Here is a 111,919-nt window from a genome sequence, read left to right as displayed (position 1 = left end):
GCTCCAGCGGGGCGCTGTGCTCGGCTGGTCGGTCGGCTTCTTCCTCGCCGGGGTGGTCTACGGCGGTCTCACGGACGGCGTGGCCGACCTGGTCGGCGACAACGAGCGGGCCCGCGAGATCTTCGAGCGGATGGGCGGCCAGTCCGGGATCACGGACGCGTTCCTCGCCTCGATGACCGGGATGCTGGGACTGGTCGCCGCGCTGTACGTCGTCGCCGCGGTCCTGCGGCTGCACGGCGAGGAGACCTCCGGGCGGGCGGAACCGGTGCTGGCGAACGCGGTGGGCCGACTGCGCTGGGCCGCCGGCCATCTGGTGATCGCCTTCGGCGGCTCGGCACTGATCATGCTGCTCGCGGGCCTGGGCTTCGCCGTCGGCTACGGCAAGGAGGTGGGCCCGGTGCTGGGGGCGTGCCTGGTGCAGGTGGCGGGGGTGTGGGTGGTCGGCGGTGTGACGGTCCTGCTCTACGGGGTGGTCCCTCGGGTCGCTCCCCTGGCCTGGGCGGTCGCCGGAGCGGTCCTCCTGATCGGCTGGGTCGGCCCCGCGCTGGACGCCCCGCGCGCTGTCCTCGACGTCTCCCCCTTCGGACACCTGCCGAAGCTGCCGGGCGGCGCGATGGACTGGACACCGGTGCTGGTCCTGCTCGCGCTGGCGGCGGCCCTGGTGGCGGGCGGCCTCGCGGGCCTGCGACGCCGGGACCTGACGACCTGAACCGCGGACGCGGCAACGCACGTCCCTCCACCCATGAAACGACGTCTCGACGGAGTGACCTGCGGGGGCTGTGCGCTGTCGGCGGCGGGGGCGACGGCGGCACCCCTGCTGTGGCTGTCGACCCCCCCGCACCGAACGCCACCTGGGCAGAGCCTTCGAGAACGAGGGCATGAACCTCACGGTCCTGCTGACGGAACTCCCCCTGGTGATCCTGGCGGGAGCCTTCCTGCCGGTCCTGATCCTCACCCTGATCGTCCGGGTCTTCCGGAGCTAGTCGACGTACTGCTTGAGCTTCTCGGTGTCGAGTTCGATGCCGAGGGGGTCGTCAACAGGTAAAGGGGAATGCCCGCCGCCCCGTACGCGACGGGCTTCTCCTGGCGACCTCAGCCCCTGCCCCTGGTACAAGTCCAGGTCGGGCCGCGCCTTCATGCAGCGCTTGTTCAGCCACGCGACACGAGGCTACTGATCACCCCACCTCGACGCTCAGTCCCTCCAGGCCCCGGATCACGAAGTTCGGCTTGCGTTGCGGTGGCTTCGACAGGGTCAGGGTCGGGGTCTTCTCCAGCAGGGCTCTCATGGAGGCGGTCAGTTCGATGCGGGCCAGGGGGGCGCCGATGCAGTAGTGGATGCCGGCGCTGAAGGAGATGTGGGGGTTGTCGGCGCGGGTGAGGTCGAGGCGTTCGGGGTGGGCGAAGACGGCCGGGTCGTGGTTGGCGGAGCCGAAGAGCAGGGCGATCTCGGCGCCCCTCGGGACGGTCGTCCCGTCGATCTCGATCTCGTCCAGGACCCACCGCTCGAACAGCTGGAGCGGGGTGTCGTAGCGCATCAGCTCCTCGACGGCCCTCGGCACGAGCGAGTGGTCCGCGCGCAGGGCGGCCAGCTGCTCGGGGTTGCGGAACAGGGCGTACCAGCCGTTGACCGTGGCGTTCACGGTGGCCTCGTGGCCCGCGTTGAGCAGCAGCACACAGGTGGAGATCATCTCCTGCTCGGTGAGCCGGTCGCCCTCGTCGTACGCGGCGATCAGCCCCGAGATCAGATCGTCCCCCGGCTTGCCCCGCCGCTCGGCGATCAGCTCCCGCAGGTACTCCGTGAACTCCACGGAGGCCCGCACCGCACGGGCCGCGGTGTCCTCGGACGGGTTCAGCTCGTACATCCCGCAGATGTCCGCCGACCAGGGCCGCAGCGGCGCCCGGTCCGACTCGGGGATCCCCAGCATCTCGGCGATCACGGCGACCGGGAGCGGCTCGGCGACATCCCGGAGCAGATCCCCGCCCCCCGCCTCGACGAGCCGGTCCACCAGCTCCCCGGCCAGCCCGGTCACGTACGGCACCAGCCGCTCGACCGTACGCGGGGTGAACGCCTTCGACACCAGTCGCCGGATCCGCGTGTGGTCCGGCGGCTCCAGATCCAGCATCCCGTGGTCGTTGAGGGTGTGGAACGGCTCGTGCTCCGCCTGCGGGGCCGTGCGCCCGAACTCCTCGTGCGTGAACCGGTGCTGGTAGGTCCGCCCAAGCCTGCGGTCCCGCAGCAGTGCGGAGACGTCCGCGTGGTGCGGGACGAGCCACTGGTTCGTCGGCTCGAAGTACTGCACACGCCCCTTGGCACGCAGCTCGGCGTAGGCGGGGTACGGGTCGGCGAGGAACGCCGGGTCCCAGGGATCGAAGGCTGCCATGCGGGGACGCTAGCCCGGGAACCCCGCCGCTGACCAGGGGGGACGCTCCCCTACCCCGGTGTCACCAGTCGGGCCTCGTACGCGAACACCGCCGCCTGCGTACGGTCCCTGAGGCCCAGCTTCACCAGGATCCGGCTCACATGCGTCTTGATCGTCGACTCGGCCACCACCAGGCGCCCGGCGATCTCCAGGTTCGACAGGCCCTGCGCGATGAGGACCAGCACCTCCGTCTCCCGTTCGGTCAGGTCGCCGTAGGCCGCCTGGGCGGAGGCCAGGACGCGCGGGGACTCGGACAGCTTGGAGAACTCCGTGATCAGACGCCGGGTGACCGAGGGGGCGAGCAGGGCCTCGCCGGAGGCCACCACCCGCACCCCCTCCGCGAGCTGCCGGGCCGAGGCGTCCTTGAGGAGGAAGCCCGAGGCGCCCGCGCGCAGCGCCTGGTAGACGTACTCGTCGAGGTCGAAGGTGGTCAGCACCAGCACCTTCGACGTGCCGTTCGCCGCGACGATCTCCCGGGTCGCCTCGATGCCGTTCAGCTCCGGCATCCGGATGTCCATCAGGACCACGTCGGGGGCGAGGTCCCGGACCCGGTCCACCGCCTCCCGGCCGTTGACCGCCTCGCCGACGACCTCGATGTCCGGCATCGCGTTCAGCAGCACCGAGAAGCCCTCGCGGACCATCATCTGGTCGTCCGCGACCAGCACCCGGATCGTCATGCCGCGCCCTCGCCGCCGAGCGGCACCGGCAGGAACACCGTCACCTCGTAGCCTCCCTCGTCCGTGGCCTCCGCCGTCATCTCGCCGTTCAGCATGGAGACCCGCTCCCGCATGCCCGTGATGCCGTGTCCGGCCCCGGGCGAGGGCTTCACCAGCGCCGGGTGGGGCAACGGGCCGTTGACCACCCGCAGTCCCAGGCCGCCCAGCACATAACCGATCTCGACCCGCGCGCTCGCCCCCGGGGCGTGCCGCAGGGTGTTGCTCAGGGCCTCCTGGACGATCCGGTACGCCGACAGCTCGACGCCCTGCGGCAGTTCGCGCACCGCCCCGGTGACCGTCTTGTCCACGCTCAGACCCGCCTCCCGCACGTTGTCGAGCAGGGCGTCGAGGTCGGCCAGGGTGGGCTGCGGGGCGTCCGGCGCCTCGTAGTCCTCGGCGCGGACCACTCCGAGGACCCGGCGCATCTCGGTGAGGGCCGCCACCGCGTTCTCCCGGATGGTCGCGAAGGCCTTCTCCAGCTCGGGGGGCGGGTTCTCCACCCGGTAGGGCGCGGCCTCGGCCTGGATGGCGACGACCGACATGTGGTGGGCCACCACGTCGTGCAGCTCGCGGGCGATGGTCGTGCGCTCCTCCAGCAGGGTGCGTCGGGAACGCTCGTGCGCGGTCACCGTCTGCTGGGCGGTCACCGACTGCTGGGCGTCCTTGCGTATGTGCCAGACACTCACGACGAGCAGGAACAGGGCGGAGACGAACAGCAGTTCCAAGGTGTTGGAGTGGCGGTAGTGCCAGACATCGCTGCCGAAGGCGCCCTGCCACACCAGGCCGTAGACCAGGGTCAGCAGCCACATCCACGCCGCTGTGCGCGGCCTGGTGCGCAGGGCCACCACGGTGAGCACCACCAGGTGGCACGCGAAGCTGCCCGCCAGCCAGGGCCATTCCTCCCACTGGGTCGAGGCCAGCGCGTAGGTGATCGCGGTCGCGACCAGCGACAGCCAGAAGGCCATGACCGGGCGGACCATGGTCAGCAGGACCGGGGCCAGGGCGAGCACACCGACGAGGACGTTCGTGGTCGCGCCGCGGCCGCTGTTGTCCGCACCGATGAGCATCGCGAGCAGACCGGCCGCGGTGATCAGCGCGTGGGGTGTCCAGACCGCGTACTCCCGCAGCCGGCCGGACAGCACGCGGGCAAGGCCCCTGTCGGCGGACGTCGGCGGCAGCGGCCGGTAGGCGAACGCGTCGGTGATCAGGTCGTGCCGCAGGCCCCGCAGGGCGTCCATGGCGGCCCGGAACTCCGGGCTGCGGGGCTTGTACGGCTCAACCCCGTCGCTGCCGCCCGGCGAGAGTGTCGTGTGCGTCTCGGTCGTATGGGTCACGGTCGAAACGGTAGGCGGGGCCGGGGGTCGCCGTCGTCACCAGTGAGGGGGGTCCTCGGGGGTCCGTCTCAGGTACTACGGGGCGGGCCGGGAGGGACCGGGGTCAGTAGCCCGACGGTCTCACCAGCCCCGACTCGTAGGCGAACACCGCCGCCTGCGTACGGTCCCTCAGGCCCAGCTTGACCAGGATGCGGCCCACATGGGTCTTCACCGTCTGCTCGGCCACGACGAGCCGTCCGGCGATCTCCGCGTTCGACAGGCCCTGCGCGATCAGGGCCAGGACCTCCGTCTCCCGTTCGGTCAGCTCGCCGACCCTGCTCTTGAGCGGGGCGCGGGGCCGGTCGTCCAGACGGGAGAACTCGGCGATCAGACGCCGGGTGATCCCGGGCGCGAGGAGCGCGTCCCCGGCCGCCACCACCCGCACGGCCTCGGCGAGCTGCTCCGCGGAGGCGTCCTTCAGCAGGAACCCGGAGGCTCCGGCCCGCAGCGCCTCGTAGACGTACTCGTCGAGGTCGAAGGTGGTCAGCACCAGCACCCTGATCCCGGGGCGCTCCCCGGTGATGCGGCGGGTGGCCTCGATGCCGCCCAGCTCGGGCATGCGGATGTCCATCAGAACCACGTCCGGGACGAGTTCGGCGACCTTGGCGACGGCGTCCAGGCCGTCGACGGCCTGCCCGACCACCTCGATACCGGGCTGGGCGCCCAGCAGCACGCTGAAGCCCTGCCGGACCATCTGCTGGTCGTCGGCGATCAGCACGCGGATGCTGCCGGTCGTGCCGTTCATGCCGGTCGTGCCGGTCGTGCCGCTCGTCATGCGGTGTCTTCCTTCGAGTCGTCGGCCCGGTGCCGGGCGGAGGCCGGATCGGTGGGAGTCGTGGCCGGTCGGGTCCTGCCTGCGGCGCTCGGGGATGCGGGGAGCGGGTCCCGGTCGGCCGGGGACGCCGGGAGGTAGGCGTACACCTTGTAGCCGCCCTCCTGCTGGGGGCCTGCCAGCAGGACGCCGCTGAGCATCGCCGCCCGCTCCCGCATGCCGAGCAGCCCGTGTCCGGCGCCCTCGGAGGGAGCCGCACGTCGCGTCGGGCGGGTGTTGGCGACCTCGACGACCACGCCGATCGGCAGGTACTCGACATGGACGTGGGCCTCCGCGCCCGGCGCGTGCCGCAGGACGTTGCTGAGCGCCTCCTGCACGATCCGGTACGCCGACAGCTCCACGCCCGGCGGCAGCGACCACCGCTCGCCACTGCACCGGAGCACCACCGTCAGCCCTGCGGCCCGGGTGTTCTCCACGAGCGCCTCGATCCGGTCCAGGGTGGGCTGCGGGGCGTGCGGGGCGGTGCCGGTGGCGGGGTCGGCGGACGCCTCCGGTGTCTCCGGGTGCTCGGACCGCAGCACGCCCAGGACGCGGCGCAGCTCGGTCAGGGCCTCCAGCGCGTTCTGCCGGATGCCGGCGAGGTTCTCCTTCAGCTCCTCGGACGGGTCCGCCACGAGGTGGGGGGCGACCTGGGCCTGGATCGAGATGACGGACATGTGGTGGGCGACCACGTCGTGCAGTTCACGGGCGATACGGCTGCGCTCCTCCAGCACGGTGCGGCGGGCGCGTTCCTCGGCGGTGAGGGTGGTCTGCTCGACCAGTGCCCTGCTGGCCTCACGGCGGCCCCGCAGGGCGGTGCCGAGCACCACCACGACGGTGAACAGGATCGCCGCGAGCACCCCGGTGGGCTGGAAGTCGGGTGCGCCCAGCACGCCCTCGACGAGGTAGGTGAGCAGCAGAGTCACCGCCAGCGCCTCGACGGCCACCCGGGTGGGCACCCGCAGGGCGAGCAGCAGCAGTACGGCCAGGTGCCCGATGAGTCCACCGGCCGTCCACGGCCAGGTGAAGCCGTGCGAGCCGCCGGCCAGCAGCTGTCGGCGCACTTCGAGAGCGCCGACCATCATGGCCGCGGTCGACAGCCACCACGCGGGGACGGGCCGCCACAACGCGAACACGACGGCCGCGCCCGCCGCGAGACCGATCGCGAAGGCGACACTGCCTCCCACCCCGCCGCCGTCCATCAGGGGCGCCACGACGCCGACCGTCACCCCGAAGGCGACCAGCCACATCACGCCGTGCGGCAGCCAGCGCAGCCACACGGACGGGGGCAGCGGATCGGGCCGCGTCGTCCACAGGTCGTCCCTCAACACCCCCAGCCAGCGCAGCAGTCGGCGCACGACCCTCCGCCGGATCCCCGTCTCCGTCACGCCGACCACCCTAGGCACCACGCACCTCCTTCGTTGCCGCCGGTTCGGTACGGCGGTGGACATGGATCACCCGCGAGGCCCGGCCCCCGGTCCGGCGCGGCCCCTGCTCCAGGGACCGGAAGGCCACCAGGCAGACCGCCAGGACGAGGGCGAACACCGGCAGCCAGACCGGCCGGGCCGCCACCCACCCCAGGCCGTCGGGGACGGTGTGCAGACCGGGGAGCCGGCCCGCGGCGAGGCCGGTGGCCGTGGTGGCCATCAGCGCGGTCTGGTGCCAGAGGAAGATCGTCATCGCGGAGAGGTTGACCAGCGCCACCGCCGCCCAGGCCGTCGGGCGGCGCATGCCGCTGCGCAGTCGGTCGCGCAGCAGGAGGGCTCCTCCGCACTGGGCCAGGCCGAAGGTGACGGCTGCCAGCGTCGGCGGGTTCAGGTTGGAGACGGCGGCGCCCGGCACGCCGACCATCGAGGCGGGATACCCCGCCCACCCGACCAGCACCGCCGTCACCACCGCACCCCCGCCGAGCAGGAGCCACCCCGCGCGCCGCCCCTCCAGCTCGCCGCGTGTCCAGGCAGCGCCCAGGGTGTACGGCACGAGCCAGCCGGCCGGCAGATTGACCCAGCCGAGCCAGTCCGGGCCACCGAGTCCGAAGCGCACCAGATCCACGTGGAGGACGACGGCCAGCGGCCACAGCGGGTTGAGCCTCCGCAGCAGCGGGGTCGCCGCCGTGAGCACGCCGAAGACCAGGAGGAACCACAGCGGGGACAGGGCGAGCTTGACCAGGGTGCGGACCGTGCCGAACGGGGCGCCCGTCAGCAGCAGGGCGGTCGCCGTCACCGTCCACAGCGCGAGGACGGCGGCGACCGGCTTGAACAGCCGGGCCAGACGGCTTCTCAGCCATTGCGGGTACGTCGTCCCGCGGGCGCGTGCAGAGGTGTAGGCGAGGGTCGCCACATGGCCGCCCACCAGGAAGAACACGGCCAGCGTCTGGAAGACCCAGGAGATCGGGGCCAGCCAGGGCATGTGTTGCAACGGGCTCGCGGTGTGCAGGGTGCCGCCGTCGACGACCAGGGCAGTGACCAGCCAGTGGCCGAGGACCACACCGAGGATCGCGAGGGCGCGCAGGGCGTCCACGGCACGGTCCCGCTCGGGAGGTGTCGCCGCGTCGATCCGCTCCGCGGCCTGTCGTACGCCCACGCGTACGCCGCTGCGGGGGTGGTGGGCGCGGTTGCGGGGGTGGCGGGTGCGGTGCTCAGCCACGGGTCACCTCCGCGGTGTCCCCGAGGACGATCCGGGCGAGGTTGGCCAGGGAGACCGAGCCCGGGGTGAAGTAGCCGCTGTGACCGCCCTCGCCCGCGGCGAAGACACGGGCGCCGAAGGCCGGGGAGACCGGGTCGGTGCCGAAGCCGACGGTGACGCCGAACAGGTCGGTCCTCACATGGGGGACGTCACCGACCCAGTCGTCCTTGCCGCGGGCCGCCCAGATCCTCGCGGGGGTGTGCAGACCGGCCGCGGTGTCCGCCCCTGTGCCGGGGCTGCCGATCAGGACCAGGTCGTCGACGTCCAGGTGGGCGGCGGCTCGCGCGCAGACGACGGTGCCGTAGGAATGGCAGACGAGGGAGACGGTCGCTCCGGTGCCGACGATGCCGTGGAGCCGGCCGATGAACTCGCTCAGCGCGGGGGCCGCTTCGTCCGCCCTGTCCGTGGTCAGGACCGTGGTGCTCACCGTGTCCGGGGTGCGGTAGCCGAGCCAGGCGACCACCGCGGTACGGGTGTCCCGGGGAGCGGTCCTGGTCAGTTGCCGGTGCAGAGCCTCGGCGGTGGCCCGGAAGCGGGGGTAGGTGTCCAGGGAGGTGTCGGAGCCGGGGACCAGGACCGCCACACGGTCGGCGCGGGCGAGGTCGCCGAGGACCTCCGTCGCCTCTCCGGTGCCCCGGCCGTCGAAGGCGAGCAGCCGGCGGACGGGGTCGGCCAACTCCCCGTCGGCCTTGGCACGGTGGGTGTCGCCGTGGGCCGCGGCCATCCGGGCGGCCGCCTCGGCGTTGGCGCGGTTGGCCGCGTAGGCACGGTCGAGGGTGGCCGCGGTGAGCGTCGGGAGCGCGGCCGGGGGTGGGGCGGGGATCTGCGGACGGGCGGCGGCGGAGAGCGGGGCGACCACGGCGGTGACGAGGAGGGCGGCGACCAGAGCCCGACGCCATCTGTGGGTACGGCGGGTGCCGGCGGCGGCGTCACGCTCTTGACCGGCGCTTCCGTGATCGCCGTCAGTGCGACGCGACTGCCCGTACCCGCTGCGCGCACCGCGCCGGATCCGCCCCATGGTCGTCTCCCCTCCGCCCGGCCATCGGGCTTGTATGGAGGGGAAGTTACGGAGCGCGAGTCGTCGTCCGCGTCCCGCCAGGGAGCTCTTCCGAGCCGTAGCTCTCAGGTATGACGGGTATCACCGGGAGGGAGCCACACCCCCCACCCGGCGGTCACCAGGCCAATTGGGCGATCTCCTCCGCCACCACCGCGCAGGCGTCCGCCGCCGGGTCGATCAGCGGGAAGTGGCCGGCCTCCTCCAGCAGGGTCAGCCCGACCACCTCGCCCGCCTTGGCCGCCGCGTCCGCGTAGGCCTCGGCGACCGCCTGCGGTACGACCAGGTCGGCCCGCCCCTGGACGAGGGTGGTCGCGATGCCGGTGGGCAGCAGGAGGGCCGGGTCGGCGTACGGCACCCGCTCGGTGAACGCCTCTTCCCCGCCCAGGAGTTGACGGCAGGCCCCACCGCACACGTCCAGCTTGTCGGCCACCGTGAAGTCGGCGATCGGGGCCAGGGCGACGACACCGCGCAGCGGTGCCGGGCGGTCGGTGCGCCAGACGGCGTCGGCCGGCAGGACGTGCCGAGCAGCGGCCCACAGCGCGAGGTGACCGCCCGCGGAGTGCCCGGTGACGACCATGCGGCGAGGATCCGCCTCGGGGAGCGCCTCCCGTACCAGCGCCGGAAGCGCGTCCATCGCGGCGGCCACGTCGTCGAAGGTCTCGGGCCAGCGTCCGGCGACGGGGCCGGCCTCCCCCGCTCCGCGCTGGGCCGGCAGGGCGGCCCCGCCCCGCCGGTATTCCACGTTGGCCACCGCGAAGCCCCGCCGGGCCAGGAAGTCCGCGAACGGCGTCACATGCCGCCGGTCGTACCGGGCCCGCCACGCCCCGCCGTGCAGGACGACGACCAGGGGCACCAGCCGGCCCCCGGGCGCCGGGGTCTCACGCGGGGCGTAGAAGTCGATCACCTGGTCGGGGTCGTCCCCGTACGCCAGGGTGACGTCGGGGTCGACCACCGGGTGCGAGAAGGCCGACTCCTCCTCGGCCGCGGCACGGGCTTCCGCGGCGGCACGGCCTGCGGCGTCGTCGGGCATGCTCCAACCTCTCAGCGACGGAACGGTTCTGACGGACCGTGAAGCTTCCTGGAAGGAAATTCGGCCGTTGGCCGGGACGGTATCAGGCTGGTGACGTGCGCGGACATGGGGATGTCACGCTGGGTGAGGATTGGCGTTCTCCGCCGGTACCTCCGCCTGCACCTCCGCCCGCGCCTCCGTCAGCACCTCCGCCAGTACGCCCGCCGCCCGCTCCACGTCCGCGAACCCGACGTACAGCGGCGTGAAACCGAACCGCAGCACGTCAGGGTGCCGGAAGTCGCCCACCACACCCCGCTCGACCAGCCGTTTCATCACCGCACCTGCGTCGTCGCAGCGCAACGCGATCTGGCTGCCGCGCTCCGCGTGGGCCACGGGGGTCACGCACTCGACGCGGCCCTCGTCGACACGGGACGAGACGCACTCCAGGAAGAAGTCCGTCAGGGCGAGGGACTTGGCGCGCACCGCGTCGATCGACACCCCGTCCCAGACCTCCAGGGCCGCCTCCAGGGCGAGCATGGAGAGGATGTCGGGCGTGCCCACGCGACCGCGCACCGCGCCCTCCGCCGGACGGTAGGACGGGCTCATGCCGAAGGGATCGGCGTGCGAGGTCCAGCCCGGCAGCGGGGAGTCGAAGCGGTCCTGGTGCTCGCGGCGGACGTAGAGGTACGCCGGTGAACCGGGGCCGCCGTTCAGGTACTTGTAGGTGCAGCCGACCGCGAGGTCGACCCCGTGCGCGTCGAGCCCGACCGGCAGGGCGCCCGCGCTGTGGCACAGGTCCCAGACGGAGATCGCGCCCACCCCGTGCACGGCGGCGGTCAGCCCCGGCAGGTCGTGCAGACGCCCGCTGCGGTAGTCGACGTGGTTGAGCAGGACGGCGGCCGTACGCCCGCTGAGCACGCCCGGCACCTCCGCCGGGGTCACCGCGCGCAGCGTGCAGCCCGTCATCCGGGCCGCGGACTCGGCGATGTACCCGTCCGTGGGAAAGGTGGTCGCGTCCACGACGACCTCGTCCCGACCGGAGTCCGGACCGCCCGAGAGCCGCACCGCGCCCACAAGTGCCTTGAAGACGTTGACACTTGTCGAGTCGCCGACCACGACCTGCCCGGCCTCGGCCCCGACCAGGGGAGCGATGCGGTCACCGATCCGCTCGGGCGCGGTCCACCAGCCGCTCTCGTCCCAGGACCGGATCCGCAAGGACCCCCACTGACGCCGTACGACATCCTCGACGCGCCCCGGGACGGCCGCCGGGAGGGCACCCAGCGAGTTGCCGTCCAGGTACACCACGTCGTCCAGGACGAACCGGGAGCGCACGCCCGCCAGTTCGTCACCGGCGTCCAACTCCTGTGCCTTGAATGCGAGTTCAGACATGGGACCGCGCCGTCCACAGCTCGGGGAAGACGTTCTTGCGGGCGCGCTTCTCCAGCCAGGCCACCCCGGCGGAGCCGCCGGTGCCGGCCTTGGAGCCCATCGCGCGGCGGGTGGCGACGAGGTGGTCGTTGCGCCAGCGCCACACCAGTTCGGCGACATCGGTCAACGCCTCACCGAGACGCGCGAGTTCGTCGTTCTCGGGGCCCGAGTAGAGGGCCGTCCAGACGGCCTCCACCTCGTCCGACGGCTCGTACCGGAGCGAGACGTCACGGTCCAGCACCGCTGCCGGGACCGCGTGCCCGCGCCGCGCGAGCAGCCGCAGCACCTCGTCGTACAGGCTCGGCTCGTGCAGCGCCTTCTCCAGCTCCGCGTGGACGCGGGGCGCGCCCCGGTGCGGGACCAGCATGGACGCGGACTTGTCGCCGAGCAGGAACTCCATGCGGCGGTACATCGCCGACTGGAAGCCGGAGCCCTCGCCGAGGGCCGAGCGGTAGGAGTTGAACTGCGCGGGGGTCAGCTGGCCGAGCGGCTTCCAGGAGGCGGTCAGCGCCTCCAGCTCACGCACGGACCGCTTCAGCGCGGCGACGGCCGTGGGCACGTCGTCGGAGCGCAGCGCGGCGGCCGCGGTCTCCCACTCGTGCACGATGACGGTGAACCACAGCTCCATGACCTGGGTGGTGACCAGGAAGACCATCTCTCCGGGATCGTCGGAGAGGGTGTGCTGGAGGTGGGTGAGCACGTCCGCCTTGACGTAGTCCTCGTACGGCGTCGTGCCTTGGAAGTCGAGATGCGGGGTCTCGGGCTCCTGCGATTCCTGAGCCTCATGGGACGACATCGCTGTCTCCTGTTATTACTCCGGGTAGCGGTCCGCCCTGCCGTTACCGACACGGGGCCCCGGTCCCCGCCGGGCATCCTCTTCCATGGTCCGCGCAAAAGGCAAGGCCCGCCTGATCACACAGGCGGGCCCGGAGAACGTACGGCGGATCAGCCCAGCGTCTGGGCCGCCGTCGGCGAGGAGTCCTTCAGGAACTGCGAGCAGCGCTCGTACTCCTCCTGCTCGCCGATGGATCCCGCGGCGCGGGCCAGGGCGTGCAGGGCGCGCAGGAAGCCGCGGTTCGGCTCGTGCTCCCAGGGGACCGGGCCGTGACCCTTCCAGCCGTTGCGGCGCAGCGCGTCCAGGCCGCGGTGGTAGCCGGTGCGGGCGTAGGCGTACGACTCCATGACACTGCCCCGCTCGAACGCCTCGTCGGCGAGCTGGGCCCAGGCGAGGGAGGAGGTGGGGTACTTCGCGGCGACATCCGCGGGGGCGGTGCCGTTCGCCAGGAGCTCGCGGGGCTCCGGGTCGTCGGGGAGGTGGGTCGGGGGCGGGCCCCCGAGAAGGTTTTCGTGAATCGACATGGGTCCAGTTTCCCTCGGCTTGGGGTCCGTCGTTGTCCGCGGGTCCGTCGTGGCTGGTCGCGCAGTTCCCCGCGCCCCTGAAAGCGGTGGGCACAGCTAGGCAGACCCTGACTGCACCCACTCAGGGGCGCGGGGAACTGCGCGACCAGCCCCCACCGGCCCGCAGCCGACCTACGACAACCGCCCCCGCGTCCGCTCCCCCTCCAGCGGCGGTGTCAGAACACTCCCATGCGTCCGGCACTCCGGTCGCCGACACCCCGCCGGCAGCGACCGCACCATGGCGAAAGCCACCACGGACCCCACCACCAACACCCCCGCACAGACCACCATCGCCCGCCCGAACGCACTGTCGAACGCCGAAGCCGACCGGTATGCCTCCGACCCCATCCCCGCGACCAGCGGCAACGCCGCCACCGCGATCAACCCCGCCGCCCGGGCCGCCGCGTTGTTGATCCCGCTCGCCAGGCCCGCCCGCGAGGTGTCCACCGACCCCAGCACCGTCGCCGTCAGCGGTGCGACGAGGGTGACCATGCCGGTCCCGAGGACGAGCAGCGCCGGCAGGACATCGGCGAGGTACGACGCGTCGGGGCCGACCCGCAGCATCAGCAGCATCCCCGCCGCACACAGCAGCGGGCCCACGGTGAGCGGGATACGCGGCCCGATCCGGTCCGCCAGCGCACCCGAACGCGCCGAGAACAACAGCATCAGCGCGGTCGTCGGCAGCAGCGCCGTACCGGCCGCGAGGGCCGACCAGCCCACCACCACCTGGAGCTGGAGGGCGGCCAGGAAGAAGAACCCGCCGAAGGCCGCGTACACGCACAGCGTCACCAGGTTCACCGCCGTGAACTGCCGGGAGGCGAAGATCCCGAGCGGCATCATCGGATCGGGCCGCCGCTTCTCGACGGACACGAAGGCCACCCCGGCGGCCAGTCCGGCGACGGCCGTGACGACGACCACCAGGGAGCCGGAACGGGCCTCGATGAGCGCGTACGTCACCAGCGCGAGCGTCAGCGCGCCGAGGACCGCGCCGAGCACGTCGAAGCGCCCGTGGTCCGTACGGCCGTCCGCCGACTCCGGGACGTGCCGTACCGCGATCGGCGCACACACCAGGGCCAGCGGGACGTTGAGCAGGAACACCCAGCGCCAGCCCGGCCCGTCCACCAGCCAGCCGCCCACGAACGGCCCCACGGCCGCCCCGATGCCGCCGAACCCGGACCACAGGCCGACGGCCCGGCCCCGGTCGTCGGGGTGGAAGGAGGCCTGGATCAGGGCCAGGGACCCCGGCGTGAGCAGCGCGCCGCCGACGCCCTGGAGGGCCCGGGCGGCGACGAGGACACCGGCGTTCGGGGCGAGCCCGCACAGCAGCGAGGCCGCCGCGAACCACACGACGCCGACGACGAAGACCTTGCGGCGGCCGTACCGGTCGCCGAGGGAACCGCCGAGCAGGATCAGCCCGGCCAGCGTGAGCATGTACGCGTTGACCGTCCACTGAAGGGCGGCGAGGTCGGCGTCCAGGTCGCGGCCGATGCGTGGCAGGGCGACGTTGACGACCGTCGAGTCCAGCATCGCCATGCTGGAGCCGAGGACGGTGGTGAGCAGGATCCACTTGCCTTGCGGCGAGGCCAGCCGGACATCGGGCATGACCCAGGTATACAGCGAGCCCGGTGCCGCAGCACCGGGCTCACCGCGATCAGTCGTGCAGGGCCTTACTTGATCTTCGTGCCCGCCGAGCGCAGGTTCTGCGTGGCCTCGACGACGCGGGCGGCCATGGAGGCCTCCGCGAGCTTGCCCCAGGTGCGCGGGTCGTAGGTCTTCTTGGAGCCGACCTCGCCGTCGACCTTCAGGACGCCGTCGTAGTTGCGGAACATGTGGTCGGCGACCGGACGCGTGAAGGCGTACTGCGTGTCGGTGTCGATGTTCATCTTGACCACGCCGTTCTCCAGCGCGGTGCGGATCTCCTCCTCGGTGGAGCCGGAGCCGCCGTGGAAGACGAAGTCGAAGGGCTGGGCGCCGGCCGGCTTGCCGAACTTGGCGGCCACGCCGTCGTTCAGCTCCTTCAGCAGGTCGGGACGCAGGACGACGTTGCCCGGCTTGTACACGCCGTGGACGTTGCCGAAGGAGGCGGCCAGCAGGTAGCGCCCCTTCTCACCGAGGCCGAGCGCCTCGGCCGTACGAATCGCGTCGTCGACCGTCGTGTACAGCGAGTCGTTGATCTCGTGCGAGACGCCGTCCTCCTCGCCACCGGTCGGAGTGATCTCGACCTCGAGGATGATCTTGGCGGCGCGGGCGCGCTCCAGGAGCTCCTGGGCGATGGAGAGGTTGTCGGCGAGGGTCTCCGCCGAGCCGTCCCACATGTGGGACTGGAACAGCGGGTTGCCGCCCGCCTTCACCCGCTCCTCGGACACGGCCAGCAGCGGGCGTACGTACCCGTCGAGCTTGTCCTTGGGGCAGTGGTCGGTGTGCAGCGCGACGGTGACCGGGTACTTCTCGGCGACGATGTGCGCGAACTCGGCGAGGGCCACGGAACCCGTGACCATCTCCTTGCTGTACTGGCCGCCCAGGAACTCGGCACCACCGGTCGAGATCTGGATGATGCCGTCGCTCTCGGCCTCCGCGAAGCCGCGCAGCGCAGCGTGCAGGGTCTGGGTCGAGGTCACGTTGATGGCCGGGTAGGCGAACTTGCCTGCCTTCGCCCGGTCGAGCATCTCGTTGTAGACCTCGGGGGTTGCGATCGGCATGTGTCCGCTCCTTGTATCTGCGGGTTGGCGTACGGCGTACTTACGGCCCTGACCTAGACCTTGTGTGGGGGTTCGACGTCATCGTCGGCCCCATCTTTCCAGACTCGCCCGGATGCTTCGCCCGAGCCGTCTCAGCCTGTGGATAACTCAGGCGAGACCCAGCTCGTCCTTGCCGAACGCGAACAGGTACGGGACGCCCGCGCCCTGTTCGATCTTCTCGGCGGCGCCGGTCGCGCGGTCGACGATCGTCGCGACCGCGACCACCTCCGCACCCGCCTCGCGCACCGCCGCGACCGCTTCGAGCGGGGAGCCACCGGTGGTCGAGGTGTCCTCGACCACCACCACCCGGCGGCCCGCGATGTCGGGGCCCTCCACCCGGCGCTGCATGCCGTGCGCCTTCGCCGCCTTGCGCACGACGAACGCGTCCAGGCGCTGCCCGCGCGCGGCGGCCGCGTGCAGCATGGCGCCGGCGACCGGGTCGGCGCCCATGGTCAGGCCGCCGACCGCGTCGAACTCCAGGTCCGCGGTCAGGTCCAGGAGCACCTGCCCGACCAGCGGGGCCGCCTCGCCGTCCAGGGTGATGCGGCGCAGGTCGACGTAGTAGTCGGCCTCCAGGCCGGACGACAGGGTCACCTTGCCGTGCACCACGGCCTTGTCGAGAATCTGCTGCTTCAGGGCGGCACGCGCGTCAGTCATGCCTGTCAGCTTAGAGGCGCCGCCAGGTCCAGGTCGTCGAGGCCTCCAGCGGCTCCAGGGGCGTGACCAGGCGCGGCAGGGTGTTCAGGCCGTTGGGCGGCCCGGTCTGCGGCTCCACGCAGACGGCGGCCTCCTGCTCGTCGTAGACCACGACCCATTCCTCGCGGCTGGTGACCTTCAGCTCCAGCTGTCCGGGCCAGGTGAGGGTGACGTCCACGCCCTCGGGCATGCCGAAGCAGTCGTCCCATGGACTCGGCTTCGGGTCGACGCGGTGGCCGGTCGGCAGGTGGTCCTCGCCGCGCTCCTCCTGCCAGGCGGGTGTGAAGTCGACCCGCACGCCCTCGCCGCCCAGAGTGCGGTTGAACCAGGGGTGCCAGCCGATCTGGGCCGGGAAGGAGGAGTCGTACGTCTCGACGGAGATCGTGAGCGTGAGGGCGTCCGGGGTGAGCGCCGCGATCTGGGTGACACGGCCGGGCCAGGGCCAGGGCTCGACGAGGTCGTACGTCATCACCGCCTCGTCGGTGCCGCTGCGGGCGACGGTCCAGGCGCCGTCGCGGGCGGTGCCGTGGATGGCGTGCGGTGGGGAGTTGAGCGGCATCTGGTGGGTGGTGGCGCCGTCGCGGAAGCGGCCGTCCCGGATGCGGCCGCACCAGGGAACCATCGGGAAGCAGCCGAAACGCTCGCCCTGCCGCAGCAGTTCGACGCCTCCGACCCGAAGTCCCCCGACGCGTCCGCCGTTTGACGGCTGCAAGGTCACTTCCGCATCGCCCGCGGTCAGCGTGATCTCTTCATGGCTCACGGGACGACAGTACTCAACGCCGTTTCCTCAGCACGCGCGTGACCACGATCGCCGACGCCAGCGCGACGGCCGCGGCGGGGGCCGCCCAGCGCAGGGTCGCGCCGGCGGTGACGGTCTGGGGGGCCGGGACGGGGGCGTAACGGCCGCGCGGGGGCGCGTGGTCGACCTCCTCCGCGCTGCGGCCGATCATCGTACGGCGGGCGTGGGCGGCCTCGGCCGGGGGGTTGAGGGGTTCGGTGAAGTCCTGATCGGGGGCGGGGGTCGGGGCGGTCGGGGTCGGGGGCTCTTCGGGGGGAGCCGGGGACTCGTCGGGCGGAGCCGGAGTTTCGTCGAGCGGCGCCGGAGCCTCGTCGAGCGGCTCCGAGGTTTCTTCGGGCGGCGCCGGAGCCTGGTCGAGCGGCGCCGGGGCCTCTTCGCGCGGCGCCGGGGTCTCTTCGGGTTCGGGCGTCGGCGAGTCCTGGGAGGTCGCTGCCTCCGACCCCTCCGTCCGCTCCGGCCCTTCCGGCTCCTCAGCCTGCTTCCGCTGCTCCAACTCCTCTGCCTGCTCCGACCCTTCCGGCTTCTCCGCCCGGTCCGGTCCTCCCTGCTCCTCAGCCCGCTTCCGCTGCTCCGGCTCCTCCGCCCTGTCCGGTACTCCCCGCTCCTCCGCCCGCTTCCGCTGCTCCGGCTCCTCCTCCCGCTCCTGCTCTTCCCCGTGCTCCGCGCTCTCCTGTACTCCCCCGTGCTCCGCGCGCTCCCGCTCGCCCGTGTGTTCCGCGCGCTGCTGCTCGGCCGGCTCCCGCGCGCCCTTCTCCGCCTCGGCCAACCCCTCCGCGAAACGGTTCAGCAGGCGTACGACCGCGGAGCCGACCGCGTCCTGCGGGAGTTCCGTGATGCGGCCGTCCGCCGTGGCCGTCGCCTCGAAGGCCAGGGTCGTGCCGTCGTCGGTGTCGCGCAGGCGCAGGGTGAGGGAGAGGTGGACCGAGCCGGTGCCGCGGGCCTCGGTGGCCTCGCCGTCGGCGGTGTAGGAGCCGTCGTCGCGGCCGGTGAGGCGGACGGCCCCGCGGTAGGTGACGGAGTGGCTGCCGACCCGCACCTTCAGGCGCCCGGCGACGGGCTCCGCGCCGGCGTCCTGCTGGAGCCCGGGAACCGCCCGGGCCACCCTCGCGGGGTCCCCCAGGGCCTCCCTCAGCCGCTCGGCCGGAACCGGAACGAACACCTCATGCTCCATGCTCGCGAGCCTACCTACGGGGGCCCCTCGCGGCACTCCCGTTCGTCGAAAGTGACCGCGGGTCGCGCCGGAACGCCAAAGGACCGGAACGCCAAAGGACTGGTCGGCCGAAGAACCGATCCACCGAAGGACCGGTCAGCCGAAGAACCGATCCACCGAAGACCCGCCCCGCTCAGTACCGCGGATGCACCAACGTGGACGCGGGCAGCCCACCGATCCTCGTCGCGGCCGCCGCCCTCCCGGCCTCCCGCAGGGCCCCCGGCGTCAGGCGCGCCCCCGGCACCCGGGGGCCCAGGGCCAGCGGCGGGCGGGTGTGCGGGGACGCCAGCACGAAGCCCCAGTCGTCCGGGCTCCTCGACGCGCGGGCCGTGCGGTCGGGACCCGACGGGACGTCCGAGGCGCGGCCGGCGAGGCGGTAGGGCGTGGTGTGCAGGCCGGCCGCGCGCATGGTCGCCTCCACCGTCCAGAAGACCCGGGGGCGGGCGGCGAGCGGCCCGGCGTGCACGACGAGACGGCCGTCGGGGGCGAGGACGCGGCGGACCAGGCCGTAGAACTCCTGGGAGTACAGCTTGGTGCTCGCGGTGATCCCGGGGTCGGGCAGATCGGCGACGACCACGTCGTACGACGGCTCCGGGAGCCCGGTGCGCAGTCCGCGGAAGGCGTCCGCGACGATCACGTGCACGCGCGCGTCGCCGTACACATGGCCGTTGAGGCGGGAGAGCGCCGGGTCGCTGCGGGCCAGGTCCACCACGGTGGGGTCGAGCTCGACGACATCGACGCGTTGGACGCTCGGGTAGCGGAGCACCTCGCGGGCGGCGAGGCCGTCACCGCCGCCGAGGACGAGCACGCGCGCGTGGGGGCCGTTCATCGCGGGGTGGACGAGGGCCTCGTGGTAGCGGTCCTCGTCACGGCCGCTGACCCTGAGCCGGCCGTCGAGGAAGAGGTCGAGGGGGCGGCCGCCGGTGCCGCCGGTGAGGACGACCTCCTGGACGCCGCTCTGGACGGCGACCCGGACGTCCTTGCCGTAGACCGCCTCCCGCGCGGCCCGTTCGAAGTCGTCGACGAGGACGGCGGCGGTGGCGAGGACGCCGAGCACGGCGAGGTTGGCGCCCAGCAGCAGCCAGCGGGCCCTGCGGGTCAGATCGCGCCGGAACAGGCCGAGGACCAGGGTGCCGCCCGCGACCGCGTTGACCGCGCCGGTGAGCAGGGCGCCGGTCAACTGGCCCAGCTGGGGCAGCAGGAGAAAGGGGAAGGCGAGGCCTCCGACGAGGGCGCCGACGTAGTCCGCCGCGAACAGGTCGGCGACGGCGCCGCCCGCGTCCTGGCGGCGGATGCGCTGGATGAGCTCCATCAGCAGGGGGACCTCGGCGCCGATGAGCAGGCCGATGGCGAGCGAGAAGGCGACCAGGAGCCAGCGCGGCCCGCTCGCCCACGGCCCGCCCCAGTCGCCGGTCCAGGCGAAGACGGCGTACAGGGCCATCGCGCTGCACCCGCCGACCAGGGCGAGGAGCGCCTCCAGGGCACCGAACGCGGCCGCGGCGAGCCCGCGCAGCCGCTTGGCGGCGAGTGAGCCGATGCCCATCGCGAAGACCATGACGGAGAGCACCACGGACGCCTGGGTGACGGAGTCACCGATCAAGTACGAGGCCAGGGCGACCAGTTCGAGCTCGTACACCAGTCCGCAGGCCGCGCAGACGAAGACGCACGCGAGGACGAGGAACCGCCCGGTCCCCTGCCGGACCGGCAGCCGCGCGGGCCCGGCCCAGGGCGGCGGAGCGCCGGGCGGGGCGGGGGCGTGCGGCTCGATCACGGTGCGACGTTACGTTACGGCTCGGGCACGCTTCGTCACCCACACGTGTGGAAACGGGGGTCAATCGGGAAACAGGTGTTTGTCATGCCGCCGGACCGCACCACCGGCTCACCCCGACGTCGCGACCGGAACCCGGGCCCCCACCCGGGTCCTGGTGGCCACCAACTGCCCGTCCTGCGGGTACGCGTGCCAGGTCCGCCAGTGCACCTGGCCCTCGTGGCGCTGGGCCAGCATCGCCGTGAACGCGTGCGGGCTGCCCGGGAAGACACCGGCAAGTCCGTTCGGATGGTCGGACACCAGCGCCAGCAACTCCTGTGCGCGGCCCGCGAACTGACCGGGCGACAACCGCTCGAGCCGGGCCGCGAACTCGTACTCCCAGTCACCCACCCGCTTGGCCACGCCCAGCGGCAGCGGTGTGCTGCTGCCGGCGATGCAGGCCACGGTCTCCGAACAGGTGCCCCGCGCCTCCTCGAGGAGCACTTGGTGGGAGGCACCGAGGAGTCTCAACTGAAGCTTCGCCCCGGCGAGTTCGAGGTCGAGCGTGGCGAGGGCGGGCAGCGGCTCACGCCCCAGGGCCCAGGCGAGGTCGGCCGCGCGCGTGTCGGTGTACGAGGTGTTCAGGGTCGTGAGCATGGATCGGCTCCGCTAGCACGCAAAGAAAGGGTGGTGTGGGGTTCCGGCACACCCGGGCGACTGTGGGGGGATCGGCCCGGTCAGCCCAGTCGGCAGGTCAGGACGTGTCCGTAGGACGTCCGAGGGGCTGTGTTGGTGATTGAGAGGGAATCATGAACAGTGGCGCCGACACAGCGTTTTTACCCAACTTCGTGGGGTTTCCATCCCTCCGTGGGCTCCACAGCTCAACTGTTCAACCGCGGCGCACGCCGCGGCGGCCGGAGCGTGCGCCGGAGCACTGCCGCACCGGAGTGAAAGTGCGACAAGCGGGGGCGTGGGTCCCGACCCAGGTCCGGACCCACGCCCCCGCGCTCCCCCCGTCCGCGGATGCGGTTCCCCCTGACGGAGCTCGGCTGCCCCGTGTCAGCTGCCTCCCCCGCATCCGCCCCCGCCGCCGCAGGACGACCCGCCACCACAGGACGACCCACCGCCGCAGGAGTGCCCACCGTGGTGGCCGCCACCCCCGTCGTGTCCGCCGTGGTGGCTGCCGCCCCCGTGGTGTCCACCGTGGTGGCTGCCGCCCCCGTCGTACCCGCTGGAGCTCCCGGAGTCCGACCCGCCTCCGCCGCCGCCGACCCACCAGCTCTGGCTGCCCGCGGCGCCGCCTCCACCGGCGGCCCGGACCCGCCGCCGCGTCGAGCCGTTCCTGAACACGACGGCCGCGACACCCACCAGGAACACGACCACGAAGACCAACAGGATGATGCCGATGACCATGGCTCACCCTCCTTCCGATACCCCCCGAAGCGACCCCCCGTGGGCGCCTCGCCGGTTGCGTGAGCTGGAGATGCCCCTCCGTCTCACGGACCAAAGCAGAGTTGAGGAACTTCAGAGGCTTCTCTACGGGCAACGGCCCCTGACCTGCACAAAAGGGCAGTTCAGGGGCCGTTCGTGGGTCACTGGGCCGTCTGTGGGCCGTGATCTTCCTGAGAGTCGCGCTGGAACACCTTGTCGATGGCCAGGCGGGCACGCTTGCGGCTGTCGGGCATCAGGTGCGCGTACACCCTCAGCGTCAGCCCCGGGTCGGCATGCCCCATGTACTCGCTGACAGCCTTGATGTTCTCACCCGCGTCGAGCAATGCGGATGCGTAGAAGTGCCGTAGGGCGTGCATGCCGTGCTCGCGCGCTGAGTCGTACTTGCCGTCATCGTCTGCGTCCGGGATGAGTCCAGCGACCGCGAGAGCAGGCTTCCACTCCTTGCCGTTGAAGTTGCTACGCCAGACCATGCCCCCTTGCTCCGCTGTGAAAATCAGACGAGCGGATACCTTCGGGCCTTCCGGTACGTCCCACGGCAACGTGATCTCTACGGGTTTGAAGGCGTCCATGTGCGCCCGGAGGGCTTCCGCCACGGAGTCGGGCAGGGGGACGTCCCGTTTCTTGCCTCCCTTGGGGAGGGCGAACACCGGGTGCCCTTCGACGTGCTTGATCTGCCGGACCACGTGAAGCGTGCGGCCGTCGGTGTCGATGGCGTCCTCAGCGAGCCCGAACACCTCGCCCTGCCGCAGGCCGCACCCTGCCCCGACGTTGACCATCGCTTGGTACCGATCCAGAAGGGCCGCGCGAACGGCGAACACCTGGTCGGGCACCCACGGGATGACCGGATGCGCATCGGGCTTGGGGCGCCGGACGGTCCGTGCCCCGCACGGGTTGCGCGACAACAGCGTGTCGTCGACAGCGGCGGACAGGACCGCTTGAACGTCCGCGAAGATGTTCCGGGCGTAGGCAGCGCTGACACCTGGCTTCGCTTCCAGGGCCGCGACAAGGTCCCTGATGTGCTGCGGTCGGAACGTCCCGATCGGCCGGGACCCGAGCACCGGGTAGACGTGCAGCCGCAGACGCCGACCGAGTTCCTTCCTGGTCATCGGGCTCGCAGTCCTGGTGTCCAACCACTTGTCGGCGTACTGCCGGAACGTGATCTGCATGGACTTGGGGTCGGTGTACTGGCCGCGACTCATGTCCGTCTCAACAGCGCTGAGCCACTTCTCAGCGAGTCGCTTCTGACGGTCAGGGAAGCTCTTGGACTTCTCAGTACCGTCAGGGCCGATGTAGCGGGCCCGGTAGCGCAGGCCGGTGCCGTAGCGGTCGGATTTGACGCGGACGGTCTTGCCGGCGGTGTTGGTCTCGGTCTTGTACCAGCGGTCTTGGATGTGGCCTGCCATCTGGGGCGTGATCCCTTCTGGGCATGGGACGGGGAGGGCCACGGTGTGGCCCTCCCCGGGGTGTTGGGTGGTGCGGTGTGCGGCTCTCTCAGGCGACGTCTTCGAGGGCGGTGCGTTCGGCCTCCCACGCCTGTACGGCGGCGGGGTTGAAACGGAGGTAGCGACCGACGCGGAAGCCGGCCGGGCCGATGCGCTTGCGGCGCCACTGGTAGACGGTTTCGACGCTCGGGAGGCTGAACATGGTGACCAGGTCTTCCGGGGTCAGGTAGCGGTCCGGGAGGCCGCCGCGGAGCAGGGCGCGCGGGTCGGTCGGCTCTTTGCTGGCCATGGCTGGTGACTCCTCATGTCCGTCGGGGGGTGGGGTGAGGTGTCCCTCGGTTAGCGGGGGCGGGGCGTGCGTGTGTCCGAGGGGCGGATTTCTGCGTCACCCGCGTCATCTGCGTCATTCAGGCTTCGGACCTGCCGGTTTGCGGTGACGCAGGACGGTGAGGGTGCGTCATCGGTGACGCAGGCTGTTCGTCATCGGTGACGCAGATGACGCAGGATGACGCAGACCTCGGCCGTCTGCGTCACCCCTGTCTGCGCAGGTCACCCGCCGTTTTGCAGGCCGCGGTGACGCAGGTGACGCAGCGTTCCCCTACTTAGGAAAAAGCGGGCCTGTCTTAGTGGTGTCGTGCCGCTCAGATCGTGAAGAAGGAGCCGCTACGCGGCACGACCTGAGCAGGGCGGCGGCGCCGCCGAACAACAAGAAGAGCACGCCACGCCGGGGCTGGTGCTCTTCTTGCTTGTGCGTGCGGCGAGGCCTAGAACACCCGTTCCTGCTCGTGCTGGGGCGGTGGCAGCAACCGGGTCATTTCGAGGTAGCGGCCCTCTTTGGTGCGCCCGGAGTCGATGAGGACACCCCGGGCCGCAAGAGTGGGCTGAAGCCGCTTCAAGCGGTCCGAGAGGACTTTCCCAGTGGTCGGCCACCCTTTGGGGAGTGGGCGGTAGTCCTCGCCGGTGTAGAGGCGGGTGAGGCAGTGCAGCCACTCCGTGGACGTCATCCGCTGGTCCGCGCCCGGTTCGAGCGTGTCAGCGTGCTGAAGGACCGTCTGTGCAAGGAGATCGCCCTCGATGACGTCGTCATTGAGGTCGTCCAGACTGGCCCGGTAGGCGGCGAGGGCACCCAATCCGGTGGCCGCGTCGAGTTGTGCGCACAGGTGCGCGAAGTCTGCCATCCGCAGATCGGTGGGGGTCTCCGCTTCCGCCGCGCGCACCTTGGCCGTGAGATCCAGGAGCGAACCGAGGACCACGGGCAGGATCTCCGCGTACTCGGTCCACAGCTCATCCTCGGTGCGCCGCACCCGGGGCCGCTCCAACCGCAGCGGCAGGAGCCGTTCAGCAAGGTCGGGGCGGATGACGCCGACGTCGATACCGGTCATGAGCAGGGGGCGGCGGTAGCCGACGCGGAAGACGTCCCCATCGGTGAACAGCGCGCGCTTGACGTTCTCCGCTCCAGTGACGATGCAGCACATCGCATCCGACAACTCCGGGGTCATGTGGGAGAGGTTGTCCAGGGCGGTGACCCAACCGGCCGCCACCGCCGTGATCAGGTTCTCCTCATCCTTCGGTGCCCGGCGCAGGTCCCCGCTCATGCCCTCAATGATCCGCACGAGCATCCGCCCACCGGTGGACTTGCCGGCACCCTGCGGACCGGTGAGGAACGGGGCGGGGACGGGCACGGACGGCCCAAGACAGCCGATCAGCCACGCGATGGCCAGGCACTCGGTTTCCGCGGTGGCGAAGTTGCACAACCGCATCAACAGGTCGATGCCTTTGCCGTTGGTGTCCTTGGCCGGCAGGGGCAGTTCCCCCGTGAGCTGGGTGCGGCGCCAGGACACCTCACGCGGGTCCGGTACGGCGATGTCCCATCCGGTGGGGTGGATCCGTACCGACTGCCCGTCCGCGCGGCCCAGGTCCAGCCAGGTGGCCCCGTCGTATCCGGGGGCAACGCGGATGTGGACCGGTTGCACGTCCTCGGTCAGGGCGAGGGCTTCGATCAGGTCCAACGCCTCCTTCAATGCGGTCCCGTTGAACACCCCGCGTCCGTCCCTGAACAGGCCGACCATGAGTTCCTGGCGGTGGCTGCCGGTGGTGCCCTGCGAGCGGATTGGGCGGGCCACGGGGTGGCCGTTGCGCTGCGCGTACACGGTGCCGTCGGCAGTGCGGAAGTAGCGGAAGTGGGCTTGGGCGTAGTCGGTGATGATCTCGCGGGCGGGGTTCTTCTCGTCCTCGGACATGTCACAGTCCCAACGTGGTGCGGGCGTTGGTCCACGCGTCGGTGCAGTGGCGGAGGGATTCACCCTTGGCCTGCGCGGCGGTGAACAGCCGCGCAACGTGGGCATCGGTGAGGCAGCCGCACCCGCCATGCGTCGACAGCACCGCGAGAAACGTGCGATAGACGGTCGCGTGCACCGCGCTGCGGGCCTCGGTAATGCGCTGCTCCGCCATGGCGATGCCACGCTCCAGATAGGTGGGCGTGCGGTGCCGACACTCCCTCTGTACGCCCCCGAGGGGCACTGAGAGCGCCTGTGGCGCCCTGCGGGCAGTGGACGGCTCCTTTACTGCCAGCGCGCGCACAGCGTCCGGCAGAGGGGCCGTGACGCCCTCACCCTTAGCGAGCCAACGGGCGTATGCCATAAGGGACTTGATGTCCACACCGGGCCGGACGCCGTTCACGGACCGCATCACGCCCTGATAGATCCGGTGCTCACCGCGCGTCGTCTTCACGATCCGGGTGGCGGGTAGGGTCGCCCGGGCCCACGCGATGGCTTCCGCGTTGTCGCAGTCCACGATCGTCAGGCCGGCGCCACCGGGGTGGTAGGCGACCGCCGCCGCGTCCCGCCACGCGCCCGCCCACATCGGGGAGTTGATGACGCGGGTGTCGATAGTCGCGGCGGCCCATCCGTGGCAGGGCGCCGGGCAGGTGCAGGGGCCCGGAGTCTTCATGTTCGGCCGGCCGCCGCACGCGTTGCGGACACAGGCCGGGCAGTTCGCGAACGGCAGCTTCCCCGCCCGCAGCGGCAGAGGCGGAACGCCGGCGTCTGCGAGCCGCAGCGCAGTGTGCAGATGCTCGCTCATGCCGCGGCCGGCGTCGCCGTGGCGGCGAGGTAGGTGCGACCGGGACTCAGGCCTCGTACGGGTGGCATGGAGCGAGGGGCCCTCGCCGAATGTGCGCAGTTGGGCCATGCTGTAGGTCTCCTGATTCTGTTTCGTCGGGATGGGAGACCGAGGGCGGCGGGTTGTCCTTGTCCGGGAGCCGCCGCCCTCGGGTAGAGCTAGAACGGGGGTTCGTTGCTGTAGCCCCACGGGTCACGAGCGGCCGTGCGGCGGCGCAGCCAGCGGGGCCGACGCGGCAGGGGAAGCAGGACCCAGCACCGGGTCTCGTTCCAGCAGCCGCAGGGCTCCCAGTTGGTACCGGCGTACTCGCCGTTGTGGTCGCCGTAGTCGTACGCGAACCCGCCCTCGCCCTCGCAGTCTCGGCAGTCTGGGCGGGGGGTGTCGGTCAGGATCAGGGCCCGGGGCCAGTGGGCGACCTGAATGCGCAGTCGGGGCATGAACGCTTCTCCTGTCAGCCGTTGAAGTGGTTGCGCTTGAAGACCGCTTTGCGGATGTGGAAGGTGTTGCCGCCCTTGGCCTCGCCGGGCTTGAAGATCTGCACGGCGACGTAACCGCCGAAGATGACGGCCGCGAGGGTGATGAGCTGTGTGATCAGCGCCGTCAGCGCGGTGACGAACGTGGTCAGCAGCAGCAGGCCGCCGCACACGGCGAGGAAACCGACACCCCCGAGGGCGACGTTCACCGCCGCCCGGGAGACGGCCGGCTTGGCGGCGAGGGGTTCGGGCTGTGTGGGGCTGATGGCGTAGCCGGTGACGACGCGGCCGTCTGGCAGAACGATGCTCGCCACGGACGGGATCGCGCCCGGATGCATGGGAACGAGCGGGCCGGTGTGTGCGGGGGCGAGCGGGGTGGGGGTGTGGACCTCCACGGCCGCCGTGGCGTGTCCGGCCGGGCGGCCGTACGCGGTGGGTTCGTTCACGGTGCTGGTCTCCCTTCGGGTCAGCGGCCGACGTCGGCGAGGGCGCCGGTGACGGCGGCAACGAGCTGGTTGACCGTGTCGGCCGCGCCGGTGTTGGCGAGGTAGAAGCCGAACAGGGCGACGGCGACGGCCGCGCCGGCGCCGACGGCCTTGAAGCGCAGCAGCATCAGGACCACGGCGGCGAACAGCAGAACGAGCGGGATGGTGATGACCATCGGTCCTCCGGGGTGGGGTCAGCGGGTGCCGGCGCGGTAGGTGCGCGCGGCGCGGTTGTAGATCCAGCGGCCGACGCGTATGCGCTTGCCGGTGGCGTCGCAGCGGCGGCAGTCACGGCCGCGTTTGGTGCGGCCCTTGCGGTCGGTCTTGAAGCCGTGGCCCATGCCGTGGCAGCGGCGGCAGTCGCCGAACGGGCTCAGCCAGCACTTGAGGCTGTAACCGAGAGTGACGGCGAGTAGGCAGGCGATAGCAAGGAGGGGAAGGCTCATCAGGGGCCTCTCAGGCGGGTTTTCGGCGTTTCCGCAGGTAGGCCGCTATCTGCTAGCGGCCTGATCAGGGGCGGTTTTGGTCGCTAGCAGGGTTGCTACCGGTAGCGACGCATGCCGCTACCGGTAGCAGGCTGTGAGACCTATCCCGCATCCCGCTTTTCGTTGCGCTGCGTAATCGCGGCGGCGATGTCGTCGCGCTTGATGCCGCGCTTGTTGACCTGTTCGCCGTCGATGCGCCGGCTGATCTGCATGGTGCCGATACCGAACGGCTTGAGCGCTGCGGTGAGCGCTTCCGCCTTAGGCTTGGGCTCCAACTCCGCCCACGGGCCGTAGACATCGGGGCGCAGGTCGGCGAGGCGGTCAACGATGGTCTCGGACCACACCTTGGCCTCGCCCTTGCCCAGCACGGACGCGACGTCGTCAAGGATCGTCGCGGACACCTCCGGCGCCGGGGCCTCGCCGACCGCGTCACCGGTGAGCGTGCCCTCCGCCTCCCGCAGCGCCGCAGCACGGGTGAGGATGCGTTCAGCGTCGCGGCCGTCGGCGAGGTATGTCCGCACGATCCCCGAGTCATCCGACATGCCCTTGAGCAGGCCAACGCCCTTGTGGGACTTGAGCAGCTTGGACGCGTCCAGACCCTCGCTGTAGGACCCGGCACCGAGGATCGTGTCCGAGACCTGGTAGGCGCCGACCCGCAGGGCGAAGCGGGCCTGGTGCTGGTCACGCAGCTCGGAGGGGCACGCCTTGTCGTCCGGCTTCTGCGTCGCCGTCATCACGGACACACCCACCGCGGGGGCGACCCGGGCGAGGTAGACCATCAGGGACAGGATCTCCTTGCCGTGCTCGGGGTGGGTCAGGTACTCCTGCACCTCATCCACCACGAACAGCGTCAGGGGCATGTTCAGCTTCTTGTCCCGGCTGATCTCCGGGGTGAGCTTGCCCTCCGGGCAGACATGCAGCGGCAGTTCGGAGAGCCGGTGGTAGCGGTCTTCGACGTCCGCCTTGAGTTCCCGCAGCGAGGTCAACAGGTGCTGAACCGGGTCGAACCCGTTCTTGGGCACGATGCCGAACCCGATGCGGTGCGCGACCAGCGCGAACTTGCGCCAGTCCGGTGACGCCTTGCCGTCGAACACGTACAGCCGCACGTACGGATCCAGGGCGGCGGCGAGCGCGATCGTGCGGGCAGAGAACGTCTTACCCTGCCGGGGCACGGCGCCGACCAGCAGCGACAGCCACAGCATCGTGGCCATGACCGGGTTGCCGCGCTCGTCGACACCCCACGGGAACGGCTTCCAGAAGTCCACCCGGGTCGCCCCCAACAGCGGGGACTTGCCCGACGGCACGGCGAGCGGGTCACGGTCGGCGATCCAGTAGGAGACCCGCCGCCCGCTCGTCTCGTCCTTGTCCAGGAAGAGCTGAGTGGGGGCGATGTCCATACCGGAGGCGAGCCGGGCGTGAGCCTTCACCGCGTCCTCGAACGTCTTGCCGTAGGGCAGATCCACCACCACCCGCCAGCCGTCGCCGTCCCGGCCGATCGGCCGGGGGAACGCGATGGTCTGGTCTTTGGTGGTCAGCCCGGACGCCTCGTGCGCGCGGATGACGATGTCGGAGGACAGCCGCCGCTTGCGGAACGTCACCTTGGCCATGTCGATCAGCGGCCGATCGGCCGGCGCCCCGACCGCCCCGAGCGTGGTCGTCAGCGTCGCCACGGCCAGAAGAAGCAGCCAGGACGGCGCCATGACGAACAGGGTCAGAGCGGCGGTGAGGCCGACAACTCCCCCGAGGAAGGCGACGATGCCCCGCAGACGGACACGGTCGTTGCGCTGCCGCGACAGCTTCAGGTACTCCGCCACGTCCTCGTTCGCCACCGACGCAAGCCGCAGCGACTTACCCTCCGCGTCGAACACCCACCGGCCGACCGCGGCCGACCAGCGCCACGCCCCGCGCGGCGAGTAGAACAGCACCTTGGGCGTGTAGATGCAGGGCAAGCGCACGGCGTGGTAGCCGACCACAGCCGAGTAGTGCCGCACCGCCCACTTACGCACCGCCGTGCGGTGGTCAGGCAACTTCACCCAGTCCGGCAGGACCGGCAGACGCGCCTTGTCCTTGGCCTCCATCCACTCCGCGACCGAGGGCGGGTACACCTCGCGCGGCGGGTCCACCGGCGCCCCCTCGGCAAGCCCTTCGGCCTCCGGGTCGTCAGTGTCGGGGAGTTCAGCCTCCCACTCCCCCGGCTTGGCCTCGCCCTCGCTCGGAGCAGCGGCCGGCGCGGGCTCGGTCTTCTTCAGCGGGAACGGCAGGACCTCAGCCGTCCGGTCGTCGGTGCTCTCCGGGTCGTCCCGGGGCGGGAACTCAGGGTTTTCCGTCACGATGTACGTGCTCCTTCGGGAGTCGAAGGGTCCGGCCGGCTTGCTGTGGAAGGTGGGCGGCCGGACCCGGGTTCGATCGTGAGGCGGGGAAGGGGCCGTAACTATCACGAGTTCGTGATAGTCGTGGCCAAAGCCTCACTCTGTGAGTTCGTCGAGCATTCAGGTAGCGCGCTGTTCCTCGGGATAAGCGCAGGTCACACACATGCCGAGCGTGGGCGGGATGACGTATCCGGCGTCCCGGTGGCACTCGGGGCAGCGGCGGCGAGCGGCATTGGCCTTGGCCAGGGCCGCCCACCGCGCGGGGGTCATCGGCCGCACCGGTAGGGCGAGGTCGATCCGGTACAGGTACGCGGTCAGCGGCCCGCGACGGCGACGCCGGCGCAGGACCTGCGCCGCGATGTCCTGACCGCCCGGCCGCAGTCCGCGGATCCGGAGTTGGCGGCGGGTGGCCAAGCCGTCCGGCGCCAGGCGCCACGGGTAGGTGGGGATACCGAACGTGGTGCCGTCCGGGTCCCAGAACCGCACGCTCACGCCACGCGCTTCCACGCGGCCCGCAACCGGACCTCGGAGGCGGAATGACCGGCCTGGCGAAACCGGGCCGCCATCTCGCGATACGACAGGGCCGGGGTCTCGCTGTGCGTGATCTCGTCGACCAGCGCGTCAAGGGCCGCGTCGGTGAGCGCGGGTCCCGACTCCAGGGAGAGCGCGGGGACCGGTTCAGTGGGGCCCCACACCGGCAGCTCCCAGCGGGGCGTGACGTCGGGTGTGACGCGGTTCGTCACGCTGGTCAGCGCCCTGCCGGTGTCCTCGCCCTGCCGTGCCTCTTCCAGCGTCGCCCACGCCCGGGAGAGGGTCTTTGCGGTCTTGGCCTGTACGCGGGCGACGCGGGCACCGGCCCCCGTCACGGCCGCGAGCCGGGTCTCCTCGGTCGCCGCATCGGCCCGCAGCCGGGCACGCGCCACGGCCGCCTCATCCCGTGCTTCCTGCTGAATGCCCCGGATCGCGTCCAGGGCGGCGGTGGTAAGCGCGGTGCGCTCCCACAGCCCGTGAACCAACCACAGTGCCTTCGCGGCGATCGGCAGCCACGCCACGGCCAGCCATGCGCCGGCCGACTGTTCGGCGGTCAGCGCGTGGGCGACCAGGACACCGGCCGCGATCAGACCGAAGAACCAGCCGACCGCGGTGACGATCCGGCTGTGGTCGCCCTGCGCGGCGAGGCGGCGTTCGTAGGCGAGGGTGGCGAGCCATCCCCCGTCGATGCCGAGTCCGACGACCAGGGCGACGGGCCACGGCACGGCCGTGCCCAGCCACATCATGACCACGGCCAGGGTGAGCACCATGGACACCGCCGTCATGGCGACGGCGGGCAGTACGGTCTTGGCCCTCATGCCGCTTCCCCCGTTCCGGCCCGGTGGCCGCGCACGGAACGCAGGAACGGCACGGTGCGGGTCAGGGCGTCGGCGTACAGGGCGTCCCAACCGGCGATCTCGTCACCGGCCTCCGCCTCCGCGACCAGGTCGGCGAGGATCTCGCGGGCCGCGTCCTCGCGGGCCGCGCGCTCGCCGGCCGTCTCGAACTCCAGCGGCCCGCGGAACAGGTCGACGTCGATGCCGAGCGCCAGTTCCGCGAACTCGATGTCGCCGTGGGCCTCTTGGCCGGCGACGAAGGTGCGCATACGCATGGTGGTATCTCCTTGGATACGTCGGGATGCGCGGGGCGGTCGGTTGTCCTGTCCGGGAGTGACCGCCCCGCGAAGAACGGGGGTCAGGCGGTGCTAGCTGATCTGCACGTGGCCGCTGGTCACCCGACGGCGGACGTCCAGGTGAGCGGCGCCGGTGATGCGTGCGCTCCCTGAGGTGGCGTTGACCGTGAGGCGGCCGGTGGCCTGCGCGGTGGCGGCCATGCGGACGTTGCCGGAGGTGAGGTTCAGCCGGGCGCAATGGCCGCTGTAGGCGCCGATGTTGACGTTGCCGGACGTGAGGTTGATGTCCAGCGGGCCGCTGACCTCGCCGACGATGACGCTGCCTGAGGTGACGACGGCTTCCAGGTCGCCGACCCGCTCAGCGGTCAGCGTGCCGGAGGTGCCGTCGTACTCCAGCCGCGCGAGCGTGCCGGTGACGACGGTGTTCGCGCTGTTGGTACTGATCGCGGCCACCGACTTGGCGGGCAGGTGGATCGTGGCGGTGATCGGCGTGACCGCGTCCCCGGCCGGACCGTTGGCGGTGACCTCGCGGCCGTTCACGAACACCTTGCCGCCGCCGTGGCCGGTGATGTGGACGTTGCCGTTGACGATCTGTACGCCGTTGCCACCGGAGAAGGTCATGGTGTTGCCGCCCACCCGGATCGTGGTGCTGCCACCCGTGCCGCCGGCCACGTCCGGGACGCGGACCCGGAGGTTCTGCCCGGTGAGGCTGACGGTGGTGTCGCGGATCGCGTCGGCGGACGGGCCGGAGGTCGCCTCTGTCGTCAGCACCATGCGCGCCTGCTTCAGGGCCGGGTCGACGACGACGCGGATACTGCCGGTGTTCATCGCCAGATCCAGGGCGATCGGGCCGACGACGTCCACGGGGATGATGCGCTCGGTCATGGGCTACTGCTCCTGACTGCGTCGGGAAAGGAAGAGCGAGCACGGCGGGATGTCCTGTCCGGGAGCCGCCGCGCTCGGTAGCAGGCCAACGCCGCGCGAAGCGGCAGGCCAAGTGCCCCGGGCCCGATCCGATCGGGCGCCCTCACGGCTGATTGCCGGGGCCGACGGACCTCACCCGGCCGTCACGGGGACGGGGTCAAACCCCGTCGATCTCAAAGCACTCTGTTGAGTTCTCAAGGAACGAACGCTGCCTTCGTACTCACCCCGCGGGCTTTCCTCCGGACGTCGTTGCAGTACCTGTTTTACAGGTACTGCATAGGGTTCAGTCAAGTACTGCGACGGAACCTCTTTGGCTTTGCGCCGGGACTTCTTGGCGCACAATCAGAATCGCCCCAGGTCAGGGGAGTTGGTTACCCCCTACGTGGACAGCTCCCAACCAGCTGACTACCGTCAAGAGCTCCCTAGATGTCCCACGAAGGGGTACGGATGCCCAACGAGCGGTTGCGGTCGGCCCTGTTGGCCCGTGGCATGACCGTTCAGGACCTCGCGGACAAGATCAAGGTCAACCCGAAGACCGTTGAGCGCTGGATCACGCAGGGGAAGGTGCCGTACCGGCGCCACCAGTACGCAACGGCAGCAGCGCTCAAGGTCGACGTGACGACGCTGTGGGAAGACTCACGGATTCAGGACTCCGCGGCTGACCTGAGCAAGGCCGAGATCACGACGGTCTATCCGCATCGACACCTCGTGCCGTCTGGCCTGTGGCACGAGATGTGCGAGCGTGCCAAGGAGCGCATCGACATCCTTGTGTATGCCGGTATCAATCTGGCAGAGGACCCGCTCTTCTTCTCAACTCTGAAGGAGAAGTCCGAGAACGGCGTCCGGATCCGAGTGCTGATGGGCGATCCGGCGTGCGAGGCCGTCATCCGACGCGGCATCGACGAAGGTCACCGCGTCATGGATAGCAAGATCCGCAACGCGTTGCTCAACTACCGTCCGCTATTCACCAGTCACCCCGAGATCACGTTCCGCTTGCATGACACGGTGCTCTATAACTCGATCTACCGCGCTGACGACGAGATGCTTGCCAACACGCACGTGTACGGCATCGGCGCGTACATGGCACCCGTGCTGCACCTGCGGCGGCTCCCCGGAGGCGGCCTGTTCGACACGTTCGCTAATAGCGTTCAGCAGACCTGGGAAGGCGCCAGGCCAGTGACCGAACACGACATCACGGGAGCTTGAGCATGGGACGCATCGACTACTTGCACGACCCGGATGCTCCGCCGGCCAACTCGGTCGTTCCGTCCGTGGTCGCGTTTGTGCAGAACAACGCGGGCCAGGTGCTGATGATCCAGCGATCCGACAACGGGAGGTGGGCACTGCCAGGCGGCGGCCACGACGTGGGCGAGTCGATCAGTGACACGGTGGTGCGTGAGGTGTGGGAAGAGACCGGCATCAAGGCGGAAGTCGTCGACATGTCCGGGATCTACACCGACCCGGGCCACGTGATGCAGTACGACGACGGTGAGGTGCGGCAGCAGTTCAGCATCTGCTTCCGCGCGCGGCCGGTCGGCGGCGAGGTGCGTACAAGTAACGAGACTACGCAGGTCCGTTGGGTGGACCCATCGGACCTGTCGAAGCTGGACGTCCACCCCACTATGCGCCTCCGAATCGAGCACGCCATGGACCGGACCCGCCCGGTTCCCTACATCGGCTGACGCTTCACGGCGGCGACCCGTTCGAGCACACGCGATGTACTCGCGAGGATCTCCGGTTCAGCGCGACGGATGAACGTACCGATCAGGCTGTCCGGCCCGTAGCGACCGGCGATCTCGTTGACGCGATCCACCGGATTCGTGGGCGTGCCGTCCGGAGTCGTGTTCATGTCGCAATAGCAGAGCGCGTCGTTGAGCTCAGCGCTCTCTCTCCGGAACTCGGCCTCAAGTTCCTCGCGTAGTCCCCTGGCGTCCGCTTCCATCCACGAACAGGAGTGGTGCGCGACAAGGTGCACGACCCGCGCATCGGCGTCCGCTACATCCCGGAGGTAGCGAGCCCCATCAAGCGGGTGGAATCCCGTCTTGGCGAGGTCTGGTGCGTAACCGATGTCGTGCAGGACCGCAGCCGCCTCCAACAGCTCCGCGTCCGCGCCCAGGATCGGCGCGATGCTGCGTGCACGCTCGGCGACTCCGACCGAATGCCTCCAGCGACGCGGCAGCGGGTCGGCAAGCAGCGATTCGGCGAGCGGGTACGCCCACTCCGTCAGTCCCGTCACAGTGAGGAACCCTCCTCTCGATTGGGCAGGGCCCGCACGGTCCGTACCTTGCCCTGTCCCCCTTCGGACAGCCAGCCTGCCGCTTCCAGCTTCCCCAACGCCTTGGTGACCGTCGGGCGCGAGACACCGAACCTCTCGCACAGCGCGGAAGCACTCGGGAACGCTGCCCCGACTTGAAGACCGTCATCCGCGAAGACGTCGGTGAGCCGCTCGGCAAGGGACCGACGGTCGGTCTGCTGTCCCTCTCTGACCGCGCGCCAACGTCCACCCGGGACCGGCTCCGCAGCGCCCTCTTTGTGAAGCACGCCGAACGCGCGCAGGACGACTCCACGCGAGACGCTGTAGTCGCGCATGAGGTCGGTGATGGACGGAAGCTCTGTCTGCTCCGGATTCGCCTCGATCTGGGCCTTGACCGCATCAGCAACTTTGAGGAACGTCCCGCGAGGGCTGACCCGTTCGGACACCCGCGCCTCCTGTCTAGTCGTCTCCCGTCTAGCTTCCCATGGGTGGTCACGCAAGGAAGAACGAGTCTCGTCGCCTAACGGTGCCCCCGCCGGCCCTTTCTCACAGCCCGATGCACCTAGCCCGAGGACCTGCACGATGCAGGGAAAGTCATCGCAGCTCCACGCAGGGTCTGACAAGGTATGACTACGGGCTACCAGAGCCCCTCTGACAGTGAGCGAGATTGGGGAGTCATGGCGTACGCCGAGGAGCCGGAATGGGACGACGTCGATGGCGAGGCCGATGACACGACTGAGCCGGTCAGCTCAGAAGACGTCACACGAGCTGTCGTCACAGACACCGACTGGACCGCTGAAACGATCCTGAGCCAGCTCCGACGCGGCAACATTCAACTCAACCCTCGCTTCCAACGGCGCGACGCTTGGACTAAGCCTAGGAAGAGTCGTTTCATCGAGTCCTTGATCCTTGGGCTACCTATCCCTCAAATCGTCCTGGCCGAGGACAAGAACAAGAGAGGGAAGTTCATCGTGCTTGATGGAAAGCAGCGCCTTCTCGCCCTTCGCCAATTTGCAGCAGGCTCTTCGTTCGCCGTATCGGACGGCAGCGAAGATTTTAAGGGTTTCTCTCTCACAGGCCTTGAGGTTCGCGAAGATTTGAAACTCGTTACTCTAAATAAGATGGAGAAGAGTGACGAGCATTTGGATGACCTGAATGCATTCCTTAATGAAACCATTCGGACCGTCGTAGTCCGACGTTGGCCGAATGAGGACTTCCTTAATCTTGTCTTCTTGCGACTGAACACAGGCAGCGTGAAGTTGTCGCCGCAGGAACTCCGGCAAGCGCTACACCCTGGCCCCTTCACCGATTATCTGGACGATGTGGCCACTAGCAGTAAATGGCTGCGCTCAGCCCTGCGAAACGAAAAGCCGGACTTCCGAATGCGAGATGTCGAAGTCCTTCTTCGCTACTTCGCATTTCAGTACCTACTGGAAGACTACACCGGAAACCTCAAGAAATTCCTTGATGACACCGTGAACTATCTAAATGACAGCTGGGAGGCACACGAAGGCGAAATTCGAGAGGTAGGCGTTGCATTCGATCGAGCAATTGAGACCACCTTCGAAATCTTCGGAGAAAATTCGTTCTACCGCTGGTCGGGAGAGCGTTACGAAGGTCGATTCAATCGAGCAGTATTCGACATCATGACGTACTACTTTACTGACGAGTCGGTAGCAGAGACGGCAGTCGACCGAAAAGACGCGGTTGAAGGGACCTTCCAGGCCCTGTGTGAAACGAATCCACGATTCGTCGAGTCTATCCAAACGACTACTAAGACGACTAGTGCCACACATCGCAGACTGTCGCTCTGGGGAAAAGAGCTTTCGGAAGCACTCGAAATGGATATCGACATTCCGACCCTTCAAGAGAATCGCATTGTTCTCTAGAGGGGAACCGATATGCCTTCATCGAGATTTCAGGATCTGGAGACTCGGATCGCAGATCTGGAGAAACACTTAATCCCCTCCCCGTTCGATCCCACGGGAAGTTACGACGATGTCGTTTACGAACTCACACGAGCGTTCAAAGTTCTCGTCCACGCAGAGTTTGAGGCGTTCATCGAGGATCGCGTGATCGAGGTAGTGAATACCGCATTCTCCCGCTGGGAGTATTCCGGGGTAATCTCCACAAGCCTCCTCTCCGTGGTGGCCTACAAGGAATCATTGCACTCAATGCCTGAGTCACTTTCGGATGCATCACAGAAGAAAAAGTATCCGGATCTGAAGGCTAGAGTCGAAGCAGCCAAAAACGAGTTCAATCGATACGTCAGAACTCAGAATCATGGCATTAAGGAAAAGAACATACTTCGATTGCTGATGCCTATCGGAATCACCGAGAAGGAGATAGATCCGGTGTGGCTCAACGCCACTGAAACTTGGGCGACAGCCCGAGGCGAGGTGGCGCATAAGGCTGCCAAGATGCAGGTAAGGCCTGACCCTCAGAACGAGGTCAAGGCCGTGCGTCAGATTCTCGCTGGATTCCGTGATGTTGACGTACTGATGACAACAAAGTAAGGCGACAGCTCGTGGCGCTGAGGTTGGCGCCGTCGAAGGTGCGCGATGGTGGGCCCTCCTACTCTTGCTTTCAACCCCCGCAAGATGGAGGGCTCCCCACCGCGGGATGGCGCCGGCTAGGGCCTCAAAAAGATGTGGCGTCGCGAATCCGGCATCTGCTATCACGAGAACCTGGCTACGACTTCCGGGAGCCCCCCGTGTATTGCTTTCGCGTCCCCTTCACTATGCCGAGTCAGACCCTGCTTGGGCTGACCGAGAACCAGTTCTCCTTGCAGGACGAAGGGGAGCGACAGGTTTGGCTGAAGCCCTTCGGGGACGCTGACCAACGCTTGTGTGATGCCACCGACCTCGTGATCCGAGGCGCGGGATACGCCACTGAGGACGAAGCTGCCCGCGAAGGCGAGCGGTGGCGGGACGTAATTAGTCGTGCCTTCGCTCGCGTGCACCTCGCTGCCGACTTTGGGGATCGACAGCCCGTCAATATGGTGACAAAAGCGGGCGAAAAATTCTTTTCCCATCTAATGGGGCATCCCGTGTTGGCGCACCTGTCCGGCGTCACAGTCTTCGAAGATCAGCCAGGTCTGCGCTTCCTCGGCGCGCCGAGTGTCAAGGGTTGTAAGCGTCCGTCCGAGGAGCGGAACCGTCTAGTGTTCGAGCAGGCCGCCCGCCTCCATGACCCGCTGAACGGCCGTGAGCGGGTAGCCTTTGACCTCTACAGCGGCTCCTTTTTCCAGCCATCGGCAGACTCGCGGCTTCTGATGTTGACCATGGCGATTGAGACCCTGCTCGTTCGCCAGCCCCGCTCGGATGACGCTCAGACTCACGTGACCGCCATGATCGAGGCCACTAAAGGCAACACAGACCTCACCGACCCTGAGCGGAACTCTCTACGTATGAGTCTCAAGGACCTGCGGAGTGAGTCGATCGGGCAAGCCGGAAAACGGTTGGCCCGGACTCTGGAGCCTCGTACATATGCCGGCCAGGCGCCAGACGTGTTCTTCAGTCGTTGCTACACGATGCGCAGTGTGCTCACGCATGGTCACGTGGAGCGCCCTGATCGGCGTGAGGTAGATGCGCTTGCTGCGAGCCTCGAATTATTCGTCGCGGACCTTCTGGCCGGGCGTCTCCTTACTGAGTTCCCTGATTGATGCTGGGCGAGGCAACGTCTCTCAGGCACAGCATCTTCCTGGGTTCACCCCAATGAGAGTTCGATGATGGTTTTTGAGGGGCGTGGGCCGTGTGCGGGCCAGAGCCTTGGTACAGCGCTTACTGCGTAGTTCAGAGGGTGTGGACGTCGTGACCCCTCATCGGTCTTGAAAGCCGTTCCTGTGACGTGCTGGTCTCTTACTCCGAAGTTGTGTCGACTAGACCGGCGGGAGATCCCCAGCCTGATTGGGCACTCGAATCGCGGGTGACCGTTGAGGTTCAGTTACGTCTGCATCGGCCATGTCAATCAACATGCTGAAAAGCCAGACGAGCCGCATGGATCGTAGGACACCAAGAATCAAGAGGGCTTCCATCAGCCAACCAATTGCACCAATCTTCTTCCCGTCATCCATCATCAGGGACAGCAGACTTCCTCCGGAAACTGCGAGCATCGAGACGAGGATTCCCGACCAATTTTTGCGCAGGCTAACGCCGAATCGACGCCGAAGTTCCAACATCCTTCTGCCGTTGGCCGTCGCGTACTGGCTGATGGCGGCCGTACCGAATCCACCAATGAGAGCCGATATTGAGGCTACCGTCATATAGATGTCGCCGCGGCGGTCGGGGTCGATTCCCCGTAATACAGATGAAGATGTGTCGAAATGAGTAACTGCCGAATGAATGACGATCGCTACGACAGATACGCCCCAGTCAACTGCTGGGCGTTCACTCCATATACTTGCTAGGCGTCTGTAAATGCCGCTCGGCCGCAACATGGTCTACCCCCCACTGTTGAGCCCCACGATAGAGCTACCCACTGACAGCGGCCTTGAGGTCGGCCTCATGCTCCTGTGCGGCCTCCATGATGGCCTGCACTGCAACAGCGTGACGCGGTCGGGACTCGTCTTCGAGCACTGCCACCCGCTTCTTCGCTGTGACGTGATGCTTCAGGAAGTCAAGAGCCTCTTCCTTGAAGTGACCGTCGGGGGTAGGTGATGTAACCAGGGCGCGAGCGCGATCGATGCCGCTCGGCCCCACGAGGTAGCCGAGACCAGAGACGAGGCTCACAGCGTCGTCTTGAAGACGCCTGTGCCCGCGTGCTCGCGAGGTCGGGCCCCCGCCACCGCGTTTGGGCACTTCAACCTTGATGGTGACCCGGTGATCGGCGTAACGCTCCCCCGCATCCCGACTGAACCCAAACAGGGAAACTCCGTCCTGAGGCATCCAAGCCGGGTTGGGACGGAAGGAAAATTCCACGTTATGGACGGCTGAGGCGTTTTCTAGTTTTTCCCAAACACTTTTTGAGATCACAGGCCACAGGGCTACATCTTCTGTGATGATCCCGCAGGCGTTCATCCAGCGCTGAATGGCGGATGCTCTAGGCGCTGATTGGTTGCCATGCATTACGCCGATAATGTTTGCGTAATCCAGGAAGCAAACCGTGCTAGTGTCGATGAACCCTCGATTACCTTCAAGGCGAAGTTCCTCGATGTGTCCATGATCGAGATCGACGGTCTGCATATTGCCGGCACCAATGCGTCCAACAATCAGATGCATCTGATTGAAGTAGGCTACGGATTCGCCGATGTAGGTGTCACCGTCTGGTGAAATGAACGTTCTGTACGCAGCGGTGCGACGCAGCATGCCATCTAATGCCTGCTGCCAATTAACCAGTTCCATGCGAGGGTTGTGGTCATCCTTACCCCTGACCACCTCGTAGAACGAAACAGTACGGAAGCGGCTCTGAGTCAAGGTTCCCCCCCGGGTTCCTGGCGAAGATCAGCCTCCGTATGGTACGCCGAACGCAGAGAATCTGACTCTGTGTCTGCTCAGGTGTTACGCGGGCGGAGCCGGCTGGCCGTGGGCCGACTGTGGAGTGACACCCGGACTTGCAGCTCGCAACCCAGGTCAGGGGCTGCGTAAAGCGCGGCCTGTAAATCTGCCGGGCGTACCTGGGTGGGGCCGTCTGTGGGCCGTCCGGCAGCGGCCGACGTCGACAGGCGACGACAGTTGCCGACCACTCTCCCCCTGCTCAGAGGGGGTCCGGTAGGTCCCGCCGCAGGCGCCAAACCCCGGACGTGAGTTGAGGAACTCCAGAGCTTGGGCGCAGGATGACCGGCATGACCTCCAGCGCGCGCCCCCTGCTCAACCGCCGTCTCGCCGAGTTCGGGACGACGATCTTCGCCGAGATGTCCGCCCTGGCGCTCAGCACCGGGTCGATCAACCTGGGCCAGGGGTTCCCCGACACGGACGGCCCCGAGGAGGTCCGGGAGGCCGCGGTGCGGGCGCTGCGCGACGGTCGCGGCAACCAGTACCCGCCGGGTCCCGGCGTCCCGGAACTGCGCACGGCGATCGCCGCGCACCAGGAGCACCACTACGGCCTGTCCTGGGACCCCGACACCGAGGTCCTGGTCACCGCCGGCGCCACGGAGGCCATCGCGGCCGCCCTGCTCGCCCTGGTCGAGCCCGGCGACGAGGTCGTCGCCCTGGAGCCGTACTACGACTCCTACGCGGCCTGCATCGCGATGGCGGGCGGCACCCGGGTCCCGGTCACCCTGCGGCCGGACGACGGTCGCTTCCGTCTCGACCTCGACGAGCTGCGCGCCGCGGTCACCGACAGGACCCGCCTGCTGCTGATCAACACCCCGCACAACCCCACCGGCACGGTCCTCACCCGCGAGGAGCTGACGGCCGTCGCCGAGCTGGCCGTGGAGCGGGATCTGCTGGTCGTCACGGACGAGGTCTACGAGCACCTGGTCTTCGACGAGGCCGAACACCTGCCCCTCGCGACCTTTCCGGGGATGCGGGAGCGCACGGTGACGATCGGCTCCGCCGGCAAGACCTTCTCCTTCACCGGCTGGAAGGTCGGCTGGATCACGGCGGCGCCCGGCCTGGTCTCGGCGGTCCGTTCGGCGAAGCAGTTCCTGACGTACGTCTCCTCGGGCCCGTTCCAGTACGCGGTCGCCGAGGCCCTCGCCCTGCCGGAGAGCTACTTCACCGCCTTCCGCGAGGACATGCGGGCCAAGCGGGACCTGCTGGCGACGGGCCTGAAGGACGCCGGCTTCGAGGTCTTCCGCACGGCGGGCACCTACTTCATCACCACCGACATCCGCCCCCTGGGCGAGACCGACGGCTTCGCCTTCTGCCGCGCCCTGCCCGAACGCGCGGGCGTCGTCGCCATCCCGAACGCCGTCTTCTACGACCACCGCGAGGCCGGCGCCCCGTTCGTACGCTTCGCGTTCTGCAAGCGCACGGAGGTGCTGGAGGAGGCCGCACAGCGGCTGAAGACCCTGGCGGGCTGAGCACCGAGGGTCGCGGGCGGCGGGGGTCGACCGAGCAGACACCGCGCTCGTGATGCTCGCTTATGACCGACTTCTTCTGCAATGTGCTGATGTGACCCATGCCAGCACGCTCGCGCCGTCCAGTGTCGCCCGACCCGGCATCCGCGGCCGTGTCGCACATCCGCTGGTGGCGGCGCTCGGGCTGTTCGCCGTCGCGCGGATCGCCGGGCTCGCCGTGCTCGCCGTGACGGCCTGGGCCGCCGGCCACGGGCCGCTCACGCTGCTCGGGCGGTCCTGGGACTCCCGGTGGTACCTGGGGATCGCCGCGCACGGCTACGTCCGCACCCTGCACATCCGGCCCGGCACCGTCTTCAGCGACCTGGCGTTCTTCCCGCTCTACCCGGCACTGGTCCGCACGGTGACCGCGTTGACCCCGCTCAGCGGGGGCGCGGCGGGCCTCGTGGTGTCCTGGACCGCCGCCGCGGTGGCCGCCGCCGGCATCCACGCCGTCGCCCTGCGCCTGCACGGACGGGCCGTGGCCACCGCCCTGGTGCTGCTGTGGGGCCTGCTGCCGCACTCGGTCGTGCTGTGCCTGGCGTACACCGAACCGGTCCTGACGGCCTTCGCCGCCTGGTCGCTGTACGCCGTGCTGACCGGGCGCTGGGTGTGGGCGGGCGCACTGGCCGCGCTCGCCGGGCTGGCCCGGCCCAACGGGGTCGCGGCCGCCGCGGCGGTCCTCGCGACGGCGTCGTACGAGATCGTGCGGTGTGTTCGAGCGCGGCGAAAAGTTACCCACAGGCTGTGGACGGGCGTCGCGCTCGCCCCGCTGGGCTGGCTCGGGTACGTGCTGTGGGTGGGGCACCGCGAGGGCGATCTGCTCGGCGGCTACTTCGCGGTGCAGCGCCGCTGGGGCTCCCGTTTCGACCTGGGCGCGGGGTCCCTGCGTTTCGTACGGCACCTGGCGCTGGACAGCGACCGGATGGTCTTCCCCGTGGCCCTGCTGCTGGTCGCCGCCGCCGTACTCCTGTTCGCCCTGCTGCTCGCCGACCGCGCCCCGCTGCCGTTGCTGGTCTACAGCGGGGTCCTGCTGCTGGTCGCGCTCGGCGGGTCGGGGTTCTTCGCGTCCAAGCCGCGGTTCCTGCTGCCCGCGTTCCCGCTGCTGCTGCCGCTCGCACGGGCGCTGGTGCGGACGGCGAGAGCCCGGCCCTGGCACGCGGCCGTGGTGACCGCTGCCCTGGCCGGGCTCTCGTTCGGCTACGGCGCGTACCTGGTCGTGCTCGCCGGTACGCCCCTGTAGCGAGACATCCGAGATATCCGAAACACCCGGAACGTCCCGGGGAACGACTACTCGTCGTCCTCGGGCTTCTCCGCGTCGTTGACCTCCTCCTCGAGGCCGAGCTGCTCGACGAGCCACTTGTCGAACTCGATGGCGGCGCGCACCCAGCTGACCGTGGAGGACACGAAGTGCTCCAGGGCGACGCCGGTGCCGATCAGCATCTGCGCCTCACCGATCAGGCGGACGGTGCCGTCGTCGTGGGTGTGGCTGTAGACCTTGGGCCACAGGGTGCGGCGGTTCCAGTCGTCGATCGACTCGAGCAGCTGCGGCTTCTCGTCGATCTGGTGGGGCCGGTCGTAGAACGTCCGCACCGAGAAGACCTGCTGGTCGGCCTCGCCGCGGAACATGAAATACGTACGGAACTGCTCCCACGGCGCCGCGAGGTCACCCTCGTCGTCGACGACATACTTCAGCTCCATCTGGTCGAGGAGCTGCTTCACGAGATCCTGATCCGGGACGACGGGGCCCGCCGGTCCTTGGGGCTGCGGCTCGGGCTGGCCCCCGAAGTTCGGAATCGAGGACGGGTCGATGGTCACCGTGAATTTCCCTTCGTACGGATTCCGCCATCCTCCCCCATCCGGGGAGGGGGGTGGCAAGCCCCGACGGACCCTGTCCTCCCAGGGCTGACATGATCCGGACAGCTCCGGTAGAACGGGGTCCGACCATTGGGGGAACACATGACACAGACAGAGACCGAAACCGTGCCGGAACAGGACGTGCCGGGCAGGACCAGATGGGGGGTCTTCCTGGCGATCCTCGCCGTGCCGACGCTGGTCGTGGCGGCCCTGCTCGCGCTGCTGATCGCCTGGCTCTTCACGGACGACTCGGTCGACACGGACGTGAAGCAGACCTCGTGCGCCGAGGCGCTGGCCTTCGGCGGGGCGAAGGTGCCGACGGGGATGCGCGGCAGCTGGTGCGGGCTCCAGGGCGGGTCCGGACCCCGCTACGAGGCCCGTTTCGACCTGCCGCGCGCCGAACTCGACGCGTGGGTGGCGGCGAGTTTCCCGCAGGGCCCGAAGCTACGGACCTCACAGTGCGGCGACTCCCAGATCGACTCGTGCCTGACCGCCGGCCCGGTCGCGAACGAGCGAGCTTCCGTGCAGATCGACGTCACCTACACCAGCCGCACCTGGACCGAGGTGCGGTACGTGGCGTTCACGCTGTGAGCGGCGGCGGGGGCCCCAGGAGGAGGCCCCCGCCGCACCACTCGGATCAGAGCGTCTTGCCCGTCGCCGGCCCCACGATCAGACCGTCGCCGAACGCGTCCACGCGGACCGTGTCGCCGTCCTTCACCTCGCCGGAGAGGATCTCCTTGGCGAGGCGGTCGCCGATCGCCGTCTGGACGAGTCGGCGCAGCGGCCGGGCGCCGTAGGCCGGGTCCATGCCCTCCACGGCGAGCCAGTCCAGGGCCGCGTCGGTGACCTCCAGGGTGAGCCGGCGCTCGGCGAGCCGCTTGGCGAGCCGGTCGATCTGGAGGCGGGCGATCCTGCCGAGCTCGTCCTTGCTGAGCGCCGAGAAGACGACCAGGTCGTCCAGCCGGTTGAGGAACTCCGGCTTGAAGGAGGCCCGCACGACCTCCAGGACCTGCTCCTTCTTCTCCTCCTCGCTGGTGATCGGGTCGACGAGGAACTGGCTGCCCAGGTTGGACGTCAGCACCAGGATCGCGTTGCGGAAGTCGACCGTACGGCCCTGACCGTCCGTCAGCCGCCCGTCGTCCAGCACCTGGAGGAGCACGTCGAAGACCTCGGGGTGCGCCTTCTCCACCTCGTCCAGCAGCACGACGCTGTACGGCCGCCTGCGCACCGCCTCGGTGAGCTGGCCGCCCTCCTCGTAGCCCACGTAACCGGGAGGCGCGCCGACCAGCCGGGCCACGCTGTGCTTCTCGCCGTACTCCGACATGTCGATGCGGACCATGGCCCGCTCGTCGTCGAAGAGGAAGTCGGCGAGGGCCTTGGCGAGTTCGGTCTTGCCGACGCCCGTCGGGCCGAGGAAGAGGAAGGAGCCGGTGGGACGGTCCGGGTCGGCGATCCCGGCCCGGGTGCGCCGTACGGCGTCCGCGACGGCCTGCACGGCCTCGGTCTGCCCGATGAGCCGCTTGCCCAACTCCTCCTCCATGCGCAGGAGTTTCTGGGTCTCGCCCTCCAGGAGACGCCCGGCCGGGATACCGGTCCAGGCGGCGACGGTGTCGGCGATGTCGTCGGAGCCGACCTCCTCCTTGACCATGGTGTCCTTGGCGGCCTCCTCCTCGGCCTCCGAGGCGGCCTCCAAGTCCCTTTCCAGCGTGGGGATCTCGCCGTAGAGCAGCTTGCTGGCGGTGTCGAAGTCGCCGTCGCGCTGGGCGCGTTCGGCCTGGCCGCGCAACTCGTCGAGCTTCTCCTTGAGTTCACCGACCCGGTTGAGGGACTGCTTCTCCTTCTCCCAGCGGGCGGTCAGGCCCCGCAGCTCCTCCTCCTTGTCGGCGAGGTCGCGGCGCAGCCGTTCCAGGCGCTCACGCGAGGCCGGGTCGGTCTCCTTCTCCAGCGCCAGCTCCTCCATCTTCAACCGGTCGACCCCGCGCTGGAGTTCGTCGATCTCGACGGGCGAGGAGTCGATCTCCATCCGCAGCCGGGAGGCGGCCTCGTCGACGAGGTCGATGGCCTTGTCGGGCAGGAACCGGGAGGTGATGTACCGGTCGGAGAGGGTGGCGGCGGCGACCAGCGCGCTGTCGGCGATCTGGACCTTGTGGTGGGCCTCGTAGCGGCCCTTGAGCCCGCGCAGGATGGCGATGGTGTCCTCGACGGTCGGCTCGGCGACCAGCACCTGCTGGAAGCGCCGCTCCAGGGCGGGGTCCTTCTCGATCCGCTCCCGGTACTCGTCGAGCGTGGTGGCACCGACCATGCGCAGCTCACCGCGGGCGAGCATCGGCTTGAGCATGTTGCCGGCGTCCATGGCGGAGTCGCCGCCGGCGCCCGCGCCCACGACGGTGTGCAGCTCGTCGATGAAGGTGATGATCTGCCCGTCGGAGTCCTTGATCTCCGCGAGGACGGTCTTCAGCCGCTCCTCGAACTCACCCCGGTACTTGGCACCGGCGACCATGGCGCCGAGGTCGAGCGCGACGAGCCGCTTGTCCTTGAGCGACTCGGGCACGTCCCCCTTGACGATCCGCTGGGCGAGCCCCTCGACGACCGCGGTCTTGCCGACGCCAGGCTCGCCGATGAGGACGGGGTTGTTCTTGGTACGGCGGGACAGCACCTGGACGACCCGGCGGATCTCCTGGTCACGTCCGATGACGGGGTCGAGCTTGCCGTCCCGAGCGGCGGCGGTGAAGTCGGTTCCGAACTTCTCCAGGGCCTTGTACTGGCCCTCGGGATCGGCGGTGGTCACGCGGCGCCCTCCCCGGGCTTTCTGGAAGGCGTCCACCAGCTTCTGCGGGGTGGCGCCCTGCTGGGTCAGCACCTCCGCGGCCGGTCCGCCCTTGGCGGCGATACCGATGAGCAGGTGCTCGGTGGAGAGGAACTCGTCTCCGAGGTCCTTGGCACGGGCCTGCGCGTCGGCGATGACGGAGAGCAGGTCGCGGTTGGGCTGCGGGGGCGCGACGGTGGACCCGGTCACGCTGGGCAGCGCGGCCAGGGCCTTCTCGGCCCCGGCCCGCACGGCGGCCTGATCCGCGTCGACGGCAGCCAGCAGGTCGGTGATGTTCTCGTTGTCCTGCCCCTGGAGCAGAGCGAGGAGCAGGTGGGCGGGGGTGAGGTCCGGGTGTCCCTCGGTCACGGCCCGGTTGCTGGCCGCGTTGATCGCGTCCCGGCTCCGGTTGGTCAGCTCGGCATCCACGTGTCCGTACTCCTCCTCGGTGTCAGCTCCTGCGACTCCTGCACTGACTCAGTCAGCGTACATAAAGTTGAGTCTATTCCACTCAATGCAGTTCTCGGGAGACTCGGGAGGACTTGCGGGGACTCGGGGGGCTAACGTCCCGGCATGACCTCCTACGCCCAGGATCCGGGTGCCCCGGACCCGTCGTACCTCAGCTTCTGGCGGGAACGGCATCTGTGCACGCTGACCACCCCGCGCCCGGACGGGACCCCGCATCTGGTCCCCGTCGGGGTGACATACGACCCTGAGGCCCGGCTCGCTCGGGTCATCGCGAGCCGGACCAGCGCGAAGGTGCGGCACGTGCTGGCGGCCGGCGAGGAGGGGGCGGCGGTGGCGGTGTGCCAGGTGGCGGGGCCGCGATGGGCGACGCTGGAGGGAAGAGCGCGGGTCAGCACGGACCCGGAGCGGATCGCGGAGGCGGTGCGGCGCTACGCCGAGCGCTATGAGCGGACCCCGGCACCGAACCCGCTGCGGGTGGTCATCGAGATCTCACTGACGGGCGCGATGGGCCGTTTTTGAGCCACGGGCCGATCCCCGAGCCACGGGGCGATCGTCCGGTACGCCACGGACCGCTCGTCCGTTACGCCGCGGACCGATCGTCCGATACCCGGAAATGTCGCCCACAACACAGCGGCGTCACCGTGTTCAGGTCACGGTGACGCCGCTGCGGGGGGAAGCACCTGAGCGATCTGTTACGACGGGGGAATCGCGTCAGGCACTGCGGGGGGTGGCTGAGATGGTCCGCGGGGTGGGGGTTTCCGGTTCCACCAGCCGATGGTCTCGTTGGTCCAGGTTCACAAAGATCATTCCGTACCGAATGGCACACCGAACGGGCTGCGGCGCCCCCCGAGGCCGCCGCAGACACCGGTACGCCCGCACGTCCTCGTCCTCGTCGCGGGTGACGACCACCGGTTCGCCGAAGACGGTCACCATCAACGAGTCACCGGGGTGGGGGATCGCGGTGACGAGGTCGATGAAGTGCCAGCCGGAGCGGTAGGCGGTGGCCATCTCCCTGCGGAAGGAGCGGTCGTCGGGTGGAGTAGTCATGTCAGTCCCAGACCGTGTCCGCCGGGAATGCCTGCGGCTCGTCACCGGCGACCACGGTTTGCGCGGTCTTGGTGCCACCCACTCCATGAACGTCGCTCTTCGCGCCGGAAAGGCCGGCGACGGCGCCGAGAGCCACAACGGCGGAGAAGGCGGCGACAAGCACCGAGCGAAGCATTCTGTTACGCATAGTCGGCTTCGTCCTCACTTGAAGGTCCCCTTTTCCCCCGTCGAGTAAGACGATGGCTCATTCGGGCACGTCATGGCCACACGAACGGTGCATCATGTTCCTGCATGTTCAGGACCCTGGGGGGTGGAAATTTGGTATCGAATGGGACTAAGGCGACACATCCCCATGCGGTGACCGAGTTGTGTGAGGAAGGTGGCCGTCTTTACGCCAACGCTCTGCGGACAGGCCGCGTCTCGCGGGCGGACGTGGAGTCGGTGCCCTGTCTGCTGGACTTCGCCCTTCTGCACCCCGACCCGGACGACGCGAACTGGATGCTTCCGGTTCCCCCGTCGGTCGCGCTCGCCCAGCGGCTCAACCCGCTGGAGCACGAGATCACCGAGCGCAGACGGATGTCGATCGAGCTGGCCGACGCCTTCGAGCCGTTCATGACGCTGAGCGCCCAGCAGGTGGCGCCGGCGCACTCCATCACGGTCCTGGAGGGGCTCGACCGGATCAACACGGCGCTCGACCTCGCGACCTCCCAGTGCCAGTCGGAGGTGCTCACCGTCCAGCCGAGCCGGGGCCAGCGTCCCGAGAACCGGCTGATCGAGGGGCTGGAGCGGGACCGGACCCTCATCGAACGGGGCGTCCGGATCCGGACCCTCTACCAGCACGTCGCCCGGTACAGCCCCGAGCGGCTGGCCTACATGGAGCAGTTCGCCGACGGCAAGGTGGAGTACCGCACCATCGACGAGCTGGTGGAACGGCTCATCATCTGCGACGAGACGGTGGCCTTCATCCCGGTCCGGGACGACCGGCAGGTCGCCCTGGAACTGCGGCACCCGGGCCTGGTCGGCTACCTGGTCAAGGTCTTCGAGTTCATGTGGAGCCGGGCGGTCCCGCTGAGCGCCGGCGCCCCCTACGAGACCGCGCCGGACGGCATCACGGACATCCAGCACTCCATCGCCAAGCTTCTCGTCGAGGGGCACGTGGACGAGGCGATCGCGCGGCGCCTGGGCATGAACGTGCGCACCTGCCGGGCCCACATCGCCAAGCTCGCGACCGCCCTCGGCAGCGGCAGCCGCGCCCAGCTCGGCTTCCTCATCGCCCAGTCGGGCATCCTCGACCAGGGCCACACGGCGGCGCAGGGGGACGGCCGTCCGTGACCGTGGCCCACCCGCACGGTCCGCGCCACGGCGCCCCGCGGCGACCGCGACGCCGTGAGGAGCGGTCGCCGACGGCATCCGCCGCGCCCGTCGGCGGGCCGACGGAGCGGCCCCCGGCGCCCCCTTCGAGCACCCCGACCAGCGTGGCCGGCCCGAACGCCCCAGGCGCTACGGCCGCTACGAGCACCTCGGACACGACGGCCGTTCCGCACGGCCCCGGCGCTACGGCCACGGACCCCACGACCGCATCGAACACCCCGGACAGCGCGGACGCTTCGAGCACCCCGGACGGCGCGGCCGTTCCAAGCGCCCCAGGCGCTACGGCCGCTGCGAGCGCCCCTGACGCCGTGGCCGTTCCAAGCGCCGCCGGCGCTACGGCCACTGCGAGTGCCCCGAGCACCTCGAGGACCCCGGGTACCCCCAGCACCCCGGTCGCTCTGGACGCCCCGGGAGCAATGCCGACCATCCGGTGCCCCGCGCCCAGCGCCTCCGCCCTCGCCCTCGCCCTCGCCCTCGCCCTCGCCCTCGCCCTCGCCCGCCACGACACCCCCCGGGAAAGCCGCGTCCGCCTCGGCCACCCCAACGGGCAGTCCCGCGTCCCCGAGCAGGAAGGAGCCGCACGATGAGCCCGCCGCACCCCGAGCACGGCGTGGAGGACCTGTGCGCGGTGGGGACGGAGCTGTACACGCGTGCCCTGCGCGAGGGGTACGTCCTCGGGGACGACGCCCGGGACGCGCCCTGTCTGCTCGACTTCGGGCTGCTGCATCCCGCCGTCACCGACCCGGGCCGGCTGGAGCCGGTCGCCCCGGCCGTCGCCCTGCACCGCCTGCTGCGGATCGCGGAGGAGCGCGTCGCGGACGAGCGGCGGCGGGAGGCCCGGCTGGCCGAGACCTTCGAGCCGCTGATGCGGATCGACGGCGGTCGTACGGGCGCCGACGACTCGATGATCGGCGTGCTCAGCGGGACCGGCCTCATCAGCCGGGTCATCGGGCAGGCCATGGCCGACAGCTCCGAACTGCTGTCGATCCAGCCGAACACCAGCGACAGACACACCGAGCCGCCGCCGTTCGTACATGTCGAGGCCTTCGACCGCGACCAGGCCCTGCTGGACCGGGGTGGCCGGATCCGCACCCTCTACCAGCACACCCTGCGCCACGCACCCAGCATCCAGGCCCGCTACGAGCGCCTGCGCGGCGACGTCGAGGCCCGCAGCCTGGACGAGGTGACGGAGCGTCTGATCATCGTGGACCGGACCGTGGCCTTCGTCCCGGCCAACAAGGACCGCACGCTGGCCCTGGAGGTCCGGCACCCCGCGCTCGTGTCCTTCTTCGTCACCGCCTTCGACCGGCTGTGGCGCCTCGCCACCCCCATGCATCCGCAGGCCGTGCACCAGCCCAGCCTGAACGGCGTCACGCCCCGCCAGCGTGCCATCGCCGCCCTTCTCGTCGAGGGCCACACCGATGCCGTCATCGCCGACCGGCTCGGCATGAACATCCGTACCGCCCGCGTCCACATAGCCAAGCTCGCGACGACCCTGGGCAGCGAGAGCCGCGCCCAACTCGGCTACCTCATCGGGCAGTCCGGGATCCTCGGACAGGAGGAGACGGGCGAGTGACCGATACGGCCGCCCACCCGGCGAACGACCCGGCGAACCACCCACACCACCCGCACGACCCCCACCACCCGCACGACCCCCAGGACCCGTGCCCGCGAGCCATCGCGCTCTACGAACGCGCCCTGCGCGAGGGCGGGCTCGACAGGCAGCACGCCGCCTCCCTGCCCTGTCTCCTCGAGAGCGGGTTGCTCGAACCCGCCCGACAGGACCCCACCGTGCAGGACCCCGCCGTGCAGGACCCCACCGCGCAGGACCCCACCGTGCAGGACCCCGCACGGCAGGACCCCGCCCGCCTGACCCCCGTACCCCCCGCCCTCGTCCTGCACCGCCTCCTCCGCGCCGCCGGCGACCGCGTGCTCAGGGAGCGACGGCACAGCGCCCGCCTGGCCGAGGCGTTCGCGCCGTTGACGCGGATCGGCGGACGGAGCGGGACGGAGGCCGACCGGAGCCCGGCGATCAGGGTCGTCAGCGGGACCGGACGGATCAACGAGGCCATCACCGGGGCGATGGCGGGTGCCGTGAGCGAACTCCTGTGCGTGCAGCCCAATCTGCACTACAGCGACAGCCGGGGCGCCGCCGCCCAGGCCGTGGCGATGGACCGGGACCAGGCGCTGCTGGACCGGGGTGGCCGGATCCGTACCCTCTACCAGCACACCCAGCGGCAGATGCCGCTCGTCCTCGCCCGCTACGAGCAGCTGCGCGGCGATGCCGAGGCGCGCTCCCTGGACGAGGTCACCGACCGGCTCATCGTCGTCGACCGGGACGTGGCGTTCCTCCCCGCCGGTGCGGACGGCACGGTGGCGCTGGAGGTCCGGCATCCGGCGCTGGTGGAGTTCCTGGCCGCCACGTTCGACCGGCTGTGGTGGCAGGCCACGCCCCTGTACCCGCAGGCCGTGCACCGGCCCAGCCTGAACGGCGTCACGCCCCGTCAGCGCGCCATCGCCGGACTGCTGGTGGAGGGGCACACCGACGCCGTCATCGCCGACCGCCTCGGCATGAACATCCGTACCGCCCGCGTCCACATCGCCAAGCTCGCGACGACCCTGGGCAGCGAGAGCCGCGCCCAGCTCGGCTACCTCATCGGACGGTCCGGGATCCTTGATCGGGAAGCGTGAGGGGGGCGACGGAGGCCGGGCCGTCCAGGCCCACCTGCGCTATCCGCACCCCCAACTGCGTACGGCTGGCCGCCCCCAGGGTCTCCGACAGGCGCGCGATGTGGGCCCGGCAGGTGCGCACGCTTATGCCGAGCCGTTCCGCGATCACCGCGTCCTGGTGGCCCTCCGCGAGCAGCGCCGCGATGGACTGCTCGCGGTGGGAGATGCCCTCGATGCCGGTGTCGGGGAGCGGGGCGGTCAGCGGGATCGCGAGCCGCCACAGCCGCTCGAAGACGGTCACCAGGTACTCCACCAGCGCGGGGTGCCGTAGCTCCAGGGCGAGGGTGCGGTCGGCGTTGGCGGGGATGAAGGCGACCGTGCGGTCGAAGAGGATCAGCCGGTCGATGACCTCGTCGAGGGTGCGGGCCTGGACCGAACCGCCCATCAGCTCCAGGTAGTTCAGCAGGCCCTGGCCGTGCCGGGCCACGTGCGTGTACAGGTCGCGCATCCGTACGCCCCGGCCGCGCAGCGCCAGCGCCCGGTGCAGGCCCTCGGTGAGTTCGTGCTCGGGGCGGATGCCGCCCGGCTGGACGGTGAGGACCTCCTTCGTGCACGCCTCGGTCGCCTCGTCCATCGCGGCCTGGATGCGGGAGAGCCCGTCGAGGACACGGATCGCGGTCCCCTCCCCCGCGGCGCCCGCGACGACGCTGGGCGCCAGGCCCGCGTACCGCTCGACGGCGGCGACCGCGGCGCCCACCCGCCGCTGGCTCGCGCTGACCTCGTCGTGGACCTCGCGCAGCAGCCGGGTCATGACCTCCTGCGGGGCGGTCGGCACCAGCCAGTCCATGTCGTCGGGGTCCGGGTGCAGCAGGGCCAGTTCCAGCAGACAGGGCACCGGTTCGGCGTCGGCGCGCGGTACCCGGCCGCGCCGTACGGCACGGGAGTAGACCCGGTCCGCGGCCTCGCACAGCCGGTCAGCGCCGTGTGGATGGTCGTCCGCCCCGTAGCCGGTCATTGCCCATCCCACCCCCGGTTCCAGCGTCTACCGCCCTCTTGTCCTTTTTCCCCATCGGGGCCTCGAAGCCCCCTCGGCTCCGCAACTATGCGCGGCCCGGACCGGCTCCGCAACACGGCTCCGCGCGCCACGAGCGCGGAAAACGGCGGGTATGCCCCACTACTTCCAGGGCTCCGCCGACCCGGTTGCATGAAGCTGCTCCCTCGCCGCGTCGGCCCCCACCCCGCGCGGAACAACTCCCTCCGCGCGTCAACGTGCGGAAATCACACGGTGATCAGTTCGTTACGAGCCGCACTTAACGTCAGGCCATGGCGGACATATTTGACGCGTACGCGTTGGCCGACGCGTGGGACGAGATGTTCGAGCGGCCGGGTGAGGTCAGGACCGCCTACGAGCCGGTACTGGCGGCGCTTCAGCCGATCGAACCGAGTGAACTCAGGTTCCGGGCCGACCAGATGGCCCGGGCGTTCACCGACAGGGGCGTGACCTACGCCTTCGCGGGCGAGGAGCGGCCCTGGCCGCTGGACCTCGTGCCCAGGATCCTCGACGCCCTGGAATGGGATCTCATACAACGCGGGGTGAGCCAACGGGTCAGGGCCCTGGAGGCCTACCTCGCCGACGCCTACGGGCACGCCCGCGCCTTCGAGGACGGGGTCGTGCCCTGGCGGCTGCTGCTGAGCTCCCCGCACTTCCACCGCGCCGCCCACGGGATCGAGCCGGTCAACCAGGTGCGCATCCACGTCGCCGGCATCGACCTGGTCCGGGACGAGCAGGGCGACTTCCGGGTCCTGGAGGACAACGTCCGGGTGCCCAGCGGGGTGTCGTACGTCATCGAGAACCGGCGGGCGATGACCCGGGTCTTCCCGTCGCTGTTCGCCGAGCAGCATGTGCTGCCCGTCGACGGTTACGCGCAGAAGCTGCTCGCCGCCCTGCGCGCGGCCGCTCCCGACGGGGTCCAGGACCCCCGGGTGGTCGTCCTGACCCCCGGGCCCAACAACGCCGCCTACTTCGAACACGCCCTGCTCGCACGGCTGATGGGCGTGCAGCTGGTCGAGGGCCACGACCTGGTGTGCCGGGGCAACCGGGTGTGGATGCGCACGACCCGCGGCGAGGTGCCGGTGCATGTCGTATACCGGCGCCTGGACGACGACTTCCTGGACCCGCTGCACTTCCGCCCGGACTCGGTGATCGGCTGCCCGGGCATCCTCGGCGCGGCCATGGCGGGCCATGTCACCCTCGCCAACGCGGTCGGCAACGGCATCGCGGACGACAAGCTGCTCTACACCTACGTCCCGGACCTGATCCGCTACTACCTCTCCGAGGAACCGATTCTGCCCAACGTGGAGTCGTTCCGCCCGGACGAGCCGGGGCAGTTGGAGGCCGTCCTCGACCAGATCGACCAGCTGGTGGTCAAGCCGGTCGACGGGGCCGGCGGGCAGGGCATCGTGATCGGCCCCAAGGCGGACCGCGAGACCCTGGAGAGAACCCGGGAGGCGGTCCGGCAGGACCCCCGCGGCTTCATCGCCCAGCGCCCGGTCGCCCTGTCCACCTCCCCCACCCTCGCGGGTGAACGCATGGCGCCCCGCCACATCGACCTGCGCCCCTTCGCCGTCAACGACGGCAACGACATCTGGGTCCTGCCCGGCGGCCTGACCCGGGTCGCCCTCCAGGAGGGCAACCTGATCGTCAACTCCAGCCAGGGCGGCGGCTCCAAGGACACCTGGGTGCTCGCCGAGGGCCCCGCCGACCCGCCGCCGCCCGCGCACGGCACCGCTCCCCTCGACATCGCGCCGCGCCAGCACGGTCCCGACGGCTCCCCCACCGTCGTACAGGAAGGGGCACAGCAGTGAACGACGTGATCCTCTCCCGGATAGCCGAGGCCCTCATCTGGACCGGCCGCTACGTCGAGCGGGCGGACGCCACCGGGCGGATCCTCGACGCCTACCTCCACCGGATGCTGGAGGACCCCTGGCGCGACGAGGACGCGGCCTGCCGGTCGCTGTACGCGATCCTCGGCGTCGACGCGGGCGCCACCCGGGTCGACATGCAGCAGGTCCTCGACCAGCTCGCCTTCGACGCCCGCTCGACCTGCTCCATCGAGGGCGCGCTCGGGGCCGCCCGGCTGAACGCCCGCAGCGCCCGTGAGGCCGTCTCCTCCGAGATGTGGGAGTGCCTCAACTCCACCTGGCACGCGCTCGCCGACCAGCGGCTCGCGGCCCGCCGTACCGGCCCCTACGGCTATCTGGAACTCGTACGGCGGCGCGCGGCCCTCTTCTTCGGGCTCGCCGACTCCACCATGAGCCGCGACGACAGCTGGCGTTTCGTGGTGCTCGGCCGGAGCCTGGAGCGGGTGGACATGACCGTGCGGCTGCTGTCGGTCCGGGTGCTCGACGCGGCCCACGCGCCCGACTGGCCGACCCTGCTGAGCGCTTCGGGCGCCGACGAGGCGTACGCACGGGTGTACGGCGGCTTCGGCGACACCCCGCGGGTGGCCGAATTCCTGCTCCTGGACCGGGACTTCCCGCGCTCCGCGCTGCACGCGCTGACGACGGCGGAGGAGTGCCTGACCGCGCTCGGCCGCCCCCGTCAGGACCCCGCGCGCCGCCCGATCGGCGGGATGCGCACCCGGCTCGAATATCTCGACCTGCACGCGCTGGAGGAGCAACTCCCCTTGCTGCTCCGGGACTTGCAGACCGCGTGCATGGCCTCCGCGGAGGCGGTGGCGGAGCGGTTCTTCCCGTACCAGGGGCCCGTCGAGTGGGCCCAGGAAGGAGCCGGACGATGACCCGCCTCCGGATCAAGCACATCACCGAGGTGGCGTACGCCCAGCCCGCCTCCTCGTCCCACAACGAGGTCCGGATGACCCCGCTGACCCTGCCCGCCCAGACCACCCTGGACGCCCGGGTCACCGTCAGCCCGACCACGCCGACCTGGTCGTACTGGGACTACTGGGGCACCCAGGTCACCGGCTTCGACCTGATGGACCCGCACGGCCGGCTCACCATCACGGCCACCAGCCTCGTCGAGACGATCCCCCCGGGACCGCTGCCGGCCGCGCCCACCTGGGCCGAGGTGGCCGAACGCGTCGCGGGCTCCCGCCTGTTGGAGTTCGCCGGCCCGACGGGGCGTACGACGGTCCCGGCGAAGCTGGCCAAGAAGGCCCGCAAGGCCGCGGCGGGCCTGGACCCGCACGAGACGGCCCTCGCGGTGTCGACGCTGGTCGCCGACCGGGTGTCGTACCTGCCGGGCGCGACCAGCGTGAACACCTCCCCCGTGGAGGCCTGGGAGCAGGGCGCGGGCGTGTGCCAGGACATCACCCACCTGACCATCGCGATGCTGCGAGCCGTCGGCCTGCCGGCCCGCTACGTCTCCGGCTACCTCCACCCGGAGCGCGACGCCGAACTGCACCGGCCCGTCGCGGGGCAGAGCCACGCCTGGATCGAGTACTGGGCGGGCGAGTGGTGCGGCTACGACCCCACCAACGGGGTGCGCGCCGACGAGTCCCACGTGGTGGTGGCCCGGGGCCGCGACTACGACGACGTGACCCCGCACAAGGGGATCTACCGCGGGGTGCCGGGCGGACCGCCGGAGGTGACGGTGGAGTTCACGAGGGTGGCCTGAAAAAGGCGGGAGGGGCCGGAGGAGAGATCCTCCGGCCCCTGTCCGCGCTTCTTCGCTTCCGCTCTTCGTTTCCGCTCAGGACAGACCCGCCGCCGCGCAGGCGCTCTTGTAGTCCGAGGTGCAGATGTCCTTGACGGAGTAGATGCCGTCCTTGACGACCGTGCTCTTGATGTTGTCCTTCGTCAGCGCGACGACCTGGACGAGCTGGGCCGGGATGTCCTTGTTGGTGGGGCTGTCGACGCTGTCCGTGGCGAGGGCGTCGAACTGGATGTCCTTGCCCTGGATCTTGGTCACGGCCATCTCGGCGGCGGCCTCGGCCTCGTCCGGGTACGGCTTGTAGACGCTCATGTACTGCTCGCCGGAGACGATCCGCTGCACCGCGGAGAGCTCCGCGTCCTGGCCGGTGATCGGCGGGAGCTTCGTCATGCCCGCGCTCTCCATCGCCTGGATGGCGGCGCCGGCCATGGCGTCGTTGGCGGAGTACACGGCCTTGATGTTGCCCTTGCCGATCGCGCTGATCGCCTGGGCCATGTTCTTCTGCGCGATCTCCGGCTTCCAGCCGTCGACGTCGTACGTCTCGGCGATCGTCACCTTGCCGTTGAGCTCGGACATCGCCCCCGCCTTGAACTGTCCGGCGTTCGGGTCGGAGGGCGAGCCGTTGATCATGACGATCTTGTCGGAGCTGTCGATGCCGGAACCGAGCGCCTCGATGAGGGAGCGGCCCTGGACCTCGCCGACGAGCTCGTTGTCGAAGGAGACGTACCCGTCGATCGGGCCCTCGGCGAGCCGGTCGTAGGCGATGACCGGGATGCCCGCGTCCTTGGCCTTCTGCACCATGCCCGCGATGGCGTGCGAGTCGACCGCGTCCAGCAGGATGACGTCGACCTTCTCGTCGATCATCTCCTGCATCTGCCCGGCCTGCTTCTTGGCGTTGGCCTCGCCGTTGGCGTAGACCGTCTTGCCCTTCTTGTCCGTGAGCTCCGCGACCTTCTTCTTGATGATCGGGTAGTCGAACTCCTCGTAGCGGGTGTTCGTCTTCTCCGGCATCAGGACACCCACGGTGATGTCGTCGCCCTTGGTCGGACTCGCCTCGCTCCCGCTCGCGGCGCCGAGCGCCCCGCAGGCGGCCAGCGAGAAGGACATCGTGGACGCTGCCACGGCTATGGCGATACGACGACGCATGGGGCTGCTCACTTCTGATGCTCTCCGGACGTGGGCGCGGCATTGCGGCCCATGTGTCTGAAAAGCCAACGCGGGGCCGACCACCGGCGTCAAGCGGAATCACTTAACGAGTGCGCAACGCCACTCTCCGCCGACGGTGTGAAGACTTGGCGCGAACACTAGTACAACCAACTTCACACCTCAGGTGTCGTGATCACAGCAGCCCCACAACTGCTGTTCCACGTCCGACCAGAGGATCGAAAAGTCAGCCAGCCGTACGACCGCCACGGCGCTCGTCCTCGCCACCGCAGGCACCCTGTTCACGGCGATGGCACCCCCCGCCTCGGCAGCCGCGTCGTGCGCCTCCCCGGTGTTCCAGCGCCAGTTCTACGCGAACACGTCCTTCTCGGGCACTCCGAAGAAAACGGACTGCGACGAGGCGGTCGACCAGAACTGGGGCACGGGTGCGCCCGCCTCGGGGCTGCCGAAGGACAACTTCGGCGTCCGCTGGAGCGTGACCCGGGACTTCGGGTCCGGCGGGCCCTTCGCTCTGCCGGTCTCGGCCCAGGACGGCATCCGTGTCTACCTCGACGGCAGCCGCAAGGTCGACCTCTGGAAGAACGTCTCCACAACGGTCAAGAAGACCGCCAACGTCACCATCCCCGCCGGCAGGCACACGCTCCGCGTGGACTTCGTCAACTGGACCGGCGCCGCGAACGTCTCGTTCGACTACAAGCCCCGCACCACCGCCGACGTCGACAAGGTCAAGCCCCTGACACCGACCGGCACTTCGGTGACGTACGACAAGGCCACCGGCAAGGCGAGACTGACCTGGGCGAAGAACAAGGAGATGGACCTCGCCGGGTACCGGATCTACCGGCGGCTCAAGGGCACCTCCTTCCCGGCCACTCCGCTCGCGACGACCGCCCTCACGTCGTACACCGACAGCACGCTGCCGGTGACCGGTGACGCCTACTACTACGAGGTCCGCGCCTACGACAGAGCGGGCAACGAGTCCGGCGGCACCGCCGACCAGCTCGTCACCACCGTGGACCGTGTCGCTCCGGGCGTGCCCGCCATCACGGAAGCCACCGGTGAGGTGCGGCCGGGCGGTGCCGGTACCGGCGGTCTGGAGGTCCGCTGGGACAAGGTCGCGGACGGGGCGGCCTACCGTGTCTTCCGGGCGACGAGCGAGAACGGCACGTACACGGCGATCGGCCGTACCGACCAGCTCTCCTACCTGGACACCTCGGCCGCCGAGAGCAAGGCCTACTACTACCGGGTCTCCGCCGTCGACGCGGCGGGCAACGAGTCCGCCCGGTCCGCGCCGTACGAGGGCCGGATCTGGGACAACGACCCGCCGCCGCTCGTCACCGGTCTCGACGTGACCCCGACCGAGTACGGCTTCGAACTGAACTGGGACAAGAGCCCGGCGACGGACCTGCGGTACTACACGGTCTACCGGGGCGAGCTCGTGGGCGACGAGGACGACGGCGACGAGCGGGTCTGCCACGGCAGCCTGGTGGAGTACGCCCTGCCCGGTACGACGTCCTACTCGTACACCACGCTCCCGGACGGCGACGAGGTCTGCTTCTTCGTCGACGCCGTGGACGACGAGTACAACTCCGCCGCCCAGTGGAGTCCTGACGGACCCCGTGCCGTGGTCGTCACCGAACTCGACATGACGCCGACCGTGGCGACCCCCGAGGGTTCGCCGCTGCACCTCTCCGTGGAAGGCGCCCGGGGCGACGAGGGCAACCAGCTCACGTGGTCGGGGCCGTCCGCGCAGGGCTTCCGCGTCTATCGGTGGAACCCCGCCACCTCCTCGTACGAGCGGATCGCGGAACTCGCCGGCACCGCCTCGCAGTACGTCGACACCGGAGCGCGGCGCGGCACCACGTCCTACTACTGGGTGACCGGCGTCCTGGCCGACGGCACCGAGACCCTGCCCGCGGGCGACTGGGCGGTCACCGCCCCGGCCCGCGGTACAACCCTCTCCTCCCCCAGCGAGTCGTGATCTTCATGAAGTCAGCCAGACGCACGACCGCGGCGGCCGCCACCGCCCTCGTGCTCACCACCTCGGGTGGTCTGCTCGCCGTGACGGCGCCCTCCGCCTCCGCGGCCGTGAGCTGCGCCTCCCCGGTGTTCAAGCGCCAGTTCTACGCGAACACGTCTTTCTCGGGCACCCCGAAGAAAACGGACTGCGACGACGCGATCGACCAGTCCTGGAGCGGCGCCCCGGTCTCCGGTCTCCCGAAGGACAACTTCGGCGTCCGCTGGAGCGTGACCCGTGACTTCGGGTCCGGCGGGCCCTTCGCCCTCAACGCCACCGGCCTCGACGGGATGCGGGTGTACCTCGACGGGGTCCGCAAGATCGACCTCTGGAAGAACGTCTCCACGACGGTCAAGAAGACCGCCAACGTGACCGTCCCCTCCGGCAAGCACACCCTGCGCGTCGACTACGTGAACTGGACCGGCGCCGCCAAGGTCAAGGTCACCTACACCCCCCGCACCACCGCCGACGTCGACAAGGTCAAGCCCCTGACACCGACCGGCACTTCGGTGACGTACGACAAGGCCACCCGCAAGACCAAGATTGCCTGGGCGAAGAACAAGGAGATGGACCTCGCCGGGTACAAGGTCTACCGGCGGCTGAAGGGGGCCTCGTTCCCGGCCACTCCGCTCGCCAAGGTCACCGGCACCTCGTACACCGACAGCACGCCGCCCACCGGTGCCACCTACTACTTCGAGGTCCGCGCCTACGACAAGGCCGGCAACACCTCGGGCGGCACCGCCGACCAGCCCGTCACCACGGTGGACACGACTCCGCCCGCGGCGCCGTTCCTGGAGATGGACGTGTGCCCGGACGACCAGCCCTTCGCGGGCCCGGAGCTGGTCACCACCGCGGCGAACGCGGCCGACATCGCCCTGTACGAGATGCAGCGGCTCAACCCGGCCACCAACAGCTGGGTGACCGTGTACACCGGTGCCAAGGGCGCGATCTGCGACACGGGGCAGCCCGCCGACGGCAGCAAGGTCACCTATCGGGGCCGGGCCCGGGACGCCGTCGGGAACTGGTCCGCGTACTCGGCGGCCACCACGTTCACCACGTTCGACATGACCCCGCCGGCGACCGCCGCCGACGCGAGGGTGGAGTACCGCTCGGGCGTCCCGCACCTGGTGTGGTCGGCCGTCGACGGTGCCGCCCGCTACGAGGTCCTCCAGTACGACCCGAAGACCGGCGGCTGGCTCGACGCGCTGCCCGGCACGGCCGGCACCACCACGCAGACCGATGTCGTCCCGCGCCAACTGGTCGCCGTCGCCGACTCCTACCGGTACGCGGTGCGCGCCCAGGACACCAAGGGCAACGCCTCCGCGCCGGTGGAGATCGCCCTGCGCATGGCGGACCGGCCGGAGGCGATCGCCCCGTACGGGACCACCGCCACCCGCTCCGCCAAGGGTGTGTACGTCTCCTGGGCGAGCGCCGACCCGTGGACCCATGACAGCGCCCCGCTGCTCACCTACCGGATCGAACGGACCGACCCCGTGACCGGCGAGACGGCCGTCGTGACCACGTGCGGGACCGACGCCACGGACCCGTCGGTGAGCTGGTGGTGGGCGGGCGACGACGCCCCGTCCTACGCGGGCCGCCAGGTGCTGCACGGCAGCTGCGAGGACGTCTCCGGCGCCTCCGAGACGACGTACGAGTACCGGGTCGTGACCGTCGACCCGCACGGCCACGCATCGCAGCCGGGACCGGCGGCCACCGCGACCACCCCGGACACCAAGCGCCCGGAGCCGGTCCGGGACCTGACCGCCGAACAGGTCCCGCTCGGCGTACGGCTGTCCTGGACCCCGCCCGCCGACGACGACGTCTTCACGTACTACGTGTGGCAGGGCACCACCGACCCGGAGACCGGCGAGACCGTCTGGAAGCGGAACTGCTGGAGGGGGCAGTCGCTCGCCGAGACCGAGATCCTCTGCCCGACCGTGCCGGACGGCGCGGCCCACGTCTACCGGGTGGCGGCCGTGGACGTCCTCTGGGACGAGGGGCCGGACTTCTGGCACACGGCCGACATCACGGTCACCCTGCCCGACACCCGGCCCCCGGGCTGGACGGGCACGGAGGTCGGTGAGGACAACTACCCGGAGCTGTACGTCGGCTGCTCCGAGAGTTCCGGACTCGGCGACTGCTCCCGGTTCACGCACTACCGCGTCGAGCGCTGGGACCCGGCGGCGAGCGCCTACGTCACCCTGACCGAGGGAGCCACCGGCGGGCCCACGTGGTACATGGACACCACGGTCCACGACGACGTGCTGGGCCTGTACTACTACCGCGTGGTCCTCCTGGACTCCGCGGGCGCCGAGACGCCGGCCAGGTCGGCGGCGTACGGCATCTGGGAAAGCTGGCTCTGACGAACAGGGGAAGGGGCCCGGAGAGATCTCCGGGCCCCTTCTCGCATCAGTCCGTCTAGTCCCTGGCCTTCTTCGGCCGCCACACCACCAGCGCGCTGGTCTGCTGTACCTCCTGATACGGCACCAGGTCGCGGCGGTACGACGCGTGCACCGCGGCCTCCCGCTGCTGCATCGCCGCGGCGGCGCCCTCGACGGCGGCCTGGAGTTCGGCCACCCGCTGCTGGAGCGCCACGACCTGGTTCTCCAGCTCGATGATGCGCTTGATGCCGGCGAGGTTGATGCCCTCGTCCTGCGACAGCGCCTGCACCTGGCGGAGCAGTTCGATGTCGCGGGCCGAGTAGCGGCGGCCCCGCCCGGCCGTGCGGTCCGGGGAGACCAGGCCGAGGCGGTCGTACTGACGAAGGGTCTGCGGGTGCAGGCCGGAGAGCTGGGCCGCCACCGAGATGACGTAGACCGGGGTTTCCTCGGTCAGTTCATACGGATTGCGTCGACGACCGTCCATCTCGAATCATGCTCCCTTCGCGGCCTGGAACAGCTCCGCCCGTGGGTCCTCCCCCACGGTCGCCTCGCGATACGCCTCCAGCGCGTCACGAGCCTTCCCCGACAGCTCGGTCGGGACACTCACCTCGACGGTGACCAGCAGATCGCCCCGGGTGCCGTCCTTGCGGACCGCGCCCTTTCCACGGGCCCGCATGGTACGGCCGTTCGGGGTGCCCGGCGGCAGTTTCAGCGTCACCGCGGGGCCGCCCAGGGTCGGCACCCGCACCTCGCCGCCGAGCGCCGCCTCCGTGAAGGTCACCGGGACCGTCACCGTGAGGTTGTCGCCCTTGCGGCCGAAGACGGGGTGCGCGGCGACGTGCACGGTGACGTACAGGTCGCCCGCCGGGCCGCCGCGCTCACCGGGTGCGCCCTTGCCGCGCAGCCGGATCCGCTGGCTGTCCGACACCCCGGCCGGGATGCGGACCTGCATGGTCCGGGAGGACTTGGCCCGCCCGGAGCCCTTGCAGACCTCGCAGGGGTTCTCCGCCATCAGGCCGCGGCCCTTGCAGTCCGGGCAGGGGTCCGTCAGCGAGAAGCCGCCGCCGGAGCCCCGGGCCACCTGGCCGGTGCCGACGCAGGTCGGGCACACGCGCGGGTTGCCGTTGGCGTCGCCGGTGCCCGAACAGGCCTTGCAGGGGGCCTGCGAGGACATCCGGAGCGGGACCGTCGCCCCCTCGATCGCCTCGGTGAAGCTGAGGGTGACCTCGGTGTCGATGTCCTGCCCGCGCCGCGGCTGGACGCGCGTAGTCCCGGAGCTGCCCCGGTTGAACAGGCCCCCGAAGACGTCTCCGAGTCCGCCGCCGAAGCCGCCGGCTCCCTGGGCCCCGCCCTGGGCGCCGCCTCCGAAGAGGTCGCCCAGGTCGAAGTTGAAGGAGCCGCCCGCACCGCCCGGCCCCGGACGACCCTGCCTATCAAAGAGGGCGCCGTTGCCGAACAGGGTGCGGGCCTCGTCGTACTCCTTGCGCTTCTTGGGGTCGCCGAGGATGTCGTTGGCCTCGGAGATCTCCTTGAAGCGCTCCTCGGCCTTGGCGTTGCCCTTGTTGGCGTCCGGGTGGAACTCGCGTGCGAGCTTGCGGTACGCCTTCTTGATCTCGGCCTCGGTGGCGTCCTTGGGGACGCCGAGGACCTTGTAGTAGTCCTTCTCGATGAAGTCCTTGGTGCTCATCCCCGACGCCCCTCCTTTCGGTCACCGGCCACGGCTTCAGCCCTCTTCAGAGCTGTTGTCCTTCTCCTCGCCGGCCTCGGACTCGTCCTTGGCCGCCTGCGCGCCCGGCTGCGGTTCGGCGACCGCCACCCGCGCGGGGCGGATGGTGCGCTCGCCGATGCGATACCCCGGCTGGAGAATCGCCACGCACGTCGTCTCGGTGACGTCGGGCGCGTAACTGTGCATCAGGGCCTCGTGGATCGTCGGGTCGAAGGGCTCGCCCTCCTTGCCGAACTGCTGAAGACCCATCTTCGCCGCGACGGTCTCCAGCGACTCCGCGACGGACTTGAACCCGCCGAGCAGCTCACCGTGTTCCCGCGCGCGGCCGATGTCGTCGAGCACGGGCAGGAGTTCGGTCAGGAGGTTCGCGACGGCGATCTCCTTGACCGTGATCCGGTCCCGCTCCACGCGGCGGCGGTAGTTCTGGAACTCGGCCTGGAGCCGCTGGAGGTCGGCGGTGCGCTCCTCGAGCGCCTTGCGCGACTGGTCCAGCTGGGCCGTCAGGCCTGCGATCTGGGCACTTGCGTCCCCGGCCGGGGCCGCCCCCGCCTCCGAGGAGGAGGCGGCGGCCTGCGGCTCGGCGTCGTCGGTGGCGCCGGAGGGGACGTCGGGCTTCTCGTCGAAGCCCGGGGTCTCCTCCGTCACGCGGCACCGTCCTTGCGCTCGTCGTCCACGATCTCGGCGTCCACGACGTCGTCGTCCGCCTTGGCCTGGGAGGCACCGGCGTCCTCGCCGCCGGCGGCCTGCGCGGCCTGGGCGTCGGCGTACATGGCCTGGCCGACCTTCTGGGAGACCGCGGCGACCTTCTCGGTCGCGGTGCGGATCTCGGCTGTGTTGTCGCCCTCGGCGGACTCGCCCTTGAGCGCGGCCTTCAGCTCCTCGACGGCGGCCTCGACCTCGGTCTTGACCTCGCCGGGGACCTTGTCCTCGTTGTCCTTGAGGAACTTCTCCGTCTGGTAGACGAGCTGCTCGCCCTGGTTGCGGGTCTCGGCGGCCTCGCGGCGGCGGTGGTCCTCGTCCGCGTACTGCTCGGCCTCCTGGCGCATCCGGTCGACCTCGTCCTTCGGCAGCGAGGAGCCGCCGGTGACGGTCATCTTCTGCTCCTTGCCCGTGCCCAGGTCCTTGGCGGTCACGTGCATGATGCCGTTGGCGTCGATGTCGAAGGACACCTCGATCTGCGGCACGCCACGGGGGGCCGGCGGCAGACCGGTCAGCTCGAACATCCCGAGCTTCTTGTTGTACGCCGCGATCTCGCGCTCGCCCTGGTAGACCTGGATCTGCACGGACGGCTGGTTGTCCTCGGCCGTGGTGAAGATCTCGGACCGCTTGGTCGGGATCGTGGTGTTGCGCTCGATGAGCTTGGTCATGATGCCGCCCTTGGTCTCGATGCCGAGGGACAGCGGGGTCACGTCGAGGAGCAGGACGTCCTTGACCTCACCCTTGAGGACACCGGCCTGGAGGGACGCGCCGATGGCGACGACCTCGTCCGGGTTGACGCCCTTGTTGGCGTCCTTGCCGCCGGTCAGCTCCTTGACGAGCTCGGCGACGGCGGGCATACGGGTGGAGCCACCGACGAGGACGACGTGGTCGATCTCGTTGATGGAGACGCCGGCGTCCTTCATGACGTTGAAGAACGGGGTCTTGCAGCGCTCCAGGAGGTCCGCGGTCAGCTGCTGGAACTGGGCGCGGGTGAGCTTCTCGTCCAGGTGCAGCGGGCCCTCGGCGGACGCCGTGATGTAGGGCAGGTTGATCGAGGTCTCGGTGGAGGAGGACAGCTCGATCTTGGCCTTCTCGGCGGCCTCGCGGAGGCGCTGGAGGGCCATCTTGTCCTTGGCGAGGTCCACGCCGTGGCCGGACTTGAACTGCTGCACCAGGTAGTCGACGACACGCTGGTCCCAGTCGTCACCACCGAGGTGGTTGTCGCCGTTGGTGGCCTTCACCTCGACGACGCCGTCGCCGATCTCCAGGAGGGACACGTCGAAGGTGCCGCCACCGAGGTCGAAGACGAGGATCGTCTGGTCGTCCTTGTCGAGGCCGTACGCGAGCGCGGCCGCGGTGGGCTCGTTGACGATGCGCAGGACGTTCAGGCCCGCGATCTCGCCGGCCTCCTTGGTCGCCTGGCGCTCGGAGTCGTTGAAGTACGCCGGGACGGTGATGACCGCGTCGGTCACCTTCTCGCCCAGGTAGGACTCGGCGTCCCGCTTGAGCTTCTGGAGGATGAACGCGGAGATCTGCTGCGGGTTGAAGGGCTTCCCGTCCAGCTCCATCTTCCAGTCGGTGCCCATGTGGCGCTTCACGGACCGGATGGTCCGGTCCACGTTGGTGACCGCCTGGCGCTTGGCCACCTCGCCGACGAGCACTTCGCCGTTCTTCGCGAAGGCGACGACGGACGGCGTGGTCCGGGCACCCTCGGCGTTGGTGATGACGGTGGGCTCGCCGCCTTCAAGAACGCTGACGACGGAGTTAGTCGTGCCCAGGTCGATGCCGACCGCACGTGCCATGGTGATTTCCTCCAGCTGACTTGAGTGGAACGGACTCAAGTGTGCATGACGCCGACGGCTCGGTCAACAGACCTGAGTCATGGGGGCTCAACTCTTATCCGTTCCTTACACGCAACTGGGTCGTGGCCTGCGGAGATGCGGGACGCGGGACCACGCCGGACCGTGCGGCGGGCTTCACTCTCGGCCTCACCAACAGCAGTCCGACCACGAGGGCCAGCACCCCGCCGGCCACCCAGAGCACCCCGCTCGCGGCGATCCACCCGAGGTGCACGAGGACCGCGACGAGTACCCCGCCGAAGGCCGTGACACCCAGGAGGACGGACGCGCCCTGCGGGGTGAGTCCCAGCCTGCGCAGCCGGTGGGCGAGATGGTCGGGCCCCGGACGCAGCAGCGAACGTCCGGACAGCCGCCGGGCGAGGACGACCAGGACGACGTCGGCGGCCACCAGGGCGCTCAGCGCGAACAGCATCGCGGCGTTGGACCCCAGCTCCTGTCCCGCGCGGGTCGTCACGGCCGCCGAGGCCAGCACGAACCCGGTGAACAGGGCCCCGCAGGCGCCGAGTCCCGCGCGCGCGGGATGCCAGTTGTGCATCAGGAACCCGGTCAGCGCGGCGGCCAGCACGCTCAGCAGCACCGCGAGCCCGTCCATCACCTCGGCCGCCGCGCAGGCCGCCGCACCGAAGGCGGTGACCACCCCGACGGTCCCGGCGAGTCCGTCGGCGTGGTCGAGCGCCTTGAAGCCGAGGGCGACGAACACGATCCAGCCGACGGCGAGGATCCCGGCGAGCACCCCCGTCTCCTCATACGGCACGACACAGGCCGCCGCCACGGCCGTACCGCCGACGAGGAACCGCGCCTTGACGCGCAGCACGTCGGCGACGAGCCCGAGGAGGGCGACACCGGCGCCTGCGACGAGGAGCCGACCTGCCTCGGGGCCGAGCGGGGTGACCCCCTGCCGGTCGCCCACGGCCGCGACCACACAGGTGGCCGCCACCACCGCCGCCCCGCCGGACAGCGGCATGGGGCGCCGCCACCGCCGGTCGACGATCCCGAGGCGCAGGGCGGGCATCCGCAGCAGGCCGGTGAGCACGGCGGCGAGGAGCAGGGCGGACGAGGCGGCGAGGATCCCATAGAGCACGAGCCCAAATTAGCGCCGTATGCACCAATTCAGCACGAATAACACGATCGGGTTTTAAGGTAACCCTCAGCGATTCAGATCACCCGGCCCCCGGCTACAGTGCGGCGCAGGATGGGGGTAGTCTCAGACGGACTGCATAAGTTACCGCTTAGTAATGACGAGAGTGATGACGGGCACGCTCTTCACGACGACGAGCAAGCCCCTCACAGATCTCCCGTAGACCCCTCGCAGGCCCGAGGAGCCCCGAAATGCAACTCGCCGCGATCATCGTGTCGCTGGTACTGACCGTGGTCGGCGTGGCGCTGCTCGCACGCGCCATCGGCCAGTTCGTCCGGTACTTCAAGCTGGGCCAGCCCGTGCCCGCCGGGAGCAGGACCGACAACCCCTACGCCCGCAGTGTGACGCTGGTGAAGGAGTTCCTCGGCCACACCCGGATGAACCGCTGGGGCATCGTCGGCTTCGCCCACTGGTTCGTGGCCGTCGGCTTCCTGACGCTGCCGCCGACCCTCGCCCAGGCCTTCGGCCAGCTCTTCCAGGCCGACTGGGTGCTGCCGGTCATCGGCGACTTCCTGCCGTTCGAGCTGTACATCGAGTTCATCGGCGTGATGACGACGCTCGGCATCATCGCCCTGATCGTCATCCGGCTGCTGAGCCTGCCCTCCCGCCCCGGCCGCAAGTCCCGCTTCGCGGGCTCCAAGGCGGGCCAGGCGTACTTCGTCGAGTACGTCATCCTCACCATCGGCCTCGCCATCTACGTGCTGCGGGGCCTGGAGGGCGCGCTGCACCACGTGGACCACTACGAGGCGTCGTACTTCGCCTCGTACCCGCTGGTCCTGGCCTTCAAGGGCCTGGGCGTGAGCACGCTCCAGAACCTCGTCTACCTCGTCGCGACGATCAAGATCGGCACGTCCTTCGTGTGGATGATCGTCGTGTCGCTGAACACCAACATGGGTGTGGCCTGGCACCGCTTCCTGGCCTTCCCGAACATCTGGTTCAAGCGCGAGGCGACCGGCGGGACCGCGCTCGGCGGCCTCCAGCCCATGACCTCCGGCGGCAAGCCGATCGACTTCACCGACCCCGGTGACGACGACGTCTTCGGCGTCTCCCAGGTCGAGCAGTTCTCCTGGAAGGGCCTGCTCGACTTCTCCACCTGCACCGAGTGCGGCCGCTGCCAGTCGCAGTGCCCGGCCTGGAACACCGGCAAGCCCCTCTCCCCCAAGCTCCTGATCATGTCCCTGCGCGACCACGCGCACGCCAAGGCGCCGTACCTGCTCGCGGGTGGCGGCAAGACCATGGAGGGCGAGGAGAAGGCGTCGGCCGAGGCTCTCAAGGACGTGCCCGCGGCCGCTCTCGCCGAGGCCGAGCGCCCGCTGATCGGCACCGTCGAGGAGAACGGCGTCATCGACCCGGACGTCCTGTGGTCCTGCACCACCTGCGGCGCCTGTGTCGAGCAGTGCCCGGTGGACATCGAGCACGTCGACCACATCGTCGACATGCGCCGCTACCAGGTGATGATCGAGAGCGCGTTCCCGTCCGAGGCGGGCACGATGCTCAAGAACCTGGAGAAGAAGGGCAACCCCTGGGGCCTGGCGAAGAAGCAGCGCCTGGAGTGGCTCAAGGAGGTCGAGTTCGAGGTCCCGGTCGTCGGCCAGGACATCGAGGACCTCACCGAGGTCGAGTACCTGTACTGGGTCGGCTGCGCGGGCGCTCTTGAGGACCGCGCGAAGAAGACGACGAAGGCCTTCGCCGAGCTGCTGCACATCGCGGGCGTCAAGTTCGCGATCATGGGCGGCGACGAGAAGTGCACGGGTGACTCCGCCCGCCGTCTCGGCAACGAGCCCCTGTTCCAGGAGCTCGGCATGGAGAACGTCATGGCGCTGAACATGGCGTTCGGCGAGGAGCTGGACGACGACGGCAAGGTCGTCGCCGAGTCCGCCAAGCCGAGGTCCGCGAAGAAGATCGTCGCGACCTGCCCGCACTGCCTCAACACGATCGGCAACGAGTACCCGCAGCTCGGCGGCGACTACGAGGTCATCCACCACACCCAGCTGCTCCAGCACCTCGTCGACGAGGGCAAGCTGGTCCCGGTGACGCCGGTCGAGGGCATCATCACGTACCACGACCCGTGCTACCTGGGCCGCCACAACAAGATCTACACGCCGCCGCGCGAGATCATCGCCAACGTCCCGGGCCTGCGGAACGAGGAGATGCACCGCCACAAGGAGCGCGGCTTCTGCTGTGGCGCCGGTGGTGCGCGGATGTGGATGGAGGAGCGGATCGGCAAGCGCATCAACAACGAGCGCGTCGACGAGGCCCTGTCCCTGAACCCCGACATCGTCTCCACGGCCTGCCCGTTCTGCCTGGTCATGCTCACGGACTCCGTCAACGGCAAGAAGAACGACGGCAAGGCCAAGGAGTCCATCCAGGTCGTCGACGTCGCCCAGCTGCTGCTGGAGTCGGTCAAGACCCCGGTGGACCCCGAGGACGCCACGGAGACAGAGAGCGAGCCGGAGCCCGAGCCGGTCAAGTAGCGGTCATGGCCGACACGGCCGTACGACGCCCCCCGTCCGAGGAATCGGCGGGGGGCGTCGCCGTGTACGGGCGCTCGCCACAGTGCGGCGAGGGGCCGGCGCACGCACGAAGGGGCCGCACGAAAATGACCGAACTCACGTACAACCCTTGCCTTACGGCAGCGGTCTCATGATCGCCGACCGCGCTGTGGGCCCGAGGTGAGCCGTGAACCGCTCCCCGGAGAACACGTGCGGTCCCCCCACCCCAGCCACGGGAGGACCCCTCCATGCGCAGAAGCACCGCCGCCGCCCTGACCACCACCCTTCTGGCGACGGGCCTCACCCCGCTGTTCCTCGCCGCCCCCGCCTCCGCCGCCGTCGCCAAGCACTCCGACGACTTCAACGGCGACGGCTACCGCGACTACGCGGCGAGCGGGGACGGGAACACCAAGGGCGGCGGCGTCCGGATCACCTTCGGCACGGCGAGCGGCCCGGGCACGAGGACCCAGTTCGTCAGCCAGTCCAGCTCCGGCGTCCCCGGCAGCGACGAGAGGGACGACATGTTCGGCGCGGTCCGTGCCGCCGCCGACTTCAACGCCGACGGCTACGGCGACCTCGCGGTCGGCGCCCCCGGCGAGGACGTCGACGGCCGCGCCGACCAGGGGACGGTCACGATCCTGTGGGGCAGCAGGAACGGCCTGTCGGGCGGCACGTCGATCCCGGCCAGGGCGAGGACGTCGTACGCCTACATGGGCGGCGACCTGGCCGTCGGCGACTTCAACGGCGACGGCAAGAAGGACCTGGCGGTCGTCGCGGGCGGCAAGGCGTACGTCTACCGCGGCGCGATCAACCGCACCGGCGTGCACGGCACGGTCTCCACCGTCGACAAGTCCGCGTCCCCCTTCTCGGCCACGGCCGTGATCGCGGGCAAGGTGAACGGCGACGGCAAGACCGACCTCGTCGTGATCGGCGACGCCGTCAACACCCGGGAGATCTGGTCGGAGGCCTGGTTCGTCAAGGGCGGCACCACCCTCTCCTCCGGCAGGACCCTGCGCCTGGAGTCCCAGTCGGGCGGCGGGGGCAGCGCGGACCGCGGCGGCGACGGCGTCATCGCCGACTTCAACCACGACGGCTACGGCGACATCGCCATCGGCACGTCCCTGTACGGCGGTTACCAGGGCCGGGTGTCCGTCTGGTACGGCTCCTCGTCCGGCCCCGGCACGTCCGCCCGGATCACCCAGAACACCGGCGGAGTGGCGGGCACGGCGGAGGCGTACGACCACTTCGGCGACAGCGTCTCGGCCGGTGACGTGAACGGCGACGGCTACCAGGACCTCGCGGTCGGCGCGTACGGCGAGGCGCTCGACGGCAACGAGTACGCGGGCATGGTCCACGTCCTGTACGGCCGCTCGTCCGGCCTGACCGGCACGGGTTCCCAGGCGTTCGCCCGCAACTCGGCCGGAATTCCGGGCGCGTTGGAGCCGGACGACTTCTTCGGCGCCACGGTCCGCCTGCGCGACACCGACCGCGACGGTCACGCGGACCTGTTCGTCACGGGCCAGACGGGCTCACTGCGGCTGCGGGGCACCGCGTCGGGCGTGACGACGACGGGCGTGACCTCGGCCCCCGCGGACGGCGTGATCAGCGGAATGCTGCAATAGCCGCGCAGTGGCCGCCCACTTCGGGGAATCCCCGTGACCTCGGGGGATTCCCCGCGAGGCCTTCAGGGATTCCCCGTAAGGGATGTCACAGCTCGGCAGCAAAGCCGTCCCCGAGACGCCGGGCCGGGCACGCGGCTCCCTGGGACCAGGTACGTTCGAAGGCGTGGCTGGATTCAGGATCGGACGGGGCCGGGACAACGGCGCTCCTCACGCGCGACCGCAACAACCTCCCTACGGGCAGCAGCAGGCGCCCCAGGGACAGCCGTCGTACGGCTATCCCCCCGCGCCGCAGCCCCACCCGGGGCAGTGGACCCAGGGCGGCGGCCGGGGCTACGACGAGCCGGAGTACTTCGGCGACGGCGGCGGCGCCCCGCACCCGCAGGGCGGCCATGACCCGTACGCGGCGAACAACCCGGGCCACACCCAGGCGTTCTCGGTCGGCGAGGACCCCTACAACCAGGGCGGCACCTACCGTGCCGGCTCGGCCCCGGCGGGCCCCATCGGCCCCCGTCTGCACTGGAAGGAGCTGCTGAAGGGCATCGTGCTCTCGCCCCAGCAGACCTTCCTCCGGATGCGGGACTACTCGATGTGGGGCCCGGCCCTCGTCGTGACGTTCCTCTACGGCCTGCTCGCGGTCTTCGGCTTCGAGGACGCCCGCAAGGACGCGATCAACGCGACCCTGTCGAACGCGATCCCGATCGTCCTCACGACCGCCGTCGCGATGGCCCTGTCCGCCTTCGTCCTGGGCGTCGTCACCCACGCCCTGGCCCGCCAGCTCGGCGGCGACGGCGCCTGGCAGCCGACGGTCGGCCTCTCCATGCTGATCATGTCCCTCACGGACGCGCCCCGCCTGATCGTGGCCATGTTCTTCGGCGGCGACGCGGGCTTCGTCCAGCTCCTGGGCTGGGCCACCTGGGTGGCGGCCGGCGCGCTCCTCACCCTGATGGTCTCCAAGTCCCACGACCTCCCCTGGCCGAAGGCCCTGGGCGCCTCGGCGATCCAGCTGATCGCCCTGCTGTCGATCGTGAAGCTGGGGACCTTCTAGGCCCCCGTGCTCGCGGCGTCATCACGACGAAGGGCTCCCGGTGATCACCGGGAGCCCTTCGTGTGCCGTCAGGCCGGGAAGTCGCGGTCGAGAGCCGACCGCACCTCGCCGATCTCACGCGTCCAGCGCTCGCTCTCCAGCGTCTCGTGCTCCCAGACGACCACGGGCTCACCGCCGGCCACGCAGTAGCCGTACACCTGGCGCGCGATGTCGGACGTGAAGAGGTGGTCGAAGTGGAAGGCCCCCTCGAACGTCAGCCAGGCGATGCCGTCGGCGTGCGCGGCGGCCCTGCGCAGGCACTCCCGCAGACGGCCGGGGAACTCCGGGTCGTCCAGGCTCTGCTCCGCGACCGTGAGGTCGTACTCCAGGACCGTCGCTCGCCTCTCCTGGGGCTCGGCGGACATCTCGAAGCGCTCGATCTCCTGCGGACGCACGCCGGAGATCTCGAACTCGGCCCCGTCCAGGGGGGTTTCGACCCGCCCGAGGGTGAAGAGGATGACGACCGCGGGACCACTCCAGGTGATCGCGTCCTTGAGCGAACTCACAGCATGCCCCACTCCCGTAGTTTCTTCAGATTCGGCAGCATCCCGGTGATCATCTTGCCTTGGTACGGCCCTTCCGTCGCCACGATGATCGCCACCACCTGACCGTTGATCCTCTTGACAAAGGCCCTGGCCTGAGTGTTGCCGGTCTTCCACGGGAACGTCTTGTCCGGCGCCGTCAGGACCTGCGAGTAGTTGTCCTGGAAGTACTTGAGCTGAGAGGCGACGCTGCCCTTTTTGGGGATGACCCCCTGCTCGATGAGGTGCCGGATGGCGTGGCCGCCCCCCTTGTTCATCCCGGTGAAGACGTCCCCCACCGTGTCCGCCGTGAACCCGATCGGGCAGCTCGCGTTGTGCACCAGGACAGGGGTGTCGCCCGCCAGCACGTAGTACGTGTTGAAGTCGGCGACGGTCATGTTGTGGACCCGCTGCTCCTCCGCGGCCCACGCCCGGCTCGCGCCCACCGTCGCGGCGGCGCCGGAGTCGGTGCGCAGCACGGAGCCGGACGTGAGGTCCCCCGCGTCGACCCAGGTGCCCCGGTCACCGCCCGCCCAGAACGGATGGTTGTCGGTGGCGACCACCGAGCCCGTGGACCGGCCGTCGGGACCGGTGACCGGGACCTCGACCAGGTTCTTGCGTCCGGTGCTGTCGATGGTCGCGCGGACCCGCTTCGCCTCGGTGCGGCCCGTCCGCGGGTCGGTCGAGACGACCCGGTCGCCGATCCGGACGTCCTCGATCTCCTCGGTACGGCCGCCGACCATCAGCACCCGGGTGCCCGGCACGAAGCTGGCCTTCCCGCAGTGCAGCTTCTTCAGGAACTTGAGCTTGAGGGCGCTGAGGGCGAGACCCGACAGACACGAGGGCTTCTTGTTCTGGAGACAGTCCTCGATCTCGTCGGCACCGATGTACCAGGCGATCAGGCGGTCGAGCGTGGTGCTGGTGATGCAGCCCATGCCGCCCGCGCCGTCACCGCCGCAGACCAGCATCGTCTCGCCCGGCTTCAGGTCCCCGTTCTCCAGGACGATGGAGCGGTAGTCCACCAGCCGCCGCTCGAGGGCGGCGCGCAGCTCGTTGTCGCTGAGCGGCTTGCTGGTCTCCAGCTTCGCCTCGTCCTGGATCTGCTTCTTCAGCTCCGCGACCAGCAGATCGGCCGCGGTCTTCATCGCCTCGCCGGCCGCCTTCGCGGCGGCGGCGGAGTCGGCCTCGGCCGCCAGCTTGGACAGACCGGCCTGGTAGGCGGAGTTGTTGGCCTCCAGGGAGTAGCCGTAGGCGATGGCGGCGGAGTGCTGGGCGCGTTCCGCCGAGCGGGCCGCCGAGCGTGCGTCCGCCTGCGCCGAGGCGGCCGCGTTGCGTGCCTTCCTCGCGGACTCGGCCGCCTCGGCGGCGGAGGCCTCCGCCTGGTCGGCGGACTTGTCGGCCTGTTCGGCGTACGTGTTGGCCCGCTTGGCCGCGTCATCGGCCGCGGTGGCCCATTCGGTGGCCTTGGCGGCGTCCTTGCGGGCCTGGGCGGCCACCTTCTGCGCGTCCGCGGCGTCCTTCTGCGCGAGCGCCGCCGACTTGTAGGCGGCCTGGAGCAGGATGTTGACCTCGGCGAGGTGGGCGGCCGCGTTGGCGTCCCGCTGCCGCGCCTGGTGGAGGCCGATCTCCAGGAAGGGCCGCAGCCCGGACGCGGGACCCGACAGCACGGCCTGGGCCGCGGCCCGCACCTCGGGGCCGCCTTCGGCGAGTGCCTCGCTGACCGCGACGCGGTCGTCGTCCTCCTGGGCCGCGTACTGCCCGGTCTCCAGGAACGCCGCCAGGTCGGCGGCGGTGCCGTCCAGGGCCCGGCTCGCCGCGGCCTTCACGCCCGGACCGCCCTCGGCGGCGATCTTGCCGACGGCGACCCGGTCGTCGTCCTCCTTGCCCGGGTAGGCACGGGTGCGCAGCCAGGCCCGCACCTCGCCGATCGGCTTGTCCAGCACGTCCAGCGCGGCCTGCCGCTGCGCCGGGATCGTGGAGGTCGTGGCGATGTGGCCGACGCTCGCGCGGTCGTCCTGTTCCATCGCGACGGCCAGCCGGACGCGGACGAAGTCGGCCACGTCGTCGTCGCTGCCGGCGAGCGCGTCCTCAGCGGCGTCCTTCACCCAGGTCCCGCCGCTGCTCAGCAGGTTGACCGCGGCCCGGCGTCCCTTGGCCGCGGTGACCGAGAGATCGGTGGCGGCGGCCGCCTCGGTGACCAACTGCTCCGTCTGCGCGCCGAGTTCCTGGGCCTTGCCGATCTCCCACTGGGAGGCGGCGACCTTCTCGTCGTGAGCCTCGGCGGCCTCCTCGGCGGCCAGGACCGCCTCGTCCTGCTGCTGCGCCAGCCGCTCGGTGTCGGCCTTGCGGGCCAGCTCCACCACGGTCGAGGCCTGCTCGGCGGCCGTCATCGCACGGTTCGCGGCCTCGGTGGCCGCGTTGGCCGCGTCGGTGGACGCCTTGGCCGCGTCCACTGCCTGACCAGCGGCGTCCGCGGCCTTGTTCGCGGCGATCGCCGCGGCCTCGGCGTGCGCCGCGGTCTCGTTGGCCGCGTCACGCGACTGCCGGGCGGCCGTGGCGGCCTGCCGGGCGTTGGACTGCGCGGAGGCGGCGGCGCGACTGGCCTGGTCGGCGAGCCGCTTGGCCTTGGCGGCCGCGGCGGCCGCCTCCTCGCCCTTGGCGCCCGCCTCTCCGGCCCACCGGCCGGCGTCCGCGGCGGCGGCAGCGGCAGCCGCCGCGTTCGCCCCGGCGCTGGCCGCGGCACCTGCCGCGGTGGCCGCCTGCTCGGCGGCGATACCGGCCTGGTCGGCAGCGTCGGCCGCCTTGCGGGCGCCCGCGGCGGCGGCGTTCGCCTTGTCCGCGGCCTTACGGGCCGCGGCGGCTCGTGACGCGTCACCGGCAGCGGCACCGGCTGCGGCCCTCGCCGCGCTCGCGGCACCGCCGGCCTGACCGGCGGCGTAGGCCGCCTGCGCGGCCGCAGAGGCCGCCATGCGCGCCGTCGCGTTCGCCGCCGCCGCCGCGGAGACCGCCGTACGCGCCGCCTGCGCGGCCCGGTCGGCGGCGGCCGCCGCACGGGAGGCGGCCGCGGCCGCCCGGCCCGCCGACTCCTTCGACTCCTGCGCCTCGGCTGCCGCTTCCTGCGCCGCGGCCTTTGCCGCCTGGGTGGCCTTCGCCGCCTTGGCGGCCTCCTCCTTGGCGGTCTCGGTCAGTTCCTTGGCCCGCTTCTGCGCCGTGTCGGCGAGGTCGGCGAGCTGCGCGACGGTGATCGTCTCCTGGTCACGCGCGGCCGCCACCGCCCAGCCGTCGTCGAGGAACTGCTGTACGTCCTCGTCCGTGCCGTCCAGGGCCTGTCCCGCGAGCAGCTTCACGTTCGGGCCGCCCGTGTACAGCAGCCTGCCGACCTTGACCCGGTTGTCGTCGGCGCGCGCCTTGTACTGCCCGGTGGTCAAGAACGCGCTCACGTCGTCGGCCGTGCCGTTCAGCGCCGTGTTGGCCGCCTTCTTCACGCCCGGACCGCCGAAGGCCATGACCTGCGCGGCCTGGACCCGCTGGTCCTCCTCGTAGGCCGCGATGTAGCCGTCGTCCAGGAAGGCCTGGAGCTCCGTCTCACCGCCGCCCAGCGCGGTGTTGGCTCCCTCGCGCACCGACGGGCCGCCGATGGCCATGATCTGCGCGACCTCGACCCGCAGGTCCTCGAGCTGCGCGGCCGGCAGGTCCTGATCCATGAACGTCTGGACGTCGTCGATCGAACCCAGCAGCGCCGCCTCGGCCTCGCGCCGGACGCCCTCGCCGCCGTGCTCCCACTCGATGAGGACGTCGGCCCGGCTGTACGCCGGTGCCGTGTCCTCAGCCGCGGCGGGGCGCAGATCGATGCCCAGGACCATCACCAGGGCTATCAGCGCCGCCACGGAGCCGCGCCATGCCGGCGCGGTCCGCAATCTGCCACTCAACGTGTTTCTCCCTCGCCGAGCACGGGGGCCGAAAGAAGTGACACATTTGCGTACGCCATCACACGCCCCCCCGCGCTAACTCGTCAGTCTTTAACTGCACCTTACATTTTTCCTACTCAATTCATGCCCCGCATTCATCTCGGCCGACCCCTATGCCCGACTTATCGCGCATCCTCCCAGCATTTTCGTTATCCTTTCTCAATAAGCGCCCGTACAACCCTTTACGAACGTGAGGGACCTCACCCGCTACTGTCAACACTCGTCCCATTTGGGGGAGTTCACGAAGTGGACAGGTTCCCGAACGCGGGGTTGCATAGCCGCTCAAGCAGTTTTCCGGCGGATGGTCAGGGGGCCATTTCATCGCCGGGAGTGGGGGACTGCATTTATCCGAGGCGTGCCTTCACACCCGTGCGCGAAATGCGTTATCCACCATTCCCCGCCCGGAATGAGGAATGTGATGAAGGGACGTTTTCGCATGCCGTCGAGGTATCGAAGAAGACTCATGGGCACCGCCGCGGCCGCCCTGACCGCCGGGGCCCTGGCATGGGCCGCGGTGACCGGGAGCGGTGGCGCTTCCGGCGCGACGGCCCCGGTGGCCGGCGAAGCCCCCGGTTACGCCGTCGAGAACTTCAACTACCCGCAGGCGGACAAGATCCTGGCCGAGAAGAAGATCCTGCTCAAGCGCGGGGACGGCCACATCACGCTCGCGGACTGCACGAGCGGCACCGGGCAGCTGGAGGTCCAGGCGCGCGACAAGAGCAAGGTCTGCTTCGACGTCAAGGGCACCTCGGGCTGGCTGACGCTGGAGCTGCCCTCGGTCTACCTCATCCGCGGCAACGACTACAGCACCGAGGCCGACATGACGGTCGGCAGCGAGCAGCAGTCGTACGACATCGCCAAGAACACCTGGACCCCGGTGGGCGAGAGCGCGGACGAACAGGCCCGCGAGTGGACGCTCCTGGAGCTCCGCACCGCCAAGTAGCGCCTTGGCCGAGCTCGTCTGCCCGATCCGCCACCACCCACCAGGGAACCGACTTCATGACACACGCCAGACCCGCGCGCCTCACCGCGCTGGCCGCCACGCTGACCCTCGGCTCCGCCGTGCTCGCGGCGGGCCCCGCCGCCGCCGTGAGCGGCCCCGCCGTCGGCTCGGCCGACACCACCTACGCCTACACGGCCCAGATCACCGTCGGCGAGAACGACCGCGGCTGCTCGGGCGTCCTCGTCGACCGCGAGTGGCTGCTGACCGCGGCCAGTTGCTTCGTCGCCGACCCCGCCGCCGGCCTCACCGTGCCCGCGGGCAAGCCGGCCACCAGGACCACCGCGGTCATCGGCCGCTCCGACCTGACCGGCACGGCCGGCGCCGCCCGCCAGATCGTCCAGCTGGTCCCGCGCACCGACCGCGACGCCGTCCTGGCCCGTCTGAACCGCCCGGTCACCAACGTCACGCCGATCGCCCTGGCCACCGCCGCGCCCACCGCCGGTGAGACCCTCACCCTCGCCGGCTACGGCCGCACCGCCACCGAATGGGCGCCGCTCAGCCTCCACACCGGCGGCTTCTCGGTCGACTCGTCCGCCGCCACCACGGCCACCGTCACCGGCAAGAACGGCGTGGCCGCGTGCATGGGTGACACCGGCGGCCCCCTGGTCCGCGGCACGGGCGGAACCGCCCAGCTCGCCGCCCTGGCCAGCCAGTCGTACCAGGGCGGTTGTTACGGCATCGACGCGAGCGAGACCCGTACCGGCGGGATCGCCGCCCGCGTGGACGACCTCGGCTCCTGGGTGAGCGCCACCACCGGCGCGGTCCGCGTCACCGACTTCAACTGCGACGGCGTCGAGGACATCGCGATCTCCGACCCGCGCGCGACCGTCGGCGGCGTCGGCGCGGCCGGCCTGATCCGGATCGTCTACGGCGGCGGCAAGGGCACCGCCGAGATCAACCAGGACCTCGACTGGGTTCCCGGAGCCGCCGAGGCCAGCGACTGGTTCGGCGAGTCCCTGTCCACCGTCGACTGGAACGAGGACGGCTGCACCGATCTGGTCGTGGGCACCCCGGCCGAGGACCTCGGCTCGGTGGCCGACGCCGGCATGATCGACATCCTGCACGGCGCCCCGGGCGGCCTCGGCACCGGCGCGGTGAAGAACGTCCACTTCGAGGAGGCCTCCGGCACCGGCGCCCTGGCCGGATCCGTCATCCAGGCCGGCGACCGCTTCGGCGACTCCATCGCCGCGGGCGCCACCGCCGCGGGCGAGCCGTTCGTGGTCAGCGGTGCGCCGGGCGAGACCGTGAGCGGCAAGGCCAAGGCCGGCGCCGCCTTCTACATCCGTCCCAGCACCAACGCCGTCTTCCACCAGGACAGCACCGACGTGCCCGGCGCGGCGGAGGCGAACGACGGCTTCGGCAGCGCGGTCGCGGCCGACGCCAACTTCTTCGCCGTCGGTGCGCCCGGTGAGACCATCGGCGCCGACGCGGGCGCGGGCAACCTGGCGGTCTTCAGCCACACCCTGACCTCGGCGGGCCTGCCCACTCCGAAGTTCGGCCTCGACCAGGACCTGGACACCGTGGCCGGCGGCGCCGAGGCGGGCGACCAGTTCGGCTACTCCCTGGCCATCGCCCCGTACCGGCCCTCCGGTGCGACCAGTGCCACCGACTCGATCCTCGCGGTCGGCGCCCCCGGTGAGGACCTCGACATCGACGGCGTCGCCAAGGCCGACGCGGGCAACGCGATGACCTTCCGCATCACCGCCGCGGGCACCTTCAGCCAGCTCAACACCATCTCGCAGGGCACCGGCGACGACGACGTGACCGGCACCGCGGAGGCGGGGGACCGGATGGGCGCGGCCCTGACCGCGATCAACACGGCACCGCGCGCGGTGAGCACCACGGCGACGATGAAGCTGGCCGTGGGCGTGCCCAACGAGGCCATCGACACGGCGGACAACGCGGGCGCGGTGCACACGTTCTCGCTCCTGGGCGCCCCCGGCGCCAACGACCGTTGGCTGGAGGCGGGCGACGGCGACGGCATCCCCACGGCCCCCGGCGCCAACCAGCAGCTCGGCACGAGCATCCACTACACGGGCACCAAGCTGTACGTCGGCCTGCCCCTGGGCCCGTCCACCTACGGCACCCTGTACGCCCTGCCCCTGTCCAACGTCACCGCGGGCGGCACGGTCGCCCCGGTGACCACGTACCAGCCCGGCACGGGCGGCCTCCCGGCAGCGGGCGACCGCTTCGGCTACGCGGCACGGTAACCCGCCGCCTCACCCCACCACGGAAAGGGCCCTCGACCTGCGTCGAGGGCCCTTTCCCGGCGTGGGTCCTGGTCCGGGACGATCGAGTGCTGGTGCGGGAGACCGCCGAGGAACTGCACACGGCGACGGTGCCGGTCCCGGCACGGGATACCCCCGCAGGAGCTGAGGGAGAACTCCCGACTCAGACTGCTTCGCGGTTGCCCTTGGGCGCCTCGCCCGACCTGTGCACCGGAGGCAGAACGCTCCAGGCGTACTTGACTGAATGAGGGTAGTCGTCGACTCCCTATATACGCAGGTCAGCGTCACGCCCGGCTGATCGGTACTGATGCAGAACGCAAGGACGCGAGGCTGGCAGATGCACAGCCCCGCGTCCGTGGTCAGTGGTCGTGAATCAGGTCAACGCCACACCGGTTCGATCAAGCTGGGGTCGAACTTGCGCCGTCCCCTCCCGGCGGGGTGGATCAAGACTGCCGAGAGGCTGTGCAAGATCAAGGCTTGTTGACGCTCGAGGGGGAGCGCCAAGAAGTCTTCGACGGTATCGACGTGCAGGGACACCGCTTGCTGACGCTTCTTACTGAAGCGCGCTCGTTCCACCTTCAGCTCATCGCGCCGACGCTCCAGGTCCGGTAGCAGTTGGAGCAGCGTGGACACGGTGATCTCTTTAGCCTTCGCGGCCTGTGTCAGGGCAGCGATGTCCGCCTCGACGTCGGCCAACTCGGAGGCATTCGACCACGGTTCGGCCTCTTCGACAGTACTGCTCGCAGCTCGTTCACGCTGCTCAGCCAGGACGAGACTGATGACGAATTCATCGACGGCTTCCCCGGCACGGCCGACCCCTCCGCAGCCACCATTGACGACGGAGCACTGATAGCTGAACTTGGGCCCGGTTGAGCCCGGCTTACGACGCCTATTGACCTGGCCTCGGATCTTGGCGTGGCAGAGCCCGCAGCGAGCGATTCCGGAGAGCAGATACTTCCGGGCGAGGGAGCGGCCAGGGTACTTCTGCTTGCGCTCCAAGACCACGGCGCACACGGCCTCCCACTCCTCAACGGTGTTGATGGTTTCCCATTCGCCGATGACTGATAGCCCGTCGTCGTCGAGGAGGACTTCACCGTGATAGGTGCGGTATCCGCACAACCTAGGGTTGGTCAGCATGTGTTCCACGAGGTGATGAGGGAGCCGGGTAGTCCCCTCGCGGGTGTGGCCGATCCCCCGACGCTGCCAGTCCGTTCGGATGGTTCCGATCCGTACGCCAGCGAGTAGCTCTTTCTGGGCAGCGCGGATGTGCTCGGCGGCGACGGGGTCGACCTTGCGCCCGCCCTTGAGCCACCCGTAAGGAGCTGGGCCACCGCTGGGCTTCCCTTGTCGCGCGAGTTCGAGGTGCTTGCGCTGGATACGGCGGGACGCGTCGTGCGACGACTTGTTGGCGAACGCCACCATGACTCGGGCCATCGTGCGACCATCCGCCGTCCCCAGGTTCACGTCATTGGTGACCGTGGCGAACACAAGCCGCTTGCGCCCGTCGTACATGTCGATGAGCCGCTCAAGGTCTTTCGGCTGACGCGCGAGCCGATCAAGGTCATAGGCCACGACCCCGTCAATCAGCCCGTCCGCCAGGTCGCTCAGCATCAGCTCGAACTCAGGCCGCCGCACGTTCCGCTTGTACGCCGACACGTCGTTGTCCTCATAGATTCTTGCCACGGCCCAGCCCCGGAGGTCCGTCAAGCGTTCACAATCCTCGCGTTGCCGCGTGACCCCGAGGCCGTCGCCCTCGTCATCCCGAGAGATTCGCGTATAGACCGCGATCTTGGGGACCATGACTAGGCCTTGCCTTGCAGGACGAGGAGGCGCTGCACCCACTCTTCGTCCCTCACCGGGGCACGTCGGAGATGCTGTGCGATCCACTCGTCCTTCGTCATCACGGTCTTGCGGGGCGTCTTCTCAGCAGTGCGAGTCATCGAGATCACCTCCATTCAGGTCGGCGAGGGCTTCGCGTGCGGCTTCCCGGTTGTGTTGGAGGTCGCGGCGGATGTTGGCGGCGAGCCAGGATTCGCCGGGGGTGTGGCCGTGTCCGGCGTAGGACCAGTGGGCGAGGGTGAGCGTGGTGGCCTCCGGGTTGTCGTCGGGGTCGGGCAGGCCGAGGGCTTCGCGTTGCTGGGCGGCGCGGTAGTCGGCGCGGGTCTGGCGGAGGGCGCCCAACGTGGTGGAGTAGCGGCGGGACTTGGTGGAGAAGTGGCCGCGGAAGCCGAGCATGTGGGCCCAGTCCCGCAGCTTCCGGTCCGGATAGAACGGGTGCAGGTCGAGGCAGGCCGCGATCAGCCGGGCGGGGTGGTCGGGCACGTCGAGCAGGACCAGCGCTTCCTTGTTGCCGATCCGGCGATCAACGGTGCCGGTGGTCTCGGCTGCTTTGGTGGCGTACTTGGCGACGTAGGCGGCGACCTTCTGTTCGGTGACGTCCTCGCCGTCGCCGAAGGCTTTGATGGGCTGGACATCGAGCTTGACGCCCCAGCGCAGGGTGCGGGCCGGTTCGACGCGGGCAGGCTGGTCGGGGTCCGGCCGATAGGAGGCCGCGGGGACGTCGACGGCAACGCGCTTGCGGGCGGCGCGGATCGCTCCGGTGAGGAGTTCGAGGGTGCCCCAGGCTGGGGGCGGGGAGTCCGGCCCGTCCGGTCCGTCGAAGCGGATCACGGCATGGAAGTGCACGGCCCCGCGCTTCTGGTACTCAGCGACCTTGCCGAAGGAGATCCGGGACTGTTCCTTCGCGTCCTTCTGCGTGAGCCCGGCCCGCTTGGCGATCTCACGGCGCAGGTAGATCGTGAAGTAGCGCCACAGCTCGGAGGCGTGGTTGTTCCACAGCACCGCGCCCGCGTAGTCGTAGGTCGCCGGGTTCAGCGGGGTGCCCAGCTCGGGGGCGTCCTCGGGGTGGCGTACGCCGCAGCGGCAGCGGCCGGTGTCGGGCCGGTTGTGGACCGGGCCGAACGAGGGTGCGGTGAGGGTGGCGAAGACCCGGGGATGGTCCCGGATCGTGTGTGGGGTGCCTTTGGCGGGGTCGCCGACGAGTCCGGCGCGGATGAGGTGGTAGGTGTCTCCGGCGTAGGTCCAGGCGCAGGCGGGGCAGCGGGAGGCCCGCCGGTTGCCGCATGCGATCCGCAGGCGTCCGCCGGGCTCGGTGTCAGTCGAGTAGGTGTGCAGGACCTGTCCGGAGGTAGCGTCGCGGGTGACCGTCGTGCCTTGCAGGTGGATGGGGTCGGAGCAGCCGCCGGTGCGGCGGATCTGGTCTTGGATGCGGTCGAAGCCGTCAGACCCGGCCAGCCTCAGCACGTCGGCGAGGGTGGCCGGGTCCAGGCCCGCCATGGTGGCGGTGTCGGTCATCAGCGGCTACCTCGGTGGGCGGGTCCGTGGTGGGCGGTGTAGTCGTCGACCAGGGCCTTGACGTCCGCGTTGCCGTTGGCGTGGTCCTCGGCACCACAGCCGCCGCAGACGTAGTCGCCCTGAGAGCGGCTGTGCTTGGTGGCGGCCTTGACGCGCAGGCCGGGGCTTTCCTCGGTCGGGGTGAGGTCGGCGGGGAGCTTGCGGAACATGCCCGTCACCTCCCGGCCCGGATGAGGGCGGCGGCGGTGCTGCGGCCGGTGCCCTTGCAGGTGGAGCAGGTGACGGTGAGGGTGGCGCGGGTGCCGTCGTCGTTGCGGGTGCCGGTGGTGATGGCGACGGCGGGGAAGCCGTCGCAGTCGCGGCAGACGGGCGTGTTCAGGGCGTGCTGGGGCATGATGAGACTTCCCTTTCGGGTCCTTTGGATCTGGAAGTGGTCCAGGCGCCCGGGGCGGCGGAAGTTTGGCGACCGAGGCCGCCCCGGGGGCCGTTTAGCGGCGGGAGTAGCCGTGCCCGCGCGGCGGGTAGGCGTCGGTGTCGCCGCAGTCGTCGACGAGGCCCTGAGCGTTCGCGGTGGCCAGCAGCGATCCGGCGACCACGGCCGTGAAGTCGTCGACCGGTCCGGACCTCAGGTCGACCGCGATGTCGGCGAGCATGTGCTGAGTCAGATCGCGGTCAGCCTTCTCGGGGTTGCTGAAGAAGCCCATGTCAGCGGTTCCTTTCGGAGTTGAGGATCGAGCGGATGACGAGCGCGCACACGGCCACCGACATGCCGGTGATGGCGACCGCGAGGAGCATGGAGACGAGGACCGCGCCGACGACGAGGACCACGGCGCCGCCGCCCGCGGCGAGGGCGAGCGCGCTGCCGGGGGTGAGCTGGACGACCGGCCGGTTCGAGGAGACCGGGGCCAGGGCCGGGGCGGCGGGGGCCGCCGGGGCGGGGAGGTCGGACGCCGGGAGCGGCATGGTGTTGGCCGGCGGGGCGGTGTCCTGGGGCGGGTACTTCGGGGTGAACACGGGTGATGTCCCTTCGGGCCGGGGTTACTTGACGAGGGAGTCGACGGTGGGGCCGAGGAAGCTTCCGGCGACGAGGTAGCCGCCGAGCAGGAGCAGGACCACCAGCCAGATCGGTGGGCGGGTGAGCTTGATGCCGAGGTAGCCGACGACGATCACGGCGAGCCAGAGCGGAACGTCCATGACGGGGTCTCCCTTTCAGGCCTTGCAGCGGTGGGTCTGGGCGGCGAGTTCGGCGGCGGAGCGGTCGGTGTAGTCGGCGGAGAAGCCGCAGCCCGGCGCGGTGCACGCCGCGGTGTGCTTCTCACGGCCACGGCCGTCGTAGTACGTGCCGACCTGCACGGGGCCGAAGCGGCGCCGGTCACGGAAGCGGCGATAGGCGGTCACGGGCGAACGTCCCTTCAGATCAGGTGAGTTGGAGTTGAGCGGCGATGGCACCCGCCATAGGGGCGGGCAGTTGGAGCCGGGCCGACAGAGCGTCAGCGGGCATCGGCGATCCGGTGGAAGCGCGGTGTGCGTCGGCGATCTTCCGCGCGTGATCCAGCAACGCGACCGGAACCGCGGGCACATCGGCCGGGGGGACCTCGGGTGCGGCGGGTGCCAGTTCCGGCACCGGGGCCGGGACGGGTTCGTCGTCGCGCTGCATGTCGACGTCCAGCGCCGCCGGATCGTCCACAGCCTGTGCGGGAGCTGCCGGTTCAGTCGGCGAGTGCACGAGGAGGGTGCCACCGAGGAAGGCGAGCGCGGGCCAGCCAGCGACGAGGATGCGCAGCCAGGCGGGCACGTTCGCCAGATCTAGGAGCCCGGCGGTGGCGATGTTCGCGCCCAGCGAGGCGAACAGGGCGATCGTGAACCAGGTCCAGGCGGATCGGTCCCGGCGAGCCGAACGCAGCCGACGCCAGGCGGCGACCAGCAGCAGATCAACCGAGATCGGATAGGCCCAGGCCTTCCAGCCAGATTGCCCGGCGGCTTCGGCAAGGTCGTGCAGATGGGCGAAGGACAGCGCACCGGCGATCACAGCCTGGATCAGCACGGCGTCAGGGCGCAGAAGTCGGGTCATGATCCGTGCCTCCCTTCACTTGACCAGCGATGGAGCGTCGACGGCCGGGGCGGGAACGTGGGGCCGGAACGGGGCGAGGAACGGCAGGTCAGGCACCAGGTGCTCGAAGTCCCGGCAGGTCGCTGCGACCTTGTCGCGGGAGATCTGCGGTGTGCGGATCTTGCACCAGCCGCCGTCCGCATCCGTGGCCACGGCCGTACCGGGCCGGTTCGCGGGGATCACACAGGCGGTCGGGACCGCGGTCGGGGCCACGTCCTTCAGCCCCATCTCAGCCGTCTCCTTGTCGTTGACCCGGTGCACCACCCGGCCCGTGAGCTGAGCGCGGAGCATGGTGGCGCCCTTGCCCAGGTCTGAGCCGAAGCGCTGCCCGCAGATCTCCAGGTAGATGCCGACCGCGCGAGCCATCTGCGCGAGACGGATCAACGCCGTGACGATCCGTGTGCGGCGGTCCTCGTCCTCCTTGCGGGAGATCAGGAACAGTTCGGCGATCTCGTCGACCAGCACCACGACCGGCGCAGGCCGCAGGTCCTCGGGGAGTTCCCAGATGTCCGAGGCGCCGTGCAGGTTCAGCAGGTCGAAGCGGTCTTCCATCTCCGCCACCAGCACATCGGCCAGCGAGGCGGCATCATCCGGGTTGGTCGCCAGAGCGGACAGGCGGGGCGCGTAGGCGGACTGTTCCACCCCGCGCTTGCAGTCCATCCCCACCAGCGCGACCGGCAGTTGAGCCAGCCCGTTGATCAGGTTGCGCTGATACATGGACTTGCCGGAGAAGTTGGCTCCCAGCGTGAGCGCCATGGGGACCTTGCGGTAGTCCCGCTCGAACGCGGTCCCGTCATCGCGCAGCGCGACCGGGACGGCCATGTCGTGAGGCTGGGCCTTGCGCGGCATCCGCACCCGGCGCAGCACGTCATACCCGGTCATCCGCAGTTCGACGACGCCCGGCTTGACGACCACGACGCGCACCGCGTGCACACCCCAGGCGTGCCGAAGCCGCTCCGTCGAGGCGATCACGTCGGCAGGCTCCAGACCGGCCGGAAGCCGCAGGCTCACCCGCAGCCCGGTCGAGGTGGGCCGTATCCGGCGGATCTTCGGCGCTACCGGCTGCACCTCACGACGGGCCACGTTGCGCGCCATGAACGCCCGCAGGCCGGACGGCTGCACCGTCAGCCCGCACACGTCCATCGTCGAGCGGTACGAGTAGGAGAACCGGCCCCAGGTAGCGGGCAGACCGACCAGCGACCAGTACACGCGCGGCGCCCGGTACTTCGCGTACCCGAGACCGCCTGCCGCCGACGCGGCTCCCGTGGCCTCCAGCCACACCGTCCAGTCAGCCATGATCAGGCCACCGGGGTGATCGCGACCGCGCGGAACGAGATCCCGTGCCGCTTCTGGCCGTTGAACTCGTTCTCCCAGTCACGGGCCTTCAGGCCGATGACCTTGACCGGCATACCCGGCGCCAGACCCTCGGGGAGACCCGTCTCCGGCACGGTCACCTGGTAGAGGTTGCCCTCCCCCTCATCCGAGACCAGCAGACCCACGGTCGAAAGGCTCGCGTTGGTCTCCCGGTCCACGGCCCGCTCACCGGTCTTCTTGTTGACCATCTTCGGCTCCGGCGCGGTCGCGACGAACACCAACGCGGACGAAGTGTCGACCTTGAACGACGGCATGAGCACATCCCTCAGTTCATGGAGGTCGCCGTTCGCAACCTCTCTAGACATGTTCCAGTAGGCCACACGTCTCTAGAGACGTCAAGGGAATCTGTATAGAGATGTTGAGGGAGCGGGATCGCGGCTACACGAGAGGGCAGGCGTGGCATACATGGCCTAGGCTGTCTAGAGAAGAAGGGAGGGCTCCCGAATGACCACCACCGACGACGACCGTCGGCCGAAGTACCAGCGGATTGCGGACTCTCTACGCGAGGCGATCCGGTCGGGCGAGTACGGTCCCGGTGATCGGCTTCCGGGAGAGAACGACCTCATGGCCACCCATGGCGTGGCCCGCATGACGGCTCGCCAGGCCTTGAGCGTGTTGAAGGACGAGGGCATCGCCGAGTCCCGCAAGGGTGCCGGTGTCTTCGTGCGATCTTTCCGCCCCCTCCGGCGCCGCGGCATCCAGCGACTCGCGCAAGAGCAGTGGGGCAGCGGCCGGTCCATCTGGTCTGCCGACATCGAGAACCGCACGCTTGTCGTGGATCAGGTGGCGGTGTCCGAAGAAGAAGCACCGGAACGCATCGGACAGGTATTGGACCTGGGCGCCGACGACACCGTGTGCGTACGGCGGAGGCGGTTCGTCCTGGATGAGAAGCCCGTCCTTCTCGCGACGAGCTATCTCCCCACCTCGGTGGTGGCCGGGTCGGCGATCACTCAGGAAGACACGGGACCCGGCGGGACCTATGCCCGTCTTGCTGAACTTGGGTACAAGCCAGTGCACTTCCGCGAGGAGATCCGCTCCCGCATGCCCACGAAGCATGAGGCGGAACAGTTGAGCATCTCCGCAGGTACGCCGGTCATCCTCATTTGCCGGACCGCGTTCGCGGACGAGGGCCGCCCCGTCGAGATCAACGAAATGACGCTCGATGCCGCCTCTTACATCCTGGAGTACGACTTCGACGCGTAGGCCTGCGCGAGCTGTTACAGGTTTCTCTACCTCATCAAGGGCCCGCGCAAGCGCGGGCTGGCCCCTTGGGCCTGGCCCTCTGCGCCTTCGGCGCCGGGCCTGGCCCCTGGGGCCGCAAGCAAGTTACGGCCCTGGGTAGAACCTGGACACACAACGGCCACGGTCAGAACGAGCCTCCGGCGGGGGCGCTCAGGCTCCGAGATGGACGGGGCGCCGTTCGCGAGTGCCGGCCGAATGGTGGCGTGCGCGGGGGAGCTCCCATCCCGTCTGCCATCGACCCAGGCAGAGCCGAGCAGACGCGGCCCATGGCGTCCAGGTCGTTCGTACAGTGGCGCGCTCCACCTGGACGCCATGAACCACGCCCGCTCCACGGTGTGTGGGCCGACGGCAGACGGGATGGGAGCTGGGGGTTGGTGTTGCTGAAGCGATCAAGGGCCGGTGAGTCGCCGCCAGAGGAGACGAGACAAACGACGTACCCCGTTGGGGGGTCAGGTAAATTCACAAGTTCCACACTGTGGGAAACGACGTTTGTCCAGGTCAGTCCACAGTCTAGGTCCGACGGATACCACAGAGGGCCCGCTAGGACCAGACACAACCAAGGGCTATAGTCTGGGCTATAGACCTGTGAGGTTAATAGTCCACTGCTACTGACACAGTCGAAAAGTGGCACCGCATAGGACGTAAGCGGGCTCCAAGCAGAGGGGCTCGGCTCCGGTCTAGCCACCAGAGCCGAGCCCACGCGTGGAGTCGTTGAGCGGGTCCGGCCGACTAGGTAACGGCCGGGCCCGCTTTTCTAGGTCCTGCCATCGTCCGGCTCACAGCTCATCGTCGGCGCGCTAGCGCGCCAGCTGCTCCACACAGCCTGCGAGCGCCGTGATCACCGAGAGGATCGCGATCAGGATCTCGGCCTTTGTGGGGCCCCGTCCATCACCGCGGTCCGGCTCATCCGGCTTTCGCAGATCTGCCATGTCACACTTCCAGTCCGGTCGTGCTAACCCCTGGCGTACTGGGGGTCTTCGGCTCTTAGGTCCGAAGCTCGGGATGGACCGGAAGTGGACGGCAGAAGCATATCGGTCGCCGCCGACAACTACAGGAACACCCTCCGCGACGCCGAACGAGTGAGCGAATCTATAGCGCCTCCTTCGAGGGCACGACCGGCTCCCCCGACTTACGTACTACAGGCAAAACGCTCCACGGGAAGTTGATCCAGTCGTCCGTGCGCTTCCAGACGTACTCGCACTTCACCAGGGACTGGGTCTTCTCGTAGATGACCGCGGAGCGGACCTCGGCGACCGTGTCGAGGCAGAAGTCGCGGACCAGCTTGAGGGTCTTGCCGGTGTCGGCGACGTCGTCGGTGATCAGGACCTTCTTGGAGGAGAAGTCGATCGCGTTGGGGACGGGCGCGAGCATGACGGGCATGTCGAGGGTGGTCCCCACGCCGGTGTAGAACTCGACGTTCACCAGGTGGATGTTCTTGCAGTCCAGCGCGTAGGCGAGACCACCGGCGACGAAGACTCCGCCGCGGGCGATGGAGAGCACGATGTCGGGCTCGTAGCCGTCGTCGGCGATGGTCTGCGCGAGCTCGCGGACGGCGGTGCCGAACGCCTCGTAGGTGAGGTTCTCGCGGGCGGCGGAGGCGCTCATACCTGGGTCCGGTGGAAGTTGAGGAAGGACCGGGAGGCGGTCGGACCGCGCTGGCCCTGGTAGCGGGAGCCGTAGCGCTCGCTGCCGTAGGGGAAGTCGGCCGGCGAGGAGAGCCGGAACATGCACAGCTGGCCGATCTTCATCCCGGGCCACAGCTTGATGGGGAGCGTGGCCAGGTTGGAGAGCTCGAGGGTCACGTGCCCGGAGAAGCCGGGGTCGATGAAACCGGCCGTGGAGTGGGTGACGAGCCCGAGGCGCCCGAGGGAGGACTTGCCCTCCAGGCGGGAGGCGAGGTCGTCGGGCAGCGTGATGACCTCGTAGGTGGAGGCGAGCACGAACTCACCCGGGTGCAGGATGAACGGCTCGTCGCCCTCCGGCTCCACCAGCCGCGTCAGGTCGGACTGCTCGACGGACGGGTCGATGTGGGGGTACCGGTGGTTCTCGAACACCCGGAAGTACCGGTCCAGCCGTACGTCGATGCTGGACGGCTGCACCATGGATTCGTCGTAGGGATCGATCCGCACGCGCCCGGCGTCGATCTCGGTCCGGATGTCCTTGTCTGAGAGAAGCACGTCCCGAGGATACGCAAGGCGCGCGGACCGACCACAATCGGACGGTCCGCGCGCCCGGTACTGCTCACAGCGCTTTCTTGTCCTTCTAGTGCTTCTCCAAGGCCACCGGAACGACGCTTCTGAGCCGGGCACAGCGCGGACAGCGGACGAGCCGTCCGGGGCCGAGGCGCTCGGCCTGCTGCATCGGGAACGAAGCGGTACTGAACACGTGCCCATCGGCACAACGGACGACGGTGCGCTCCATCAAGTCCTAGAGTCCCTTCCCCAAGAGCCGCGTCGGGCTACTGCTCACCTGACGACAAATGCCACATTACGGGATGGGTGGGACGGCCCTCCAGGCGGCACTCCGGTCCCGCCCGGACCCTCTTCCACGCCTCCACCGTACGCCCCAACTCCCTTCCCCCGCAGCCCCGTCCCACCCCTGAGACGCACTCAGGCCCCACGGCTTCAGCGCCGGGGGCCTGGCATGAGGTAAGGTGACAGTGCGTCTCGACACCGGCCCGTCCGGCGTCTCGCGCGGGTGTAGTTTAGTGGTAGAACATCAGCTTCCCAAGCTGAGAGTGCGAGTTCGATTCTCGTCACCCGCTCCATGAAGAAGGCCCAGGTCAGAGACCCGGGCCTTTTTGCTGTGCGTGGTGATTAGCGGTCGCGTGCCAGATTCGTGCCAGAACGCTGATCATCCGCCGTGCCCGGTTGATCATCCGGCACACCAGCAGCTTCCTGGCGCGCCCTGCGTACGGTCGCGTCGAGCCCGGCAGCAACTTCCTGCTGTCGGTCGTCGTCGGAGTGCTGGTAGATCAGCGCCGCCTTCTCGGACGACTGGCCGGCACGGACCATCGTGTCCTTGAGGGTGGCACCCGAGCGGGTCGAGAACGTGTGTCCGGTGTGGCGGAGATAGTAGAAGCGGAAGCCCTCGGGGACGCCCCAGATCCCGGGGTCGGGGATTACCCGTGCTGATGGACAAGCCGCAGCGGGGCTACTGGTGTGAGTGCTGGACCGAAGACCCCGTCCAGGAGAAGCGGCCGGCCCTGTGGGCATCCTTCGACGCGTACTCGGCACCGCAGGCCGACAGATGGGTAGCGGTCGCACTGCGCACGATCTCACCGGCATTGGACGCCGACGCCTCACAGGAAGCCTCGGAGTGGCTGTACGACGGACGTATCGCGACGAGGAAGGCATTGCTGCGCGCTGGGCCCTGCGCAGTAATGCTCACCCAGGCCCACACCCGCATCACCTGGACGATCCGGCCTGTGATCTTCCTACCGCTGACACAGCGACGGGGCACTGAATTGCCGCCTTGTGCAGCCAAGTTCAAGCCCCACACCGGCTAGCAGACCGCTTGACTGCCCGGTCCTCAACTCCAGGCCGGGCCCCAGGCATGCTCAGCTTCATGAGCGCCTACAGCAGCGATCAGGACTTGAACGTCACCGATGCCACCGGGGAAGACGCCGAGGTAGACGTCGCAATCAACCTGTTGGACGGCAACGTGCGCCTGTCGGTGCTCTGGACCGATGTGATCTGCCTGCGCCCTGATGACGCCAAGGGCCCGCGCAAAACGCGGGCTGGCCCCTTGAGCCTGGCCCTCTGCGCCTTCGGCGCCGGGCCTGGCCCCTGGGGCCGCAAGCATGTTACGGCCCGGACGGTAGAGCCCTAGACGGGCAGGCCACGGTCAGAACGATGCCTCCGGCGGGGGATCAGCCGACACCGGGATGGAGGGCGCGCCGTACCCGACCGCAGGTCCGAAGTGGCGTGCGCAGGGAGCTCCCATCCCGACCACCGTCGACCCAGGCAGAGCCGAACAGACGCGGCCCATGGCGTCCAGGTCGTTCGTACAGTGGCGCGCTCCACCTGGACGCCATGAACCACGCCCACTCCACGGTGTGGGTCGACGGCGGACGGGATGGGAGCTGGGGTAAGTGGCGGGCTGAAGAAAACCCAGGCGCGTTGGGGCCCTAGACGCTCAAAATGCATGGATGACGAACGATCAGAGTGACTACCACGAACGAGCCATGTTTCAGCTTGTCGGGCAGATGGTTTCGATGGCGGCCTACCTGGAGATGCGGTTGCAGATGCTCGCCACTCAACTAGTTGAGACGCCTTATGCAGCGCACTGGATCAATGGAGAGAACAGCAGCAGAGTCATCAAGCTGATCGGCGACATCGCGAAGGAGCGTCCAGACGTATCCTCAGCGAGGCGTTCGGAGCTTCAGATGATCCTTGGGGAGTGCACGCGCCTCTTCACTCGGAGGCACGGTTACGTACATGGCGCATGGTCGATTGATGCCGCCGCGCCTGACGAGCGGGGGAGTTGGCAGACGATGCGGTTCACTCGTGGGAAGCACACGCCAACCTTCGCTCCGCTGTCTCCCGAGGACCTCGCTGACTTGATCCGTGGCTTCGACGAAGCACTGTCGAAGGTCATGACCTGGATGGTTGACCAGATCAAGCTTCAGTCTGGCGTACCGATCCAGGACGCGGAGGACGGCTCGAACATATCCGAAGCAAAGCACGACTGACCTTGTCGGGGAGCCTCGATAGCCGGACCCCCAGAGGGCCCCCGACCATTCACCCAGGTCAGGGGCCGCTCTCACTGCTGATCACGCGGTGTGTGGGATCTGAACATGGTGATATAGCTGCCACAGCGGGTTTTCAAGACTGTCGAGGGCTTGACTCGGTCATTGAGGCTCCGCCGACCTCACGGGCGGCGGCGTTCCTCGCATGTGGAACGCGTCTGGGCCACGGCCACTGGGGATCACTGGGCCTCGCGAATCGGTTATTCGGGAGTAGTGCCGCCACCTCGATGCCCATATGCAGCGCAGATTCAAATTCCCATCGTGTCCACTCCGTCATCAGGTAATGTTCGGAATAAACGGCGATGAAAGTTTCCGCGCATTCTAGCGCGTCAACTACAGCGCGGGTTCTGTCAGTGCTTGGATCGTGCACCTCCAGGTCGTCTACATATGTGCAGTCCGAACCGCCGAGGAGTGCCCTTATCTCGCATAGGCGCTCAACGTTATTGTCGCGCCTTGCATAGCTGACGAAATAACGCATAGGCATTCCTACCCATCAAGCCAACCGACCGCATAGGCCCACGCCGCCAGAGCAGACAGCCCACCAAGAATGGCATAGTACGCCATCGAAGCATTGAAGGCTGCGCGCCAGGCAGACACGGCACCTGACGTTGGAATCGTAGGCGGGTCACTCTACGAGGACCCCGGCGCAAGGTGGGTGCAGCGATTCGCCCTGCGCTGCCAGATCTCGGTCATTGCCCCCCTGAGCTTCCGTTGGTAATAATAACTAAAGCTGTCTGCCACCCAGAAAGCGATGATCACTAAGACCGCGGCAAGAAACAATGAGGGCCCTGGCCTTTTGTCGCCAAATGAAGTGATGATGGTGCCGACCGGGACAAGGATTAGTGCGCAAAGCTTCTTCAGTTCAAGGCAGGCCTCAGAGGCCTTTAGTGTAGCTGCATGAAGCTGGTCGAGTTGATCTTTGTCTAGATTGTCTGCAGTGGGTCCACTCACTTCTACGCCATTCGTTTTGGTGGATCGGCCGCGCCAGCATACGCATTCCATCACGAATCGTTGCGCCCCGTAGGCGGATTCGGTGATCTAGAGGTTGCACTCCACGCCATGAGGCCACTTCTCCAGCCGTCAGCGCCTCGCTGGCCGTCTTTGGGTCGCGGAAAGAACGAGTGTTAACGGCCGCGTCCTGGCCAGATCGCCCCCTTGTGCGCCCTTCGTGTACGTGTCACACAGTTCAGAGGGCATGACCGGGGGGAGGGGAGCACTGCATGTCGGTGTTGGGTGGCTATCCGGTGGGGCCGTCGGCCTGGGCCGTCGAGCGGTTTGGGCGGCATGCGGGCGCGCTTACTGCTGCGGTTCCGGTGCAACTGGCCAAGGCGCACGGGAAGGCTCATGCCGCGCACCTCGCTGCGGGTCTGAAGAAGCGGAGTCCGTACGGCCTCGCGCTCGTAGGCGTGGTGCGCGAGAACCTGGCGGAGACGGCGCGGCAGCTAGGGGAAGCCGTGAGAGACGTGCGCGGATACGAGTACGCCGTGATCAACGATCACGCGCTCTTCCCGTTCCGGTACGCGGACAGGCCGAGGCCACTGGATCGAGCTCGGCTGCCGGCCAACGCGTCGCCCACCCGGCATCGGCTGTTCCGGGCGCACGGGCCGCAGCCTCCAGAAGGCCTGTTCGACGTCGATGAGGACCTGGCGACCGAGGAGTACCTGGGGCTGCACGAGGCGTTCGAGGAGCTAGGAGCTTCCACCAGGCTGGTCTGTGTGTTCTTCACGGCCGACGTCGAAAACGGCATCCATGCCATCCACTGGGGAGACGCACACCTCGAACCGGACCGCACCTTTACGTGGCCCTACAGGGAACAGCTCCCCGTCGCTCCCGTGCAGCTGGAATGACAGGCGGCGGCGCTTCGCTGACTGAGCCCTGGGCCGTCCCTGGGCCGTCCGAAGCCGACCAACGCCGACAGTCGGCACCCACAGGTGACCGCCCTTACCCTTCTGTGGCCTGGGCCCCCGGCGATGATCTGCCACACTGGAAGGGTTATGCCTGTACCCGGAGAACTGGCAGTGGTACGAGACGAATGCGCTCCTGACTCGGCACCCTTGTCGTAGGTGCGGCGTCTTTGGCGGGTCAGCTCGCACACTGGACGGCGAGGGGGCGCATCGATGCCATCGCGTGAGCCGGAGCATGGGTACAGGGATTCCAGGTGGTGGCCCATCTCGTTCAGGTCCGCCGGAATGCGCACACCGCCCGATCCGCCCGTGGAGGCCGATCCCTTCGTCGTCGTCTCGCACTACGTCGCCTGGTACGAGAACGAGTTCGCTCGGTTACGGGTGATATCGCGGACCAGGGTGGACCGGGTGATCACGCTCATCGCCGCGCTGAACGCCGTGATCGCGGTCCTCGGGGTCGCTAGCGCAGCGTGGAAATATCCGTGGTTCGGGATATCCAGCACCGCCCTGGCCGGGGTCTCCGGCATCGTGGCTGCGAAGAACAACCTCTTCAGGGACCAGGAGTTGTGGCAGCTGCGCTCCTCGGTCCTCGCCCGGGTACAGCGGCTTAAGCAGGAGATGCAGTACCGCAAGGCGTCCGGCGAGGAGACGGCGCGGGTTGCGGAGGAGGCTCTGATCACCTTGAACGAGATTCTGGACACGGATCTTCAAGGATGGTCTGGGGTGAACCGGTCGGTGCTCCAGGTGACGCCGGGGAGCGAACCGCAGTCTCCGTAGCCGCCCCCCGTCCGCGCTACGACCCGCAACGCCTCGACAACCTCGTCATCTGTCACAGGCTCAGACTCTCAGCCCGGAGTGGTCGGACGTGCCAGATGTGTGCCAGATCCTGCGGAGAATCACGGGGAACAGTGGGGAACAAGTCGGCGACCGCCTGCGCACCCGTTCAGGGTCTACCGCAGGTCAGCGGGACAACCGCCCCCAAAGACTCCGAGCTTCCCAAGCTGAGAGTGCGAGTTCGATTCTCGTCACCCGCTCCATGATGAAGGCCCAGGTCAGCGACCTGGGCCTTTCTTGTCGGTGAGCCATTGCGCACGCTTCGTTGTGGGCGCTGGGCAAGTCCCCTGCAGGAGCGGGCGTTTGACCGCGGAGGGTCCTGCTTCAGAGCGGGAGGTCGTCGGGGAGTACCCGGAACGCCTTGTGACGGCCCAGCGGGCGTACGGCCCGGAAGTCCCGTCGGTCGAGGGTGAGAATCGCGTCGGTGTCGTAGTCGGCGGCAAGCGCCACGTTCACCGCGTCGGTGAGGTCGAGGTCCAGCGCGCGGTAGCGGACACGCACGGACTGGGCTGCGCCCAGGTGGCTCTCCGTGATCTCCGGCAGGACGACACGACCGCGGCTCGTCCAGCGCCGCAGGTCGTCGACCGCACTGAGGGCGGCCTCCCTGCCGAGCTCACGCGTGGCCACGTGATCCAGCTCGGCCAGCAGGAGCGGGGACATGACCAGCAGGCCCGCCGCCATGATGGCCTCGTTCGCAGCCCGGTGTTCCGGGTGAGCCGAGTCCAGCGCTGCCAGCAGGCCGGACGTGTCGGCGATGACAACGATCACGCGGCGGATCCGGAGTCCGGGCCGGTCTCACGCCGGACGGCCTCGGTGACCGTGTCGCGGACCTCCGCCTTGGGGAGCGTGCGCCCCGGCCCCTCGAAGGTGCGCGAGAACAGCGGCTCGTCCCAGACCCGGTTCGCCATGGCTGCCAGGTGGATGCCCTGGCGGATGATCTCGGCCTCGCTTATGCCTCGGCGCTTGGCGGCTTCCTTGATGATCGCGAGGTCCTCGGGGTCCGCGTAGACGTTCGTGCGCTTCATGGACATGTACCAAGCGTAGTCCATGTACCAGATTGATGTATCCGGAGCACCTTGCCATGTCGCCTCGCAGGGTTGCAGGGGTCGCGTGTGCCGTCCGTGGTGGCGATGCGTGGTGGGCGAAAAAAATCTGTGGATCTTCTCGGCAACCTTTTCGGGCTCCCGGACCACTCAGTGCTGTCCGGCCATGTGGTCCGGGCTGTTGCGACGGTTGAAAGAGAGCACAGGCGTGTCCCTGGAACGAGAGCACAGACATGTCCCCGGTTCACCTACGTCACCGGGGGCGTCCCGCGGTGGCGGACACCGTGCCGGTGACGGCGCGCGCGGTGGTCGCCCGAGGCACCGCGAGCGTCGGTTGCTCGCGCGTCGGGGTCTGTGGGCGGGTCTCGCCATGGTGGTCGTGGCCGGCTCGGCCGTCGTGGTCAGCCAGGCCTCGGCGGACCAGAAGACCCTGGATCTGAAGAAGTGGTACGTGCTGGTCAACCGCAACAGCGGCAAGGTGCTGGACGACCGCGGTTCCGCCAAGAACGACGGCGCGGCGGTGGTGCAGTGGGCGCGGCACGGCGGGGCCAACCAGCAGTGGCGGTTCATCGACTCGGGTGACGGCTACTACCGGCTGCAGAACCGGACCTCCGGCAAGGTGCTGGACGACCTCGGCTGGTCGAAGACGGCCGGCTCCGCCGTCGTGCAGTGGAAGGACCAGAACGGCAGCAACCAGCAGTTCAAGCCGGCCAAGTCGTCGAACGGCTATGTGCGGTTGGTCAATCGCTTCAGCGGGATGGCCGTCGGTGTCCGCAACGCCGTCAAGGCCAACGGGGGCAACGTCGTACAGAGCCGCGACCGGAGCAGCGCCGATCAGCAGTGGAAGCTCGTCGAGGTCGGGAACGTCAGCGGCGGCGGTACGGCCGCCACGCCGAGCAGCAGCGCTCCCGCGAGCCCGACTCCGAGCGGCACGCGACCGGCGGCCGCGGCTTCGCCCTCGTCCTCGTCGCCCGCGAGCGGAGGGGGCAGCTCGGCGAAGCGGTTCCTGGGCAGTGACAAGGTGCTCATCGGCGCCTCGATGTCCGACGACTCGGCGGACGCCGCGCCGTTCGACGGGCGCTACGCCTATGTGCACAGCCAGCCCGCGCCCTCCTCGGACTACTACACGGCGGCGAAATGCCACGCCGACTGGTCGGGCTGGTGGGGCTGCTGGAACGGCCCCACCACGGCACCTGGCACCTACGTGACCTGGCGGGACGACGTGGTGTCCCAGGCGACGTACAAGGGCAGCTCGCGTCCGCAGAAGATGCTGTGGACCTGGTACTCATTGCGCGACCTCGGCGAAGCGGCGGGCGAGGGCGACGGTCCGGGTGAGGTCAAGGCCATCAACCGGACCGACCTGCTCACCCGCTACCTGAACGACTACCGCTTCTTCCTCCAGAAGATCGGCAAGACGCAGGCCGCGATCGACCTCGAGCCCGACTTCTGGGGCTACGTCCGCTCGCTCGGCGATCCGCACCAGGTTCCCGCACAGGTGAAGAGCGCGAATCCGACGGACTGCGGGTCGCAGGAGAACAGTGCCACCGGGCTCGCCCAGTGCCTGATCTCGATGGCGCACAAGTACGCGCCGAACGTCGAGGCGGGGATGCACCTCTCCTGCTTCGACTGGGAGACCAACACGCAGGCCTGCGTCAAGTCCTACGAGAGCTTCGGCGCGAAGAACGCCGACTTCCTGGCCACCGACGTGTCGGACCGCGACGCCGGCTGGTACGCGCAGCCGGCCCACGGCGGCCGTGACACCTTCTGGAACGACCAGAAGGCCGCCGCCTCGCTGAAGTTCTGGAAGACGATGGCCGAGTCCGTGGGCAAGCCGGTGGTCCTGTGGCAGATCCCCGTGGGCAACATGGCGCAGAACAACACCCTCAACCACTACAAGGACGACAAGGTGGACTGGTTCTTCGCCCACATGGACCAGGTGGCGGACGCCCACATCGCCGGCCTGTTCTTCGGGCCGGGGCAGCAGGAACAGACCTCGGTCGAGACCGACGGCGGAAACCTGATCAAGAAGACGATCGCCTATCACAACTCGGGCGGTACGCCGCTCAAGTAGGCACAGCCGACGAGATGCGCCCCCGTCCAGGAGACGGGGGCGCATTCGGCGTTCAACAGGTCGGGACGGAGCCCGCGTTCACGGCGTCGGGACGAATTCCCGACGCCGCCCCGTTCACCGGTTCGGAACGAACCCTCCCCGGACCGACGCCGAGCCGCCCGGACCCTGTGCGTCGACGCGGTAGCCGTCGCCCGCGGCACTGCGTACGCCGACGCCGGAGCCGTTGTTGAACTGTGCGGCGAACTCGTGGCTCCCGGCCGGCACGGTCAGGCCCGGCTTGAGGACCCAGCGGTAGACCAGCGCGCCCCCGGCCTCCTGGACGGTGACGGTGAAGTCTTCACCCGGCAGGGTCTGCCAGGTGCCGGTGCTCTTCGTCCCGCCGGTCTGCACGATCCGGATCTCGACCGTGAGCGAGGTGAGCGGCTGCGTCGTCGTGAGGGTGAGGTCGCTCTGCGTCCAGTAGGAGTTGCTCCGCGAGTCGAGCGAGCCGGCCGACCGCAGCGGCCCGTCCTGGCTCCCGTCGGCGGTCGGCGAGGGGCTGGTGGCCGACGGACTCGGGTGCGCGCTGCCCGGACTGGTGGCCGGGGGCGGCGCGACCGGGGTGGGGCGGGCCGATTCCGGGTGCGGGGAGCTGACCGCCGGGGACGGGGTGGCGGCCGGCGTGGTCACGGTGGGCGACGGCGACGGGGTCGCGACGATGGCGGCGACGGCGAGGCCGCCGGTCGTCAGGATGCCTCCGGCGGCGAGCCCGGCCAGGGCGATCCTCGTCCCGGACCTCGCGAACGGTCGCGCGCGGTGCCGGACGGCGGGGCCGGCCATGCCGCGTTCCACCCGGGCCAGCATCCGTGCGCGGTCGGGCCGGTGGGCCTCGGCGGCCTCGCGCAGCCGACGGTCGATGTCCTCGTTCACCGGTTCCTCCTCCCTGGCACCAGGTTCCCGGCCGCGCGTGCGCCCAGGAGCTTTTCCAGCTCCGCCATTCCCTTGGAGGTCTGGCTCTTCACCGTTCCGACCGATATGCCGAGCGCTGCCGCCGTGTCCTTCTCCGACAGGTCGAGGGCGTGCCGCAGCACCACACAGGCGCGCTTGCGGTACGGCAGCCGGGCGAGCGCCGCGCGGACGTCCAGGACGGCCGCCGTGTCCGGCCCCTCCACCTTCTCGGGGCTGCGGGACCAGAACAGCGTGAGCCGGCGTCGTTCGCGGACCGCGCTGCGGATCCGTCCCCGTGCCAGGTTGGCCACCACTCCGCGGGCGTAGGCGAGCGGGTGGTCGGCCTGCCGCAACCGGTCCCAGTGCTGCCACAGGGCGACCAGGGCATCCGCCGCGAGGTCGTCCGCCGCGTCGGTCTCGCCGGTCAGGAGGTGTGCCAGACGGGCGAGCTCGGCATAGTGGCGCTCGAAGAATTCGTGGAACTCCACGGACGCGTCATCGAGGAGCATCCCCCGGTCGCCCTCTCCTTGCCATGACGTGCGAGGTGGTTGCGCGTTCGGCGAGGACGGCGGGCGCAGCCTGGCAGCGCCCGGCCCGGGATGCGAACGGCGGTCGTGCATGGGTGTGTGGTGGCGGTGCAGGCCCACCGGCGGACTGGTCAACGCCGGGCGCACCGGACGAGGGTCGGCTGCTCCGGCTGTACGGCGTCCGACGGCACGGCCGTGCCGTCGACGGTCGGCCGCTCACCGTGGATGCCGGTGGCCCTTGCGCCGCTTCCGCTCCCGGGGGGACGACCCGTCGGCGCGCCGACGACCTGCGGCGCCAGGGGAATGCCCGTGACCAGTCCGCGCCTGCGCCACGGTTGCGGCGCGGCGTGCTTCGTTGCCCTCATGCCCGTCCCGGTAGTTCGATCCAGCCTTCCGGCTTTCAGTTGCCGCGGAGGACGAGAAGGTTGCCGCCCCGACCCTGTTTTCTCGACGGACCTGCGCGAGGGGGACCCTGTGGGCGGGGAGCCCGTGGGCGGGGAGCCCTGTGGGCGGGCACCTGAAACGACCGTTGCAGGTCACAGGTGTCTGTTCCCACGACTGGGTGAAATCTACCTTTGCCAGAGTAGACATTGGGCTCTGCCAGAGTTAGCCTTTTCTTGTCTACAGAGTCCAGAGAGACCCGGCAGACACGAACTGGCGGGTAGCAGTACAGGAAAGTCCGCAGAGCAGATCAGTTCAGGTTCAGAGGAAGGACGGAGGACACAGACGCCATCAGGATCGCCCGGCCCGGGACGCACTCGGCCGGGTACCGCAAGACCCCGGATTGGAAGGTGGTCCCCGGTCACGCAGCCGCGATCCCCGCACCCCCCTTCGACAGGGCTGGTAGCGGAAACAGAAGGTCGGCAGAGCACGAGAGCCGACAGATGGTGTTGAATTTCCTTCGGGGCCCTGGTGCCGTACGGCATCAGGGCCCCTCGACGCGTTGCACAGCGAGGTGACATGACGGCAGACAACCCCCTCAGCGATCGTCTGGACGACGACGACTACCCGGCGTACACCATGGGCCGGGCCGCCGAGATGCTCGGCGCCACTCCGGCTTTCCTCCGGGCGCTCGGGGAGGCTCGTCTGATCACTCCGCTCCGTTCGGAGGGCGGGCACCGCCGGTACTCCCGCTACCAGCTGCGGATCGCCGCGCGCGCCCGCGAGCTCGTCGACAGGGGCACCCCGATCGAGGCCGCGTGCCGCATCGTCATCCTTGAGGACCAGCTCGAGGAAGCGCAGCGCATCAACGCCGAGTACCGCCGACGGGCCGAGCAGGACGCGTCCGACGCCTCCCTTCCCGCTTCCGGCTGATCACCCCTCATCACCCGGTAAAGAGCACTGTGGATCTTCCAACCCGCCGATCGGGCGTGATGCTCGCCGTCGCCTGACTGGCCGTGGTCGTGTTCCTTCTCGCCGCGGTGCTCCCCGGCCTCGCCGACCACGCCTCCGGCCCGGACGCCTACGCACCGTCCGTGCAGGCGATCGCGGGCATCCTCCAGGTCGGTCTGATCTGGCTGCTCCTGAGGATGCTCGGGCGGCGACGCCGTACCGCTTCTGCGGACCTTCGCTCACCGTGAGCCAGGGTTCAGCCGAACCCGAACCCGCACCCGCACCCGCACGCAACCCGCCCAACGGACGAACCCGGTCGGGGCTCAGCGCGACGCCCGTGGGGGGCGGCGGGGACGGCGACACTCGGCGGTGACCTTCGCGGTGGCGGGGTCCACGAGCGCGAGGTGCCGCCGGCCCGTTGCAGGCCCGTACCCGATGACGGCGGTGCTGCTGTCGCCGCCCAGGCCGTCGCTCCCGGCGGCTGCGCGAGCCGGGTGTCGGGGTCGGATCAGTGGATGTGGGAGCCGCCGTTCACGTCGTAGGTCACGCCGGTCAGGTAGCCGGACTCGGGGCGGGCCAGGAAGGCGATGACGTCGGCCACGTCCTCGACACCGCCGATGCGGCGCACCGGAACGTCCGCGACCATGGCCGCCTTGCGCTGCTCGTCCAGCTTGCCCTGTGTGATGTCGGTGTCGATCAGGCCCGGGGCGACGGAGTTGGCCGTCACTCCGGACGGGCCCAGTTCACGGGCCAGGGCCCGGGCGAAGCCCAGCAGGGCGGCCTTCGCGGCCGAGTAGGCCACTCCCCCGAACACCCCGCCCCCGCGCTCGGCGGAGACGGACGACAGGAAGACGACCCGGCCGAAGCCACGCTCGGCCATCCCCGGCGCCACCCGGTGGGTGACCAGGAAACTGCCCCGCACGTTGACCTCGAGGATCCGGTCCCACTCCTCGTGCGTGACGTCGAGGAAGCGGGTCGGGGACGTGATGCCCGCGTTGTTCACCAGGGCGCCGATCGGCGGAAGTGCCGCTTCGGCGGCCGTGATCGCGGCGTCGACCGCCTCGGCGTCGGTGACGTCCGCGGCGAGTCCCAGCGCCTGCACGCCGTGCCGTACGGCGACGTCCCGGGCCGTGTCCTCGGCGGCCTCCTTGTCCAGGTCGAGGACGGCGATGTGGTACCCGGCGGCGGCCAGGGCGTGTGCGGTGGCACGCCCGATGCCACGGCGGGACCCGGCGCCGGTGACGACGGCGGTGCGGGGGGTGTGCTCGGTGGACATGCAGTTCTCCTGCGGAGTCGAACGGGGGAAGGTGGAGGGGGTTGGGGGGCGGAGGGAGGTGGAGGCCGGGGCGGTCAGAGTTCGCGCTTCACCCGTCGTTTGATCGCCTCGACCGAGAGGCCGTAGCGGTCGTGGAGGGTGGGCAGCGCGCCCGCGGCGAGGAACTCGTCCGGCAGGCCGATCGGCACGAGGTGTGCCGTCTGCCGGGCGAAGGCGAGGCAGGACGCGACGGACTCGGCGAGGCCTCCGACGACACTGTGGTTCTCCAGGGTCACGACGAGGCGGCCCTTGGCGGTCTCCCGCAGGACCGTCTCGCGGTCGAACGGCTTGATCGTCGGTACGTGGAGGACGGCGACGTCCACGTGGTCGGCCTCCAGTTCCCGCGCCGCGGTCAGGGCGCGGACCGTCATCAGGCCGGTGGAGACGAACAGGACGTCCCGCCCGCCGCGCAGCTCGGCCGCCTTGCCGAGTTCGAAGCGGTAGTCGTACTCGTCCAGAACGGTGGGCACGGCTCCGCGCAGCAGCCTCAGGTAGGTGGGGCCGGGGTGTGCGGCCAGGGCCGGTACGGCCTGTTCGATGTCCACGGAGTCCGCGGGGTCCACGATCGTCAGACCGGGCATGGCACGCAGGATGGCGAGGTCCTCGGTCGCCTGGTGGCTGGGCCCGTAGCCGGTGGTCAGGCCGGGCAGCGCGCCGACGACGTTGACGTTCAGCCCCGGTTCGGCGATGTCCAGGCACAGGAAGTCGTAGGCGCGGCGGGTGGCGAAGACCGAGTAGGTCGAGGCGAACGGGGTCAGGCCCACCTCGGCGAGGCCGGCGGCCGCGCCCAGCATCGCCTGCTCGGCCATGCCCATCTGGAAGAAGCGGTCGGGGTGGGCCTCGCGGAAGACGTGCATGTCGGTGTACTTGGCGAGGTCCGCGGAGAGTCCGACGACGTCGGGGCGTTCGTCGGCGAGCCTCGCCAGCGCGTGTCCGAAGGGGGCCTTGGTGGTGCGCTGCCCCTCCTCGGCGATCGAGGCGATCATCGCGGAGGTGGTGAGCCTGCGCTGCGGGGCCTGGGTCGGGGTGGAGGTGTTCATCGGAATCGGGTCACTTTCCCTGGGAGCCGACGGATGCGGAACCGGCGGACCCACGGTTGTGACGGTCCGTCAACTGCTTTCGGGCGAGCTGCCATTCGTGCTCCTCGACCCGCATGAAGTGCGCTTTCTCCCGCGTCTCCAGCATCGGCACACCGCACCCGATGCGGGTGTCGCAGATGAGGACGGCGGGCGAGCCACGATGGCCGCGCAGGCTGTCGAAGGCGGCGACGAGGGCACCGATGTCGTTGCCGTCCACGCGGATCGCGTGCCAGCCGAACGCCTCCCACTTGGCGGTGACCGGCTCGGTGCGCAGCACGCCCTTCGTCGGGCCGTCCGCCTGGAGGGCGTTGACGTCGACGAGGGCGGTGACGTTGTCCAGGCCGTGGTGGGCGCAGGCGAGCGCCGCCTCCCAGGTGGAGCCCTCGTCCAGTTCGCCGTCCGAGAGCAGGTTGTACACGCGGGCGCCGCTGCCCTGGTGGCGCAGGCCGAGCGCCATGCCGGCGGCCACGCCCAGGCCGTGTCCCAGGGAGCCGCCGGAGATCTCCATGCCGGGGGTGTACGAGGCCATGCCCGACATGGGAAGACGTGAGTCGTCGCTGCCGTAGGTGGCGAGTTCGGCGACGTCGAGCACGCCGGCCTCGGCGAGCGCCGCGTACAGGGCGATGGCGTAGTGGCCGATCGACAGCAGGAACCTGTCGCGCCCCGGCCACTCCGGGTCGTCGGGACGGTGGTTGAGGACGTCCTTGTAGACGACGGCCAGCAGGTCGGCCACGCCGAGGGCCTGCCCGATGTACCCCTGCCCCTGGGTCTCCCCCATGTCCAGGGCGTGCATGCGGATGCGGTAGGCGGAGTCCTCCAGGGCGGTGAGGCGGTCGGTGGACGGCGCCGCGGTGGCGAACGCCTGAGTGGACATCACGTGGATCCTCGTCTCTTGGGGTGGGGTGACCTGGGTTGTGTGGCCGGTGGTCAGTGGGCGGCCGGCAGTGCCGGCTCCGCCGTCGCCCTCAGGGCCCGGTCGGCTTCGCTGCGCTCGTCGGGGCCCCAGGTCTCGCGCGTCACCAGCGTCGCCACGAGGCCGAGTACGCCGTAGCCGCTGAAGAGCAGCGCGGGTCCGATCCATCCGGTACCGGAGTAGAGGGCGGTGGCGATCATGGGGGTGAACCCGGAGACGACCGCGGACAGCTGGTAGGCCAGGGACGTGCCCGCCGTGCGGGTCCTGGTGGCGAACAGCTCGCAGAACCAGGCGCCTTGGACGCCGGCGAGGGAGTTCTGGCAGACGGCGTAGCTGATCACGAAGGCGACCGTGATGAGCGCCGCCGTCTCCGTGTTGACGAGCAGGAAGAGCGGGACGCCCCAGACGACGCTCACGGCGCAGCCGAAGAGGTAGACCGGTCGGCGGCCGACCCGGTCCGACAGCCGGGCCCACAGCGTGGTGGCGGCGATACCGAGGGCGGCGGCCGTGACGAGGGCGGTCAGGGTGGTCGTACTGGAGGCGTGGGGGGCGTCGTCGTCGCTCAGGTAGGACAGGACGAAGGTGACCGAGACGGCGTACCCCGCGGTCTCCGTGATGCGCAGGCAGAAGGCCCGCAGGACGTTGCGCCAGTCGTCCCGGAGCACCGACACCAGGGGGTTCCTGACGACCTCGCCGGACTCCTTGAGCTCCTCGAACTGGGGCGACTCGTCGATCTTGAGCCGGATGAGGATGCCCACGGCGATCAGGACCGCACTGAGCAGGAAGGGCACGCGCCAGGCCCAGTTGTCGTCCAGGGTGTGCCGACTGAGGAGGAAGGCGAGGTTGGCGAGCAGCAGTCCGACCGGGAAGCCGGCCTGGGTGATGCCCGTGTACAGGCCGCGCCGTTTCCACGGGGCGTGCTCGAAGGTCATCAGGATGGCGCCGCCCCACTCGGCGCCGAAGGCGAGTCCCTGGATCACGCGGACGGCCACCAGCAGGATCGGCGCCCAGACCCCGACCATCTGGTAGGTGGGCAGGCAGCCGATGAGCACGGTCGCCACGCCCATCAGCAGCAGCGAACCGACCAGGACGGGCTTGCGTCCGATGCGGTCCCCGAGGTGGCCGGCGACGATGCCGCCCAGGGGCCGTGCGGCGAAGCCGATGCCGAGGGTCGCGAAGGACAGGAGGGTGGCCGACAGGGGGTCGGAGTCGGGGAAGAAGACGTCGCCGAAGTACAGGGCCGCGGCGGTCCCGAAGCCGATGAAGTCGTACGTCTCGATGGTGGCGCCGACTCCGCACCCCACGGCGACCCTCAGCCGCTCGGGCGATCCCTGTGCCGCCTGGTGCGGCGCCTTGGACTCAGCCATGCCGATCCTCCTTGATCGTGGACGGGTCAGCGGACCCGGGCTGAACTCTCGACTGTTGACTGTTAACAGTCGAGAGTTGATGCTGCGGGGGCGGAGAGAGCGTGTCAACCCGTACGACACAGGTCTTCGCAAATCGCCGATTGGCTAAGATGACCGCTCATGCCGTCGAAGGAGGGTTCGACCGTGCCCGGTCAGGCGCTTTCCGGTCTCACCCGCTCCAAGACCCTTCGGGAGCAGGCGCTCGTGGCCCTGCGGACGGCCATCACCACCGGCCAGTACGGCCCCGGCGACCACCTCGGGGAAGTGGAGATCGCCGAGCACCTGTCGGTGAGCCGCGGCACGGTACGGGAGGCGCTGCGCCATCTCCAGCAGGAGGGGCTCGTCACCGCGGGAGCCCGCGGCATGCTGCGGGTGTCCCGGCTGACGCCGACGGAGGTGCGGGAACTCTTCGAGGTCCGCGAGGCGCTGGAGGGGCTCGCGGTGGCGCAGATCATCGCGTCCTCCCGCAGGCAGGAAGCGGCCGAGGCCCTGCGCGCGGCGCTGGACAGGCTCCGGGACGCCTTCACCTCCGGCGCGGACCTGGCGGCGACGGTCGAGGCGGATCTCGGTTTCCACCAGCTGCTGTGCGAGCTGTCCGGGAACTCGGTCCTCCTCAGGACCTGGCGCCAACTCGAGGGTCCCATGCGGGTGGTCATCATGAGCGCCGCAGGCGACCGCCGCGACGCGGCGATGTCCGCGCCCTCCCATGCGCCCATCGCCGACGCGATCGCGCGCGGGGACGCGGCGGCGGCCCAGGAGATCCTGCACACGCACATGACCTCGGCGGTCGAGCGGTTGGGCATCGGGGACGAGGACTCCCGCGAGGCCGACTGAGCCGCCTGAGCGGGGACGGCGAGACCGGCCGAGCCGGGAGGGCAAGGCGGCAAGACCGGCCGAGCCGGGACGGCGGGACGGCAAGACCGGCCTAGCCGGGACGGGCGGAGGCCCTGGGGGCCGGCCGAGTGTCAACAGTCATCAGCCGACCGTCGTCAGCTACCCTGTCCGCACCGACGAGGAACGGTGACCCCCATGGCCCCGGAAACCCTGTCCAGCCTGGATCGCAGCACCCTGCGGGAACGGGCCCTGCACGCACTGCGGACCGCGATCCTGGCAGGGCAGTACCGGCCCGGTGATCATCTGGGCGAGGTCGAGCTGGCCGGTCGGCTCGGCATCAGCCGGGGCACGGTCCGTGAGGCGCTGCGGCACCTTCAGCAGGAGGGTCTGCTGGTCCCCGCCGCACGGGGCATGCTCCAGGTGCACCGGCTCTCGCCGACCGAGGTGCGCGAGCTGTACGAGGTCCGGGCCGCGCTGGAGGGTCTGGCCGTCGCCGGAGTGATCGCCTCCGCCGGACGGGAGCAGGCGGTCGAGGAACTCCGGCAGGCACTGATCCGGCTCGACCGGGCCGCGGGCGACTTCGCCGCCCAGGTGGAGGCCGACCTGGCCTTCCACCTCCTGCTGTGCGAGCTGTCCGGCAACTCCATGCTGGTCAGGACATGGCGACACCTGGAAGGCCCGATCCGGGTGACCGTGATGAGCGTCGGCGACGAACGACGCCGACTGCCCATGTCCGCCGCGCGCCACGAACCGATCGTCGACGCCGTCGAACGCGGCGACGAGGCCGGCGCGCTGGAAGTGCTGCGGAGCCACATGGCCCTGGCCGCCGCCCAGCTGGCCGGGCCCGGCGACCAGAACTGAGCGAGGCCAGGCCGCCGGGTGGGTCAGAGGCGGAACGGGCCCTTGATGCCTGCCCTTTTCGCCTTCTCGATGCGTTCCGGTCCGGCCGTGTTGCGGTCCTCTTCCCTCTCCCTCCAGTCCCTGGGCTGGAGCAGGAGGAGTTCGCCGCCGCCCGGCACGATCATCGCGCCGCCGAAGGGTTCGTCCCCCGCGAACCAGACGCCGTCGACGATGCCGACGGGCCACCGACCGCGCCCCAGGGCGTCCTTCGCACGCAGGGTGAAGGGGGTGCCCTTCTGGTCTCCCAGACGGAAGTACAGCGTGTGGGTCGACTCCATGCCGATCTTCTCGACCGGGGTGCGGAATTCCAGGGGGTACGTCTGGAAGATCTTCGAGCACTTGCGGATCGAAGTGAGGCGGCCGTAGAGAAGGACCAGCGTGAAGATCATGCCGAACATTCCCACGATGGCCACCGGAAGCAGATATCCGATCTTGGTGAAGAAGATCTGGACCCACAGCAGCAGGAACACAGGGAAGTACTTGAGGAACTTCTTCAGCGCGTTGCGGTAGTGGTAGCGCACCGCGCCCTGGAAGTCCGTCCCGTCCGTCGCGTACGGCGCGGGCGGGGTGTCCGACTCCAGGCCGTGTTTCCACTCTTCCGGCACTGTCATCCGAACGGGCTCCTTTCGTCTGCCCCTGTACCCGAACCCGAGGCCGAGTCGGAGCCGTTGTCCACGCTGCCTTGCGCGGCCGGGTCGTCGAACGTCACCGTCCGGGCGACGCCGAGCAGCACGCCGCGGTAGTCGTCGGCCAGCTCCACCGCAGGGGTGACCAGCTGCACGGTGACGATCGACGAGGTACGGGCGACCGGGATGGCCACCGTGCCCTGCCAGACGGTCCCCTGCGCGGGCTCGTCCTGTCCCTCGGGCGGAGCGGTCGGCGCGAGCGTGGTGCGTTCCGTCTCCAGCAGGTATCCGGTGCCCACGGGCAGTTCCACGGGCACGATGCCGTTGTCCGGGCCCGTGCCCAGCATCTGGAGCAGCACGGCGGCGGGATTCGCCCCCGAGGCCGCGACGGTCGAGACCGTCAGGACGGACAGCGAGGCCCCGCCCTGTTCGTCCGGGTGCATGCCGAGCGCGCACCCCATGACGTCCTGGCTCCGCAGCATCGTCAGGACGACGGCGTACAGCCGGAACACCTGGTCCGCCCGGTCGCGAAGGTCGTCGGGAAGTGCGCTGAGCTGCCGGGCCACCTCCTGGATGCCCTCGGGCGACGGCTGGAGGTCCACCTGGGCATACCCGTAGGGAAGCCCGTACCAGAACTCCGGCTTCGGCTTCTCCCTCTGGTCGAGCAACGCGTTCACAGGCGGACCCCGCTCATCAGTTCGCCGAAGTCCTTGATGAGCTCGGCCGTTCCGCCCTTCAGGCCGGTGGAGGCGGCCGCGCCCTTCGTGAACTCGGAGGCGTCGTGCCCGAGGCCGTTCTTCGGGAACACACCCAGGCTTTCCATGGACGACGCCATGTTCGCCGCCACGTTGACGCCGTTGATGGCGTACTGGAGCGCTCCGGTCTGGGGTGACGTCGCCACGTCGAGAGCCTTGTAGCTGAAGGCGGGCACGATCTCCTTGCCGAACGCACCCAGCCGCGAGCCCAGCGACAGGGCCTCGCCGCCCTCACGGGCGACCGCCACCGCGAGACCCGCCTCGCTGCCGGCCCTGGCGAGGGCACCGACGCCGGGCACCATGCCGAGGGTGTCTCCCGCCACGGAGGCCCAGGCGAACACGCCTTCCTTGAGGCCGTACTCGCCCATCAGCGAGTCCCGGAAGTCCTCACTGGACAGGTTCTTGGCCATGGACACGGCGCTCGCCGCGACCGCGATGCCGAGAAAGACCGGCGCCAACGGCGTAGGCAGCAGCGCCAGCAACCCCGCGATCGCCCCGATCGTCCCCGCGTGCTCCACCAGGAACTCGCCGACCGCCTTGAGGCCCTCGCCGATCGCGCTGAGGGCCTTGTCGAACCAGCCCGGTTCCTTGGGGGCCAGCTTGTCGTCGGCCTCGTCGAGGCTGCGGGCGACGGCCTCGGCGGCGTCGGTGTGGGTGCCCTCCAGCTCCTTCGCCTTGGTGATGACGTCGTTGTAGGCGGCGTTGGCGTTGTTGAGGTGGGTGGTGGCCTCGTCCAGTTCGCGTTCGGCGGTGCGCAGGCGGGCCGTCGCCGCGTCGGCCTCCGCCTGGCTGGGGTACTCCTTGCCGGCGAGTTTCAGGTCCGGGTTGCCCTTGGCCTGGTCGTAGCGGGTCTGCGCCTTGTCGGCGTCGGCCTTGTTGTCGCGGGCGGCGTCGTCGTACTTCTTGGCCAGGTCGCGGTGCGAGGTCAGGTCGCCCTGCCAGGTGCTGAGCGCCGCGGCCGCCTTGTCGAGGGACTGACCGGCGTTCCTCATGGCGGTCTTGAGGTCGCCGTCCAGCGTGTCCCGGAAGGCGCTCGCCGCGTCGCCCTGCCAGCCGGAGCTCGCGCCGAGCAGGTACTCGATCTGACGGTGGCAGTTGTTGAGGGTGTCCGCGGCGGACTTCACCTTGCGGTGGAGCGCGGTGACCTGCTCGGGGATGCCGGGGACCGGGTTCCAGCCGAGGCTCGGGTACGGGTTGTCGGCCACGGTCACTTGCCCCCGGTGTTCGCGGCGTTCGTCTCTTCCATCTTCTTGAGGGCCTGCGAGAGGTTGTCCTCGAACCGGCGGTAGCTCAGCGCGGTCTTCTCCACGCCCTCGTCCACGGCCTTGATCATGTCCTTCAGCTGACCGGTTCCGTACTTCCACCGGTTCTGGAAGGTCTCGCACGCCTCGTCCAGCCGCGGAGTCCCGATCTGGTCGGCGCCGACAGCGGAGAGCGCGCTGCGCGCCTCCTCCAGATCCGTTATGGACTGCTTCAACACCCGGCCGAACGAGTCCAGTTGACTCAGGTCGACCTTGAATTCATCCGCCATGCGGCGGCCCCCTGTCTTCGGCTACGAGCAACGCCCGCCCAGACTAAAGGATGGGCAAAGAGGCATTGCCATCGCTACCGTGCGAACCCGTGGCTCCGGGCGCGGCACGGGTCGCCTCACGCCGCCAGCGGCTCCGCGAAGACCTCGCGGGCGATGGGCGACGACCTCCTCCAGGTCGCCGCCCCGGGCCCGGTCCCTGCGCCACAGGAGGCCGGTCTCCAGGCGGGGATGGAAGTCGGAGAAGGGCAGGAGCGCGACGTTGCCGAGGAGGTGGTTCCGGATGGGGCTTCTCTCGTCCAGCATGGAGATGGAGAAGGCGAGTCCGCCGGCCACTATCTCCGCGACCCCCTCGAAGGTCGCGCCGCCCAGCTCGACGCGCTTGCGAATGCCCAGTTCGTGCAGCTGCCGGTCGAGTCCGCGGAAGTAGGCGTTGGTCACCGCGGACGGGGAGCCCGCGTAGGCGAGTTCGGACAGTTCCGCCAGGGCGATCGACTCCCGGCCCGCGAACAGGTCCCCCGGTACGACCGCGCCCAGGCGCTCCGACATCACCG

The 111,919-nt window shown here is 69.6% G+C and carries 113 protein-coding genes, 1 tRNA gene and 1 pseudogene (2 of these 115 only partly in view); 36 read left to right on the top strand and 79 right to left on the bottom strand.

Annotated features, from left to right (window positions below):
• Positions 1-709 carry the end of an ABC transporter permease gene (locus tag AQJ54_RS30895; RefSeq protein WP_062242705.1) on the top strand. Its footprint begins 860 nt before the window's first position, so 709 of the gene's 1,569 nt are visible here — the last part of the coding sequence; its start codon lies off the left edge, out of view; it ends in the stop codon at positions 707-709.
• Between the two features lie 466 nt (positions 710-1,175).
• Here AQJ54_RS30895 and AQJ54_RS30885 read toward each other — a convergent pair whose 3' ends face one another.
• The 32 genes from AQJ54_RS30885 to AQJ54_RS30730 form a co-directional block, all read right to left on the bottom strand.
• On the bottom strand, positions 1,176-2,381 hold the full coding sequence (locus AQJ54_RS30885) for a cytochrome P450 (protein WP_062242701.1): 1,206 nt from the start codon (positions 2,379-2,381) through the stop codon (positions 1,176-1,178).
• A gap of 50 nt (positions 2,382-2,431) precedes the next feature.
• On the bottom strand, positions 2,432-3,097 hold the full coding sequence (locus AQJ54_RS30880; RefSeq protein WP_062025956.1) for a response regulator: 666 nt from the start codon (positions 3,095-3,097) through the stop codon (positions 2,432-2,434).
• The gene (locus AQJ54_RS30875; RefSeq protein WP_062242697.1) at positions 3,094-4,470 is read right to left on the bottom strand and encodes a sensor histidine kinase; all 1,377 of its coding nucleotides are present in this window, start codon (positions 4,468-4,470) and stop codon (positions 3,094-3,096) included. Before AQJ54_RS30875 ends, AQJ54_RS30880 begins: the two co-directional genes overlap by 4 nt.
• Before the next feature lie 103 nt (positions 4,471-4,573).
• Positions 4,574-5,284 carry a response regulator gene (locus AQJ54_RS30870; RefSeq protein WP_062025954.1) on the bottom strand — a complete coding sequence of 237 codons (711 nt, stop codon included), beginning with the start codon at positions 5,282-5,284 and terminating at the stop codon, positions 4,574-4,576.
• Positions 5,281-6,708 (bottom strand): sensor histidine kinase, encoded by a 1,428-nt coding sequence (locus AQJ54_RS30865; RefSeq protein WP_428843808.1) that lies wholly within the window; start codon positions 6,706-6,708, stop codon positions 5,281-5,283. Before AQJ54_RS30865 ends, AQJ54_RS30870 begins: the two co-directional genes overlap by 4 nt.
• 10 nt (positions 6,709-6,718) lie before the next feature.
• Positions 6,719-7,903, bottom strand: coding sequence for an acyltransferase family protein (locus AQJ54_RS30860; protein WP_062243044.1), 1,185 nt, complete (start codon positions 7,901-7,903; stop codon positions 6,719-6,721).
• A gap of 55 nt (positions 7,904-7,958) precedes the next feature.
• Positions 7,959-9,023 carry an alpha/beta hydrolase gene (locus tag AQJ54_RS30855; protein WP_079070075.1) on the bottom strand — a complete coding sequence of 355 codons (1,065 nt, stop codon included), beginning with the start codon at positions 9,021-9,023 and terminating at the stop codon, positions 7,959-7,961.
• 154 nt (positions 9,024-9,177) lie between these two features.
• Positions 9,178-10,092, bottom strand: a complete 915-nt coding sequence (locus AQJ54_RS30850; RefSeq protein WP_062025953.1) for an alpha/beta hydrolase — start codon at positions 10,090-10,092, stop codon at positions 9,178-9,180.
• Positions 10,093-10,206: 114 nt separating this feature from the next.
• Positions 10,207-11,460, bottom strand: coding sequence for a kynureninase (kynU, locus tag AQJ54_RS30845; protein ID WP_062242694.1), 1,254 nt, complete (start codon positions 11,458-11,460; stop codon positions 10,207-10,209).
• Entirely contained in the window at positions 11,453-12,295 is an 843-nt protein-coding gene (locus AQJ54_RS30840) for a tryptophan 2,3-dioxygenase family protein (protein ID WP_020134444.1), read from the bottom strand. The genes kynU and AQJ54_RS30840 overlap by 8 nt, the downstream gene beginning before the upstream one ends.
• 149 nt (positions 12,296-12,444) lie before the next feature.
• Complete coding sequence (locus AQJ54_RS30835) at positions 12,445-12,858, bottom strand: DUF3151 domain-containing protein (protein ID WP_062242691.1); 414 nt, start codon at positions 12,856-12,858, stop codon at positions 12,445-12,447.
• A 171-nt stretch (positions 12,859-13,029) separates the two neighbouring features.
• Positions 13,030-14,499, bottom strand: coding sequence for an MFS transporter (locus AQJ54_RS30830; RefSeq protein ID WP_062242688.1), 1,470 nt, complete (start codon positions 14,497-14,499; stop codon positions 13,030-13,032).
• 65 nt (positions 14,500-14,564) lie between these two features.
• Positions 14,565-15,596: a class II fructose-bisphosphate aldolase gene (gene fbaA, locus AQJ54_RS30825; RefSeq protein ID WP_030319767.1), complete on the bottom strand. Its 1,032-nt coding sequence runs from the start codon at positions 15,594-15,596 to the stop codon at positions 14,565-14,567.
• Between the two features lie 147 nt (positions 15,597-15,743).
• Positions 15,744-16,292 carry an orotate phosphoribosyltransferase gene (gene pyrE, locus AQJ54_RS30820; RefSeq protein ID WP_062025950.1) on the bottom strand — a complete coding sequence of 183 codons (549 nt, stop codon included), beginning with the start codon at positions 16,290-16,292 and terminating at the stop codon, positions 15,744-15,746.
• A 10-nt stretch (positions 16,293-16,302) separates the two neighbouring features.
• Positions 16,303-17,091, bottom strand: coding sequence for an aldose epimerase family protein (locus AQJ54_RS30815; RefSeq protein WP_062242684.1), 789 nt, complete (start codon positions 17,089-17,091; stop codon positions 16,303-16,305).
• Positions 17,092-17,104: 13 nt separating this feature from the next.
• Positions 17,105-18,301 (bottom strand): SRPBCC domain-containing protein, encoded by a 1,197-nt coding sequence (locus tag AQJ54_RS30810; protein ID WP_063806470.1) that lies wholly within the window; start codon positions 18,299-18,301, stop codon positions 17,105-17,107.
• A 172-nt stretch (positions 18,302-18,473) separates the two neighbouring features.
• Positions 18,474-20,111: a polyamine aminopropyltransferase gene (locus tag AQJ54_RS30805; protein ID WP_062242679.1), complete on the bottom strand. Its 1,638-nt coding sequence runs from the start codon at positions 20,109-20,111 to the stop codon at positions 18,474-18,476.
• A gap of 108 nt (positions 20,112-20,219) precedes the next feature.
• Positions 20,220-20,744, bottom strand: coding sequence for a DUF2617 family protein (locus tag AQJ54_RS30800; protein ID WP_062025947.1), 525 nt, complete (start codon positions 20,742-20,744; stop codon positions 20,220-20,222).
• A gap of 402 nt (positions 20,745-21,146) precedes the next feature.
• Positions 21,147-21,500 carry a hypothetical protein gene (locus AQJ54_RS30795; RefSeq protein ID WP_062242676.1) on the bottom strand — a complete coding sequence of 118 codons (354 nt, stop codon included), beginning with the start codon at positions 21,498-21,500 and terminating at the stop codon, positions 21,147-21,149.
• 179 nt (positions 21,501-21,679) lie between these two features.
• Positions 21,680-22,942 carry a tyrosine-type recombinase/integrase gene (locus AQJ54_RS30790; RefSeq protein ID WP_062242674.1) on the bottom strand — a complete coding sequence of 421 codons (1,263 nt, stop codon included), beginning with the start codon at positions 22,940-22,942 and terminating at the stop codon, positions 21,680-21,682.
• Between the two features lie 88 nt (positions 22,943-23,030).
• Positions 23,031-23,270 carry a helix-turn-helix transcriptional regulator gene (locus tag AQJ54_RS30785; RefSeq protein WP_062242671.1) on the bottom strand — a complete coding sequence of 80 codons (240 nt, stop codon included), beginning with the start codon at positions 23,268-23,270 and terminating at the stop codon, positions 23,031-23,033.
• A 475-nt stretch (positions 23,271-23,745) separates the two neighbouring features.
• Positions 23,746-25,221, bottom strand: a complete 1,476-nt coding sequence (locus AQJ54_RS30780) for a hypothetical protein (RefSeq protein WP_062242668.1) — start codon at positions 25,219-25,221, stop codon at positions 23,746-23,748.
• 1 nt (position 25,222) lies between these two features.
• Positions 25,223-26,062 (bottom strand): bifunctional DNA primase/polymerase, encoded by an 840-nt coding sequence (locus tag AQJ54_RS30775; protein WP_062243041.1) that lies wholly within the window; start codon positions 26,060-26,062, stop codon positions 25,223-25,225.
• A 197-nt stretch (positions 26,063-26,259) separates the two neighbouring features.
• Positions 26,260-26,538 (bottom strand): hypothetical protein, encoded by a 279-nt coding sequence (locus AQJ54_RS30770; protein WP_062242664.1) that lies wholly within the window; start codon positions 26,536-26,538, stop codon positions 26,260-26,262.
• A 14-nt stretch (positions 26,539-26,552) separates the two neighbouring features.
• Positions 26,553-27,020: a hypothetical protein gene (locus tag AQJ54_RS30765; protein ID WP_062242661.1), complete on the bottom strand. Its 468-nt coding sequence runs from the start codon at positions 27,018-27,020 to the stop codon at positions 26,553-26,555.
• Between the two features lie 20 nt (positions 27,021-27,040).
• Positions 27,041-27,235 (bottom strand): hypothetical protein, encoded by a 195-nt coding sequence (locus tag AQJ54_RS30760; RefSeq protein WP_062242659.1) that lies wholly within the window; start codon positions 27,233-27,235, stop codon positions 27,041-27,043.
• Between the two features lie 18 nt (positions 27,236-27,253).
• The gene (locus AQJ54_RS30755) at positions 27,254-27,505 is read right to left on the bottom strand and encodes a hypothetical protein (protein ID WP_062242656.1); all 252 of its coding nucleotides are present in this window, start codon (positions 27,503-27,505) and stop codon (positions 27,254-27,256) included.
• Between the two features lie 140 nt (positions 27,506-27,645).
• On the bottom strand, positions 27,646-29,874 hold the full coding sequence (locus AQJ54_RS30750; RefSeq protein ID WP_062242653.1) for a cell division protein FtsK: 2,229 nt from the start codon (positions 29,872-29,874) through the stop codon (positions 27,646-27,648).
• Between the two features lie 159 nt (positions 29,875-30,033).
• Entirely contained in the window at positions 30,034-30,405 is a 372-nt protein-coding gene (locus AQJ54_RS30745) for an RRQRL motif-containing zinc-binding protein (protein WP_211278603.1), read from the bottom strand.
• Positions 30,402-31,262 (bottom strand): hypothetical protein, encoded by an 861-nt coding sequence (locus AQJ54_RS30740; RefSeq protein ID WP_062242647.1) that lies wholly within the window; start codon positions 31,260-31,262, stop codon positions 30,402-30,404. The genes AQJ54_RS30745 and AQJ54_RS30740 overlap by 4 nt, the downstream gene beginning before the upstream one ends.
• Positions 31,259-31,549, bottom strand: coding sequence for a hypothetical protein (locus tag AQJ54_RS30735; protein ID WP_062242644.1), 291 nt, complete (start codon positions 31,547-31,549; stop codon positions 31,259-31,261). The genes AQJ54_RS30740 and AQJ54_RS30735 overlap by 4 nt, the downstream gene beginning before the upstream one ends.
• Before the next feature lie 99 nt (positions 31,550-31,648).
• A complete protein-coding gene (locus AQJ54_RS30730; RefSeq protein WP_062242641.1) occupies positions 31,649-32,461 on the bottom strand; it encodes a DUF4097 family beta strand repeat-containing protein in 813 nt (270 codons plus the stop codon).
• Positions 32,462-32,947: 486 nt separating this feature from the next.
• On the opposite strand from AQJ54_RS30730, the gene AQJ54_RS30725 reads away from it, so the two are divergent.
• Positions 32,948-33,706 carry an XRE family transcriptional regulator gene (locus tag AQJ54_RS30725; protein ID WP_062242639.1) on the top strand — a complete coding sequence of 253 codons (759 nt, stop codon included), beginning with the start codon at positions 32,948-32,950 and terminating at the stop codon, positions 33,704-33,706.
• Between the two features lie 2 nt (positions 33,707-33,708).
• Positions 33,709-34,182, top strand: coding sequence for an NUDIX domain-containing protein (locus AQJ54_RS30720; protein ID WP_062242636.1), 474 nt, complete (start codon positions 33,709-33,711; stop codon positions 34,180-34,182).
• Here AQJ54_RS30720 and AQJ54_RS30715 read toward each other — a convergent pair.
• Both AQJ54_RS30715 and AQJ54_RS30710 read right to left on the bottom strand, forming a co-directional pair.
• Positions 34,170-34,736 (bottom strand): HD domain-containing protein, encoded by a 567-nt coding sequence (locus AQJ54_RS30715; RefSeq protein WP_062242633.1) that lies wholly within the window; start codon positions 34,734-34,736, stop codon positions 34,170-34,172. The genes AQJ54_RS30720 and AQJ54_RS30715 overlap by 13 nt on opposite strands.
• A complete protein-coding gene (locus AQJ54_RS30710) occupies positions 34,733-35,200 on the bottom strand; it encodes a GntR family transcriptional regulator (protein WP_062242631.1) in 468 nt (155 codons plus the stop codon). Before AQJ54_RS30710 ends, AQJ54_RS30715 begins: the two co-directional genes overlap by 4 nt.
• Positions 35,201-35,431: 231 nt before the next feature.
• Here AQJ54_RS30710 and AQJ54_RS43935 point away from each other — a divergent pair, with 231 nt between their 5' ends.
• The 3 genes from AQJ54_RS43935 (at position 35,432) to AQJ54_RS30705 (ending at position 38,418) form a co-directional block, all read left to right on the top strand.
• Positions 35,432-36,643: a DUF262 domain-containing protein gene (locus AQJ54_RS43935; protein WP_079070074.1), complete on the top strand. Its 1,212-nt coding sequence runs from the start codon at positions 35,432-35,434 to the stop codon at positions 36,641-36,643.
• Between the two features lie 12 nt (positions 36,644-36,655).
• Entirely contained in the window at positions 36,656-37,270 is a 615-nt protein-coding gene (locus AQJ54_RS45790; RefSeq protein ID WP_159055571.1) for a HEPN domain-containing protein, read from the top strand.
• A 224-nt stretch (positions 37,271-37,494) separates the two neighbouring features.
• Positions 37,495-38,418 (top strand): hypothetical protein, encoded by a 924-nt coding sequence (locus AQJ54_RS30705; protein ID WP_159055570.1) that lies wholly within the window; start codon positions 37,495-37,497, stop codon positions 38,416-38,418.
• A gap of 216 nt (positions 38,419-38,634) precedes the next feature.
• Here the strand turns inward: AQJ54_RS30705 and AQJ54_RS45785 are convergent, their stop codons facing one another.
• Both AQJ54_RS45785 and AQJ54_RS45780 read right to left on the bottom strand, forming a co-directional pair.
• Positions 38,635-39,192, bottom strand: a complete 558-nt coding sequence (locus AQJ54_RS45785) for a hypothetical protein (protein WP_159055569.1) — start codon at positions 39,190-39,192, stop codon at positions 38,635-38,637.
• 34 nt (positions 39,193-39,226) lie between these two features.
• Entirely contained in the window at positions 39,227-40,096 is an 870-nt protein-coding gene (locus AQJ54_RS45780) for a hypothetical protein (protein WP_159055568.1), read from the bottom strand.
• Positions 40,097-40,527: 431 nt separating this feature from the next.
• On the opposite strand from AQJ54_RS45780, the gene AQJ54_RS30695 reads away from it, so the two are divergent.
• Positions 40,528-41,718, top strand: a complete 1,191-nt coding sequence (locus AQJ54_RS30695; RefSeq protein WP_062242622.1) for a pyridoxal phosphate-dependent aminotransferase — start codon at positions 40,528-40,530, stop codon at positions 41,716-41,718.
• Between the two features lie 91 nt (positions 41,719-41,809).
• Positions 41,810-42,994, top strand: coding sequence for a hypothetical protein (locus tag AQJ54_RS30690; RefSeq protein WP_062242619.1), 1,185 nt, complete (start codon positions 41,810-41,812; stop codon positions 42,992-42,994).
• 47 nt (positions 42,995-43,041) lie between these two features.
• On the opposite strand, the gene AQJ54_RS30685 is transcribed toward AQJ54_RS30690, so the two are convergent.
• The gene (locus tag AQJ54_RS30685; protein ID WP_020134426.1) at positions 43,042-43,569 is read right to left on the bottom strand and encodes a YbjN domain-containing protein; all 528 of its coding nucleotides are present in this window, start codon (positions 43,567-43,569) and stop codon (positions 43,042-43,044) included.
• Positions 43,570-43,710: 141 nt separating this feature from the next.
• Between AQJ54_RS30685 and AQJ54_RS30680 the strand changes: the two genes are divergently transcribed.
• Entirely contained in the window at positions 43,711-44,199 is a 489-nt protein-coding gene (locus AQJ54_RS30680) for a hypothetical protein (RefSeq protein WP_062242616.1), read from the top strand.
• Between the two features lie 46 nt (positions 44,200-44,245).
• Here the strand turns inward: AQJ54_RS30680 and clpB are convergent, their stop codons facing one another.
• A complete protein-coding gene (gene clpB, locus AQJ54_RS30675; RefSeq protein ID WP_062242613.1) occupies positions 44,246-46,843 on the bottom strand; it encodes an ATP-dependent chaperone ClpB in 2,598 nt (865 codons plus the stop codon).
• 144 nt (positions 46,844-46,987) lie between these two features.
• On the opposite strand from clpB, the gene AQJ54_RS30670 reads away from it, so the two are divergent.
• A complete protein-coding gene (locus AQJ54_RS30670) occupies positions 46,988-47,401 on the top strand; it encodes a pyridoxamine 5'-phosphate oxidase family protein (protein WP_062025939.1) in 414 nt (137 codons plus the stop codon).
• A gap of 192 nt (positions 47,402-47,593) precedes the next feature.
• Here the strand turns inward: AQJ54_RS30670 and AQJ54_RS30665 are convergent, their stop codons facing one another.
• Both AQJ54_RS30665 and AQJ54_RS46210 read right to left on the bottom strand, forming a co-directional pair.
• Positions 47,594-47,929 (bottom strand): Rieske (2Fe-2S) protein, encoded by a 336-nt coding sequence (locus AQJ54_RS30665; protein ID WP_028809089.1) that lies wholly within the window; start codon positions 47,927-47,929, stop codon positions 47,594-47,596.
• A gap of 1 nt (position 47,930) precedes the next feature.
• Positions 47,931-48,092: a hypothetical protein gene (locus AQJ54_RS46210; RefSeq protein ID WP_162637249.1), complete on the bottom strand. Its 162-nt coding sequence runs from the start codon at positions 48,090-48,092 to the stop codon at positions 47,931-47,933.
• Between the two features lie 128 nt (positions 48,093-48,220).
• On the opposite strand from AQJ54_RS46210, the gene AQJ54_RS30660 reads away from it, so the two are divergent.
• The 4 genes from AQJ54_RS30660 to AQJ54_RS30650 all read left to right on the top strand — a co-directional run bounded on the left by AQJ54_RS30660 (position 48,221) and on the right by AQJ54_RS30650 (position 51,991).
• Positions 48,221-49,261 carry a helix-turn-helix domain-containing protein gene (locus tag AQJ54_RS30660; RefSeq protein ID WP_381007062.1) on the top strand — a complete coding sequence of 347 codons (1,041 nt, stop codon included), beginning with the start codon at positions 48,221-48,223 and terminating at the stop codon, positions 49,259-49,261.
• A 455-nt stretch (positions 49,262-49,716) separates the two neighbouring features.
• Positions 49,717-49,887 carry a hypothetical protein gene (locus AQJ54_RS45775; RefSeq protein WP_159055567.1) on the top strand — a complete coding sequence of 57 codons (171 nt, stop codon included), beginning with the start codon at positions 49,717-49,719 and terminating at the stop codon, positions 49,885-49,887.
• Positions 49,884-50,876 carry a helix-turn-helix transcriptional regulator gene (locus AQJ54_RS30655; RefSeq protein WP_062025937.1) on the top strand — a complete coding sequence of 331 codons (993 nt, stop codon included), beginning with the start codon at positions 49,884-49,886 and terminating at the stop codon, positions 50,874-50,876. The genes AQJ54_RS45775 and AQJ54_RS30655 overlap by 4 nt, the downstream gene beginning before the upstream one ends.
• On the top strand, positions 50,873-51,991 hold the full coding sequence (locus AQJ54_RS30650; RefSeq protein ID WP_079070073.1) for a helix-turn-helix transcriptional regulator: 1,119 nt from the start codon (positions 50,873-50,875) through the stop codon (positions 51,989-51,991). Before AQJ54_RS30655 ends, AQJ54_RS30650 begins: the two co-directional genes overlap by 4 nt.
• On the opposite strand, the gene AQJ54_RS30645 is transcribed toward AQJ54_RS30650, so the two are convergent.
• On the bottom strand, positions 51,954-52,985 hold the full coding sequence (locus AQJ54_RS30645; RefSeq protein WP_030319805.1) for a helix-turn-helix transcriptional regulator: 1,032 nt from the start codon (positions 52,983-52,985) through the stop codon (positions 51,954-51,956). The genes AQJ54_RS30650 and AQJ54_RS30645 overlap by 38 nt on opposite strands.
• 308 nt (positions 52,986-53,293) lie before the next feature.
• Between AQJ54_RS30645 and AQJ54_RS30640 the strand changes: the two genes are divergently transcribed.
• Genes AQJ54_RS30640 through AQJ54_RS30630 form a run of 3 tightly spaced genes read left to right on the top strand, consistent with a single transcriptional unit; the run spans position 53,294 to position 56,606 of the window.
• Positions 53,294-54,835, top strand: coding sequence for a circularly permuted type 2 ATP-grasp protein (locus AQJ54_RS30640; RefSeq protein ID WP_062025936.1), 1,542 nt, complete (start codon positions 53,294-53,296; stop codon positions 54,833-54,835).
• Complete coding sequence (locus AQJ54_RS30635; RefSeq protein WP_062025935.1) at positions 54,832-55,770, top strand: alpha-E domain-containing protein; 939 nt, start codon at positions 54,832-54,834, stop codon at positions 55,768-55,770. The genes AQJ54_RS30640 and AQJ54_RS30635 overlap by 4 nt, the downstream gene beginning before the upstream one ends.
• Positions 55,767-56,606, top strand: a complete 840-nt coding sequence (locus tag AQJ54_RS30630) for a transglutaminase family protein (RefSeq protein WP_062242610.1) — start codon at positions 55,767-55,769, stop codon at positions 56,604-56,606. The genes AQJ54_RS30635 and AQJ54_RS30630 overlap by 4 nt, the downstream gene beginning before the upstream one ends.
• Before the next feature lie 75 nt (positions 56,607-56,681).
• Here the strand turns inward: AQJ54_RS30630 and AQJ54_RS30625 are convergent, their stop codons facing one another.
• A complete protein-coding gene (locus AQJ54_RS30625; protein WP_062242607.1) occupies positions 56,682-57,788 on the bottom strand; it encodes a sugar ABC transporter substrate-binding protein in 1,107 nt (368 codons plus the stop codon).
• A gap of 307 nt (positions 57,789-58,095) precedes the next feature.
• Here AQJ54_RS30625 and AQJ54_RS30620 point away from each other — a divergent pair, with 307 nt between their 5' ends.
• Together AQJ54_RS30620 and AQJ54_RS30615 are read left to right on the top strand one after the other, a co-directional pair.
• A complete protein-coding gene (locus AQJ54_RS30620) occupies positions 58,096-59,784 on the top strand; it encodes a PA14 domain-containing protein (RefSeq protein WP_079070072.1) in 1,689 nt (562 codons plus the stop codon).
• 5 nt (positions 59,785-59,789) lie between these two features.
• Positions 59,790-62,183 carry a fibronectin type III domain-containing protein gene (locus AQJ54_RS30615; protein WP_062243038.1) on the top strand — a complete coding sequence of 798 codons (2,394 nt, stop codon included), beginning with the start codon at positions 59,790-59,792 and terminating at the stop codon, positions 62,181-62,183.
• Between the two features lie 55 nt (positions 62,184-62,238).
• Here the strand turns inward: AQJ54_RS30615 and AQJ54_RS30610 are convergent, their stop codons facing one another.
• The 5 genes from AQJ54_RS30610 to AQJ54_RS30590 all read right to left on the bottom strand — a co-directional run bounded on the left by AQJ54_RS30610 (position 62,239) and on the right by AQJ54_RS30590 (position 67,566).
• Positions 62,239-62,685: a heat shock protein transcriptional repressor HspR gene (locus AQJ54_RS30610; protein WP_020134409.1), complete on the bottom strand. Its 447-nt coding sequence runs from the start codon at positions 62,683-62,685 to the stop codon at positions 62,239-62,241.
• Positions 62,686-62,691: 6 nt separating this feature from the next.
• Entirely contained in the window at positions 62,692-63,888 is a 1,197-nt protein-coding gene (gene dnaJ / locus AQJ54_RS30605) for a molecular chaperone DnaJ (protein WP_062025930.1), read from the bottom strand.
• A gap of 36 nt (positions 63,889-63,924) precedes the next feature.
• Complete coding sequence (grpE, locus tag AQJ54_RS30600; RefSeq protein WP_062025929.1) at positions 63,925-64,572, bottom strand: nucleotide exchange factor GrpE; 648 nt, start codon at positions 64,570-64,572, stop codon at positions 63,925-63,927.
• The gene (gene dnaK / locus AQJ54_RS30595; RefSeq protein WP_030319822.1) at positions 64,569-66,428 is read right to left on the bottom strand and encodes a molecular chaperone DnaK; all 1,860 of its coding nucleotides are present in this window, start codon (positions 66,426-66,428) and stop codon (positions 64,569-64,571) included. Before dnaK ends, grpE begins: the two co-directional genes overlap by 4 nt.
• A 94-nt stretch (positions 66,429-66,522) precedes the next feature.
• Positions 66,523-67,566: an MraY family glycosyltransferase gene (locus AQJ54_RS30590; protein WP_062242601.1), complete on the bottom strand. Its 1,044-nt coding sequence runs from the start codon at positions 67,564-67,566 to the stop codon at positions 66,523-66,525.
• Positions 67,567-67,814: 248 nt separating this feature from the next.
• Between AQJ54_RS30590 and AQJ54_RS30585 the strand changes: the two genes are divergently transcribed.
• From AQJ54_RS30585 to AQJ54_RS30575, 3 genes are all read left to right on the top strand, one after another.
• The gene (locus AQJ54_RS30585; protein WP_062242599.1) at positions 67,815-70,097 is read left to right on the top strand and encodes a (Fe-S)-binding protein; all 2,283 of its coding nucleotides are present in this window, start codon (positions 67,815-67,817) and stop codon (positions 70,095-70,097) included.
• A 266-nt stretch (positions 70,098-70,363) separates the two neighbouring features.
• Positions 70,364-71,737 carry an FG-GAP and VCBS repeat-containing protein gene (locus tag AQJ54_RS30580; protein WP_062242596.1) on the top strand — a complete coding sequence of 458 codons (1,374 nt, stop codon included), beginning with the start codon at positions 70,364-70,366 and terminating at the stop codon, positions 71,735-71,737.
• Positions 71,738-71,819: 82 nt separating this feature from the next.
• Complete coding sequence (locus AQJ54_RS30575; protein ID WP_062242594.1) at positions 71,820-72,782, top strand: Yip1 family protein; 963 nt, start codon at positions 71,820-71,822, stop codon at positions 72,780-72,782.
• Between the two features lie 68 nt (positions 72,783-72,850).
• On the opposite strand, the gene AQJ54_RS30570 is transcribed toward AQJ54_RS30575, so the two are convergent.
• The gene (locus AQJ54_RS30570) at positions 72,851-73,327 is read right to left on the bottom strand and encodes a hypothetical protein (RefSeq protein ID WP_062242591.1); all 477 of its coding nucleotides are present in this window, start codon (positions 73,325-73,327) and stop codon (positions 72,851-72,853) included.
• Positions 73,324-77,271: a polymorphic toxin-type HINT domain-containing protein gene (locus AQJ54_RS30565; RefSeq protein ID WP_248845464.1), complete on the bottom strand. Its 3,948-nt coding sequence runs from the start codon at positions 77,269-77,271 to the stop codon at positions 73,324-73,326. The genes AQJ54_RS30570 and AQJ54_RS30565 overlap by 4 nt, the downstream gene beginning before the upstream one ends.
• A gap of 502 nt (positions 77,272-77,773) precedes the next feature.
• On the opposite strand from AQJ54_RS30565, the gene AQJ54_RS30560 reads away from it, so the two are divergent.
• Positions 77,774-78,253, top strand: a complete 480-nt coding sequence (locus tag AQJ54_RS30560) for a hypothetical protein (RefSeq protein ID WP_243659500.1) — start codon at positions 77,774-77,776, stop codon at positions 78,251-78,253.
• Positions 78,254-78,309: 56 nt separating this feature from the next.
• Complete coding sequence (locus AQJ54_RS30555) at positions 78,310-80,523, top strand: S1 family peptidase (protein ID WP_062242588.1); 2,214 nt, start codon at positions 78,310-78,312, stop codon at positions 80,521-80,523.
• A gap of 396 nt (positions 80,524-80,919) precedes the next feature.
• Here the strand turns inward: AQJ54_RS30555 and AQJ54_RS30550 are convergent, their stop codons facing one another.
• The 12 genes from AQJ54_RS30550 to AQJ54_RS30505 all read right to left on the bottom strand — a co-directional run bounded on the left by AQJ54_RS30550 (position 80,920) and on the right by AQJ54_RS30505 (position 87,633).
• Positions 80,920-82,341 carry a recombinase family protein gene (locus tag AQJ54_RS30550; protein WP_062242585.1) on the bottom strand — a complete coding sequence of 474 codons (1,422 nt, stop codon included), beginning with the start codon at positions 82,339-82,341 and terminating at the stop codon, positions 80,920-80,922.
• 2 nt (positions 82,342-82,343) lie between these two features.
• Complete coding sequence (locus AQJ54_RS45770) at positions 82,344-82,481, bottom strand: hypothetical protein (RefSeq protein WP_159055566.1); 138 nt, start codon at positions 82,479-82,481, stop codon at positions 82,344-82,346.
• A complete protein-coding gene (gene repSA / locus AQJ54_RS30545) occupies positions 82,465-83,895 on the bottom strand; it encodes a replication initiator protein RepSA (RefSeq protein ID WP_062242582.1) in 1,431 nt (476 codons plus the stop codon). The genes AQJ54_RS45770 and repSA overlap by 17 nt, the downstream gene beginning before the upstream one ends.
• On the bottom strand, positions 83,895-84,104 hold the full coding sequence (locus AQJ54_RS30540) for a hypothetical protein (RefSeq protein ID WP_062242578.1): 210 nt from the start codon (positions 84,102-84,104) through the stop codon (positions 83,895-83,897). Before AQJ54_RS30540 ends, repSA begins: the two co-directional genes overlap by 1 nt.
• Before the next feature lie 5 nt (positions 84,105-84,109).
• Positions 84,110-84,289, bottom strand: a complete 180-nt coding sequence (locus tag AQJ54_RS30535) for a hypothetical protein (RefSeq protein ID WP_062242575.1) — start codon at positions 84,287-84,289, stop codon at positions 84,110-84,112.
• A 94-nt stretch (positions 84,290-84,383) separates the two neighbouring features.
• Positions 84,384-84,599 (bottom strand): hypothetical protein, encoded by a 216-nt coding sequence (locus AQJ54_RS30530; protein ID WP_062242572.1) that lies wholly within the window; start codon positions 84,597-84,599, stop codon positions 84,384-84,386.
• Position 84,600: 1 nt separating this feature from the next.
• Entirely contained in the window at positions 84,601-84,909 is a 309-nt protein-coding gene (locus AQJ54_RS30525) for a hypothetical protein (RefSeq protein WP_062242570.1), read from the bottom strand.
• A 24-nt stretch (positions 84,910-84,933) separates the two neighbouring features.
• Entirely contained in the window at positions 84,934-85,089 is a 156-nt protein-coding gene (locus AQJ54_RS46205; RefSeq protein ID WP_169808255.1) for a hypothetical protein, read from the bottom strand.
• Between the two features lie 15 nt (positions 85,090-85,104).
• Entirely contained in the window at positions 85,105-85,293 is a 189-nt protein-coding gene (locus tag AQJ54_RS30520) for a mobile element transfer protein (protein WP_062242567.1), read from the bottom strand.
• Positions 85,294-85,312: 19 nt separating this feature from the next.
• Positions 85,313-85,966, bottom strand: coding sequence for a DUF2637 domain-containing protein (locus tag AQJ54_RS30515; protein WP_062242564.1), 654 nt, complete (start codon positions 85,964-85,966; stop codon positions 85,313-85,315).
• A 15-nt stretch (positions 85,967-85,981) separates the two neighbouring features.
• On the bottom strand, positions 85,982-87,301 hold the full coding sequence (locus AQJ54_RS30510; protein ID WP_062242561.1) for an FtsK/SpoIIIE domain-containing protein: 1,320 nt from the start codon (positions 87,299-87,301) through the stop codon (positions 85,982-85,984).
• A gap of 2 nt (positions 87,302-87,303) precedes the next feature.
• Positions 87,304-87,633: an SCO3933 family regulatory protein gene (locus AQJ54_RS30505; RefSeq protein ID WP_062243035.1), complete on the bottom strand. Its 330-nt coding sequence runs from the start codon at positions 87,631-87,633 to the stop codon at positions 87,304-87,306.
• A 190-nt stretch (positions 87,634-87,823) separates the two neighbouring features.
• Between AQJ54_RS30505 and AQJ54_RS30500 the strand changes: the two genes are divergently transcribed.
• Entirely contained in the window at positions 87,824-88,582 is a 759-nt protein-coding gene (locus AQJ54_RS30500) for a GntR family transcriptional regulator (RefSeq protein ID WP_062242559.1), read from the top strand.
• 836 nt (positions 88,583-89,418) lie between these two features.
• Here the strand turns inward: AQJ54_RS30500 and AQJ54_RS47450 are convergent.
• From AQJ54_RS47450 to dcd, 3 genes are all read right to left on the bottom strand, one after another.
• On the bottom strand, positions 89,419-89,550 hold the full coding sequence (locus AQJ54_RS47450) for a hypothetical protein (RefSeq protein WP_282959639.1): 132 nt from the start codon (positions 89,548-89,550) through the stop codon (positions 89,419-89,421).
• A 160-nt stretch (positions 89,551-89,710) separates the two neighbouring features.
• Positions 89,711-90,226 (bottom strand): phosphoribosyltransferase, encoded by a 516-nt coding sequence (locus AQJ54_RS30495; RefSeq protein WP_062242555.1) that lies wholly within the window; start codon positions 90,224-90,226, stop codon positions 89,711-89,713.
• Positions 90,223-90,798, bottom strand: coding sequence for a dCTP deaminase (dcd, locus tag AQJ54_RS30490; RefSeq protein ID WP_062025921.1), 576 nt, complete (start codon positions 90,796-90,798; stop codon positions 90,223-90,225). The genes AQJ54_RS30495 and dcd overlap by 4 nt, the downstream gene beginning before the upstream one ends.
• A gap of 516 nt (positions 90,799-91,314) precedes the next feature.
• On the opposite strand from dcd, the gene AQJ54_RS30485 reads away from it, so the two are divergent.
• Positions 91,315-91,388: transfer RNA gene (locus tag AQJ54_RS30485), tRNA-Gly, on the top strand.
• A 49-nt stretch (positions 91,389-91,437) separates the two neighbouring features.
• Here the strand turns inward: AQJ54_RS30485 and AQJ54_RS30480 are convergent.
• Positions 91,438-91,722, bottom strand: a pseudogene (locus tag AQJ54_RS30480) (tyrosine-type recombinase/integrase); the annotation flags it as partial.
• A gap of 32 nt (positions 91,723-91,754) precedes the next feature.
• Here AQJ54_RS30480 and AQJ54_RS30475 point away from each other — a divergent pair.
• The 3 genes from AQJ54_RS30475 (at position 91,755) to AQJ54_RS30465 (ending at position 93,314) form a co-directional block, all read left to right on the top strand.
• Positions 91,755-92,129 carry a hypothetical protein gene (locus tag AQJ54_RS30475; protein WP_062243031.1) on the top strand — a complete coding sequence of 125 codons (375 nt, stop codon included), beginning with the start codon at positions 91,755-91,757 and terminating at the stop codon, positions 92,127-92,129.
• A 59-nt stretch (positions 92,130-92,188) separates the two neighbouring features.
• Positions 92,189-92,452, top strand: a complete 264-nt coding sequence (locus tag AQJ54_RS30470) for a hypothetical protein (protein WP_169808254.1) — start codon at positions 92,189-92,191, stop codon at positions 92,450-92,452.
• Between the two features lie 319 nt (positions 92,453-92,771).
• Entirely contained in the window at positions 92,772-93,314 is a 543-nt protein-coding gene (locus tag AQJ54_RS30465; protein ID WP_159055565.1) for a hypothetical protein, read from the top strand.
• Between the two features lie 133 nt (positions 93,315-93,447).
• Here AQJ54_RS30465 and AQJ54_RS47840 read toward each other — a convergent pair whose 3' ends face one another.
• Positions 93,448-93,849 (bottom strand): toll/interleukin-1 receptor domain-containing protein, encoded by a 402-nt coding sequence (locus AQJ54_RS47840; protein WP_159055564.1) that lies wholly within the window; start codon positions 93,847-93,849, stop codon positions 93,448-93,450.
• Positions 93,850-94,591: 742 nt separating this feature from the next.
• Here AQJ54_RS47840 and AQJ54_RS30460 point away from each other — a divergent pair.
• Together AQJ54_RS30460 and AQJ54_RS30455 are read left to right on the top strand one after the other, a co-directional pair.
• A complete protein-coding gene (locus AQJ54_RS30460) occupies positions 94,592-95,218 on the top strand; it encodes a hypothetical protein (protein ID WP_062242547.1) in 627 nt (208 codons plus the stop codon).
• A 342-nt stretch (positions 95,219-95,560) separates the two neighbouring features.
• Complete coding sequence (locus tag AQJ54_RS30455) at positions 95,561-96,052, top strand: hypothetical protein (protein ID WP_159055563.1); 492 nt, start codon at positions 95,561-95,563, stop codon at positions 96,050-96,052.
• 381 nt (positions 96,053-96,433) lie between these two features.
• Here AQJ54_RS30455 and AQJ54_RS30450 read toward each other — a convergent pair whose 3' ends face one another.
• Positions 96,434-96,877: a PIN domain-containing protein gene (locus AQJ54_RS30450; RefSeq protein WP_062242542.1), complete on the bottom strand. Its 444-nt coding sequence runs from the start codon at positions 96,875-96,877 to the stop codon at positions 96,434-96,436.
• Positions 96,874-97,140, bottom strand: coding sequence for a ribbon-helix-helix domain-containing protein (locus AQJ54_RS30445; protein ID WP_062243028.1), 267 nt, complete (start codon positions 97,138-97,140; stop codon positions 96,874-96,876). The genes AQJ54_RS30450 and AQJ54_RS30445 overlap by 4 nt, the downstream gene beginning before the upstream one ends.
• A 382-nt stretch (positions 97,141-97,522) precedes the next feature.
• Here AQJ54_RS30445 and AQJ54_RS30440 point away from each other — a divergent pair, with 382 nt between their 5' ends.
• Entirely contained in the window at positions 97,523-99,223 is a 1,701-nt protein-coding gene (locus tag AQJ54_RS30440; protein WP_062242540.1) for an RICIN domain-containing protein, read from the top strand.
• Between the two features lie 114 nt (positions 99,224-99,337).
• On the opposite strand, the gene AQJ54_RS30435 is transcribed toward AQJ54_RS30440, so the two are convergent.
• Positions 99,338-100,132: a hypothetical protein gene (locus tag AQJ54_RS30435; RefSeq protein ID WP_062242538.1), complete on the bottom strand. Its 795-nt coding sequence runs from the start codon at positions 100,130-100,132 to the stop codon at positions 99,338-99,340.
• Positions 100,129-100,659: a SigE family RNA polymerase sigma factor gene (locus tag AQJ54_RS30430; protein WP_030319852.1), complete on the bottom strand. Its 531-nt coding sequence runs from the start codon at positions 100,657-100,659 to the stop codon at positions 100,129-100,131. Before AQJ54_RS30430 ends, AQJ54_RS30435 begins: the two co-directional genes overlap by 4 nt.
• A gap of 978 nt (positions 100,660-101,637) precedes the next feature.
• Here AQJ54_RS30430 and AQJ54_RS30425 point away from each other — a divergent pair.
• A complete protein-coding gene (locus AQJ54_RS30425) occupies positions 101,638-101,991 on the top strand; it encodes a MerR family transcriptional regulator (RefSeq protein WP_062025913.1) in 354 nt (117 codons plus the stop codon).
• Positions 101,992-102,074: 83 nt separating this feature from the next.
• Positions 102,075-102,257 carry a hypothetical protein gene (locus AQJ54_RS30420; protein ID WP_062242536.1) on the top strand — a complete coding sequence of 61 codons (183 nt, stop codon included), beginning with the start codon at positions 102,075-102,077 and terminating at the stop codon, positions 102,255-102,257.
• A 260-nt stretch (positions 102,258-102,517) separates the two neighbouring features.
• Here the strand turns inward: AQJ54_RS30420 and AQJ54_RS30415 are convergent, their stop codons facing one another.
• The 4 genes from AQJ54_RS30415 to AQJ54_RS30400 form a co-directional block, all read right to left on the bottom strand.
• Positions 102,518-103,285, bottom strand: a complete 768-nt coding sequence (locus AQJ54_RS30415) for an SDR family NAD(P)-dependent oxidoreductase (protein WP_062025911.1) — start codon at positions 103,283-103,285, stop codon at positions 102,518-102,520.
• 74 nt (positions 103,286-103,359) lie between these two features.
• Positions 103,360-104,364, bottom strand: a complete 1,005-nt coding sequence (locus tag AQJ54_RS30410) for a transketolase family protein (RefSeq protein ID WP_062025910.1) — start codon at positions 104,362-104,364, stop codon at positions 103,360-103,362.
• 10 nt (positions 104,365-104,374) lie between these two features.
• Positions 104,375-105,277: a transketolase gene (locus AQJ54_RS30405; protein ID WP_062242534.1), complete on the bottom strand. Its 903-nt coding sequence runs from the start codon at positions 105,275-105,277 to the stop codon at positions 104,375-104,377.
• Between the two features lie 53 nt (positions 105,278-105,330).
• On the bottom strand, positions 105,331-106,683 hold the full coding sequence (locus AQJ54_RS30400) for an MFS transporter (RefSeq protein WP_062242532.1): 1,353 nt from the start codon (positions 106,681-106,683) through the stop codon (positions 105,331-105,333).
• 159 nt (positions 106,684-106,842) lie between these two features.
• Between AQJ54_RS30400 and AQJ54_RS30395 the strand changes: the two genes are divergently transcribed.
• Positions 106,843-107,556, top strand: a complete 714-nt coding sequence (locus AQJ54_RS30395) for a GntR family transcriptional regulator (protein ID WP_062242530.1) — start codon at positions 106,843-106,845, stop codon at positions 107,554-107,556.
• 195 nt (positions 107,557-107,751) lie between these two features.
• A complete protein-coding gene (locus AQJ54_RS30390; protein WP_063806469.1) occupies positions 107,752-108,417 on the top strand; it encodes a GntR family transcriptional regulator in 666 nt (221 codons plus the stop codon).
• Positions 108,418-108,440: 23 nt separating this feature from the next.
• Here AQJ54_RS30390 and AQJ54_RS30385 read toward each other — a convergent pair whose 3' ends face one another.
• The 5 genes in view from AQJ54_RS30385 to AQJ54_RS30365 are tightly spaced (at most 21 nt apart) and all read right to left on the bottom strand, a layout consistent with a single transcriptional unit that may run on beyond the window.
• Positions 108,441-109,067: a hypothetical protein gene (locus tag AQJ54_RS30385; protein WP_062242528.1), complete on the bottom strand. Its 627-nt coding sequence runs from the start codon at positions 109,065-109,067 to the stop codon at positions 108,441-108,443.
• The gene (locus tag AQJ54_RS30380) at positions 109,064-109,759 is read right to left on the bottom strand and encodes a hypothetical protein (RefSeq protein WP_062242526.1); all 696 of its coding nucleotides are present in this window, start codon (positions 109,757-109,759) and stop codon (positions 109,064-109,066) included. The genes AQJ54_RS30385 and AQJ54_RS30380 overlap by 4 nt, the downstream gene beginning before the upstream one ends.
• Complete coding sequence (locus AQJ54_RS30375) at positions 109,756-111,048, bottom strand: WXG100 family type VII secretion target (protein WP_246091119.1); 1,293 nt, start codon at positions 111,046-111,048, stop codon at positions 109,756-109,758. Before AQJ54_RS30375 ends, AQJ54_RS30380 begins: the two co-directional genes overlap by 4 nt.
• Positions 111,045-111,368 (bottom strand): DUF6317 family protein, encoded by a 324-nt coding sequence (locus AQJ54_RS30370; protein ID WP_062025904.1) that lies wholly within the window; start codon positions 111,366-111,368, stop codon positions 111,045-111,047. Before AQJ54_RS30370 ends, AQJ54_RS30375 begins: the two co-directional genes overlap by 4 nt.
• Positions 111,369-111,389: 21 nt before the next feature.
• Positions 111,390-111,919, bottom strand: the 3' portion of a protein-coding gene (locus tag AQJ54_RS30365; RefSeq protein WP_248845463.1) for a LysR family transcriptional regulator. The gene runs 478 nt beyond the window's last position; 530 of the gene's 1,008 nt are visible here — the last part of the coding sequence; the start codon falls outside the window, past its right edge; the stop codon is at positions 111,390-111,392.

The sequence above is a fragment of the Streptomyces griseorubiginosus genome (genome assembly GCF_001514195.1).
In the GTDB taxonomy this organism is placed as follows: Bacteria; Actinomycetota; Actinomycetes; order Streptomycetales; family Streptomycetaceae; genus Streptomyces; species Streptomyces griseorubiginosus.
This window is presented reverse-complemented; position numbering and strand designations above follow the sequence as displayed.

Bases quoted from the DNA above. Each gene is read 5' to 3' on its own strand.
- AQJ54_RS30630 (WP_062242610.1), top strand. From the start codon at position 55,767: ATGACCCGCCTCCGGATCAAGCACATCACCGAGGTGGCGTACGCCCAG.
- AQJ54_RS30415 (WP_062025911.1), bottom strand. From the start codon at position 103,285: ATGTCCACCGAGCACACCCCCCGCACCGCCGTCGTCACCGGCGCCGGG.
- dnaJ (WP_062025930.1), bottom strand. From the start codon at position 63,888: ATGAGCACCAAGGACTTCATCGAGAAGGACTACTACAAGGTCCTCGGC.
- AQJ54_RS30390 (WP_063806469.1), top strand. From the start codon at position 107,752: ATGGCCCCGGAAACCCTGTCCAGCCTGGATCGCAGCACCCTGCGGGAA.
- AQJ54_RS47450 (WP_282959639.1), bottom strand. From the start codon at position 89,550: ATGGCAGATCTGCGAAAGCCGGATGAGCCGGACCGCGGTGATGGACGG.
- AQJ54_RS45790 (WP_159055571.1), top strand. From the start codon at position 36,656: ATGCCTTCATCGAGATTTCAGGATCTGGAGACTCGGATCGCAGATCTG.
- AQJ54_RS45775 (WP_159055567.1), top strand. From the start codon at position 49,717: ATGCCGACCATCCGGTGCCCCGCGCCCAGCGCCTCCGCCCTCGCCCTC.
- AQJ54_RS45770 (WP_159055566.1), bottom strand. From the start codon at position 82,481: ATGACTCGCACTGCTGAGAAGACGCCCCGCAAGACCGTGATGACGAAG.
- AQJ54_RS30515 (WP_062242564.1), bottom strand. From the start codon at position 85,966: ATGACCCGACTTCTGCGCCCTGACGCCGTGCTGATCCAGGCTGTGATC.
- AQJ54_RS30755 (WP_062242656.1), bottom strand. From the start codon at position 27,505: ATGAGCCTTCCCCTCCTTGCTATCGCCTGCCTACTCGCCGTCACTCTC.
- AQJ54_RS30850 (WP_062025953.1), bottom strand. From the start codon at position 10,092: ATGCCCGACGACGCCGCAGGCCGTGCCGCCGCGGAAGCCCGTGCCGCG.
- AQJ54_RS30730 (WP_062242641.1), bottom strand. From the start codon at position 32,461: ATGACCGAGCGCATCATCCCCGTGGACGTCGTCGGCCCGATCGCCCTG.
- AQJ54_RS30840 (WP_020134444.1), bottom strand. From the start codon at position 12,295: ATGTCGTCCCATGAGGCTCAGGAATCGCAGGAGCCCGAGACCCCGCAT.
- AQJ54_RS43935 (WP_079070074.1), top strand. From the start codon at position 35,432: ATGGCGTACGCCGAGGAGCCGGAATGGGACGACGTCGATGGCGAGGCC.
- AQJ54_RS30625 (WP_062242607.1), bottom strand. From the start codon at position 57,788: ATGCGTCGTCGTATCGCCATAGCCGTGGCAGCGTCCACGATGTCCTTC.
- AQJ54_RS30885 (WP_062242701.1), bottom strand. From the start codon at position 2,381: ATGGCAGCCTTCGATCCCTGGGACCCGGCGTTCCTCGCCGACCCGTAC.
- AQJ54_RS47840 (WP_159055564.1), bottom strand. From the start codon at position 93,849: ATGCGTTATTTCGTCAGCTATGCAAGGCGCGACAATAACGTTGAGCGC.
- AQJ54_RS30440 (WP_062242540.1), top strand. From the start codon at position 97,523: ATGGTGGTCGTGGCCGGCTCGGCCGTCGTGGTCAGCCAGGCCTCGGCG.
- AQJ54_RS30810 (WP_063806470.1), bottom strand. From the start codon at position 18,301: ATGGAGCATGAGGTGTTCGTTCCGGTTCCGGCCGAGCGGCTGAGGGAG.
- AQJ54_RS30720 (WP_062242636.1), top strand. From the start codon at position 33,709: ATGGGACGCATCGACTACTTGCACGACCCGGATGCTCCGCCGGCCAAC.
- AQJ54_RS30475 (WP_062243031.1), top strand. From the start codon at position 91,755: ATGGACAAGCCGCAGCGGGGCTACTGGTGTGAGTGCTGGACCGAAGAC.
- AQJ54_RS30870 (WP_062025954.1), bottom strand. From the start codon at position 5,284: ATGACGAGCGGCACGACCGGCACGACCGGCATGAACGGCACGACCGGC.
- AQJ54_RS45780 (WP_159055568.1), bottom strand. From the start codon at position 40,096: ATGGAACTGGTTAATTGGCAGCAGGCATTAGATGGCATGCTGCGTCGC.
- AQJ54_RS30555 (WP_062242588.1), top strand. From the start codon at position 78,310: ATGACACACGCCAGACCCGCGCGCCTCACCGCGCTGGCCGCCACGCTG.
- AQJ54_RS46205 (WP_169808255.1), bottom strand. From the start codon at position 85,089: ATGGACGTTCCGCTCTGGCTCGCCGTGATCGTCGTCGGCTACCTCGGC.
- AQJ54_RS30400 (WP_062242532.1), bottom strand. From the start codon at position 106,683: ATGGCTGAGTCCAAGGCGCCGCACCAGGCGGCACAGGGATCGCCCGAG.
- AQJ54_RS30855 (WP_079070075.1), bottom strand. From the start codon at position 9,023: ATGGGGCGGATCCGGCGCGGTGCGCGCAGCGGGTACGGGCAGTCGCGT.
- AQJ54_RS30725 (WP_062242639.1), top strand. From the start codon at position 32,948: ATGCCCAACGAGCGGTTGCGGTCGGCCCTGTTGGCCCGTGGCATGACC.
- AQJ54_RS30430 (WP_030319852.1), bottom strand. From the start codon at position 100,659: ATGCTCCTCGATGACGCGTCCGTGGAGTTCCACGAATTCTTCGAGCGC.
- AQJ54_RS30665 (WP_028809089.1), bottom strand. From the start codon at position 47,929: ATGACTACTCCACCCGACGACCGCTCCTTCCGCAGGGAGATGGCCACC.
- AQJ54_RS30460 (WP_062242547.1), top strand. From the start codon at position 94,592: ATGTCGGTGTTGGGTGGCTATCCGGTGGGGCCGTCGGCCTGGGCCGTC.
- AQJ54_RS30535 (WP_062242575.1), bottom strand. From the start codon at position 84,289: ATGCCCCAGCACGCCCTGAACACGCCCGTCTGCCGCGACTGCGACGGC.
- AQJ54_RS30470 (WP_169808254.1), top strand. From the start codon at position 92,189: ATGAGCGCCTACAGCAGCGATCAGGACTTGAACGTCACCGATGCCACC.
- AQJ54_RS30395 (WP_062242530.1), top strand. From the start codon at position 106,843: ATGCCGTCGAAGGAGGGTTCGACCGTGCCCGGTCAGGCGCTTTCCGGT.
- kynU (WP_062242694.1), bottom strand. From the start codon at position 11,460: ATGTCTGAACTCGCATTCAAGGCACAGGAGTTGGACGCCGGTGACGAA.
- fbaA (WP_030319767.1), bottom strand. From the start codon at position 15,596: ATGCCGATCGCAACCCCCGAGGTCTACAACGAGATGCTCGACCGGGCG.
- AQJ54_RS30640 (WP_062025936.1), top strand. From the start codon at position 53,294: ATGGCGGACATATTTGACGCGTACGCGTTGGCCGACGCGTGGGACGAG.
- AQJ54_RS30425 (WP_062025913.1), top strand. From the start codon at position 101,638: ATGACGGCAGACAACCCCCTCAGCGATCGTCTGGACGACGACGACTAC.
- AQJ54_RS30705 (WP_159055570.1), top strand. From the start codon at position 37,495: ATGCCGAGTCAGACCCTGCTTGGGCTGACCGAGAACCAGTTCTCCTTG.
- pyrE (WP_062025950.1), bottom strand. From the start codon at position 16,292: ATGACTGACGCGCGTGCCGCCCTGAAGCAGCAGATTCTCGACAAGGCC.
- AQJ54_RS30530 (WP_062242572.1), bottom strand. From the start codon at position 84,599: ATGGGCTTCTTCAGCAACCCCGAGAAGGCTGACCGCGATCTGACTCAG.
- AQJ54_RS30780 (WP_062242668.1), bottom strand. From the start codon at position 25,221: ATGTCCGAGGACGAGAAGAACCCCGCCCGCGAGATCATCACCGACTAC.
- AQJ54_RS30835 (WP_062242691.1), bottom strand. From the start codon at position 12,858: ATGTCGATTCACGAAAACCTTCTCGGGGGCCCGCCCCCGACCCACCTC.
- AQJ54_RS30795 (WP_062242676.1), bottom strand. From the start codon at position 21,500: ATGGTCATCGGCATCATCCTGTTGGTCTTCGTGGTCGTGTTCCTGGTG.
- AQJ54_RS30740 (WP_062242647.1), bottom strand. From the start codon at position 31,262: ATGAGGGCCAAGACCGTACTGCCCGCCGTCGCCATGACGGCGGTGTCC.
- AQJ54_RS30610 (WP_020134409.1), bottom strand. From the start codon at position 62,685: ATGGACGGTCGTCGACGCAATCCGTATGAACTGACCGAGGAAACCCCG.
- AQJ54_RS30575 (WP_062242594.1), top strand. From the start codon at position 71,820: ATGTCACAGCTCGGCAGCAAAGCCGTCCCCGAGACGCCGGGCCGGGCA.
- AQJ54_RS30405 (WP_062242534.1), bottom strand. From the start codon at position 105,277: ATGTCCACTCAGGCGTTCGCCACCGCGGCGCCGTCCACCGACCGCCTC.
- AQJ54_RS30680 (WP_062242616.1), top strand. From the start codon at position 43,711: ATGACACAGACAGAGACCGAAACCGTGCCGGAACAGGACGTGCCGGGC.
- AQJ54_RS30800 (WP_062025947.1), bottom strand. From the start codon at position 20,744: ATGCTCACGACCCTGAACACCTCGTACACCGACACGCGCGCGGCCGAC.
- AQJ54_RS30500 (WP_062242559.1), top strand. From the start codon at position 87,824: ATGACCACCACCGACGACGACCGTCGGCCGAAGTACCAGCGGATTGCG.
- AQJ54_RS30615 (WP_062243038.1), top strand. From the start codon at position 59,790: ATGAAGTCAGCCAGACGCACGACCGCGGCGGCCGCCACCGCCCTCGTG.
- AQJ54_RS30455 (WP_159055563.1), top strand. From the start codon at position 95,561: ATGCGCACACCGCCCGATCCGCCCGTGGAGGCCGATCCCTTCGTCGTC.
- AQJ54_RS30445 (WP_062243028.1), bottom strand. From the start codon at position 97,140: ATGTCCATGAAGCGCACGAACGTCTACGCGGACCCCGAGGACCTCGCG.
- AQJ54_RS30505 (WP_062243035.1), bottom strand. From the start codon at position 87,633: ATGCCGTCGTTCAAGGTCGACACTTCGTCCGCGTTGGTGTTCGTCGCG.
- AQJ54_RS30560 (WP_243659500.1), top strand. From the start codon at position 77,774: ATGGGCACCGCCGCGGCCGCCCTGACCGCCGGGGCCCTGGCATGGGCC.
- AQJ54_RS30645 (WP_030319805.1), bottom strand. From the start codon at position 52,985: ATGACCGGCTACGGGGCGGACGACCATCCACACGGCGCTGACCGGCTG.
- AQJ54_RS30735 (WP_062242644.1), bottom strand. From the start codon at position 31,549: ATGCGCACCTTCGTCGCCGGCCAAGAGGCCCACGGCGACATCGAGTTC.
- AQJ54_RS30465 (WP_159055565.1), top strand. From the start codon at position 92,772: ATGACGAACGATCAGAGTGACTACCACGAACGAGCCATGTTTCAGCTT.
- AQJ54_RS30775 (WP_062243041.1), bottom strand. From the start codon at position 26,062: ATGAGCGAGCATCTGCACACTGCGCTGCGGCTCGCAGACGCCGGCGTT.
- AQJ54_RS30385 (WP_062242528.1), bottom strand. From the start codon at position 109,067: ATGACAGTGCCGGAAGAGTGGAAACACGGCCTGGAGTCGGACACCCCG.
- AQJ54_RS30655 (WP_062025937.1), top strand. From the start codon at position 49,884: ATGAGCCCGCCGCACCCCGAGCACGGCGTGGAGGACCTGTGCGCGGTG.
- AQJ54_RS30830 (WP_062242688.1), bottom strand. From the start codon at position 14,499: ATGCCCGATGTCCGGCTGGCCTCGCCGCAAGGCAAGTGGATCCTGCTC.
- AQJ54_RS30370 (WP_062025904.1), bottom strand. From the start codon at position 111,368: ATGGCGGATGAATTCAAGGTCGACCTGAGTCAACTGGACTCGTTCGGC.
- AQJ54_RS30495 (WP_062242555.1), bottom strand. From the start codon at position 90,226: ATGAGCGCCTCCGCCGCCCGCGAGAACCTCACCTACGAGGCGTTCGGC.
- dnaK (WP_030319822.1), bottom strand. From the start codon at position 66,428: ATGGCACGTGCGGTCGGCATCGACCTGGGCACGACTAACTCCGTCGTC.
- AQJ54_RS30585 (WP_062242599.1), top strand. From the start codon at position 67,815: ATGCAACTCGCCGCGATCATCGTGTCGCTGGTACTGACCGTGGTCGGC.
- AQJ54_RS30770 (WP_062242664.1), bottom strand. From the start codon at position 26,538: ATGCCCCGACTGCGCATTCAGGTCGCCCACTGGCCCCGGGCCCTGATC.
- AQJ54_RS45785 (WP_159055569.1), bottom strand. From the start codon at position 39,192: ATGTTGCGGCCGAGCGGCATTTACAGACGCCTAGCAAGTATATGGAGT.
- AQJ54_RS30540 (WP_062242578.1), bottom strand. From the start codon at position 84,104: ATGTTCCGCAAGCTCCCCGCCGACCTCACCCCGACCGAGGAAAGCCCC.
- AQJ54_RS30510 (WP_062242561.1), bottom strand. From the start codon at position 87,301: ATGGCTGACTGGACGGTGTGGCTGGAGGCCACGGGAGCCGCGTCGGCG.
- AQJ54_RS30695 (WP_062242622.1), top strand. From the start codon at position 40,528: ATGACCGGCATGACCTCCAGCGCGCGCCCCCTGCTCAACCGCCGTCTC.
- AQJ54_RS30410 (WP_062025910.1), bottom strand. From the start codon at position 104,364: ATGAACACCTCCACCCCGACCCAGGCCCCGCAGCGCAGGCTCACCACC.
- AQJ54_RS30550 (WP_062242585.1), bottom strand. From the start codon at position 82,341: ATGGTCCCCAAGATCGCGGTCTATACGCGAATCTCTCGGGATGACGAG.
- AQJ54_RS30880 (WP_062025956.1), bottom strand. From the start codon at position 3,097: ATGACGATCCGGGTGCTGGTCGCGGACGACCAGATGATGGTCCGCGAG.
- AQJ54_RS30660 (WP_381007062.1), top strand. From the start codon at position 48,221: ATGTTCAGGACCCTGGGGGGTGGAAATTTGGTATCGAATGGGACTAAG.
- AQJ54_RS30760 (WP_062242659.1), bottom strand. From the start codon at position 27,235: ATGGTCATCACCATCCCGCTCGTTCTGCTGTTCGCCGCCGTGGTCCTG.
- AQJ54_RS30790 (WP_062242674.1), bottom strand. From the start codon at position 22,942: ATGGCAGGCCACATCCAAGACCGCTGGTACAAGACCGAGACCAACACC.
- repSA (WP_062242582.1), bottom strand. From the start codon at position 83,895: ATGACCGACACCGCCACCATGGCGGGCCTGGACCCGGCCACCCTCGCC.
- AQJ54_RS30670 (WP_062025939.1), top strand. From the start codon at position 46,988: ATGACCTCCTACGCCCAGGATCCGGGTGCCCCGGACCCGTCGTACCTC.
- AQJ54_RS30785 (WP_062242671.1), bottom strand. From the start codon at position 23,270: ATGGCCAGCAAAGAGCCGACCGACCCGCGCGCCCTGCTCCGCGGCGGC.
- AQJ54_RS30620 (WP_079070072.1), top strand. From the start codon at position 58,096: ATGGCACCCCCCGCCTCGGCAGCCGCGTCGTGCGCCTCCCCGGTGTTC.
- AQJ54_RS30580 (WP_062242596.1), top strand. From the start codon at position 70,364: ATGCGCAGAAGCACCGCCGCCGCCCTGACCACCACCCTTCTGGCGACG.